This window comes from Vibrio kanaloae, assembly GCF_024347535.1.
GTDB classification, from domain to species: Bacteria; Pseudomonadota; Gammaproteobacteria; order Enterobacterales; family Vibrionaceae; genus Vibrio; species Vibrio kanaloae.
In genome coordinates this window covers 288,358-400,839 of sequence record NZ_AP025497.1, presented here as the reverse complement: position 1 = coordinate 400,839, position 112,482 = coordinate 288,358, and the positions used below count along the sequence as shown (strand labels likewise).

Sequence of the window (112,482 nt, the reverse complement as noted above, 5' to 3'; positions counted from 1 at the left end):
ATCCACTTTAGTGTTGCCTTTACCGTTGTCTACTTGTTGACTGGAGATGCTTTCATCGGTGGTGTGATGGCCTTGCTAGAGCCAACTTTAAATACAGTTGCTTACTACTTCCACGAGAAAGTCTGGTTACGAAAAGCTGAAAGCCAAACAGTAAAAGCTCAGTTTTGTTTACATCAACACGCTTAATCTAAGCCTCACTGAGGGATTAAAGTAACCTGCTTCGAATAACAAAATTCATCTTACCATTGACAAAGTTGCGTATCGCAATTAATTTAATTGCGATACGCAACTTTATTTTTTAATCCAAAGGTAGGTAGTTATGAATTCTCAACAGTTAAGAGACTATTCTCGTCAAACGGTTCGTTTACTTGGCATGCTTGATAAACAGTGTGGTGATGTCGACCTCACTCCAGTCCAGGCTCATACTCTTGGTGAAATCCAGTTGCAGCCAATCACCATCAACCAATTGGCGCAGCAACTCAACGTAGATAAATCTAATGCTAGCCGTACTGTCACAGGTCTGATCAAGCTTGGGTTAGTTGAAAGTCTAGAGAATCCAGCAGACAAGCGTAGCCAATTAGTCGCTCTGACCGCTCAAGGTGTTGATGCGTTATCTCAACTCGACCAGCAGCAAAGCATCTTCTTTGAAAAAGTACTCTCGACACTCAATGACAACGAACAACAACGACTTAAGCAAGGACTTGAGAGCTACTTAAAAGGGCTAACGAAAGTATGCCAAGCGGATGAGTTTGTATTACGCCCACTCACAGAGTCAGACAACCAACAATTAGCAGAAATCATTCGCCAAGTTTCGGCTGAGCATGGGCTCACAGAAGATAAAGGCTATGGTGTGGCCGATCCAACACTCGATGATATGTACTCTGTCTATAGCCAAGCGAATGCAATGTACTGGGTTATCGAACACAACGGAAAGATCGTCGGAGGCGGTGGCTTTGCCCCTCTAGCTGGTAAATCCAATGTGTGTGAGCTACAAAAGATGTACTTCTTACCTCAAACTCGAGGGCATGGACTAGCCAAGCGAATTGTTGCTTTGAGCTTAAAGCAAGCCAAACAACTTGGGTATCAACACATGTATTTAGAAACGACGGAGTGCTTAGGTGCTGCGGTCAAACTCTATGAGAAGCTTGGGTTTGAGCACCTTGACTCAGCTTGGGGAGAGACAGGCCACGACGCTTGTGAGGTTGTCATGGCCAAATCCTTATAAGCAGAATGCGCCGCTATAGCGAAAGAAGGTAGCGCTAAAATATACGGAGTTAACGTAGAAAGTTACTGACGCAAGAAGTTGGGTTCAAGGCGACAAAAGAGCTCTCTTTCTGTCCATCCAATTCAACTTCTAATTGATATAAATGCTTAGGGTTAGGGTTCTCAATATCAAAAAGGAGCGGCGCCTCAACCTGGAACACGACGCCAGTATGTTCAGCGCGTACATCAATCGGCATCACGAGTGTCATACCATTAAACTTGATGGATGCCGATACTAACCCCGCCTTTAGCGTTTGATAGATAACATCCACTTTAAACTCACAACCACCACCGTGGTGCCAGATTTGCTCGGTGACGACTTGTTCAAGCTTCACATTACGAACAAGCTGCAAATACGGTGCGTGCCAAATCCCAATACGTGAATCTGATTTAGCAACGGCTGCTGAAGATACAGAGTCATCTATATCCTCTTCAAGCAACAGGCTCTCCTCTTCTTCAAGGAAAAGGATCTCAAAACGATTGCGACCAAGCTGCATATAAGGGCGGATGTCTTTACGATATTCAGCTTCGCTGCCATCACAGTCAAACACGGCAACGCCATTGAGTCGTACTTCTGCAAAGTAGTCAACGCCTGCGACAACTAGCTCAACAAATGGGCACACCAACATCGCATCATCCACTTCGATGTCATGCATCAGGTGCCACTCTTGCTCTGCGATTTCTTCTTCACTCAAGTTATCAGGGAGTTTAGAGCTTAACGGAGCAGGAAAGGTAATGTCATCTTGTGGGATTGAGAGATCCGTCAGTGGCGAAATTTGCCAAAGACCATCGAGAGGTAGCCGCATGTCATTCCTTGAGCTAGATCAATTTTGACCGCATTATAATGAATGAATGCATATAAAGACATTTATTTTTCTGAGGACAAAAAAATGCCAGCTAGTCGCTGGCATTTTTTAAAATTGGGAAAGAATTACTCTTCGCCTTCATCATCTTCTTCTGGGTAGATAGCATCTGCACCTTCGTAGTAAGTGCCCCAACCGTCATAGATAATGTCAAACTTTTCAGCAAGATTCACAAGCTTTTCAACTTGCTCATCAATCGCTTCTGCATTCAGAGTACACTGCATCGTTGCATCACAACAAAGTAGCTTCTTACCATCTTCGTCTTCTGTCTCTTCAGCTTCAAGCACTTCAAAGCCCATTTTGAATGCTTCAACAACCGCTTTCTCAAGTACGTCGAAATCTTCAGCGAATAGGTGATGCTCAATATCGTATAGAGCTTCAGGATCGCTACCATCTTCAATTAATGCTGTAATGATGTCGCGAGTCTCTTCCTTTTGAAATTCAATTAATTCCGCTACTGATAGATATTCATCTTCGTGAGACATGTGTCTGCTCCAGAGTGTTGACTATGAAAAGATCAAATTTGATTGCCACGAAATATGGCACGGATCGTCTAGAAAAGCCACCTAGATCAGGCTTAGAAAGGTAAGTTTATTGCGAGATAGCAAAGGCGATATCGATTCAAAATTTAAATCAAAATCACATAAACAAATTTTCAACATTTTATTAACCATCGTGTATTTTAGCATTTCATTTTTATTATTACTTTTAGTCTTAGTCTTAAAAAATTGAGTGGTTAGTCATATCAAATGCATACTGACGATCTCTTGACTGATGCATAAAACCTCATTAAAAAGTAAATAACTGCATATTTTTTGAATGGAAAATCATGTTCACCAAGCATAGTGGATCATCGAATAACTAAAATTTGAGCATAGAACCGCAAAAAGTTTGTTCCAGAATTAAGCCTTTCGATTGGATTTTAATACCACCAAACTTAAATAACTCAGAATTTAAACCCAAAAACATCAGAACAACACAGCCTTTACACAATCTTCAAAACTTGCATATTACGATCAAGCTTGTCATAAATAGAAGTTGGATTAATAGTAAGGATGCAAAATGAGTAAGCTGTACGTTGGCTCCGAAGTCGGTCAATTAAGACGAGTTCTCCTAAATAGACCGGAAAGAGCACTCACCCACCTCACCCCTTCAAACTGTCACGAACTTCTATTTGATGATGTACTTGCCGTTGAAGCCGCTGGTGAAGAGCATGATGCCTTTGCAGAAACACTGCGTGACCAAGACGTTGAAGTGCTGTTGCTGCATGACCTATTAGTTGAGACACTCGCAGTGACTCAAGCTCGTGAATGGCTGCTTAATACTCAAATCTCTGATTTTCGTTACGGCCCTACATTCGCACGTGAGTTAAGAGAGTACCTTGCTCAAATGGACAATGAGCACTTAGCCACGCTCCTACTTGGTGGTTTAGCCTACTCAGAGCTTCCTATCAAATCATCATCGATGCTACCGAAGATGCATCGTCCACTCGATTTCGTTATCGAACCGCTCCCTAACCATCTATTTACCCGCGATACCTCATGCTGGGTTTACGGAGGCGTCTCCCTTAACCCTATGATGATGCCAGCTCGTCAACGAGAAACGAATCACTTGCGAGCAATATACCGCTGGCACCCTGTATTCGCTGGACAAGACTTTATTAAGTATTTCGGTGATGAAGATCTTCATTACGACAACGCCAATATTGAAGGCGGCGATGTACTGGTTATTGGTAAAGGCGCCGTTCTTATCGGTATTTCAGAGCGTACTAAGCCACAAGGTGTTGAAAACCTAGCGGCAAGTTTATTCAAATCCGGTCAAGCGAAAGAAGTCATTGCGATTGATTTACCAAAGCACCGTTCTTGTATGCACCTTGATACGGTAATGACACATATGGATATCGACACCTTCTCAGTTTATCCTGAGATTGTTCGCAAAGACCTGGACACCTGGCGCTTAACGCCAAAAGAAAATGGCGAGATGCGTGTAGAAAAGGCTGACAACTACCTTTCTGCTATTGAAGGTGCATTAGGACTCGATCAACTGAAAATCATAACCACGGGTGGTGACAACTACGAAGCTGAGCGTGAACAGTGGAATGACGCTAACAACGTACTAACGGTGAAACCGGGTACGGTTATCGGTTATGAGCGTAATGTTTACACCAATGAGAAATACGACAAAGCAGGAATCGAAGTACTGACGATTCCGGGCAACGAACTCGGTCGTGGCCGTGGTGGCGCTCGTTGTATGAGTTGTCCTATAGAAAGAGACGGTATCTAAGTCAAATAGCTCAGCTAATCTCAAACAATAGTGTATCTAGGCCAGTATTATTTTACTGGCCTTTTTTATCAAAAAAATAAAATAAGTATTCACAAATATAGCATTTTTATGTTTAACTGAGTTCTTCATTGATTCTATATACCCAAGGAGCGAGAGATGGCCTTTAATCTTCGCAATCGTAACTTTCTAAAACTTCTCGACTTTACTCCTAAAGAGATTCAGTTTTTACTCGATCTGTCTGCTGACCTAAAAAAAGCTAAGTATGCAGGTAAAGAGCAAAAAAAGCTTAACGGTAAAAACATCGCTTTGATCTTTGAAAAAGCATCAACTCGAACTCGATGTGCTTTTGAAGTCGCCGCCTTTGATCAAGGTGCTCAAGTCTCTTATTTGGGTCCTTCTGGTTCTCAGATTGGTCAGAAAGAATCAATGAAAGATACGGCTCGTGTATTAGGTCGTATGTACGATGGTATTGAATATCGTGGTTTTGGCCAAAGCATTGTCGAAGATCTTGGCGCATACGCTGGTGTGCCGGTTTGGAATGGTCTAACCGATGAATTTCATCCAACCCAGATCTTGGCTGACTTCCTCACAATGCTTGAGCATGGTCGTGGTAAACATCTGCACCAAATCAGCTTTGCTTATCTTGGTGATGCACGTAATAACATGGGGAACTCTCTATTAGTGGGTGCAGCTAAAATGGGCATGGATATCCGCCTTGTAGCGCCAAAAGCATTTTGGCCAGAAGAACAACTTGTCGAAAAGTGCCAAGCCATTGCACAAAGCTCTGGTGCAACAATCACACTAACTGAAGACGTAACTGAAGGTGTGAAAGGCTGTGATTTCCTATACACCGATGTTTGGGTTTCGATGGGTGAAGCACCAGAAGCCTGGGACGAACGCGTGGCTGTAATGACGCCTTACCAAGTAAATATGGATGTCATAAAGCTCACAGGTAACCCTCAAGTGAAGTTCATGCATTGCCTGCCAGCTTTCCACAACAATGAAACCGTGATCGGCCAACAAGTCGCAGATAAGTATGGAATGAACGGTTTGGAAGTAACAGACGAAGTGTTTGAATCTGATTACTCTATTGTGTTTGATGAAGCAGAGAATCGCATGCACACCATCAAGGCGGTAATGGTGGCAACCTTAGGTCAATAACGAAGAATGAAAGTAAACAAAAGCTTGATGTAATCGCTTGCGCTCACAATTTGAAAGCGTATAATTCTCGGCAATTTGTCTGAGAGTAGTGAAAATGACGCCAACTAATATTGTGAAAACACATAATAAAATTGTGAAAACACCTAATATTGATCGCAAGCTAAGATGTTTAACAGGTCGTCTATTCTGCTTTTCAGCACTTTTTTAAAGCCTCCCATTATGGGGGGCTTTTTTATGGCTAATACATTATTATGAGGAAGAAGATCATGGCGAATTCGCTCTATCAAAAGCACATCATCTCAATTCCAGAGCTTTCTCGTGAAGAGCTAGAATTAATTGTTCAAACGGCAGGTCGGCTAAAGGCTGAACCAAACCCAGAACTCATCAAGAACAAAGTTGTTGCAAGCTGCTTCTTCGAACCTTCAACGCGAACTCGTCTCTCTTTTGAAACGGCTATTCAACGCATCGGCGGTGATGTGATTGGTTTCGACAGTGGTGGTAACACTTCACTGGCGAAGAAAGGCGAAACGCTAGCAGACTCAGTACAGGTTATCTCTTCATACGTTGATGCTTACGTAATGCGCCACCCTCAAGAAGGCGCAGCGCGTCTAGCTTCTGAGTTCTCTAACGGTGTGCCTGTTATTAACGCAGGTGACGGTGCAAATCAACACCCGACACAAACGCTATTAGACCTGTTCTCTATCGCCGAAACTCAAGGCCGCCTCGACAACCTGAACGTTGCATTCGTTGGTGACCTTAAGTACGGCCGTACGGTTCACTCTTTAACTCAAGCCCTAGCTAAATTCGACAACATCTGTTTCTACTTCGTTGCTCCAGAAGCACTGGCGATGCCTGACTACATTTGTGAAGAGCTTGATGAAGCAGGCATCAAGTACCAACTGCTGACAGACATGGAAGATGTCATTCCTGAACTTGATGTTCTTTACATGACTCGAGTTCAAAAAGAACGTTTTGATGAATCGGAATATGCGCACATCAAATCAGCGTACATCCTGACCGCTTCGATGCTGGAAAATGCACGTGATAACCTAAAGGTTCTTCACCCTCTTCCTCGTGTTGATGAAATTACTGTCGATGTCGATAAAACACCTTACGCGTACTACTTCCAGCAAGCAGAGAACGGTGTTTACGCACGTGAAGCACTGCTAGCCCTTGTTCTTAACGAAACACTGTAGAGGAGAGATATCATGTCTAAAGAGACTCAATTAAAAGTTGAAGCAATCAAAAATGGAACGGTTATCGACCATATCCCAGCCAACATCGGGATCAAGGTGCTAAAACTGTTCGACATGCATAACTCAAACCAGCGAGTAACGATTGGCCTAAACCTGCCATCTTCTGCGCTCGGTGGAAAAGACCTGCTCAAAATTGAAAATGTGTTTATTACGGAAGAACAAGCGAGCAAGTTGGCACTTTACGCGCCTCACGCAACCGTTAACCAAATCGAAGATTACGCAGTCGTTAAAAAGCTGCCATTAGAACTTCCTGAGCAAATCAACGACGTGTTTGAGTGTCCAAACACCAACTGCATCACTCACAACGAGCCCGTTGAAAGCAGCTTTAAGATCTTTGAAAAAAATGAAGATATTCGATTAAGGTGTAAGTACTGTGAAAAAGTTTTCTCTCGCGAAATCGTGACAGAAAGGTAACACGATACGGCAACACCGATCGAACGCAAAAACTACTCAATACCTCGTCTGTGCGGGGTATTTTACTCTTTACCTATCCTAAGTTTGAAGGCACACTGAAAATCAATTTTTATCTAATAATTGATGGAATAACTAATGACTAAAGTACTTCACACAGAATCTGCTCCAGCTGCAATCGGCCCATACGTACAAGGTGTTGACCTTGGCAACATGGTACTGACTTCTGGTCAAATCCCAGTAAACCCAGCAACTGGTGAAGTATCTGCAGATATCGCAGAACAAGCTCGCCAATCTCTAGATAACGTTCAAGCCGTAGTTGAAGCTTCAGGCCTGACTGTAAAAGACATCGTAAAACTAACGGTATTCGTTAAAGATCTAAACGACTTCGGTACTGTAAACGAAGTTTACGGTAAATTCTTTGATGAACACGGCGTTGCAAACTACCCAGCACGTTCATGTGTTGAAGTAGCGCGTCTACCAAAAGATGTAGGTATCGAGATCGAGGCGATTGCAGTTCGCAAATAGATCTTAATATCTAGAATAAACGGTTTCTAGTAAACAAGTTGGCATAAAGCTGAACGTTTATCAGAGACAAAAAAGGTTGCCCTATTGGCAACCTTTTTTATTGTTCATCGTTTCGCTTAGCTTAAATTACTTCTTATTAAGCTCAACCACTTCTTTGTCTAACTCTTCAAGCTTAGCAGCCATCTGCTCACGAGCTAGGTTAGCCAGTTCACGAACATTCGACTTGCTGTAGCCTTCAGTGCTGATAGGTGGCAACATCTCAACAATCACGTGACCATTATTCCAGCGGTTCAGCTTCACGTCACCCGTTGAGCTACACACGATAGGAATAATAGGCAAGCCAGCACCAATCGCAGCATGGAAAGCACCCGTCTTAAACGGCAACAGGCCGCGGCCACGAGAACGAGTTCCTTCAGGAAACATCCATACAGACACATCGCTGCCTTTTAGGCTATTAACCACTTGATCAATCGTACCCACAGCTTTGCTGCGGTTCGCACGGTCGATCAAAATGTTACCCGTCAACCAGTAAAGCTGACCAAATAGAGGCATCCATGCTAGGCTTTTCTTACCCACTGTCACAACTTTAGGCGTTACCGCGGATGAAATCGTGAATAGGTCCCAGCTGTTTTGGTGGTTGGCCACATAAACATGCTGCCCGCGAGAGTATGCATCTTCCGGGATACGCAGCTCCAGCTTCATACCAAAGACTCTTGACATACGTCCAAAGTAACGGCCAAAAGTAAATACGTGTTTCGGGTTACGGGGGCTTAATAAACAGTAGCCACACCCAAATACAAACATAAGAATCGCAAATATCGCTAAAGCGAAAATACGTAAGATTGCTATCATTTTGTTCCTCACCAACCGTAACATTTATTTATCTGCTAACAGAGAATAGTAACAGAGTCATTTACGGTAAATACAACTATAAAAAAGCCGAAACCAAGGTTCCGACTTTTGTGTTTTTATCTTATTTACTCATGAAGACACTAACCTAAGTTAGTTAGGCTCATGAAATCGTGTGATGTTAGCACCTAAAGCTGACAGTTTATCTTCAATCTTATCGTAGCCACGATCGATGTGATAAATACGGTCAACGATGGTTTCACCTTGAGCAATACAACCAGCAATAACAAGGCTCGCTGATGCACGAAGGTCCGTAGCCATGACTTGAGCGCCGCTCAATTTCTCTGTTTCACCACAGATAGCCGTGTTGCCTTCGATTTCCGCTTTTGCGCCCATTCGCTGTAACTCAGGAATGTGCATAAAGCGGTTTTCAAAGATAGTCTCAGTGATAACACCACTGCCCTTCGCCATCATGTTAAGCAGAGTAAACTGTGCTTGCATGTCGGTTGGGAAGCCAGGGTGAGGTGCTGTTACGATTTTCACCGCTTTCAGCTCACGACCTGTCATATCAAGGCTGATCCAGTCTTCGCCCGTTTCGACCTTCGCACCCGCTTCTTCAAGCTTCGCTAAGGCAGCTTCAAGAAGATGAGCGTTGGTATTGCGACAAACCACTTTACCGCCAGACACTGCCGCAGCAACAAGGAAGGTACCCGTTTCAATACGGTCAGCAACCACAGAGTGTTGACCACCACCAAGACGTTCAACGCCTTCGATAGTAATCGTGTCTGTACCGGCGCCAGAAATCTTAGCACCCAGTTTGTTTAGGAAGTCAGCAGTATCAACGATCTCAGGCTCACGCGCAGAGTTGTCTAATACTGTTTTCCCTTCCGCTAGTGTTGCTGCACACATGATAGTAATCGTAGCGCCAACGCTTACTTTATCCATCACGATGTGCGCGCCTTTCAAACGGCCATCAACACTTGCTTTCACATAACCATCTTCCAATGTAATGGTCGCACCTAGTTGTTCTAGGCCATGGATATGCAGATCAACAGGCCGAGCACCAATCGCACAACCGCCAGGAAGTGACACTTGCCCTTCACCAAAACGGGCCACTAGCGGACCTAAAGCCCAGATAGAAGCACGCATTGTTTTTACCAAATCATAAGGCGCACAAAACTCATTGATTTCGCTACCATCAACATGAACACTACCGTTGCGTGATACTTTTGCGCCTAAACGCTTTAGCAGTTCCATCGTAGTATCGATGTCACGTAGGTGAGGAACGTTACTTACTTCTACTGGCTCTTCAGCAAGAATTGAAGCAAATAAGATAGGTAGCGCTGCATTTTTTGCGCCTGAGATCGTCACTTCACCGCTTAACGGCTTGTCCGATCCAATAACTCGAAACTTTTCCATCATAAACCTTAAAGTGACATCAGTTTCTTATCACGTTCCCACTCTTCCGGCGTGAAAGCCTTAATAGAAAGAGCATGGATGTCATTGCGTTGAATGTATTCCATTAATGGGCCGTAGATTAGCTGCTGCTTCTTAACTCGATTCATGCCATCAAAACATGAATCAACCGCAACAACTTCGTAATGACTGCCTTCACCCTTCACGAAAATCTCCTGAAGGTTCAGTGCTTCTGCTAATAATTCTTGTACTTTTGTGCTGTCCACAAATAGCTCCTGCCTAATTTTTTGTGTGTTCTGCCATCATTGGCTGGATATTGCTCAATTGGAACAACGTTCGTAATTGTTCTGGCACGAAACTGAGCATTATATGACAGTTTTGATTTTTTGCATGCTCTAATAAGTGAATTAGCATCACCATTCCTGCTGAATCGACTCGATTTATATGGCTAAGGTCAATTTCAACGCTCGATTCCGTCGTTTGCCACTTTTCCAATATACGCCAGATTGCAGGAACACTGTCACGGTCCAAATCGCCATGAAGCTGATACTCTCTAGAACTTAGCGTTTGCCATTGAGAGTGATTCATTATTTGCTACTCTCAAAACGAATCGGTTGTGCAGCCAATTTATCTAATTCAGCAGCCACCTGTAATATACCTTCTTGACGAATCTTAGTATTCCACTCTGACTGCTTACTGGATAGTAGGCTAATACCTTCAGCAACCATATCAAATGCCTTCCACTCGCCCGATTTCTTGTCTTTGCGTAGCTTAAATTCAAGCTTAATATTTGGTCGTGGTGTATCAATAATATCGACTTTGATACTTGTAATACGGCTATCCGCTTTGATTTTGGGTTCTGGACCAAATTCAATCGTTTGATCTGTGTATTGGGTTAGCACCTGAGCATAAGAAGAAACGAGATATTTACGGAATGAATCGATAAATACAAACACATCTTTTCTATCCGCACCTTTCAAATTAGGCCCGAGTAGTTTAAGCGCCGCATATTGAGCATTCACATAGGGCATTAACTCTTCTTCCACAATGACCTTCAATAATTCAGGATCTTGTTGGATATTTTTTTGTTCACTCTTTAAGCGAGCAAAGGCAACTTCAGCGACCTGTTTCATCATTTGGTAAGGCTGGGTGCGGTCGATAGGTTCGGCCGCCAAAACCTGAGTCGATATCAGCAAAGTAACCATTGTCATAAACCATCTTTTCAAGATGGTAGTCGCTTTAAGCATGTTATAGACCTTCAACAGAATACTGTTTTTTAACATGAGACTACTCCTCAGCTTCGTTTTCATCAGAGCCACCAACGCTATACAGCACTTGGCCAATCAAGTCTTCTAACACTAACGCAGACTTAGTGTCTTCGATGGAATCACCATCAACCAACATCTCTTCGTCGTCAAAAACAAATCCTGGAACCAGACTAATGTACTGCTCACCGATTAAGCCAGACGTTAAGATTTGAGCACTCGAGGTATCTGGAAATTGTGAGTACTTCGCATCAATAGATAATTCAACCATAGGGAGATAGCTTTCAGTATCAAGTTGAATACTTTGCACTCGGCCAACAACCACGCCACCCACTTTCACCGGAGAGCGAACCTTTAGGCTACCAATATTGTCAAATGTCGCTTTCAGGTTATAAGTATGATTCGAACCTATGCCTTTTACGTCAGCGACTTGAAAGATCATGATTAAGATTGCGCAAATTCCGGCAATAACAAAGGTGCCGACCCATAATTCTAATTTTCGAGTTTGTTGCATGATTAATTCCCAAACATCAATGCGGTAAGAACAAAATCTAGCCCTAATACCGCTAGAGAAGAGTGCACTACAGTGCGTGTGGTAGCCTGACTAATACCTTCAGAGGTCGGTACTGCATCATAACCATTGAAAAGTGCGATCCAAGTTACGGTGATCGCGAAGACCATACATTTGATCATGCTGTTACCTATATCTCGGCCAAATTCAACTGAAGACTGCATCGCAGACCAGAAACTGCCGTGATCAATGCCTTTCCAATCAACACCAACCAACTGAGCACCCCAAATCCCGATCGCCATGAAGATCATAGCGAGCAGGGGCATTGAGATAAGCCCCGCCCAAAGACGCGGCGCAATAATGCGTTTGATAGGATCGACAGCCATCATCTCAAGGCTTGAGATCTGCTCCGTAGCCTTCATTAGGCCAATCTCAGCCGTTAACGCCGAACCTGCGCGACCTGCAAACAGTAGTGCCGTCACCACAGGGCCAAGCTCACGCAACAATGAAAGCGCAACCATTTGACCAAGGTTGCCCTCAGCGCCGTAATCAATTAACACGACATAGCCCTGCAGGCTAAGTACCATGCCAATAAACAACCCCGAAACTAAAATGATAGCTAATGACTGAACACCAACGCTATAAAGTTGCTTAACTAATAAAGGGAAGTTTTTTAGTCTCGGAATGCCAAACAAAGCCCCAAACAGCATTAGACTTGCTCGACCAAATGACTCACAGATCGCAAGTGTTCGCTTACCGACACCCGCAATAGTTTTAACAATCATATTAAAACAAATCCTCTTCTAGGCTCTTTGCTGGGAATCTAAATGGCACAGGGCCATCCGACTCGCCTTGCAAAAATTGTTGCACTCGTGGATCGCTGTTGCTGTACAGATCTTCAGGTGAACCCGCTGCAATGATTTTCCCATCAGCCATCAGATAAACCCAATCGGCAATGCTCATCACTTCAGGAACATCATGCGATACAATGACAGAGGTTAAACCCAAGGCTTGGTTAAGATTATGGATGAGTTCGACCAACACGCCCATGGTGATAGGGTCTTGGCCAACAAAAGGCTCATCATACATAATAAGTTCCGGATCCAACGCAATTGCACGAGCCAACGCCGCTCGTCTCGCCATACCGCCAGACAACTCACTCGGCATTAATTGTGCAGCCCCTCGTAACCCTACTGCTTCAAGCTTAAGCAATACGATGGTACGAATAAACTTCTCATTGAGTTCGGTATGTTCCCTTAATGGAAAAGCCACATTATCAAAAACATTGAGATCCGTAAAAAGTGCACCAGACTGAAAAAGCATGCTCATTTTTTTACGGGCCTGATATAGCTTTCGGCGTGATAATGCAGGGATATTATCCCCATCAAACCAGACTTCACCTTCATCTGGCGGCAATTGGCCACCAATCAAACGCAGCAAGGTCGTTTTTCCAATCCCAGATGGTCCCATGATCGCAGTAATCTTTCCTCGAGGCACCTCCAAGCTAATATCATCAAAGATAAGTCGCTCTCCTCGAGAGAAGCTAAGGTTCTTAACTTTCACAAGCTCAGTGTTCAACATATTTTTGTTGTTTCCTTGCTTTAAAAAACGCCAATTATGGCTGCAATAATAATGAGTCTACTTTAGAATTAAAAGCACTGTTCAATTAATTCATATTAAACATGAATCTATGCAGGGATTTGAAAGCATTAGAAAATTATCTATTCAGCTCTTTTTCTTACCGACTAACTAGTAATTAATTTGCCGAGTGACTTCCCTTTTATCTAGCAACAGGTCAAAATTAGCGGTTAATTCTTCGTTTTTTATTAATTTTTTAGGAATCATCATGCTTGAAGCGATTGCGTTTCTTATTATCGGTCTAGGTTTTTTGGTGTGGAGCGCAGATAAGCTGGTCTACGGCGCCGCGGCTCTTGCTCGCAACTTCGGTATCTCACCACTAGTTATCGGTATGACGATCTTAGCAATGGGTTCTTCAGCTCCTGAAATGATGGTTTCTGCGACAGCAGCCCTTGACGGCAAAACAGATACAGCCGTAGGTAACGTTATCGGCTCAAATATCGCAAACATCGCCCTGATTTTAGGTATTACTGCGCTTATCAAGCCGTTATCGATTAGCTCTGGCGTCATTCGCCGTGAACTACCATTAATGATTGGTGTCACTTTATTAGCAGGCGCACTCCTCTGGGATAACCATTTAGGTTTCTATGAAGGCGTATTACTGTTTGTACTTTTTGCCGCGTTCTTGTTTGCCATGCTGCAAATCAGCCGCAGTGAGAAGAAAAACGGCGATGCCTTCCTGGATGAACAAGAATCCGAGATTCCTCAAGGTGTAAGTAATCCTAAAGCCGCGATGTGGGTCGTGATTGGTTTGATCATTCTGCCTTTGGCCGCCGACATGCTGGTTGATAACGCGGTGATCATCGCGAAATATTTCGGCATGAGTGATCTAGTGATTGGTTTAACCATCATTGCCGTTGGTACTAGTTTACCTGAACTTGCAGCGTCGCTTGCTGGTGTGATGAAAGGTGAAGATGATATGGCCGTTGGTAACCTCATCGGTTCAAACGTATTCAACATCCTTGCGGTAATGGGGATCCCGGGCATCCTAAACCCTTCAATCTTGAGCGAGTTCGCTATGGGGCGTGACTTCTGGGTAATGCTAGGCGTCTCGCTATTGCTTGTAGTCATGGCACTAGGGAAGTCTCGTAGCGTGAATCGTATTGAAGGCGGTGTGTTAATCGTGACGTTCGTGGCCTATCAAAGTTACCTACTAATGAATATGTCGGCTTAATTGTTAATTTAACTTCTCGTACTTGGAGTATTTGATGTCTCAGCAATTTGATTACCGCAGTGTTGCAAAACAAGTTTTGGACACCGAAGTTGCAGGTCTCACCCAATTAGACCAATATTTTAATGATGATTTTTGCAAGGCTTGCGACCTTATCCTGAACAACAAAGGCAAAGTCGTTGTGATGGGCATGGGGAAATCAGGTCACATTGGCAACAAAATCGCAGCCACATTAGCAAGTACCGGGACATCAGCTTTCTTTGTACACCCAGGTGAAGCAGCGCATGGCGACTTGGGTATGATCGAACCTGGCGATATTGTGATTGCAATATCCAACTCAGGTGAATCGGGAGAAATCCTCAGCCTATTCCCTGTATTGAAGCGTCTGAACATCAAGATCATCAGCATGACAGGTAAGCCAGCATCGAACATGGCGACCTTGTCCGATATTCATTTACAAATTTCAGTACCGGAAGAAGCGTGCCCACTGGGCTTAGCACCAACCACCAGTACCACGGCGACTTTGGTAATGGGTGATGCGTTAGCCGTTGCACTTTTGCAGGCTCGAGGATTCACCGCTCAAGATTTTGCACTGTCTCACCCTGGTGGCGCTTTAGGTCGTCAACTGCTGTTAAAACTGGACGACATCATGCACACAGGTGACGCACTTCCTGTTGTAGCACCTGATGCACTAGTTCGAGATGCTCTGTTAGAGATATCTCAGAAAGGCTTAGGCATGACAGCAATCGTTGGTGAAGATGGCCAAATGGCCGGTATTTTTACCGACGGTGATTTACGCCGTATCTTAGACAAACGCGTTGATATCCATAACACTCAAATCGGCGATGTGATGACACTTAACCCAACGGTAGCAGAACCAAACATGCTTGCGGTAGAGGGGTTAAACTTGATGCAAGCTAAAAGCATCAATGGCCTGATGTTGTGCCAAGAAGGTAAATTAGTTGGAGCCTTAAACATGCATGACTTACTGAAAGCAGGAGTAATGTAATGACACAGACAGTCGAAACTCTATACGGTACTGTTAACTCAGATGTATTTGCAATCGCAAAAGAGATCAAGCTGCTAATTTGCGATGTAGACGGCGTATTTTCTGATGGCCGCATCTACATGGGCAACAACGGTGAAGAGCTGAAAACCTTCCACACTCGTGACGGTTACGGCATAAAATCACTGATGAACGCTGGCATTGAAATCGCGATCATCACTGGTCGCAAATCTCAAATTGTTGAGAATCGTATGACCGCCCTAGGCATTAAGCTGATTTATCAAGGTCAAGACGATAAAGTTAAGGCATACCAAGATATTTGCGATAAGCTTTCTGTAATTCCTAAAAATACAGGTTACATCGGAGACGATCTGATTGACTGGCCTGTAATGGAAAAAGTCGGCTTGAAGGCCTGTGTGGCAGATGGTCACCCGCTACTTGCAAAGCGCGCAAACTACGTGACAACTATTAAAGGCGGGCATGGCGCAGTACGTGAAGTCTGCGACCTTATTTTACAAGCAAGAAATGAACTCGACGTGCATAAAGGTTTAAGCATATGAGTTTTACTCGTATTATCTATTTAATACTCATATTTATTGCTTCTTGGTCGACCTATTACCTGTACGACAAAGAGCAAACATCGACGATACAAGTAGCTCCAAATTTGGAGTTGCCCGCGTTTAGTGGCAAAAGTCTAAACAACATTAGCTATGACCAATCAGGTATTCGTAGCTATCAGGTTGAATCGACCTATTTAGAGCACTACTCAGTGGTGGGCGACACGCACTTTCAAAATCCAGTTCTTTCGGTATTCCGTGAAGGGCACACGATTGAATGGCAAGTTACCGCCGATCGCGCGATTATGGATGAGAATCAAGTTGTCACTTTTTATGACAACGTCGTGGCAAAGAACCTGTTGCCAGAAGCCAGCTTCGATACAATGACCACAGACAAAATGGTGGTTGAGCTGCCTAGCCGAGATTTTTATTCAGAGACTCCGGTCCATATGATCGGTACATTTTTTGAAACTGAGGGGCAAGCAATGAAGGGTAACTTCGGTACCAACAATGCAACCCTCTTTAATTCTGTTCAAGGTAGATATGAAACTCTTACACCTTAGTTTATTCGCTTTGACCCTTGCGGCGCCTAATGTCTATGCCCTGTCTTCGGATAGCGAGCAGCCTGTCTACATTGACTCAGACAGCCAGCAATTGGATATGAAAAGTAACCAAGTGACGTTCCTTGGTGATGTGAACCTTAAGCAAGGTAGCATCAATATCAATGCCGATAAGATCATCGTTACTCGTAACGCAGTAAATGGTGAGATTGAAGAGATTCAAGGCTTCGGTAAGCCAGCAACCTTCTCTCAGCTTACTGACGACGGGAAGACACTCTACGGTGAAGCTGACGATTTACATTACCAGCTTGTTGCTGACCGACTGATCATGACCAAGAATGCAATGCTATCTCAAGATGGCAGCATCATTCGTGGTTCTAAGATCACTTACCAGATCGGCTCTCAGAAATTAGTCGCTGACAGTGGTGAGAACAAACGTGTGTCAACGGTTTTACAACCAACGGAAGTGAATAAGTAACGATGGCTGTCTTAAAAGCAAAAAACCTAGCGAAAACCTACAGTAAACGTAAGGTGGTAACCGACGTAAGCTTGCAGGTAGAGTCAGGCCAGATCGTCGGCCTGCTTGGACCGAACGGTGCAGGTAAAACCACGTCTTTCTATATGATAGTTGGTCTGGTTGCGCGTGATGAAGGCACCATCAACATTGATGACCGAGACATCAGTATCTTACCAATGCACAGTCGATCTCGCCTTGGTATCGGATACCTACCTCAAGAAGCGTCGATTTTCCGCAAGTTGTCTGTAGAGAACAACATCATGGCGGTTTTACAAACCCGTGATGAGATGACCAACGAACAACGCCAAGATAAACTGGAAGACCTGCTAGAAGAGTTCCACATCCAACATATCCGCACCAGCAATGGTATGGCTCTGTCAGGTGGTGAGCGTCGTCGTGTTGAGATTGCTCGCGCACTAGCAGCAAACCCGCAGTTCATTCTATTGGATGAACCGTTCGCTGGCGTTGACCCGATCTCAGTAATCGATATCAAAAAAATCATTGTTCACCTGCGCGATCGCGGCTTGGGCGTTTTGATTACGGACCACAACGTTCGTGAAACATTAGACGTGTGTGAAAAAGCTTACATCGTAAGCCAAGGACACCTGATTGCTGAAGGTACTCCTGAAGATGTTCTCAATAACGAGCAAGTTAAACAAGTTTATCTAGGCGAACAATTCCGTCTATGATTAGATAGAGAGTATCGAGAATTCTAAGAATAATAACTAGGTAAGTCACACTGAATGAAACCCTCATTACAACTTAAGCTAGGCCAACAGTTAGCAATGACCCCTCAATTGCAGCAAGCGATTCGTTTGTTGCAATTGTCTACTTTAGATTTGCAACAAGAGATCCAAGAAGCACTTGAATCTAACCCACTACTCGATGTCGAAGAAGGCAATGAAGATACGCCGACACCGGAAGAAAAACCTAGCAGTGACGAGAAAGAAACAGTTGAAGCCACAGAGCAAGACTTACCTGATAGCTCAGATTTAATCGAAAAATCAGAGATTGGCAACGAACTCGAAATCGACACAACTTGGGAAGATGTCTACAGCGCAAACACGGGTAATACTGGTATTGCTATTGATGACGACATGCCCGTTTATCAAGGCGAAACCACACAAAGCTTGCACGACTATCTACTTTGGCAACTCGGCCTAACCCCCTTCACTGACACTGACCGAAGTATCGCCTTCGCGCTGATCGATGCCATTGATGATTATGGCTACCTCACTGTTTCTTGTGAAGATATCCTTGAAAACTTTGATAACGAAGAGATCGAGCTTGATGAGATCGAAGCCGTTCGCAAACGAATTCAGCAATTTGACCCATTAGGCGTTGGTTCCGTGAACCTGCAAGATTGCTTGTTACTGCAACTCGCGACCTTCCCTCAAGATACCCCTTGGCTTAATGAAGCTAAGTTAGTACTTACTAGCCATATCGATCAACTAGGTAATCGTGACTATAAACTTGTAATAAAAGAAACCAAGTTGAAGGAAGCAGAACTGCGTGAGGTTATGCAACTCATTCAACAGTTGGACCCTCGCCCTGGCAGCAAAATTACACCGGATGAAACTGAATATGTGGTTCCTGATGTTTCAGTTTTCAAAGAGCTCGGTAAATGGATAGTCACCATAAACCCTGATAGCGTGCCTAAGCTTAAGGTAAATCAGCAATATGCAGCTCTTGGTAGTAAAGGAAACAGCGCCGACAATCAGTACATTCGATCGAATTTGCAAGAAGCAAAGTGGCTAATTAAAAGCCTAGAAAGCCGAAATGAGACGTTACTCAAAGTTGCGAGATGCATTGTTGAACATCAGCGCGATTTCTTCGAACATGGCGAAGAGTCAATGAAGCCAATGGTCCTAAACGATGTTGCGTTAGCTGTTGAGATGCATGAATCCACAATATCCCGTGTGACGACTCAAAAGTTCATGCATACACCACGCGGCATCTTTGAGCTCAAATACTTTTTCTCGAGCCATGTTAGCACCGACAATGGTGGTGAGTGTTCATCTACAGCAATTCGTGCGCTCATTAAGAAGCTAGTCGCGGCGGAAAATACCGCGAAACCTCTCAGTGATAGTAAAATTGCTGCTTTGCTGGCTGATCAAGGAATTCAGGTAGCTCGACGTACCATAGCGAAATACCGTGAGTCTCTGGGTATTGCCCCATCAAGTCAGCGTAAACGCCTGCTGTAAAATAATTTAACTAACTATTTAATTTAGTTATAGCCAGGCAACCAACTGAAAAGGAAAGTCTATGCAAATCAATATTCAAGGCCATCACGTTGATCTTACCGATTCAATGCAAGACTATGTTCACACTAAATTAGACAAACTTGAGCGTTTTTTTGATCATATCAATAGCGTCCAGGTTGTATTACGAGTTGAGAAAGTTGATCAAATAGCAGAAGCGACTCTTCATGTTAATCAAGGAGAAATCCATGCAACAGCAACAGATGAAAATATGTATGCTGCGATTGATTCATTAGTTGATAAACTAGTCCGTCAACTCAACAAGCACAAAGAAAAGCTAAGTAGCCACTAACATGCAATTAAGCGAAGTACTTTCATTGGACTGCACTAAAAGTGCTGTCCAATGCACGAGCAAAAAAAGAGCCCTTGAACTCATCAGCCAGATTGCAGCAGAAAGCTGCGGTCAAGATTCAACAGAACTGTTTGAGTGCATGTTGAGCCGTGAAAAAATGGGCAGTACTGGTATTGGTAATGGTATCGCTATTCCTCATGCTCGTATGAGTGTCAGTGATAAAGCGATCGCAGTGCTGCTGCAATGCCAAGCTCCAATCGAATTTGACGCTATTGACAACCGCCCTGTCGACCTATTATTTGCTCTTCTTGTCCCTAGCGAACAGTGTAAGGAACACCTAAAAACCCTTTCTTGCATGGCAGAGCGCCTTAACGACAAGCAGACTCTTAAACAATTGCGTAATGCTCAAAGCGATCAAGAGCTTTATGACATCATGATTCAAGTACCACCTGGCGAGTAATAATATGCGACTCATCGTTGTAAGTGGCCAATCGGGGGCCGGTAAAAGTGTTGCGCTACGAGTCCTCGAAGACTTGGGGTATTACTGTGTCGATAACCTACCAGTAAATCTACTCAACGACTTCGTCAAATCCGTCAGTGAGATCAATCAAAACGTTGCCGTTAGTATTGATATTCGTAACCTACCGAAAGAGCCTCAATTAGTCACAGATACACTAGAACAACTAAAATCTGCCACTGATATTGACGTGAACGTTTTGTTCCTAGATGCGAGTAAGCAAACACTGCTTAAACGCTATAGCGAAACACGTAGAATTCACCCTCTATCTATTGGTCAAGAAAAGCTATCACTTGAGCAAGCTATCGATTTAGAGAAAACACTCTTGGCTCCCCTTGCAGAGCAAGCCAGCATTGTAATTGACAGCAGTGAATGCAACCTTTACGAATTGAGTGAAAAGGTTCGCTTTAAAGTGGAAGGCAAAGAGAAGCAAGAGCTGATTATTGTCTTTCAATCGTTCGGTTTTAAGTTTGGCTTACCAAGTGACGCTGACTATGTGTTTGATGTTCGCTTCTTGCCAAACCCTCACTGGGAGCCAGACCTACGACCATTAACCGGTCTTGATGCTCCGATTCATTCTTTTCTAGAAAAACACCCCGAAGTTATTGAACTCAAGCAACAGATCCAAGGCTTTGTTGAGCAGTGGTTACCAATGTTAGAGAAGAATAATCGTAGCTACCTAACAGTTGCGATTGGTTGTACTGGCGGTAAGCACCGCTCGGTTTATCTAACTCAGAAAATTGGTGAGTACTTCGAACAACTTGGCCATCAAGTACAAATCAGACACGCCTCCTTAGAGAAGCACCAACAGGGCTAACCATGGAATTAACTCGAACTGTACTGATCCAAAACCGTTTGGGTCTTCACGCTAGAGCAGCCGTAAAGTTGGTTGAACTTGCACAAAGCTTTGATGCCACCATTACTATCCATAGCGAAGACGATAAGATCGCGACGGCAGACAGCGTTATGGGGCTATTGATGCTGGAATCAGCACAAGGGCAACACATCACAATTCAAGCCATAGGCAGCGACTCACAGCAGGCGCTTGATGCCGTCTGTCATCTCATTGAAGATAAGTTTGATGAGGGCGAATAAGAGAAAAGGCGTTACTCACAACGCCTAAGACTTAAATAAATAGCCAACCAATATTAAATATTAGTTCTACCTAAGTTAATGATTTAAATAAGCCCTAGAATTAAGTTACTATTCTAAGTATTGTTAGAATAATGAGATAGGAGGAACATATGGCAGAGCAATTAGAATTTGACCAAGCTCACCAAACCCTCCAAGAAGTCAGCGAAGCCCTAGAAAATGGGCGATTTGTTCACGTACGCCGACAACTTCAGGACATGGAGCCTGAAGATATTGCACACCTTTTAGAAGCCTCCCCTCGCAAAAGTCGTGATGTACTCTGGCAACTCACCGATCCTGAAGACTTCGGTGAAATTCTTGATGAATTAAACGAAGACGTCAAAGATGCTCTTGTGTCAAAAATGGCACCAGAAACGTTGGCAGAAGCAACCGAAGGCATGGAGACCGATGACGTCGCGTACGTACTTCGAAGCCTACCCGACGATGTTTCTCGCGAAGTCCTTTCTCAAATGGACTCCGTTGACCGTGCTTTGGTTGAGACAGCACTATCATACCCAGAAAATTCTGCGGGTGCGTTAATGAATACCGACGTGATCACGATTCGTGGTGACGTCGATGTTGATGTTGTTTTGCGTTATCTACGTATGCGTGGTGAACTTCCGGACGCTACCGATACTTTATATGTCATCGATGAAGAAGAGCGTTTGATTGGTAACTTATCATTAACGACCCTGATCACAACACAACCGGATGTTGCAGTCTCTGAGGTGATGGAAGATGCAGACGAAGCTATCGCCGTTGAAACCAGCGCTTCCGATATTGCGAGCCTGTTTGAACGTCGTAACTGGGTTTCTGCCCCTGTAGTCGATAGTAACCAGCACCTTGTGGGTCGTATCACCATCGATGACGTGGTTGATGTCATCCGTGAAGATGCTGAACACTCAATGATGAGTATGGCGGGTATGGACGATGACGAAGATACCTTCGCACCGGTCGTAAAATCCGCTCGTCGTCGTAGCGTCTGGCTTGGGGCCAACGTACTTGCAGCACTGGCAGCGGCTTCAGTATCGAACATGTTTGAAGCAACGCTCGACCAAATGGCCGCAATTGCCGTACTGATGACTATCGTGCCTTCAATGGGCGGGGTTGCCGGTAACCAAACCGTTGCTCTGGTGATTCGTGGTTTAGCGCTCGGTCATATTGGTGATAGTAACAAGCGTGAATTGCTACTTAAAGAAGCGGCTATCGGCTTCCTAAACGGCATTCTATGGGCCGTTATCATTGGTGGTATCGTAGTAGCCTGGAAGGGTAACTGGATACTGGGTGGCATCATCTCCGCTGCGATGATGACCAACTTACTTGTCGCTGGTATTGCCGGTGTAACCATCCCGGTAATGTTGAAGAAAATGAACATCGATCCTGCATTGGCAGGTGGTATGGCACTCACCACAGTAACGGATGTTATTGGCCTATCGGTATTCTTAGGCTTAGCGACCATACTGATCTAGCTTGATTACCTACTCGGTAAATACAAAAAGGGAGCCATCGGCTCCCTTTTTTAATTCATCCAATAGCGTTAATTAAATTACTCGCCTGCGACTTTCATCGACTCAAGCAAGATAGAACCCGTTTGAATCTGTGAACGCGTTTCAACATCGTTACCGACTGCCACGATCTGATTAAACATGTCTTTTAGATTACCTGCAATCGTCACTTCCGATACTGGGTATTGGATCTCTCCGTTCTCAACCCAGAAACCTGCAGCACCACGAGAGTAATCACCTGTCACTGTGTTTACGCCTTGTCCCATTACTTCAGTAACAAGGAAACCTGTGCCCAATTCTTTCAGCATCTGCTCAAAGTTTTGACCGGTCGATTTAACGAACCAGTTATGAATACCACCAGCATGGCCGGTTGGTGTCATATCCATCTTACGCGCGGCATAGCTCGTTAGTAGGTAAGTTGCTAACACACCATCAGTGATGATTTCACGATCTTGAGTGTATACACCTTCACTGTCGAACGGGCTTGAAGCCAAACCTCGTAAGATATGTGGACGTTCAGAGATATTGAACCAATCTGGCAAAATTTTCTGACCTAGATGATCCAGTAAGAACGACGACTTACGGTAAAGGTTGCCGCCACTGATCGCCATCACAAGGTGACCAATTAGACCTGTGGCAACATCGTTAGCGAACATAATTGGGTATTGGCCTGTTGATAGCTTTTTCGCATCCAAACGGCTGATAGTCTTTTCAGCAGCCTCTTGACCTACACGCTCAGGCGTCCACAGCTCGTCACGGTGACGAGCAACGGTATAGCTGTAGTCGCGTTCCATTTCACCGTTAGTGCCTTGTCCAATCACACAGCAACTCGTGCTATGGCGGCTTGAAGCGTAGCTCGCTAGTAAGCCATGGCTGTTACCGTACACTTTAACGCCGTAATGGCTGTCGTAGCTCGCGCCATCACTTTGTTTGATCTTGTCACTATAAGCTAGCGCTTGCTTCTCAGCAGCAATCGCAATCTCAGCGGCATAGTCTGGGTTAGGTTCATCAGGGTGGAAAAGATCCAAGTCTGGAATGTCTTTTACCATGTACTCTTTTGCCGCAGGACCTGAAAATGGGTCTTCAGACGTGTACTGAGCGATATCAAGCGCAGCCGCTACCGTTTGAGCAATCGCCTTTTCACTTAGATCGGATGTAGATGCGCTGCCTTTTTTCTGGCCACGGTAAACAGTAATACCTAGCGCACCATCACTATTAAATTCAACGTTTTCCACTTCACACATACGTGTTGAAACACTTAAACCCGTTGACTTAGTAATAGCAACTTCAGCGGCGTCGGCACTCACAGAGGCCATGTCCAATGCTTTTGCTACTGCGGCTTCTAGCTCAACTCTTTGCTGAGCGACTTGCTGTTTTACATCCATATCTATTCTAATTTTGTAGGTCAATATTACGTAGGATAACAAGAATTTCGCTTTCTCCCCAAGATTCTTGCTAAAATAGGCAATATATTCGTTTGAGATAGTGACATAGGCAGAAAAGATGGCTCGCAAAAACCAAAAAGCCCCATGGGAACCAGAAGAAGAAATCATCTGGGTAAGTAAGACAGAAATGAAAACCGACATGGATGCCCTGCAAAAGCTGGGAGAAGAGCTTGTTGGTTTAAAGCCTTCTGTATTAGACAAGTTTCCTCTGTCTGAAGATTTGGCACAAGCGATAAAAGATGCACAACGCTTTAAAAATGAAGCGAAGCGTCGTCAACTTCAATACATTGGTAAAGTAATGCGTAGTGTCGATCCTGAGCCAATTCAAGCGGCTTTGGATAAAGTACGTAACAAGCACTCACAAGCAACCGCTGAGCTACATAAGCTTGAGCAACTGCGTGACCGTGTTGTAGCTGAAGGCGATACTGCCATTTCAGACGTTATGGAGATGTACCCTGAAGCAGACCGTCAACGTCTTCGTCAGCTAGCGCGCCAAGCTAACAAAGAAAAATCAGCGAACAAGCCAGCCAAAGCTTCTCGTGAAATTTTTCAAATCTTAAAAGAGCTAAAGCTAGGCGACTAATCCTCGTCTCGCTTTACTTATAAAGATAATAAAAGACCTAGCGCATGCTAGGTCTTTTTGCTTTCTACGTACTCAATATCAAGAGATATTAAACAAGATTGGTGAATCGTCACTCACCCGCTTTAACAAACGAGCTTAGCTCTTGCTGTGGATGATCAGCCGTCAGTGTCTCTATCGAGTCTGCAACCAACACTTTACCTAATGCCACAAATACAAACTTATTGGCAATACTGCGTGCATCCCCTAAATGGTGAGTCACCATTAACACCGTAATGCTTCGCTCTGCTGCTAATCGCCTAACAAGGTTAAGCATTTCCTCACGAAGCAAAGGGTCAAGCGCCGAAAAAGGTTCATCAAGCAGCCAAATGTCATGTGGTTGAACAAAACAACGCGCCAGTGCGACACGCTGACGCTGGCCGCCAGATAAATGTTCAGGCAGCCTATCTAAATACTCTGCAACACCGACCTGTGCAGCGGCTTGCTCAACATCGAGCTTTTGGGTTGCAGTAAGCTTTAACCCCGGATGCAAGCCTAAGCCAATATTTTCACGCACCGTGAGGTGAGCAAATAGATTGTGTTCTTGGAACAACATCGCCAATGGACGCTGATGCGCTTCTTTGCCAATCAGCGATTGTCCTGCTACCGAGATCTCACCCGATGTCGGCTCAATAAACCCAGCAACCAATGCGAGTAGCGTTGATTTACCCGCACCACTTGGCCCCATCAAAGCAACAATATCACCCTGTTCTGCTTGGAAATCAAAACTAAACAACTCTTGGTGATAGTGGTAATCCACTTCTTTCATCACTAACATCATCGGTTCCTTAACTCTTTAGCATTGGGCTTTGAACTTCGAGTAAATAAAAATTCTATTAAGCTAAAACTGCCCACACTCAGCAGCAGTAAACTCACAGAAACCACCGCGGCAGCTTCCATTTGATAGCTGCCTAACAATTGGAATAGATACAAAGGCAGCGTTCTAAAATCTTGGCTACCAAACAAGGCAATGGCACTCAAGTCCCCCATCGCCAGCATAAAGCTAATAGAAAAGGCTTGCGCCATTGGTTTACGTAGTGCGCGCCACTCCACCAGCCTAAAACGAGTGAAACCTGTCATTCCCAAGCTTGCACACACGTATTGATACTGTTGAGATAAATGCAACATAGGTTGGGCTAAGGTTTTAATCACATAAGGCAGTGCCATTAAGCTATTCACGGCAATCACAATAAAGAAAGCTAAGCTAAATACATCGGTAAATGAACGCAGTAATAAGAAGAGTCCCGTACTGATCACTAACCCTGGTGTCACTAAGATAATGGTACCAATCAGCTCGATTTTATCGGCTCTAAAGTTCTTATTCTGCAAACGCCATGCACGACTGGTCAGCAGTATCGCAATACCAATACCGACAGCAATAACACTTGCTAAGGACGCAACTTTAACTGAGGTCATTAACGCAGCCCAAAACGGTTCGCTGCTGAGCACAATCAGTGCTTGTGAGTTAATACCACTGACGATAACCATGGCTAATGGCGGCAATACCAGCATTGAGACTACTATGATCCAAAAGCTATCCCAAGCTTTTGACCACCAGCAGTCCTTAACCAAATATTTCTCTTCCGACAACTGACTGGCCGTCACTGAAATAGGTTTCGACAGGCGCTGAATACTCACCGCTAATACACCACACAGCAGCATTTGCCATATCGCGAGTAACGCACCAGCCTGTAGGTCAAAATCGAATTTAATCGCTTGATAGATGGCCAGTTCGATAGTGGTTGATTTTGGTCCACCGCCTAGCGCCATCACGGTAGCAAAGCTGGTAAAACACAGCATGAAGACTAAGCCACACACATGAGGTAATTGTTGCCTTAAACGTGGCCATTCAACCCATCTGAATTTGTTCCAATGACTCATACCCAAGTGAGCACACAGCTTGTGCTGCTCGGCAGGCACAGTATCTAAAGCTTGTAAAAGCAAACGACTAGCATAAGGTAAATTGAAGAAGACGTGCGCCAACAAAATACCATTCAAGCCATAAATCGAGAATGGTAGCTCAATGTCGAAGTTTGCCAAAAACTTAGCTAACCAACCACTGTTGCCGTAAATCGCCAATAAGCCAAAGACACCAACTAACACAGGTAGAACCAAGGTCGACGCGAACAGCCTTAACAACAAAGCGCGTCCAAAAAATTGTCTACGACACAGGGCGTGAGCGATAGGTATAGCAAAGCCAACACTCAGAAAAGTTGAGAGTGTCGCCTGATAAAAACTGAATTTCGTTACATGCCAATAGTAAGGATCGGACCATACTTGGCTGATATCAAGAGAAGGGGCATTGCTAAGCAATGCCCCAACTGCTGAAACCACGAAGGCGGTAATGAGTATCGCAACCCAAACCCCGACCTTAGGTGTTTTCTTTATCATAAATTGATTTTTTACCGTAAATGGTTCATTCCAAACATAACGAATGAACCTTTAAATACAGAAAGCTAGTTTTTAAAAGTACGTTAGAAAGCTCATTTTCTTAAATAGTCAGTTAAAAAGTAAGCGCACTCTGCCATTCACGAATCCAAGGCTTACGCTTCTCGGCGATCTCTTCAGAGCTAAAACTCAGTGCTTTCTGTGGAACTGTTAACTGCTCAAAGCCTTTTGGTAGCTCGACACCCGTTACTGGGTACATCCAGTTACCTGTCGGCATCGCCGATTGGAATTCATCACTTAGGATAAACGCCATAAACTCATCAGCAAGCTTTTCGTTGTTGCTGCCTTTAACCTTAGCGGCCACTTCGACTTGAGTGTAATGCCCTTCTTCAAAGCTCGCTGCTGCGTACTTAGAATCGTTCTCTGCAATGATATGATAAGCCGGAGACGTAGTGTAAGACAGAACCAAGTCAGACTCACCTTCTAGGAACATAGAGTAAGCTTCAGACCAACCTTTGGTTACCGTCACGGTTTTTTGAGCCAGCTTCTTCCAAGCTGTCGTTGCTTCGTCACCGTAAACCGATTTCATCCATAGCATCATGCCTTGACCAGGTGTTGAAGTACGTGGATCTTGGTAGATAACCTTGAGATCATCACGCTGCTCAACCAACTCTTTCAGGCTCTTAGGCGGGTTTGCTAGTTTCTCTGTGTTATAGACAAAGGCAAAGTAACCAAAGTCATAAGGTACAAAGGTCTTGTCATCCCAGCCATTAGGCAGTGTTACTGATGACGTATCAACCTTGTGTTCCGCCAATAATCCCGTCGCTTTCGCTTCAGCCATCAGGTTGTTGTCGAGACCTAGCAAGATATCGGCTTTGCTGTTGCCGCCTTCAAGACGCAAGCGGTTCAGAATCGACACACCATCTTCTAGCGCGACAAAATTCACATCACAGCCACACTTCTCTTCGAATGCTTTCTCTACGGCAGGACGAGGGCCCCAATCCGCTGCAAAAGAATCATAGGTGTATACGGTCAAAGTGTTATCTGCAGCAAAGGCAGAAAAAGAGATCGCTGTAGTAACAGCAAGGGTAGTTAATGTGAATTTCACTGGACGCTCTCCATGGTCTGAGCGGCACAGGTTTGAGGGAGGAGAACGGTAGAGGTTGTTCCTAACTCAATTCCTACGCCAGCATTATCTGGTTCAGGTTTACGGGTCCCAAGCGCCTGCTTGATCTCAGCTCGCATTCATTATTTGAATGGTCAGCTCCCCGATGAGTGTTCAGAATTGTAATTCGAACTTTAACAATAAGCTATCAAGTTTGGATTAATTACGTTGATCGTACCCCCAACGTGGCACTAAACCTTGATCAATACCAAGATGATCCAAAATGCGCGCCACCATAAAATCAACCAGATCTTCAATCGACTTAGGTTGGTGATAAAAACCTGGAGCGGCAGGCATGATTGTCACGCCCATGGTTGAGAGTTTGTGCATGTTCTCTAGGTGCAGAGTCGAAAATGGTGTTTCACGCACCACCAACAACAGTTGGCCTCGCTCTTTCATGACGACATCTGCAGCTCGTTCAATCAGGTTATCCGATAAACCATGAGCAATTGACGCCAAACTTCCCGCAGAACATGGACATACCACCATCTGCTTCGGCGCAGCAGAACCAGATGCAACCGGTGAGAACCAATCATCTTTGCCACACACCATCAACTTTTCTGGGTCGCAGCCTAGATGCTTAACCAAGGCTTGTTTCGCCGCTTCCGGTCCAGCAGGTAACTTAAGTTCATGCTCGGTCGCTAAGACTACTCGCGCTGCCGACGATATCATCAAATAGACCTGATAATCGGCCGCCAAAAGGCATTCAAGTAAACGCAGTCCATAAGGCGCACCAGATGCGCCAGTGAAAGCAAGAGTTATCGCTTTATCGTGTTTTGTCATGTTCTCAATTACTTCAAATTATAAAGCCGTGAATCAGTTAAGCTTTGAGTGCCAATCCATCCAACAGCTTTTGATGAATACCACCAAAGCCACCGTTACTCATTACCAAGATTTGGTCACCCACTTGTGCCTCTGAGACAATTCTAGCAACGAATGCATCCATGTCATCACTTACATGGGCGGGTTGATGGCACGCATCGGCAACATCTTGTACTGACCAATCAATGTTATCCGGTTGGAATAAGTAGGTAGAATCCGCCTGTTTGAGCGAATCAGCCAAGGTTTCTTTGTGCACACCACGCTTCATGGTGGCAGAGCGAGGCTCTAGAACGGCAATGATTTTTTTCGTGTCGACCTTATTACGTAAACCACCGAGCGTAAGTTCAATTGCCGTTGGATGATGAGCAAAATCATCATAAATAGAGACACCTGCGACCTCGCCTTTAAACTCCAAACGACGCTTAGTATTAATAAAGGTAGCTAGCGATTCACAAGCAAGGTCAGGTGTCACACCCACATGTCTTGCCGCCGCAATCGCCATCAAGGCATTACTTACGTTATGATCACCAACCAAATCCCAGTCGACGGTTCCAATACATTCGCCTTGGAAGTACACCTCAAATTTAGAGCCGTCTTTAACCCGCTTCTTGGTATCCCAATCACCGAGTTCACCACTCGATTCCGTCTCACTCCAGCAACCGCGAGCTAGAACATCTTGGATCGCGATGTCTTGCTTCGGTGAAAAAATGCGGCCGTTGCTTGGCACTGTACGCACTAAATGATGAAACTGACGCTTGATCGCTTCAAGATCATCGAAGATATCGGCATGATCGAACTCTAAGTTATTCATGACTAAAGTTCTTGGGTGATAATGAACGAACTTAGATCGTTTATCGAAAAAAGCACTGTCATATTCGTCGGCTTCCACCACGAAGAACATACTTTCACCAAGACGAGCAGAGATACCAAAGTTACCCAACACACCGCCAACTAAAAAGCCCGGCGCATAGCCACAGTCTTCCAAGATCCAAGCCAGCATGCTGGATGTTGTGGTCTTGCCATGCGTGCCTGATACCGCCAGAACCCAACGGTCATGCAGTAAGAACTCTTGCAACCACTGTGGGCCTGATGTGTATCTAAGGTTGTTATTCAAGACATACTCAACGCACGGATTACCACGGCTCATTGCATTGCCGATCACCACGAGATCCGGCCTTGGCTCTAACTGGCTAGGATCGAACCCTTCAATAATTTCAATCCCTTGAGATTCCAACAAAGTACTCATTGGAGGGTAAACATTCGCGTCACTACCTGTAACCTTGTGCCCTAATTGACGAGCTAGTACTGCAGCACCACCCATGAAGGTGCCACAAACTCCTAAGATATGAATATGCATAAATTGCTTCCAAACGCTTGGCTAAATGAACCATGTCTAAATCAAACTACTGCACTCATTATCATGAAGTGGCAATTAAAAGCGAGTAGCAATGCAAAACAAATGAAGTCGACATAGTAAGTGAGATCTGTGTCGCTTAGTTCATTACCATTAAAAAGATCTAAGCCGTAGAATTTAGGTAAGTGTCTAGATGAATAAAGCCCACACAAGAGGCAAGTTCTACAGTGCTCAAATCCCCCCTAATATTCAGAGAAGTTTAAGGAAATAACATGTCTGAGATGCGCACCCTTGGTGAGTTCATTGTTGAAAAACAAAGTGACTTCCCCCATGCAAGTGGTGATCTATCATCCCTTTTGTCATCAATTCGCCTTGCTGCAAAAATTGTTAACCGAGAAATCAACAAAGCAGGTCTTGTCGACATTACTGGCGCTGTTGGTACAGACAACGTTCAAGGTGAAGAGCAACAGAAGCTAGACCTTTACGCGAACGATAAATTTAAAGCGGCTCTTGAAGCTCGTGACCAAGTTTGTGGTGTAGCAAGTGAAGAAGAAGACGAAGCGGTAGCCTTCAATAAAGAGCTCAATAAAAACGCAAAATACGTTGTTTTGATGGATCCACTCGATGGCTCTTCAAACATCGATGTGAATGTCTCGGTTGGTACAATTTTCTCTATCTACCGTCGAGTATCACCGATTGGTACCCCACCAACACAGGAAGATTTTCTACAACCTGGCCACAAACAAGTAGCCGCTGGTTACGTGATTTACGGCTCTTCAACCATGTTGGTGTATACAACAGGGGCAGGTGTAAATGGTTTTACCTATGACCCATCACTGGGTACATTCTGTCTATCTCATGAAAATATGATGATTCCAGACGAAGGTAAGATCTACTCTATCAACGAAGGAAACTACATCCGCTTCCCTACAGGTGTGAAAAAATACATCAAATACTGTCAAGAAAGTGAGCCTAGTGATAACCGTCCATACACGTCACGTTACATCGGCTCTTTGGTTTCTGATTTCCACCGTAACCTACTTAAAGGCGGTATATACTTATACCCAAGCACAGAAAGCCACCCTCAAGGTAAGCTACGCCTACTTTATGAGTGTAACCCTATTGCCTTCATTATGGAGCAAGCTGGCGGTATCGCTTCTGATGGTGCACAGCGCATCATGGACATCAAGCCAACAGAATTACACCAACGTGTACCATTCTTTGTAGGTTCAAAGAACATGGTGAGAAAAGTAGAAGAGTTTCTTGAGCTTAACCGAGACTAAACCTCTCGTTTACTTCTCAAAATAACGTCATTAAAAAAGCCAGCATGTGAATGCTGGCTTTTTGTTGGATATTTAGAATATAGAGCGACTACGGGTTGTTCCACTTATACCAATCACAGTAAGTAAGTGATCAAAAATAGCGCAAGAAAAAAGATTGAGAACAAGGCTGCTCTTTTCAATAAATAGTTTCGATAAGTAGTTATTCTACAATCAAAAAGTCTAACGACGTTATCGAGATTTTTAACAAGCTAGGGTGAACAGTTATTTACTACGATTGGTATTACACCAGTCACCCGAAAGTATTTCTTTATTAGCTGTTAGCTCAAGTTGATACAAATATACCCACGCTAATCCAAATATAGTCTCTATTTGCTCGCGACGATACTCAACAGGAACATCTTCTAGCTGGTCAAGCGAGGCTAGAACTTCATCGTTAATGACATAGACTTCGCCAGCAACACTTTTACTTCCACAAGTTAGAGCTGGATACGCACCTAAATCGAACAGAGCAAATTCCTTAGGAGTATCAAAGCGCCCCAACAACTCGCAACCCTGCACATAGTGGTGATTGGACTGGCCTTGTCTCAAAGTGCCATATACAAAAACAAGATGTCGCATATACACTCCATAGCCTATTCACATTTGCACATCGACGAACTCACAAAGCCGCTACTCGAATTCAAACTGATATAACAGGTCAACGGCACTGTCTAGGCCAGATACCGCTTCAACATAAAGGTCCTGCATTAATCGGTAACGAACGGTAAACTCACCTAAAGAGTTAAAAATACCGACACCATACTTCACCTGCAAGCCAGGCAGAATGTAGCCACTGACTGTTACTTGAGAGTCATCACCTGAACCGGCAGTGTCCAGTTGTAAATCTTGTACACCAAATGCCTCACCGATTTCGCCAACAACCTTACCGCTTTTCGCCAAACTCAAGCCAATTAAGGTAGTCGTCATCGAACCATTCGACTCTCCATCTATATCTTGACCACGCAAAATATAAGACAGCGCGTTGGCTTGCGGCATGGCAGGATCAGAATAAATCTCGATGGCTGGCTCTGCCGCTGGGCCCGTCACTCGAATCCCTGCGATCACGTCATCCTGAGTATTATCCGGATTACGTATTGCATTTATCGCTACATATGGTTGATCTGGCGGTCCATTCATCAAAATTTTACCCTCTTTGATCAACAGGTCTTGTCCGAATGATCGGTAAGTACCACCCACAATGTTTACTTCACCTGTGATAAACGGCCCTTGGTCTTTTTGAGCGACATTAAGCTTACCGACTAAACCGCCTTCTAGGCCGAACGCAGAAAGTTTAAAGTCATCACCGATAGAGATATTAATATTGGTCATCACATCAAATGGGATCGTGTCTTCGCTTTCCGGCTCAAGGTCTTTATTCAAGATAACTTGATCAGAAGAGACGCCAACGGCAGACGGTGGTAAGTCTTCGACAACAATGCGTCCCCATGGTAATGCAATATCACCAGTGATTTTTGCCAATTCTGGGGTGACATCAATGGTCATATCAGGCACAACCTTAACCTTAACCATCGGTGGAATATCGACCATCAACTCATCAGCGAAGACTCTAACGTTAGAGTGCCATGCTTTAAGATCTTGCCAATCCCCATTCCCCTCTATATCAAGATGACCATCAGGCGTTTCAACATTTGCATCCAGTTTTGCACTATAACCATCAAAGTCGAGGTCGATACGGCCATCTTGAACATCAATAGGCGTTACATCACCTTTAACTTGAATACCATCAACAGAGAACTGACCAAAGACTTGAGGATGCATCAAAGAGCCTTTTACTTTTAAATCACTCTCAAGGTCGGCCTTCAATAAGCTGTATTCACCGAGAATTGGTTGTAAGAAATCAAGATGGAACGTGGTCAGCTTAATTGCAGCATCGACCATTTTGTCTTCGGCAAGAATATTCGGCAACGACACCGTGCCAGACAGGTCACCATTGTCGGAAACATCCAACTTAAAGTAGGCATCCAGTTTGTTGTCTTTCAGTTGAGCATTCAATGCAACGCTTTCCCAACCTAGTGTGATGGGCTCTCCGACTTGTTGCACAACCTGACCTTTCGGCATATCGACACTGACCATCACCTCAGGCTCACCTTGCTCCGACCATTTAGCATGAGCGGTCGCATTCACTAAGCCCTGTAGTTGCGTCTCTTTAGGCACAAAAGCTTTAATCTGTTCGAAGTTGAATTGGTTGATCGCCAATTTCGCCTCACCCGATTTTCCAACACGAACGTCTTCATCCAGACACACACTCGAACCCGATTGATTCCAACAGTGTGCTTGAACATCGGTAAACTGCTTATCAACATTCGCCTTAATTGCGACAGGTTGATCTAACACCCAGGGCCCTTGCTGAGTGCTGATTTTGACTCTGTCTAGCGATCCATCCCAAATAATAGAAGGCTTTTGAATCAATTCACCAGAAATCGCTAAGCTTGTCGACACGATGTCAGATATCACATCAAGTGTTACCGTATGCTTCTTCTCACCGCCACTCACCGTTAAGTCGATGCTTTCAACGCTTTGCTCTTGATAGGTTAAGTTCTTGGCTGTTAATACAAGATCAGCTTGAGCTTCAGGTAATGGTAGGGGAACCACAGAGCCATTGAGCGACAATGACTCAAGTGTTGCCTCGCTATTCCAATCAACCTTATCGACATTTACAGCAAGATCGACCTTCGGTTCTTTCGTTGGGCCGCTCAGTTGGATGTTACCGATCGCTCGACCTTTCAACTCGGGGATACTTTTTAGAAGATCAGGGACGTAAATTTCAACGCCCATGTCCCATTGCTGATCAAGCTGACCCAAAGCCTTAATTGAGTTAACACCGTGAGCCAAACTCAAACCACTGGTCTTCAGTTTAGGTTCACCGCTCGCACTGCGATCCGACGCCGACAACTGGCCTTCGATATCCAGAGGATACTCTCGCAAGATCCCTTCAATATCCAATTTAGGCAGTTCAATCGCCCAGCCGCCCGCTTCCGTCAACTCACCCGAGGTGACGATGCTTCCGCTAATGTTGCCCTCGGCTTCAGGCCACTGCAGACCCGGTTGAACATCTTTGAGTGTTACATCAGCTTGCCAGTTAACGAGATTTTTCCAGTTCGCTTTAACGACACCTTTAAGTTCACCGCCTAACGTGTTCAGCTTAAGACGCTCGAGCTCAATCTGTTCCGTCGTGCCTTTGCCCTGTAGATCGATGGCTAACTCAGGAATCTCCTTACCATCGGCTTCACCTTTAAGTAGAACATTGAAACCATCTAGTGAACCATCGGCTTTGAATTGCTCAATTGTCGCTTGGTAATCGCTTTTTCCGGTAAGGGGCCACTGCGCTTGCCCGCCCTCTAAAAGAAGATCAAATGGCAGAGTCGGCTCTAAGGGTTGAATATCCCCAGACAACTTTGCCTCAATCAATTCAGAAAACTGGGAATCTAGGTTTAGCTTGGCCACACTCCCTTGTGCTTTCAGTGATAATTTCTGGCCTGCTAGATCGGTTTCTTTAACCAACGCCTCCAAAGAAAGATCTAACGGGTAACCTTCTTTCAGCTCAACCTTTGCTGCAAGATTAGCGCTTGCTTGTGGCATATCGAGTTCTAAAGTTGAAACATCGACCGTATGTTTGCCTGCCTTAGCTTCGAGGCCAAGGTGGTTGACGATAATTGGAGTTTCTTGCTCTAAAGTAAAACGGTTTAGGTCAAAACGCTCCAGCACAACCTGTAAAGGAATCCAGACTTCAGGCAGCTCGATCGCTGTTTTAGCGGTTGATCCTGGCTCGACCGCTTCTGCTTGCGTTTCTTCCTCCGATTCAGCAAGTTGAACTTTCAGATCATTGAATAAGGTTGGCGATACCGTCAGCTTTTCACCCTGCATGCTTAGAGCTGTTGAGAACAAGCTCCATTCGATTTCATGACCCAAGATATTCAGTTTAATATCAGACAAAGCGACGCGATTGATCACTATAGGTAAAGGTGTTTTCACCGATGTCACTGGCGGAGCCGGTTCTGTTTCTTCTGTAGAGGCAGGAGGTAATTCAGTAAATGCGAAGTCTAAACCTTGAATCGTTAAACGGTCGACACACAACTTAGGGTCGAGTACACAGCGAGGATTAATAGCCAATACCAGTTTTCTAACTTTGGTATCAATATGAAGGCTATCATCTTTAAACTTCACATTATTAAGCGTAAAACTTGGGAACAGTGCTCCTTTGGTGCTTTCCACTTCAAGTTGTGGCAATGCTTTTTCAGCGCCCCACAACACTGTGTTCAGCCCTGGATTGGTGAACAAAACAAAACCGAGTAGGGCTATCAACAACAGCAAAATAGACGTCAAAGAAATCGACGTCCACTTAATGCATTTGCCCATAACTTTGATCATAATTCTGGCCCTAAACTAAAGTGCAGTTGGAACTCATCGCCTTTCTTCGCATCTAGTCCCCAAGCAAAATCTAAACTCACAGGACCAACAGGCGACGCCCAGCGAACACCCACACCAGTACCATGTTTCCATTCAGGTTTATCATTGAATGCATCACCAATATCGTAGAAGGCTGCTCCCCACCAATTACCAACCAATCTGTATTGGTATTCAAATGAGCTGGTGGCAATGTATTTTGCCCCCGTTAGTGCGCCACTTTCATCACGAGGAGAGATAGATTCATAACCATAACCACGAATACTATTGTCACCACCGGCAAAGAACCTTAGTGAGGGAGACAACTTATCAAATTCATCGGCAAAGTTACCGCCGAATTGAAGCTGAGTTAAGCCTCGGTGATTGTCACCAATGCTGCGAATCCATGCCGTTTGTCCCTGAAAACGCACCACTCGAGTTTCAGACAACAAGGTGTCATCTGCAGCTTCAACCATGATGGTTTGTTTATCGCCCCACATTGGCATCGAGCCACCACGAGTTCGAGTTCTTGAGAAAGAGATGCCCGGCAACACGAATTGCGCTAAGTCATCTTGCAGACCTTGCTCATAGTTTTCGAGCAAATATCGAATAAACACAGTGCGCTGCCAGCCATTATCAAGACGCCAATATCTTTCTAACGCTAAGTTTGACTCCAAACTCTTAGTGTCACGGTTATCTAAATTCTTCATTCCGTACTTAACTTGATAATAATCATTAAGAACATCATCTAGCGGGATTTTATAAGTCGCGGTTATAGTCTGCTCAGGCTTAGAAATTGACAGACTACTATTGAAACTGTGACCACTGGCGTTAACCCACGGTTTCTTCCATTTGAGAGTGCCTTTTACACCAAGGTCGGTTGATACACCGATACCCGTTTCGATTTGGTTACGCGATTGTGGAGCAAGGCTCACCTTCATCGGAATTTCACGGCCTTCGCCCAATTGACTTAAATCAGGTTCAACAAACACAGAAGAGAACCAATCCGTATTGGACAGGTTTTGGTTATACTCGCCGACTTTAGTAATCGAGTAAGCATCTCCATCTTTAAAAGGCTTAAGAGATTGAACTTTATCTTCCTCGATCTGGCTACCAGTCACCTTCGTTTCACCAAAGTGGTAGCGAATACCACTGTTGTAATGCAATCGAACATATGCACGATTAAGTTCCGGGGCGACTTCGAGTTTACTCACTTCATAAGTTCCATCAAAGTAACCTTTCGCCAAGCCAAGGTTACGCACTGAAGACTTTAACGAATCGTAATTACCATGATTGAGAACCGAGCCTTTAGACAAGTTACTTTTTGCCACTAAAGCCAAAAAGTCGGGATCATCTTTTGCTTCTCCGCTGAGCACGATATCAGATGTATAAATTAGAACAGGCTCGCCCGGTTCAACAGACACAATAAGCTCAGAATCATCTTCAGCTCGAGAGAATGTAATACTAGGTTGGTAATAGCCCAAAGCATTAAGCGCTTCTTGAATCATGGATTCCAAGCGTGATTGGAACCTAAGCGAAACTGAATACTCATCTTCGGGAATGGCACTTAAATAAGCATCCACATTGTCTTCAAGCGCACCTTTAACCCCTTCAATTCTAAGGGATACATCAGCGTAAGCGAGTGTCGAGGACAGTAGAGTGCCAATCAGAACTGGTAAAGTTATTCTTATCATGTTTAATTGGTTGAAGAAGTTATCAGTACGTAAATGAGTGAAAATAAATCATACCGTTAAAAGGGCACTGAGTCTGTAATAAATCCAGTCATAACACGGTCTAATTTGAAGACTTAGTCAATATTAACCAACCGTTAATATCAGCCTACCGTTCATAAAAACCAACGCGGTAAACGTATGCAAGAAGGAATATAACATGCTAAACACACAACCTCTGGTTTCCGCAGCAACCGCATTACCGGGAAATGCTGACCCAATCCGAATCACTGAGCGCCATTTCGTCAATCAGACCGACTTGCTAGATTCCCCTACTGGTTCTCAACAAGAAGTCCTGCTTGGTATGGGATGCTTCTGGGGAGCTGAGCGTTTGTTTTGGCAATTGCAAGGGGTTGTCTCTACCTCAGTTGGTTACTCAGGTGGATACACAGTCAATCCAACCTATGAACAAGTATGCTCAGGGCAAACTGGCCATACCGAAGTGGTTCGTGTGATTTTTGACAGCAAACAAACCTCTTTAGCTCAAATACTAAAGACCTTTTGGGAGCGTCATGACCCAACTCAAGGCATGCGCCAAGGCAACGACTTGGGGACTCAATACCGCTCCGCAATCTACACCTTCAGCGAAGAACAACAAACTATTGCTGAGCACTCTAAGCAAGAATATCAAAGAGCAATGACTGAATCTTTAGGCAACGAGATCACAACGGAAGTTCTACCGGCAGGAAAATATTTTTTTGCAGAAACCTACCACCAGCAATACCTAGCCAAAAACCCTAATGGCTATTGTGGGTTGGGCGGAACAGGGGTTTGCTTTCCTCCACAATAACTTTCAGTTCGGGTAATAAACGAAAACGATACTCATTAAAAAAGGGCTTCCATTCGGAAACCCTTTTTTGTTGTTGGTCTATTTGAAGCTCAATAAATAAAGGTCGGTTATACCGGCAGAGCAGCAATCGTGCCGTTAACTTCTTTAAAAATGGTGAGCTTTTGCTTGTCTGACACTTCAGGAAGAAGCACCTTGCCTTGGTCGAAGCGAAACTCTCCGATACCTTCGATGGCAAACTGGCCTTTGAACAGGACTTTAACGAAACGCGCCACCTGATGTGGGCGATAAGTCGAAAATTCTCTTAACATAATACAACCTCAATTCCATTTGAGTACTACAGTCAGGCACCTGAACATATCCTAGTTCAAAGCACATTTAATCGCTAAATCCGTTAGCAAACAGCAAGATAATCTATTATTTAACTTGCTATCAATGCATTATACCTTTTGGCAACAAGTGTGCAACTTATTTCAATGCCGTAGGATAAAAAGTTAAAGAGGCATTTTTCAAATTTCATATTATACTTCCAATGCAAACCAATAAGCGGAACAAAAATATAATGAAAAACAAAATTCTACTGGCTTTTTTAGCCGCAGCCTCTCCACTCTTCGCCAATGCTCACAATCTATCTGTAGGTGAAACTCTACCAGCTGTCGATGTTAGCAACTATGGTGAAATTGTTATAAACGACGGCAATACCGCCTATCAAGCTTGGGCAACCAGCAATCTCCTAGGTAAAGTTCGCGTCGTTCAAGCTATTGCTGGCCGCAGCAGCTCTAAAGAGCTCAACGCCCCATTAATGGCAGCTATTACCGCATCGAAGTTCTCAGAAGACAGCTACCAAACCACGACCATTATCAATCAAGATGATGCGATTTGGGGGACTGGGTCTTTTGTTAAATCGTCTGCCGAAAGCAGCAAAGAAGAGTTTCCATGGTCTTCTATGGTGTTAGATGAAGACGGCGCAGTCGCGTCTTCATGGGCTCTGAAAGAAGAAAGCTCAGCGATTATCGTTCAAGACAAGCAAGGTAAAATCTTGTTTGTAAAAGAAGGGGCATTAAACGAATCAGAAGTCACTCAAGTCATTGAGTTGATTAAAGCGAGTCTTTAATCAGATATTCGCGTCTTTTTCGAGACCTGACCAAAGGATATTGTTATATTATAACAGTATCCTTTTTTAATTTCTGTGGTTAATCATCCTGATGTGGAAAAACACACCTAACAATGTGAAACGTAAAACAGGCTTCTTGCTTGGGCTGATGCTTATGTTAAGCGTGTTAGCCGCGACACACATCGTGGATATCTCACCAGAACACCACACTTCACACCATTGTGAGCTGTTTTCGATAAATCAATTCATCACAGGGCACTCACTTCCACAGATCCCAGAGTTCCATTCGGAATTTACTGTCGCTATCACAGAGTCTGTCATTTCGTTACAGCGCCTGTATTTTGCCTATTTAGCACGTTCACCTCCTGTAAAGGTTGCTTAATTACCACTACTTTTTAATTAACCTTTATTCAGGAAAAAAACATGAAACCTACTATTTTAGCCGTTGTTATCGGCATGACTGTCTCTACTAATGTTCTAGCTAACGAAGAATTCCGCTCTCACGAAACACACGTGCACGGTAAAGTTGAAGTGAACATCGCTCAAGATGGACAAGAGCTACTTGTTGAAGTGACAGCACCCGGCGCTGATGTGGTTGGCTTTGAACATGCTCCAGAAACGGCTGAGCAGAAGAAAGTATTTGAACAAGCGATTGCGCAATTAAACAAGCCAGAAGAGCTATTTGGTTTCACAAATGCAAGCTGTACTCTGAAGTTCAAGTCAGTGACGAACACCTTGGAAGACGAGCATGATGACCACAAAGGCCATGACCACGCAGAACACGATCATGACGACCACGAAGGCCATGACCACGCAGAACACGATCATGACAACCACAAAGGCCATGACCACGCAGAACACGAGCATGATGACCACGAAGGCCATGACCACTCAGAAGGCGGCCACGGTGAGTTCACTGTCGAGTACCACTACCAATGTTCTGACATTGAAAAACTGGATACCGTGAATACTCAGTGGTTCTCTAAGTTCAGCAACACAAAATCAATGACTGTGAACCTGCTAACTGACAGTGCTCAAATTCAAGAAGTACTTAACGCAGATCGTATTAGTTTTCGATTCTAATTAGCATTAGATTGAATTAAACGTAGATAAGCAGCCAAGTAAGTATTCACTTACTTGGCTGTACAAATCGGTGTGCTCTGGGAATTTATTATTCTAATAACTGTCCAGTAGAGACACCGCTTTAATTATTGGAGCTAATATGTCTTTTGACAGTTCATCACTTGTGGTCAAACTCGAAAATATCAGCTTTCGTTGGAAGCCTGAATTACCGGCAACGCTAGAAATCCCCTCTCTACAAATTCAATCAAAAGAGCACCTTTTCATTAAAGGGCCTAGTGGTTGCGGAAAATCAACATTGTTAGGGCTACTGACCGGAATCAACCAAGCAGAGCAAGGTGTAGTCTCTATCTTAGGCCAAGATCTTACTCAATTGACACCTCGCCAAAGAGACAAATTCAGAGCCGACCATATTGGTTATATATTCCAACAATTTAACCTGCTCCCTTACCTGTCAGTGATCGACAACGTGACACTTCCTTGCCAGTTCTCAACGATTCGCAAGCAGCAAGTCACGGAAAGTAAGAACAGCCAGCAAGCCACCGCTCAAGCTTTATTGTTAAGACTAAAACTACCTCAAACCTTAATGGACAAGCCCGTTACTGAGTTGAGTATTGGTCAACAGCAACGTGTCGCGGCAGCTCGTGCCTTAATCGGACAACCAAAGATCATCATTGCCGATGAACCGACATCCGCTTTGGATCACGACAACCGAGCTGCTTTTATCGAACTGTTGCTAGAGCAAGCCGATCAGGCAGGTTCAACTCTGATCTTTGTGAGTCATGATCCAACACTAGAAAAACTGTTCACTCGAACCATAGATTTAAAAACCATTAACCAAGCTATGGTTGTCGTATGAAAGTCATTACTCACTTAGCCTTAAAAAGCGTACTCAACCGTAAAGCCACCGCTATTCTAACCATTCTCACCGTGGCCGTGTCCGTCATTCTCTTGCTCGGTGTAGAGCGTGTGAGAACCGAAGCCAAGAGCAGCTTTGCTAATACAATTTCAGGTACTGACCTTATCGTCGGTGGCCGCTCTGGTCAGGTAAACCTTCTGCTTTATTCTGTATTTAGAATCGGCAATGCGACCAACAATATCGATTGGAAAAGCTACCAAGAATTTAGCCAACACAACGCTGTAAAGTGGGCGATACCCATCTCATTGGGAGATTCGCATAAAGGCTTCCGCGTGATGGGTACTAACCATAGCTACTTTGAAAACTATCGCTATGGAAGTAAGCAACCACTCACTTTCCAGCAAGGACAAGAGTTCAATCAGCTATTTGATGTGGTGATTGGTGCCGATGTCGCGAAGAAGTTAGATTACAAGATTGGTGATCACATCATTCTGGCGCACGGTATCAGTGATGTCGCCTTCAGTCGCCACGACAACCTGCCCTTCACCATTGTCGGAATACTCGCGCCAACCGGCACACCAGTAGATAAAACGGTGCATGTTTCGTTAGAGGCCATTGAAGCGATTCACGTTGGTTGGGAATCGGGGGCTAACCTCGGGCACACACCGAATGCTGAAGCGCTAAAGCAACGTGACTTCCAACCAAAGCAGATTACCGCGATGATGGTTGGCCTTAAATCGAAGATCCAAACCTTTGCACTGCAACGAGAAATCAATAACTACCGCCAAGAACCTTTGAGCGCCATTATGCCAGGCATTGCGCTTCACGAATTATGGGGAATGATGGCAGTAGCAGAACAAGCACTACTGATTGTTTCAGGGTTTGTTGTAATCGCGGGACTGTTAGGGATGCTGAGTAGTCTACTCACTAGCTTGCAAGAAAGACGTCGAGAGATGGCCATTCTGCGCGCGATGGGAGCAAGGCCTCGTCATGTGTTTGGTTTACTGATCAGTGAAGCCAGTGCCCTGACCTTCCTCGGTATCACATTGGGTGTTGCCGTGTTGTTTGCCTTGATCGCAGTAGTTGCTCCTATTGTGCAACAAAGTTATGGTATCAACATATCGATATCCGCAATCACACCTCATGAGTGGAAACTGCTTATGTTGGTACAAACCGCAGGAGTCATCATCGGCTTTATTCCCGCTTTCCGTGCATACCGTCAATCATTGGCAGATGGCATGACCATTCGAATCTAATTAGGAACCTATGATGCAACGCAAACTTCTACTGATACTTGGACTACTTTTGTTCCCATTGATCAGCACAGCTCACGCTGAAACCGCGCCGACTGACGAATCGGTATTAACTCTGGATTGGATTGATTTGATTCCGGAATCAGAACGTGCTCAGTTGGATTCGTTCGGCATGCCGACAGTTAACCACGACAGTATGGACAAACCTCAACAATCGACACTGGGCGCAGTTCGTCCGGAACTGAATGGCAGCAAAGTGAAAATTCCTGGTTTTGTGATTCCACTAGAAGGTGATGAGAACATGATCACAGAGTTTCTGCTGGTGCCTTACTTTGGCGCATGTATCCACGTGCCACCACCGCCGCCAAACCAAATTATCTACGTAAAGTTTCCACAAGGAGCACCAATACAACAATTATGGGATGTGATCTATTTAGTAGGTACGCTGAAAACAGAGTCAATAAGCCACGACTTAGCTCAAACAGGTTATCTTATTGAAGGCACAGCGATTGAAGAGTATGACGATATGTAGCCATTAGAGGGGTGGCTCAAGGATGAGCTACCGTCACCGAACAAGTGATATTATTCAATAACAGTTTAATAACTAGAGCTTTCATCTAAATTATACGATGTAATTAGACATGTAAGCTAGAAAACCAACATAAGTAACGAGTAATACCCCTATGCCAAGCTTTTTCTTCAGCTTATTATCATTAACTTGATTCATAAATCCCCCTTGATAATTACAACAAATTTAACATTTTATTATCATTATCAAAAGTAAAATTTTGTTGAAGTCTTCAACTCTGCACGCAAAATCTAGCCACTAATAAGATAAAGAGTTACATTTTAGGCAGTTAAATCGTCTCCTACGGTACTTTTATGTCTGAAACCAAACAACCAGTAATTATTGAGCATGCAAGTGATACACAGCATAAGCATGATAAAAAGCCTCATATTGCCGACAGTGCAAGCAGAATGCTGCATATAGCACAAACCTTCGGCTTAGATTCCTTAATCAGTCATAGTGTAAAACCAAACGGTAAAGCTGAGAGCACGCTTATCGAACGAGCCCTATTGCGTGAGAAAAAACGTAAGGAGCTGCGTCAAAAGAATCTAGAGCAGATTCTCAAATTGGCGCACTCTTCCTGTAAGGATGAAGCCGCGGGAGACCCGGATCAGGACTGGCTATACCGTTTTTTCGATATGGCGCAAGAGATCCATAATACATCGATGCAAAGACTCTGGGCTCAGGTGTTAAAAAGAGAAGTTACCAATCCAGGCTCAACCTCGATGAAGGCGCTGAAAATATTGCAAGACATGACCCCAAAAGAAGCATTAACTCTGCAAAGAGCAGCTTCACTGGGCTGCAGTTTTGGCAGTGATAACAGCAGGAAACTATTACTTGGTTTTAAATCCCATGCAGGAATATTCAGCTTTGGTAAAAGAGACTCCACCAACACTATCAACCTAGGTGGACACAATCTGCCCTACTCTAGCCTGCTTCACTTAATTGAGATCGGTATCATTCTAGGTACTGAATTAGAGTCTGGTGAAATTGATTTCGATCCAGCGTTACACTTGGCTTACCAAGGTAAGAGCATGTCACTGGCACCTATATCAAAAGGGGTTAAGCTGGTTTACTACCGATTTAGTCCAACAGGCAATGAGCTGTGTACCTTACTTGGCAACAAACCCAACATGCAGTACTACGACCAACTGATTACTCTGTTGAGCCAAAAATTCACGGTACAGACAGAAACGAAAAGCACCGTAAACTACACTGTTTAGCAATATGATTGAAGAGATAGGCTTGCAGTCTCGACACAACCAAGACTACGTTACTGAAAGGGACATTCAATACATGGCTAAGTAAGCGTAGTCTCAGTCATACCACTCAACTCAATTGGCTAAAATGTTGCGCTTCTCTAAAGCGTCAATACACAATTCTACTAACTCATCGAGTGTTTTCTCTCCCGCGGGTAGATCTATCTCAGGACTCTGCGGCGCCTCGTAAGCTGAGCTAATGCCAGTGAAATTAGGGATTTCTCCAGCGCGCGCTTTCTTATACAGCCCTTTGGGGTCACGCTGCTCACACACCTCAAGTGGCGTATTTACAAACACCTCAAGAAACTCACCTTCCGGCAATAAATCACGCACTAACTGTCTTTCCGCTTGATGTGGCGAAATAAACGCTGACAACACGATCAAACCTGCATCTGCCATCAATTTAGCGAGCTCACCAATACGACGGATATTCTCTCGGCGATCTTGCTCAGAGAAACCAAGGTCACTACATAGCCCATGACGAACATTATCGCCATCCAACAAATAAGTATGGTAACCAAGCTGTGCCAAACGATTCTCTAGTGCCCCTGCGACTGTCGACTTTCCAGAACCAGACAACCCCGTGAACCAGAGCACGGCGGGCTTTTGTGATTTCAAATCAGAACGGAATGTTTTATTAATCGAGTGTTGGTGCCACACAACATTCTCATCTTTTGGCTTGAGTACTGCGGTCATAATGAGTCCTTTAAATAAAGAGCATTAAAATGGGAAAAAGTAAGGAATTAAGGTCAAGACCAAACCCGAATAGACAATCGAGATTGGAATGCCGATGCGCAGATAATCCGTGAGGTGGTAATTACCTACGCTATAAACTAGCAAATTGGTTTGGTAGCCGTATGGCGAAATAAAACTGGCACTCGCTCCAAACAAAACCGCCATAATGAACGGCATTGGGTCGACACCATAGCCAACAGCCATGCTGTAACCAATAGGAAACGAGAGTGCTGCGGCCGCATTATTGGTCACCAGTTCAGTCAACACCAACGTCATAAAGTAAGTCGCGACTAACGCACCAAACACGCCCCAACCATTAAAGGCTTCCATAAACATCAGCCCCATACGTTCAGACAGACCCGATGAAATCATCAGTTGAGCAATCGACAGCGCTGAACCAACAATCACCACAATATCAACGGGAAAACGTCGGCGAAGTTCACCAAGCTGTACCACTCCAAAGGCCACCAGCAATAAAAGAAAGACAGCTAAGCCTTTAATAATAGGTAGTACGTCAGCAAGTGCTAGGCCAATTACACTGGCGAAGCCAAATAGAACTAACGTCGACTTATCAGCATCAAGCTTGGCACTCGAATCTAGGTCATTCATCAACACAAACTCTTTGTTGTGTTGCTGACGCTGCTCTTCAAAACGTTTTCCGGGAACCAAAATCAAGGTATCACCAGCCGTTAAAGTGATGTTGCCAAGGCCACCTTCAAGGCGCTCATGGCCACGACGAATAGCCACGACAACCGCATCGAAACGGTCTCTAAACTGACTGGTTTTCAGGGTTTTGTTACAGAAGCTGGCCGAAGAGCTCACCACAACTTCAACAAAGCTCTGGCCATTAAGGTGATGTTGACCAAACAGAGTCAGCCCTTGGATTTCTTGCAGTGTCGCTACGCTCTCGACGTCGCCACAAAACAGTAATCGATCACGAGCTTGAAGAATAAAATTAGGGTCAATAGACGCGGTGGTTTTACCGTCTCGAATCACTTCCGCTAAGAAGAGTTTTCTCAGTGCTCTTAGGTTGTTCTCACTAACACTGCGGCCAACTAACGGTGAGCCCGGTTCAACTCTGGCTTCTAAGAAGTAAGGCAGATCATCTTGAGATCCGTCATCGTAACTGGGTAGAAAGTAGCTTAGAGGAATAAGGATCAACACACCACCGACCAAGACTGCCAAGCCAATTAGGGTGGGTGTGAAAAAATTCAGGCTCGGTAATCCCGCATCTTCAACAAAGCTATTAATGATCAAGTTGGTTGAAGTGCCGATCAATGTCAGCGTGCCACCTAATATGGCAGCGTATGACAACGGGATAAGCAATTGGGAAGGCGCATGTTGCTGATTACGTTTAATCGCACCGATCAGAGAAACAACGACTGCCGTGTTATTGGTAAAAGATGAAAGTAACGCGGTGGAAATACCCAACTTCGCGACTACTGTACCTAGCCGACCTTCAGATATATTTCGGCTAACCCAGCTGATTAAGCGAGTTTTCTCCAACGCACTTGATGCGAGGATCAGAAGAATTAAAGTCAGTAACGAGGAGTTAGTGAAGTTATTAGCCAGGCTCGACAAGTCAATCAGTCCTGCCATAAAAGCAATAAACGCCGCACCAGCAAAGATAAAGCTCGGCTTAATACGGGTTACGAGTAGGCAAGTAATGATGCCAAGCAAAATCGCTAATACAAATCCTTGTTGCCACATATACCCGTCCTTTATGGCGGAAACGATGGGTTTCCGCCTGATTCAATAAGCGATGACTTGGTCGTTATGACTTCAGTAGTTGGCTTAAATCTTTGGCATCCCAATGAGGGAAATGTTTGCGAACCAATGCGTTAAACTCAAGTTCAAATGCAGAGAAGTGACCAGCTTGCTGTTCAACTGAGCCCAAACGGTCTCGAATCAAACCAGCACCAACCGTCACGTTAGTCAGACGATCAATAACGATGAAGCCTCCGGTATCAGCACTTTCACGATATTTATCCAACGCAATAGTCTCGTTCAGTGACCACTCACACAAGCCAATACCATTCAGCGGTAACTCGTCAACTTCGTGAGTCGACAGGTTGTTGATGTCGTATTGGTGACGAACCGTTTCAACCTGACCGACGGTTTTCTTGCCTGCGATTTTAATGTCGTAAGCTTTACCCGGTTGCAGTGGTTGTTCTGTCATCCACACGATATCGGCTAATACGTGGTTAGTTGATTCAATTTGAGCGTTTTCCAACACAATCAAATCACCACGACTGATGTCGATCTCATCTTCAAGTGTCAGCGTGACTGCTAAGCCCGCTTGCGCAGATTCCAAGTCACCATCAAAGGTAACAATACGTGCAACCTTAGAGCTTTTACCTGACGGCAGAGCCTTGATTTCATCACCGACACTCACACGACCAGAGGCGACAGTGCCAGCAAAGCCACGGAAGTCTAAGTTAGGACGGTTCACATATTGCACAGGGAAACGGAACTCACCTGCAGAACGCTTTTTATCAATATCGACGTTCTCTAACACTTCTAATAGAGACGGACCTTCGAACCATGCGAGCTCTTTATTTGACGTTGCTACGTTAATGCCTTCAAGCGCCGAAACCGGCAAGATCTGGATATTGGTTTCGCCTTCTAGGTTTTCAGCAAACTCTAGATATTGATCGCGAATATCTTCAAAACGATCTTGCGAATAATCCACCAGATCCATCTTGTTCACTGCAACGATGAAATGCTTCAAACCAAGCAGGTTAGAAATAAACGAGTGACGACGTGTTTGATCCAGCACGCCCTTACGAGCATCAATCAAGATCACTGCCAGATCACACGTTGAAGCGCCTGTTGCCATGTTGCGCGTATACTGCTCATGCCCTGGGGTATCAGCAATAATGAATTTACGTTTTTGCGTCGAAAAGTAGCGGTAAGCGACATCGATCGTGATGCCTTGCTCACGTTCAGCCTGCAAGCCATCAACAAGCAGTGCCAAGTCAGGCTTCTCACCAGTGGTGCCCACTCGTTGGCTATCTGAGTGAACCGCGGCTAGCTGATCTTCATAAATCTGTTTTGTATCATGGAGTAAGCGACCGATTAAGGTACTTTTACCGTCATCTACTGAGCCACAAGTTAAAAATCTAAGCATAGATTTATGCTGATGCTGACTTAGATAACCTTCAATTCCTAGTTCAGCCAATTCGGCTTCTACTGCACTATTCATTTTTCTTTCCTTAGATTCTTAGAAATAACCTTGGCGCTTTTTCAGCTCCATAGAGCCCGACTGATCATGGTCAATCGCTCGACCTTGACGCTCACTGGAGGTTGCCACCAGCATTTCTTCAATAATGCCAGTGAGCGTATTCGCCTCAGATTCAACCGCTCCAGTTAGTGGGTAGCAGCCTAAAGTACGAAAACGAACGCTTTTCTCTTCGATCACTTCACCTTCTTGCAACTCCATACGCTCGTCATCGACCATGATCAGCATGCCATCACGTTCAACAACAGGGCGCTTATCCGATAGGTAAAGTGGAACAATATCGATGATCTCTAGATAGATGTATTGCCAAATATCCAGTTCAGTCCAGTTTGATAACGGGAATACACGGATGCTTTCGCCCTTATTAACCTGACCGTTATAAGTGTGCCAAAGCTCTGGACGTTGGTTTTTTGGGTCCCACGTGTGGTTCTTATCGCGGAAAGAGTAAACACGCTCTTTTGCTCTAGATTTTTCTTCATCACGACGCGCACCACCAAAAGCAGCATCGAACCCATACTTGTTTAACGCCTGCTTGAGGCCCTGAGTTTTCATGATGTCCGTATGTTTCGAAGAACCATGTACAAATGGGTTACAACCCATCTCGATACCTTCAGGGTTTTTATGTACCAATAAATCAAAGCCATACTTTTCTGCTGTACGGTCACGGAATTCGATCATCTCGCGGAATTTCCAATCCGTATCAACGTGTAATAATGGGAATGGAATCTTTCCTGGGTAAAACGCTTTGCGAGCTAAATGAAGCATCACAGAAGAATCTTTACCGATGGAGTACATCATCACTGGGTTATCAAACTCAGCCGCCACTTCACGGATAATATGGATACTTTCCGCTTCTAGCTGTTTTAGGTGGGTTAAACGTTCTTGGTCCATTACAGTGCTTCCTTTAAGGCTCGCATAACGAGCAATTCATTACTTGTTCTTGCCAAGTAAGGGATTTAACTCATCCACTTCAGTGAATAGGAGTATTGGCACTAGAAGAAAAAGAAGCTTCGTTTTGAGCTGTCCTTGCTATTCATCTGCCTGATACGTCCTTGACTTAGGCATTATGACGAGCCTCTCATATTACTGGAAATTCTAAAATTTCATTCTTTATTCGAAAAGCTGATAAGGAACTGAATTCATCGATAGATAGACCTATTAAATTGGTATCAATTATTTGTCGATTTAACAGATTTGGGAGGCTCATTGCAGAGCAGCACAAAGTAATCGATCTAAGTCACGGATTAAAATTAGCTGTAATCATTGTTTCATTGCATTTTGTTACATTACGCAATGAATTTTCTACCATCCACTTTGGAGCCCACAATGAAAGTTGCAATAAAACCTTTGTCATTGGCTGTACTTGCAGGCCTTGGTCTGACTCTAGCAGGCTGCACAACCACACCAGATACCGATGAAGTGATTAAACTACGTGTCGTAGAAACAACGGACATCCATACCAACCTAATGGATTACGACTACTACAAAGACAAGCCATCAAAAAAAATCGGCTTAGCACGTACTGCAACCCTAGTAAAAGAAGCGCAAAGCGAAGTAATCAACAGCGTATTGGTTGATAACGGTGACTTACTGCAAGGTAGCCCAATGGGTGACTACATGGCAGACAAAGGTATCGAAGCAGGTGAAGTTCACCCCGCATACAAAGCCATGAATCAACTAAGCTATGAGGCTGCAAACCTAGGTAACCACGAATTCAACTACGGTCTTGAGTTCCTAGAAGAATCGATCAACGACGCTGATTTCCCGTACATCAGTGCTAACGTTTACGATGCAAAAACCAAAAAACACTACTTCACGCCATACATCATCAAGACGCACACGTTTGAAGATACTGCAGGCGTAGAGCATGAAGTAAAAGTGGGTTACATCGGTTTTGTTCCACCACAAATCATGACGTGGGATAAGAAGAATCTAGAAGGCAAAGTGATCGCTCGCGATATCATTGAGACCGCTAACGAGTTAGTGCCTCAAATGAAAGCGGAAGGCGCAGAGGTTATCGTTGCTATCCCTCACTCTGGCGTATCTCAAGACCCATACAAAGCTGGCGAAGAGAACTCTACGCTTTACCTTTCTGAAGTAGAAGGCATTGATGCTATCGCATTCGGCCACTCTCACGCCGTGTTCCCAGGTAAAGGGTTCGACAACATCCAAGGCGTTGACAACGAAAACGGCACCATGAACGGTGTTGCGGCAGTAATGCCAGGTCGTTGGGGTAGCCACGTTGGTGTTATGGATCTAACACTTGCACAAAAAGACGGTAAGTGGGAAGTGGTTAAGGGCCAATCGGAAGCGCGTCCTATCTACGACAAAGTAGAGAAGAAGTCGCTTGCTGCTGCTGATGAAGGCATCGTAACGGCACTAGAGAAAGACCACGCGGGTACTCGTGAGTTTGTTAACCAACCAATAGGTAAAGCAGACGATGTGATGTACAGCTTCCTGTCTCTAGTACAAGACGATCCAACCGTACAGATTGTTAACCTTGCACAGAAAGATTACGTTGAGCAATTCATCCAAGGTGACCCAGACCTAGATGGCACACCAGTACTTTCAGCGGCTGCACCATTCAAAGCAGGCGGTCGTAAAAATGACCCAGCTAACTTCACTGAAGTAGAATCTGGTCAACTGACATTCCGTAACGCAGCTGACTTGTACCTTTACCCGAACACGCTAGTTGCGATGAAGGTAACAGGTCACGAAGTAAAAGAGTGGCTTGAGTGTTCTGCTGGTCAGTTCAACCAAGTGGATGTTAACTCAACAGCACCACAACAGTTGATCGAGTGGGATAATTTCCGCACTTACAACTTCGATGTTATCGACGGTGTTGATTACCAAATCGACGTCACTCAACCTGCGAAATACGATGCAAACTGTAAAGTCGTTAACCCTGACTCACAACGTATTGTTAGCCTAACTTACCAAGGTAAGCCAATCGACATGAAGCAAGACTTCTTGATCGCAACCAACAACTACCGTGCATACAGTGCTAAGTTCCCAGGTACCGGTGAAGACTTCATCGCATTTGATGCACCAGATGAGAACCGTACTGTACTTGCAAACTACATCTCTCGCGTAAGCAAAGAACAAGGCCAAGTGAGCCCAACAGCTGACAACAACTGGTCATTCGCACCAATCAAAACGGATAAAAAGCTAGATATCCGCTTTGAAACATCGCCAAGTGAGAAAGCGGCACAATTCATCAAAGATAAGGGTCAATACCCAATGAAACGTGTTGCGACTGACGATGTTGGCTTCGGCGTTTACCAAATTGACCTAACTAAATAGATTACTCAAGTAATCAATAGTTAACCGTCTAAAAGGCTGAGTTTAACGACTCAGCCTTTTTGTTTTCTCGTCTAAATTCACAGTTTAAAGCCTTAACTTTCGAACCTCAAACTCCTGCTCATTCTTCATCTAAACAACACAGCTCAAGCCGCTAATTGAATCCAATCAACGTAAAAAAGCAGCAATACGCTGTAAGTTTTTCTCAGCTCCTCCTGTCTATTTAATTTACTACACTCAATGAATGGCCAATAAGCCATTCATCTATAGGATAGATAAGGACATTTGATGGGCACCGTCGAGAGCATTCAAGCATGGTTAAATTCAGGAGAGGAGTCGCTGCTATGGCTGATGCTTGGCATTATTGCGCTTTCTTACCTGCTTGAAGATCTGGCCATCGTTACGGCGGCAGGTTTAGCGACCCAAGGGCTCATCCCACCTCAATATGCGTTACTTGCGATTTTCATTGGCATTGCTACTGGTGATCTTGGCCTTTATTACCTTGGTAAATCAGGACGTTATTTCAGAGGCGTTCGTTACAAAGCCCTCACCAACCGATACTTTCGAATGCTTCGCACCAAATTACGTCAAAACGCATTCAGCAGTCTTTTTGTCATTCGCTTTATACCGGGGCTTCGTACCGTTGGTTTTACCTTAAGTGGTTTTTTCGCCATACCACTGCCTACTTTCTTGTTTGCCGTTATTAGCGCGACAGCGATCTGGACTGGCATTGTCTTCTCTGCCATCTACTATTTAGGGACATCAGCGTGGCTGCAAGCCTCTGAATATCAATGGATCATCATCCCGTGTGCCATCGCTTTGCTGCTAGTCGGCAATCGATTAATGAATAAAACCTACTCTAGAGGATTATCATGAGTTCACCGCAAGATATTCACATCATTCCAGCACATCAAATTAATGCCGGCATGCCCCTGCTTGAAAAAGATACCGTGCGCAGTATCTCTCCTTACGAGTTTCTTCCGACGTGGTTCTTTTACACTCCAGTAGTGATTCAAAGCCTGATACAAGGGTTACGGCACTTTGACTGGGCGCTGCCGCTCATCGCCAACCCGAGCATCAAACTCAGTGGCATGGTCGGCGAATCAAAGCATGAGATATTGAGCCTTGCCGGATCTTCAAGTCAGCGTTGGATCTCACCGTTTATCACCCTAACCAAAACGGATCTCAGCAGTAAAAAACAAGCCGAAAATGCACACTGCGCATTGATACAATCGGATCTCGATTTCCCTATTGTGGCGAAACCGGATCTGGGTTGCCGAGGTGTTGGAGTAAAACTGATCAACAACCAAGATCAGCTTGAGCAATATATTGAATCCTTCCCAATTAGTGCTCGCTTTCTATTGCAAAAAAAGGCGCCTTATCAGGCTGAAGCGGGTGTTTTCTATGTTCGTTATCCAAACAAAAAACAAGGTGAGATCATCTCGATCACTCTTAAATATTCGCCAATGGTGACGGGGGATGGTACCTCGACACTCAAACAGTTAATCGAGAACAGCCCACGTGCTGGGCAGCTCAGTCACCTGTATCTACCAAGACATCAAGATAAATTGGATCGAGTACTCGCAGAGGGCGAAGAATTCCAACTTGCGTTCGCAGGTAGCCATAGCCGTGGCAGTATCTTCCGAGACGGAAATCAATACATAACTCAAGCTTTAACCGAATGTTTAGATGAGATATTCGACGACTTCGATGGCTTCCATTTTGGTCGACTCGACGTCAAGTTTAAGGACATGTACAGCCTAATGAAAGGTGAGGATTTCACCATCCTTGAGGTCAATGGTGCAAGCAGTGAAGCCGGGCACATCTGGGATCGCAACACACCACTACGAGAGATATTTTCCACACTACTTCTGCAATACCGCATTCTTTTTGATATTGGCGCTCAACAAAAACAAAGAGGCCATCAACCTCCTTCTTTTAAGAGCTTGCTTCACGCGTGGCAAGAAGAGCGACGCCTTGTTCAACAATATCCGACCACCGACTAACTTTGTACGAGGATCATGAATGAACCCGATAGCCCAACCAATCGCCCTCACTTCTGCCTCTCCCAGTATCAAGGGAGCGACAGAGATATTGAATCAGGGTTTAGAGTTTTTGTTAGCGATATCTGACAGTGACTATCTGACACGAGCAAAGCCGCACGTCACAAGCTCTATTGGTGAGCATACTCGTCATACGCTCGATCTTTTTCATGCTCTGATTTTAAAAGAGAACGCGACCGTTGATTACAATACCCGTCGTCGTGGCCATCCAGTCGAATACAACCGCTCAATTGCAGTCAAAGAGATCCGCTATGTGATCAACTGGCTTGAGCGACTAGACCACAACGATCTCGAAGCGCCCATCATGATCCAAACCGAGGTTTCGATGGATACTCAGGTGTTTGCAAGCCTGCCTTCTACGCTAGAAAGAGAGATCACCTTTGCCGCGCTGCATGCCAATCATCATTACGCGATGATCAAGGTGATCACCAGCTTCCTAGACATGGAAACCTGCAACACTTTTGGTTATGCCCCAGCCACCAGTAGTTATCTGAGGGAGCAATAACCATGTGTTCAGTATCTTGGCTACTTGAAGAAAATGGCTATCAGGTCTTTTTTAATCGTGATGAACAAAAGACGCGAGCACTGGCGATGCCGCCCAAACAATATCGAGTTAACGGTGTCGATATCATCATGCCACTCGACCCAAGTGGCGGTGGTAGTTGGATAAGTATTAATGAGTTCGGGCTTTCGCTTTGTCTACTCAATAACTATCAAGGCATTGTACCTGATGGCCCTTTGGTCAGCCGTGGTTTGTTACTTAAGAACCTATCATCGAGTCGTCATATCAGTCAGCTCTCTGATGCATTTCATAAGCTCGATCTGCATTCCTTTGCCCCGTTTACCCTACTGGCTTTCGCGCCGAACTTAACTCAACACCATGGTTTGGTTATCGCCTACATGTGGGATGGCATTCAACAAAAAATAGTCGAGACCGACTCACCACTCTTCTCCTCCGGTGTTGATTTAGAGCGAGTGCAAGCCTACCGACAAGCCAAATACGATCAGCTAATAGCAACAGGCAAGAATCAACAGAGCTTACTGAAGTTTCATTCTCACCATCATAATGAACAGCCCCATTTAGCAACTTGTATGCATCGTGAAGACGCACACACAGTCAGCTTTACCCATTTACGTAATCTGCACGGTCAAGCCTCTATGTTTTATGCGCCCGGCTCACCTTGCGAACCAATAAACCCATACCAGATAAATCAGCAGCGCTTTACCTTCGATTTGTCACCCGCAATCAATCTATAGATGGAGTCCATCATGAGAAAACTAATCACCATGGTCATGCTACTTGTTAGCCCATACGTATTTGCTGCCGATGAAATCTATACCGGCTTCTTTAGCAGTAAGGCACTCGATGGCTACGATACCGTCGCGTATTTCACTTCTGGAAAGCCCGTTGAAGGGAGCAAGAAATTCAGCACTGAGTACAAAGGCGCGGACTGGTATTTCTCTTCTGAAAAGAATCTGACTTTATTTGTTAATAATCCTGAAAAATATGCCCCTCAATATGGTGGTTATTGTGCTTGGGCCGTATCGGCAAAAAGTGACTTTGCGCCGGGTGACCCACATCAATGGTCGATCGTTGATAACAAGCTTTACCTCAACTACGACCAAGAGATTAAGCAGCGTTGGGAACAAGACCAAGCACGGCACATTCAACAAGCCGATAAAGTTTGGCCGAAACTCATTAAATAGAGCTGAACCAAATTTAGCTATGCGGTGCGGTTTTTAAGTGTGACAGATTTCAAGAATCAAGACGGTTTCCTAAACAACTTTAGTCAATAAGGTAGCTTCATTATGATTGATAGTCCTTTTCGTTTACCACGTTACACGCCTTTGGGGTTGGGTGAGTCTGTTGTCGAGTGGGCAACTGGGCTATCTAAGCTAGACCGACTCTATCAAGATCGACAAAACGAGTTATCTAGCTTCGAGTTCATGAATTACACTCTGTCGGCGCTCAATATCGACTACTCGGTTGCATCGGGAAGCACAGAAAGCATCCCGGAAAAAGGGCCTGTCGTGATTGTGGCTAACCACCCTCTTGGCGCGATTGAAGGCGTGATCCTTGCTGATCTCGTAGGATCGGTAAGAAAGGATGTGAAGGTGTTGGCAAATGAGTTACTTAAACGCCTGCCTGAATTGGATGAGCTTTTCATTGGGGTCGATGTCTTTAATAGTAAAGAATCGAAACGAACCAACGCTAAAGCCATTCGAGATGCCAATCGTCACTTAGCAGACGGTGGACTGTTGATCGTGTTCCCTGCGGGCGAAGTATCGAGTTACCGTAAAGGGACAAAAACACTAACAGACATCGAATGGAGCAAATCGGTTGCCAAATTCGTCAAACGTCATCAAGCCACTACGGTTCCGACCTTCATCAATGGTAAAAACAGTGAACTTTTCTATCAAGCAGGTCGAGTCCATCCGCTATTAAGAACCGCTCTACTCGGCCGTGAACTTCTTAATAAGCAAGCGACGACTATCTCTATCTCGATTGGCTCATCGATTCCGTATTCAGAGATAAAATCGTTTGAAAAAGAGATGGATATCGTCAACTACCTACGACTCAATACCTACCTCATGAGTCAACAAGATAGCCTGAGTACGCCAATCCACGCGCCCTCTTTCGATACCCAAGTGATAGCGCCAATATCACCAGAAGTATTATCAATCGAAATAGACTCACTCCCTGAAGATATAAAACTACTTGAGCAGGGCGACTTTGAGGTCTACTGCACACCAAGCCAATCCATTCCAAACTTAATGCGTGAGATCGGTCGAGTCAGAGAAGAGAGTTTCCGAGAAGTTGGAGAAGGCAGCGGGCTTGCTTGTGATTTAGATGAGTACGATCTTTACTACCACCAACTGTTTGTGTGGAACAAAGCCAAGGCAGAATTGGTCGGCGCTTATCGACTTGGTATGGTCGACAAATTAATCGCAGAACACGGACTTGATCAGCTCTACTCTCGTAGTCTGTTTAACTACAATCAAGAGTTCATCGATACGTTAGACAACAGTATCGAGCTTGGGCGTTCTGTAGTGAGTAAACCTTATCAAAAAAGCCTTAACTCACTGTTACTGCTATGGAAAGGTATCGCGACCTTTGTGTCTCGTCACCCTCAATACACCCACCTATTTGGCCCGGTCAGTATCAGTAATGATTACAGCCACAATGCGCGCCTGTTGATCGCGACCACCTTATCAATTCACCACTACGATGAAGAAAAAGCGCATCTGGTTTCACCTTCTTCACCACTCAATACCAGTAGTCATGTGTTCTGGCAAAATCACCTATTATCGTCATTGGCGAGTGTGCCCTTACTTTCTAAAGTGCTAGCTCGTATGGAACAAGGAAAAGGACTACCGGTGTTATTGCGCCAATACCTAGGGATGAACGGGAAACTAGTGTGCTTTAACGTCGACCCATCATTTAATGATGCGTTAGATGGCTTGATTGTGGTGAACCTTAAAAAGGTACCACTGAAGACTCTGGGTAAATACATGGGCAGAGAACTTGCTCAAGATTACCTAGAGCAACACGCACGTCGCTGATTTATCCTGCTCTGTACGTCTCTCCAAATAAGTGCGATGATTTCGGCACTTATTTGGGATAGGTTATTTTCATGCACACCTCTTTTATCGAACAATTACAAAGCTTCGACTTCTCTGAAAATCAAATTGAGTCTCTATTAGGCGTCGCGAAACCGCTTGAACTGCCGACGAGACACATACTGATCAACCAAGGAGAGATGGCGAGCTCAATCTACTTTGTACTTGAGGGCTTGTGCCATGCTTGCTACCTCACTGACGACGGTAAACAATACAGCAAAGAGTTCTACTGGGAACAAGATTGGATCATCGGTTTTGAGAGCCTAATAAAAAAACAAGCCTCCCCTTATCTACTGGAAACTTTAACGCCAATCACGCTATTAGAACTTCCAATGATAGCCCTAACTGAGTGGCGTTCATCGAATAACCCCTTGTATTTAAAGTTGTTAGAAACTCAACTGATGCATAAAGAAAACAAAGAACGCTTTATGCTACTCTACACCCCAGAGCAACGTTACCAACTTTTCTGCGAACATTATCCCGATCTGGAACAGCGCTTGAACAACAACCAGATTGCAGCCTACTTAGGAATAACCTCGATCAGCCTTAGTAGAATTAAAGGTCGAATTAACAATAGTTAATGCCAATAATCATCACGCATAGTACATTCAGATCATCGATAATCTCTGGATATAAACATGATCAATTGGTACTCACTTCCCTTTACAGAACTTTCAACGCAACAGCTTTATCAATTACTTAAATTACGAGTAGATGTATTTGTGGTTGAGCAGACTTGTCCTTATCCGGAGCTTGACGGTAAAGACACACTCACAGGTGTTCAACACCTATTAGGCTACGCTGATGAAGAATTGGTAGCGTGCGCGCGTTTACTGCCACCGGGCACGACTTATGACAACGCCAGTATTGGTCGAGTCGCAACCAAACAATCCGCAAGAGGTGATGGCCTAGGACATCAACTACTGAAAGAAGCATTAACAAGCTGTGAGGGTTTTTGGCCGGGTACAGCCATCGATATTGGCGCACAACAACACCTAGAAAGCTTCTACAAAAGTCATGGATTCAAGACGATCTCTGAGATGTACCTGGAAGATGATATTCCACATGTAGACATGAGATTAGAGAAGTAATGTCGAATATCACTGTCGGTATCCTAATGCTGATTGCGGGTAACCTGTTTGCCTCACTTTCGGACGTAGCAGTTAAACTATTGAATGGTGAAGTACCGCCTCTTCAATATATTTTTTTCCGACAGTTGATATCCCTACTTATCATCACCCCTTTGTGGCTGCAACAGAAAAAAGAGCAACGACGCTTACAGCAAGCCAAAGTCACCTTTATACGAGGGCAGCTAATATTAATTGGCAGTGGGTGTATGGTTGTGGCGATCACCCATTTATCTTTGGCAACTGCTAACGCTGTGTTTTACGTCGCCCCCTTATTGATGTTGCCTCTTGCTATGTTTCTACTGAAAGAGCAACCAGCACTTGGCAAGGTTATCGCCACTACCATCGGCTTCATTGGTGCGCTGATAGTCTTAAGGCCATCGCAATTCCACTGGGCAGCACTGTTTGCTTTGGGCACAGCGCTCACACTCGCACTCTTCAATGTCCTAGTAAGAAAACTCCCTAGCGAGCAATCGGTGGTCACGACGCTGTGGTGGACAACATTATTCTCAGTTCCAGCTTCATTGATATTATGCTTCCTGTACTGGCAACCGGTTTCCATAGAACATTTGGGATACATTGGATTAAGCGCAACATTGATACTGAGCTATAACGGTCTTGCCGTTGCCGCCTATCAGAAAGCTCACTCTAGCCAAATTGCATTGGCAGAGTATTCGGGGTTAGTCTTTGTTGCATTCATCGGAGCAGCATGGTTCGATGAAATCCCAGACACATTGACCTTTATCGGAATCATGCTGATTATCTTGCCGCTGGCACCTTTCAAACGCCCAAAAAAAAGAGCTAGTCATTAGCTCTTTTCTATCAAAGAATAGGTAGCTATCAACTTCGTCTGATTTACTTGCTTCGACCAAAGCCACCATCAGACAGTCGGAAAAACATCACCGAAGTGTCGCCTTTCTCTAGTTGAAGAATATCCAGTTGACCCGTTTCTGCAACTTTAAATCGTACTAGCTGGCCTTTTCGGATCTGGCTAAGAGGCTTATCAGAGCCTTCAATACGGACTAAAGCGTTAAGATCAGACAGCGGTAAATCATTGTTTCGAAAAACCTGCGCCAAAGTGTCACCTTGCTTAACAAGATACTCCTGCCAGGTGCTAGATTCTGATGGGGTACTTTTTGTATTTTGCTGTTTACTTAACCCAACGGTGTCTATCTCAAGTGCGACACGCGATGTTGATAGAACTACCTCTACTTTAGGCTCTGGGAGCGGCACGAAAAGTAAGACCAATACGATTGGCACTATGACCATCAATAACCTTTGGTGCAACTTCGGCAATGCTTGCCAAGTTTGCGTAACTGTGGCCTTCATTTTTTTTATATCGAGTGAGCTCATTTTGACTTTGAGCTGTAGCAGTCGATCCTTAAGCTCTGCAAAGTGATCAACTTGCTGTTTTTTCTTTTGACGACGATTCATACCACTGCGTCCTATACGTTGAATCACTACAGTATAAAAACCAAAGTACCAACAGTATAGATCTTTCCGTCACAACGAGGAGCAAAGCAGGAAAATTAACATAGCTGTGATTTTGGGCTCAGTAAAGCACAAGTGATCAGGGGCTAACCATTTCTTCACGATGCTAATACTGGTATTCTTACTGTTTTCGTACTGACAAAAAGAGTGACTTTTCATGTCTGAAGTAAAATTTGAAACTGTAGAGCAAAAAGCAAGCTACGGTATCGGTCTACAAATGGGCCAACAACTTGCTGGTTCTGGTCTTGAAGGCCTAAATGTTGACGCAATCGCTGCCGGTATCGCAACTGCTCTAGTTGGTGACATGCCCGCTATCGAAATTGACGAAATCAACAATGCACTACAAGAGCTACACACTCGTGGTGAAGCTGCACGTCAAGAACTAGCTAAAGCTGCTGCTGCTGACGGCGAAGCTTTCTTAGCTGACAACGCTCTTCGTTCAGAAGTGACGGTTCTTGAGTCTGGTCTTCAGTACGAAGTACTAACTGAAGGTACTGGCGAAATTCCAACAGCAGACAAGCAAGTACGTGTTCACTACCACGGTGAACTAACTGACGGTACTGTTTTCGACAGCTCTGTATCTCGTGGCCAACCAGCTGAATTCCCAGTAACTGGCGTAATTCAAGGTTGGGTACAAGCTCTACAAATGATGCCTGTTGGCTCTAAGTGGAAGCTATACGTCCCTCAAGATCTAGCATACGGTGAGCGTGGCGCAGGCGCAGCAATCCCACCATTTGCTGCTCTAGTATTTGAAGTAGAACTTCTAGCTGTTCTTTAATTTTTGAAAAAACCTATAGTAAAACAAACTACTATAGGGAAATAAAATTAAAATAATCCAACGGCGATGTCACTACATCGCCGTTTTTCGTTTATAGTGAAAGAGTAAATTACTTTATTACTTAAGGACGAATAATGAAGAAAGTACTCATCACAGTTTTAAGCAGCCTTGCTGTTGTCTCTTGCGCTAGCACTAGCGACTCTGAACAAACCAGTTCATCATCAGATACCAACTATTCCCAACTATCCCAAACTGCACTAATGGCGGCAGTGAATATGTGGTCTCAACAGAACGAAACAACACCTCTTGTGGATACAGTAGCTGACCAAGCTTCTGTTACTAGCGACCAAGCAGTTGGTGGTATTGGTTCAATGTTAGCCCTTGCACAAAACTCACTAGGCACAGTCGACAACAAAGAACTCGCCTCACTTATTCCTGGCATGTCGAGCCTAGAGTCTACAGGTCTATCATCGCTATTAAGCTCACAAGGTGCCGTTGAAAGTGCATTTTCTGGATTAGGTATGGATCCATCAATGGTTACGACATTTGCGCCAATCATTCTTCAAGCATTACAGTCACAAGGTGCCACGAGCGGCCTGATGGATTCACTTGCAGCTGTATGGCAATAATCGTTAGTTATTAATAGCTAGCTTGAAATTTGATAAGGGCACTTCGGTGCTCTTTTTTGTGTATGGAAGAAAAGATATGTGAGGTACGAGATACGAGATACGAGATACGAGATACGAGATACGAGATACGAGATACGAGATACGAGATACGAGATACGAGATACGAGATACGAGATACGAGATATTTTTGAAAAATAAAGCAGATAAGACAAGCAAAAAATGCCAAACATCATAGTGCAATTTTTGTTATCTATTCCTTATTCTATAGATACAAAAAAGCCGAGCTAATGCTCGGCTTTTTGTATTAATAATCTAGTCTAGATTACTCAGCGGCGTCTTCAGCAGCTGGGCGGTCTACTAGCTCAATGTAAGCCATTGGAGCTTTATCACCAGTACGGAAACCACATTTAAGAATGCGAGTGTAACCACCTTGGCGAGCCGCAAAGCGCGGGCCTAGTTCATTAAATAGTTTTGCTACAACTTCGTTATCACGAGTGCGAGCAAATGCAAGACGACGGTTAGCAACACTGTCTGTCTTAGCTAGGGTAATCAACGGCTCAATTACGCGACGTAGTTCTTTTGCTTTAGGCACGGTAGTCTTAATAACTTCGTGACGAACAAGAGAGCTAGCCATGTTGCTGAACATCGCTTTACGATGACTGCTGTTGCGGTTGAGTTGACGACCACTTTTACGATGGCGCATGACCTAATCCTTCTAACTTTTCGATTAATCTTCAGCGATTGACGCTGGTGGCCAGTTTTCTAGGCGCATGCCCAGAGAAAGACCACGTGAAGCAAGCACATCTTTAATCTCTGTAAGAGATTTCTTACCAAGGTTTGGCGTTTTAAGTAGCTCAACCTCAGTGCGCTGTACAAGATCACCGATGTAGTGAATCGCTTCTGCTTTCAAACAGTTAGCAGAGCGAACTGTTAGTTCAAGATCGTCTACAGGACGTAGTAGGATAGGATCGAATTCTGGCTTCTCTTCCTTCTCCTCAGGTACACGTACATCACGAAGATCTACGAACGCATCCAATTGTTCAGCTAAAATAGTAGCTGCACGACGGATTGCTTCCTCAGGTTCTAGAGTACCGTTCGTTTCCATATCGATAACAAGCTTGTCTAAGTCAGTACGTTGTTCTACACGTGCCGCTTCTACAGCATAGGCGATTTTATCGACCGGGCTGTAAGTAGCGTCAACAAGTAGACGACCAATTGGACGCTCATCTTCTTCAGTATGGATACGAGCTGAAGCTGGAACGTAACCACGACCACGTTCTACTTTGATTCGCATAGCGATCTCAGCATTGTCATCCGTTAGGTGACAAATTACGTGCTCAGGGTTAGCGATCTCTACATCACCATCGTGGGTGATGTCACCTGCAACAACAGGGCCTGAGCCTGATTTGTTCAGTGTAATAAACACTTCATCTTTGCCTTCAGCAACGCGTACAGCTAAACCTTTAAGGTTCAGAAGGATTTCAAGGATATCTTCCTGAACGCCTTCTTTAGTGCTGTATTCGTGTAGCACACCTTCAATTTCAACTTCTGTTACGGCACAACCCGGCATAGAAGATAGAAGAATGCGGCGAAGAGCATTACCTAGAGTGTGGCCGAAACCGCGCTCTAATGGCTCAAGAGTTACTTTCGCGTGTGTCGTATTGATCTGTTCAATGTCAACAAGACGCGGCTTAAGAAATTCTGTTACAGAACCCTGCATTGTGTCCTCTCTTTTTTTAACCTTACTTAGAGTAAAGTTCGACGATCAAGTGTTCATTGATGTCAGCTGATAGATCAGAACGCTCAGGCATACGCTTGAATGTACCTTCCATTTTGCCAGCATCTACTTCAATCCAAGTTGGCTTTTCACGTTGTTCAGCAACTTCTAGAGCAGCTTTAATACGAGATTGCTGTTTAGCTTTCTCGCGAATAGAAACAACGTCATTTGCCGCTACTTTGAAAGAAGGAACGTTTACAACTTTACCGTTAACTAGGATAGACTTGTGGCTAACTAGTTGACGAGATTCAGCGCGAGTTGCACCAAAACCCATACGGTAAACTACGTTATCAAGACGACCTTCAAGAAGCTGAAGCAGGTTTGCACCCGTGTTGCCTTTAAGACGTGCAGCTTCTTTGTAGTAGTTGCGGAATTGTTTTTCTAGAACGCCGTAGATACGACGAACTTTTTGCTTCTCACGAAGCTGAACGCCATACTCAGATAGACGACCGCGACGAGCGCCGTGTACACCTGGTGCGTTATCAATTTTACACTTGGTATCGATCGCACGGACACCAGACTTAAGAAATAAGTCAGTACCTTCGCGACGGCTAAGCTTCAGCTTAGGACCCAAATATCTTGCCATGATCTTTCTCCAATATTCCTAGAAACGAAACTTAAACGCGGCGTTTCTTAGGTGGACGACAACCGTTATGAGGGATTGGTGTCGCATCAACAATGTTAGTGATACGGAAACCAGCAGCGTTCAGTGCACGAACAGTAGATTCGCGACCTGGACCTGGACCCTTAACCATAACTTCCAAGTTCTTTAGGCCATATTCTTTAGCCATTTCACCACAACGCTCAGCTGCAACTTGTGCTGCGAACGGAGTAGATTTACGAGAACCACGGAAGCCTGAACCACCTGCTGTAGCCCATGCAAGAGCATTGCCTTGACGGTCAGTGATAGTTACGATTGTGTTGTTGAAAGAAGCATGAATGTGCGCTACGCCATCAGCTACTTGCTTGCGTACGCGCTTACGCGCGCGAGTTGGTTGTTTTGCCATTGTACTCTACCTTATCCGACTATTTCTTGATCGGCTTGCGCGGACCCTTACGGGTGCGAGCGTTGGTTTTAGTACGCTGTCCACGTAGTGGTAGACTGCGACGATGACGAAGACCGCGGTAACAGCCAAGGTCCATAAGACGCTTGATGTTCATCGATACTTCACGACGTAGATCACCTTCTACAGTGTACTTAGCTACACCATCACGCAGTTGATCGATCTGCTCTTCAGTTAGTTCACTGATCTTAGCATCTTCAGCAATACCCACTTCAGCTAGAATAGCTTGAGAGCGAGTTTTACCGATACCGTAGATTGCAGTAAGTGCAATTACAGAATGCTTATGATCAGGAATGTTAATGCCGGCTATACGGGCCATTATTCACTCCTAAGGGGGTTCATAAAAGAATTATCCGCAGCAAAGCCCGTTATGGATACGCTGCGGCATACTACTTCTTTTGCACGCAAAAGGTAGGCCGAGGAATATACTCGACTCTACCTTGTATTTCAAGTAAAAATTTCTGCTTATTAGCCTTGGCGTTGCTTATGCTTTGGCTCACTGCAAATCACGCGAACGACACCGTTACGCTTGATAACTTTACAGTTACGGCAGATTTTTTTAACGGAAGCACGAACTTTCATTGCTAAACTCCGTAAATGGAATCGAAATTGTTATAACCGAATTAACGGCCGTAACCTTTCAGATTCGCTTTCTTTAACACAGAATCATACTGTTGAGACATCAGATGAGTCTGTACCTGTGCCATGAAATCCATGATAACTACCACTACGATTAATAGTGATGTGCCGCCAAAGTAGAAACGAACGTTCCACGCGACCATCATGAACTCAGGAATCAGACATATAAAAGTAATGTATAGAGCGCCCGCAAGGGTCAGTCTAGTCATTACTTTATCGATATATTTCGCTGTCTGCTCACCTGGGCGGATACCGGGTACGAATGCACCAGACTTCTTCAAGTTATCAGCTGTTTCGCGAGGGTTAAACACCAACGCTGTATAGAAGAAACAGAAGAAGATTATAGCTGCTGCATAAAGCATTACATACAAAGGTTGACCAGGGCTAAGAGCTAATGACACGTCAGTTAACCAACCGAACGCGCTGCTTTCGCCATTTTGACCAAACCACTGTGCTAATGTTCCTGGGAACAAAATAATACTCGATGCAAAAATCGCTGGAATAACACCTGCCATATTAATTTTAAGAGGCAGATGAGAGCTTTGTGCTGCAAAAACTTTACGACCTTGTTGACGTTTCGCATAGTTAACGACAATACGACGTTGACCACGTTCCATGAAAACTACGAAGTAAATAACAGCAAAAGACAATACAGCAATCAACAGCAGAAGAAGCACATGCAATTCACCTTGACGCGCTTGCTCGATTGTTTGACCGATTGCAGAAGGCAACCCTGCAACAATACCTGCAAAAATCAGAATGGAAATACCATTACCGATTCCTCGCTCAGTGATTTGTTCACCTAACCACATTAAAAACATGGTGCCAGTTACTAAACTCACGGTTGCAATAAGCGTAAACATGGTTTGGTTGATAACAACCAGATTATCGACCATGTTTGGTAAGCCTGTTGCGATACCAATAGCTTGGAATGTTGCAAGTACAAGCGTGCCGTAGCGTGTATATTGGCTTATCTTACGACGGCCTGCTTCACCCTCTTTCTTGAGTTCCGCTAACGCTGGATGAACTACAGTTAGCAATTGGACTACGATCGATGCCGAAATGTACGGCATGATACCCAATGCTAATATAGATGCACGCTCAAGAGCACCACCGGAGAACATGTTAAACATTTCAACGATGGTACCTTTTTGCTGATCGAACAAATCGGCAAGTACAGCTGCGTCAATACCAGGGATCGGCACAAAAGAGCCGGCTCGGAATACTAAAAGTGCACCAATTACGAATAATAAGCGCGACTTTAGTTCACTTAAGCCGCTCTGAGCACTACGAAAATCTTTTCCTGGTTTCTTAGCCATCTGTACCTCGTTCCTCGAGATTATTCCTCGATTTTACCGCCTGCAGCTTCGATTGCAGCTTTAGCGCCTTTAGTCACGCGTAGACCTTTAACAGTCACAGCTTTACTTAGGTCACCAGAAAGAACGATCTTAACAAATTCGATGTTCTTAGTGATAACGTTAGCAGCTTTAAGGCTGTTAAGATCAACTACGTCACCTGTTACTTTCGCTAGCTCAGCTAGACGAACTTCAGCAGACACTAGACTCTTACGAGAAGTGAAACCGAATTTAGGTAGACGTTGTTTTAGAGGCATTTGACCGCCTTCAAAACCTGGACGAACAGAGCCGCCAGAACGTGACTTTTGACCTTTGTGACCGCGGCCACCTGTTTTACCAAGGCCAGAACCGATACCACGACCTACACGCTTCTTAGAAGGTTTAGAGCCAGCAGCCGGTGATAGAGTATTCAAACGCATTCTGATTACTCCTCAATCTTAACCATGTAGTAAACCTTGTTGATCATACCGCGTACGCACGGTGTATCTTCAAGTTCTACTGTATGGTTGATGCGACGAAGACCTAGACCTTTAAGACACGCTTTGTGCTTAGGTAGGCGACCAATTGAGCTTTTAGTTTGAGTTACTTTAATAGTTGCCATCGTGTGCTTACTCCGAAATAGATTCAACAGTTAGACCACGTTTAGCAGCAACCATTTCTGGTGACTTAACGTCAACTAAAGCACCAATCGTTGCACGAACGATATTGATAGGGTTCGTAGAACCGTATGCTTTAGAAAGTACGTTATGTACGCCCGCAACTTCAAGTACAGCACGCATTGCACCACCGGCAATAACACCTGTACCTTCAGCAGCTGGCTGCATGTAAACTTTAGAGCCCGAATGACGACCTTTCACCGGGTGGTGAAGAGTGCCTTCGTTAAGCGCAACAGTAACCATGTTACGACGCGCCTTTTCCATTGCTTTTTGAATCGCAGCAGGTACTTCACGAGCTTTGCCGTAACCGAAACCTACACGACCATTACCGTCACCAACTACTGTTAGTGCAGTGAAGCTCATGATTCGACCACCTTTAACCGTCTTAGATACACGGTTAACAGCAATCAATTTTTCTTGCAAATCATTAGCTTGTTGTTGTTCTTTAGCCATCTTCCAACCCTACCTTAGAATTTCAGACCAGCTTCGCGAGCAGATTCTGCTAGCGCCGCTACTCGACCGTGGTATTGGAAACCAGAACGATCGAATGCAACTGAAGCTACGCCTTTTTCAAGAGCGCGCTCAGCAACAGTTTTACCAACTGTTTTAGCTGCATCAATGTTACCAGTGTTCTTAACTTGCTCACGGATCGCTTTTTCTACAGTAGAAGCAGCTGCGATAACCTCAGAGCCGTTTGCCGAGATAACTTGTGCGTAAACATGGCGAGGAGTACGGTGTACTACCAGGCGAGTTGCACCAAGTTCTGCAATCTTACGACGTGCACGTGTAGCACGACGGATGCGAGATGCTTTCTTATCCATAGTGATACCTTACTTCTTCTTAGCTTCTTTAGTACGCACATTTTCATCTGCGTAACGTACACCTTTACCTTTATAAGGCTCAGGCTCACGATAAGAACGAATGTCAGCCGCAACTTGACCAACTAGCTGTTTATCACAACCAGTTACAATGATCTCAGTTTGGCTAGGGCACTCAGCTTTAATACCTTCAGGTAGAGCGTGCTCTACTGGGTGAGAAAAACCAAGAGTTAGAGCTACAGAGTTGCCTTTCATAGCAGCACGGTAACCAACACCCTTAAGAGTAAGCTTCTTAGTGAAGCCCTCAGTAACACCCACAACCATGTTGTTAACTAGAGCGCGAGCTGTACCAGCTTGTGCCCATGCGTTAGCAACACCTTCTTTCGGACCGAAAGTTAGGTTGTTTTCTTCCTGTGCAATAACTACGGCGTTGTTAAGAACGCGAGTAAGCTCACCTTTGCTACCTTTTACAGTAACTTCTTGGCCGTTTAGTTTCACCTCTACGCCAGCTGGAATAGCGACAGGTGCTTTAGCAACACGAGACATAATCTACTCCTTAAGCTACGTAACAGATGATTTCACCGCCAAGACCTGCTTTACGAGCAGCACGGTCAGACATCAGACCCTTGGAAGTAGAAACAACTGCAATACCAAGACCACCCATCACTGTAGGTAAAGAGTCTTTATTTTTATAAACTCTTAGACCAGGACGTGATACACGCTTGATTTGCTCGATTACAGGTTTAGCTTGGAAGTACTTAAGAGTAACTTCTAGCTCAGGTTTTGCTTCGCCTTCAACAGCGAAGTCTACGATGTAACCTTCAGCTTTAAGTAATGCAGCAATTGCAACTTTAAGCTTTGAAGAAGGCATTTTTACAGCAACTTTGTTTGCTGCCTGACCGTTACGAACGCGGGTCAGCATATCCGAAATCGGATCTTGCATGCTCATAAGATTTACTCCAAATGATTAAGTGGCAATTACCAGCTAGCCTTACGAAGACCCGGAATCTCGCCTTTCATGCAAGCTTCACGAACCTTAATGCGGCTTAGACCGAATTTACGTAGGTAACCGTGTGGACGACCAGTTTGGTTGCAACGGTTGCGCTGACGTGATGCACTTGAATCACGTGGAAGAGATTGCAGTTTAAGAACCGCATTCCAACGATCTTCTTCAGATGCGTTTACATCGCTAATGATAACTTTTAGCGCAGAACGCTTTTCAGCGAACTTAGCTACTAGTTTTGCACGTTTAGCTTCACGTGCTTTCATTGATTGTTTAGCCATAACAGTAACCCTACCCTTACTTACGGAATGGGAAGTTAAAGGCAGCCAGCAGAGCTCGGCCTTCCTCATCGGAACCCGCAGAAGTCGTGATAGTGATATCAAGACCGCGGACGCGATCGACTTTATCGTAGTCGATTTCCGGAAAGATGATTTGCTCGCGAACGCCCATGCTGTAGTTACCGCGACCGTCAAAAGACTTAGCGCTAACACCACGGAAATCACGTACACGTGGAAGTGCGATAGAGATTAAACGCTCTAAAAACTCCCACATGCGCTCACCACGCAAGGTTACTTTACAACCAATTGGGTAGCCTTCACGAATTTTGAAACCAGCTACAGATTTACGCGCTTTAGTGATAAGTGGCTTTTGACCAGAGATCGTTGCCATATCAGATGCTGCGTTTTCTAGTAGTTTCTTATCGTTGATTGCTTCACCAACGCCCATATTTAGGGTGATTTTCTCAATCCTAGGGACTTGCATGACGCTTGTGTAGCTGAACTCTTTGGTAAGCTCAGCGACTACAGACGACTTGTAGTAATCATGCAGTTTCGCCATAGTAGAACTCCAAATTACTTCTAATTAGTTAGAAACAGTTTCGCCGTTAGATTTGAAGAAACGAACTTTCTTGCCATCTTCGATACGGAAACCGATACGGTCTGCTTTACCAGTAGCCGCGTTAAAAACTGCAACGTTAGAAGCATCAATAGCTGCTTCTTGTTCAACGATGCCACCTTGTTGACCTAGAGCCGGAACCGGCTTTTGGTGTTTTTTAACAAGGTTGATGCCTTCAACGATAACTTTACCAGTTGTCAGAACCTTAGTTACTTTACCTTTCTTGCCTTTATCTTTACCAGCAAGAATGATTACTTCGTCATTACGACGGATTTTAGCTGCCATGTTGCCGCTCCTTACAGAACTTCAGGTGCTAGTGATACAATCTTCATGAATTTCGCATTACGAAGTTCACGAGTCACAGGACCAAAGATACGTGTGCCGACTGGTTGCTCAGTAGTGTCATTTAACAATACACAAGCATTACTGTCGAAGCGAATGACAGAACCGTCTGGGCGACGAACGCCTTTACGGGTGCGCACTACTACCGCCTTCAGAACATCACCTTTCTTTACTTTACCGCGAGGAATTGCTTCCTTCACTGTAACTTTGATGACGTCACCGATATGTGCATAACGGCGGTGAGAGCCACCCAGAACCTTAATACACATTACCTTGCGCGCGCCAGAGTTATCTGCTGCGTCAAGTGTACTTTGCATCTGGATCATTGTTAGTGCTCCGCTAAATATTAAAACTAGACCCTCTCGGGTCGGGCTGCCTCTTTAAAAGGGACGCGAATTGTACCACCCTTTTTTTAAATTGGGTAGACAAAAAACAAGCGGCTCCAAAAAATAATTTGGAGCCGCTTATAAGTTATAGAATTACAAAGATTAAATCTTCGCTTTTTCTAGAACTTTAACCAATGTCCAAGACTTAGTCTTAGACAGAGGACGACACTCAACGATTTCAACTTTGTCGCCTAGGCCACAAGTGTTGTCTTCATCGTGTGCGTGTACTTTAGTCGTGCGCTTAACGTATTTACCGTAAATTGGATGTTTTACAGTACGCTCGATAGCAACAACGATAGACTTGTCCATCTTGTCACTTACAACACGACCTTGCTGGATGCGGTTAGTTTCGCTCATTATGCGCCTGCCTTTTCAGTCAAAACAGTTTTCACACGTGCGATGTCACGGCGTACAGCTTTTAGAGTATGAGTTTGCTGTAGCTGACCAGTTGCAGCTTGCATGCGCAAGTTGAACTGTTCACGTAGCAAATTCAATAGCTCAGCGTTAAGCTCTTCAACGTTCTTTTCGCGTAGATCTTGTGCTTTCATCACATCACCTGCTTAGTTACAAAAGTAGTTTTAACAGGCAGTTTACGTGCCGCTAGGCGGAACGCTTCACGTGCCAACTCTTCAGGTACGCCATTCATCTCGTACATAACTTTGCCAGGTTGGATTTGAGCAACCCAGTACGCAACTGAACCTTTACCTTTACCTTGACGAACTTCAAGAGGCTTTTCAGTAATCGGCTTGTCTGGGAATACACGGATCCAGATTTGACCTTGACGCTTAATGTGACGTGTCATAGCACGACGTGCCGCTTCGATTTGACGTGCAGTTAGACGACCACGGCCAACAGCTTTAAGACCGAATTCGCCGAAGCTTACTTCAGTACCTTTCGCTAGACCACGGTTACGACCAGTCATAACCTTGCGGAACTTAGTACGTTTTGGTTGTAGCATCGTTCGACTCCTTACTTACGGCCTTTACGCTGCTTCTTAGGCTTATCGCCTTTTGGCTCTACTGCGTTAGCAGCTGGCATACCGCCTAGAATCTCACCTTTGAAGATCCAAACTTTAATGCCGATCACACCGTATTGAGTGTGAGCCGAAGAAGTTGCGTAATCAATGTCTGCACGTAGAGTGTGTAGAGGCACACGGCCTTCACGGTACCACTCAGAACGTGCGATTTCAGCACCGCCAAGACGGCCACCTACTTGTACTTTGATGCCTTTAGCGCCTAGACGCATAGCATTTTGTACCGCACGTTTCATTGCACGACGGAACATAACACGACGCTCTAGTTGAGACGCGATGCTATCAGCTACAAGCTGACCATCTAGCTCAGGCTTACGTACTTCAGCGATGTTAATTTGCGCTGGTACACCTGCGATTTTAGCTACAGCTGTGCGTAGCTTCTCTACGTCTTCACCTTTCTTACCGATAACAACGCCAGGACGAGCTGTGTGAATAGTCACACGGATGCTCTTAGCTGGACGCTCGATAACGATACGAGATAATGATGCTTTTTGTAGTTCCTTTGTAAGGAACTGACGTACCTTGAAGTCGCCGTCTAGGTTGTCAGCGAATTCGTTGGTATTAGCAAACCATGTAGCATTCCAAGGCTTAACGATGCCAAGACGAATACCATTAGGATGTACTTTCTGACCCATTGCTTACTCTCCTAGTCTTTAGCGATCTGCTACAACAATAGTGATGTGGCTTGAACGCTTCAAGATACGATCCGCACGACCTTTAGCACGAGGCATAATGCGCTTCATGATAGGGCCCTCATCTACGAAGATTTTAGCGACATTTAGATCGTCGATATCTGCACCTTCGTTATGTTCCGCGTTAGCGATAGCTGACTCAAGAACTTTCTTAACCAATACAGCAGCTTTTTTGTTGCTGAAAGTTAGAATTTCTAGAGCTTGGTCTACCGACTTACCGCGAATTTGGTCTGCAACTAAGCGAGCTTTCTGTGGAGAAATACGAGCAAAGTTATGTTTAGCTAAAGCTTCCATCATCTACTCCTTATTTCTTCTTAGCTTTCTTATCTGCAGCATGACCGCGATAAGTACGAGTTGGTGCAAATTCGCCCAGTTTGTGACCGATCATTTCTTCGGTAACGAAAACTGGAACGTGCTGACGACCATTATGGACAGCGATGGTCAAACCAATCATTGTTGGGATGATCATTGAGCGACGGGACCAAGTCTTAATAGGCTTTTTGTCTCCGCTTTCCACCGCTTTCTCTACCTTCTTCAGCAAGTGTAGGTCAATAAAAGGACCTTTCTTGAGAGAACGTGGCATGGCGATTCCTCTTTATAGATTATTTAGTGCGACGACGTACGATGTACTTGTCAGTGCGCTTGTTCTTACGAGTCTTGAAGCCCTTAGTAGGAACGCCCCAAGGAGATACTGGGTGACGACCACCAGATGTGCGGCCTTCACCACCACCATGTGGGTGATCCACCGGGTTCATTACTACACCACGTACGGTTGGACGTACGCCGCGCCAGCGTGAAGCACCAGCTTTACCAAGTTCACGTAGCATATGCTCAGAGTTACCAACTTCACCGATCGTTGCACGACCTTCAGAAAGAACTTTGCGCATTTCACCAGAACGTAGACGAATAGTTACGTATGCACCATCGCGAGCGATGATTTGAGCATAAGCACCAGCCGAACGAGCTAGCTGAGCACCTTTACCAGGCTTAAGTTCAACACAGTGTACAGTAGAACCTACTGGGATGTTGCGCATCGGCAGAGTGTTACCTGCTTTGATTGCTGCATCTACACCAGATTGAATCTGGTCACCTGCGTTAACACCTTTAGGTGCAATGATGTAACGACGCTCACCGTCTGCGTACAGAACTAGAGCGATGTTAGCACTACGGTTTGGATCGTATTCTAGACGCTCAACTTTCGCTGGGATGCCATCTTTAGTACGTTTGAAGTCAACTACACGGTAGTGGTGCTTATGACCACCGCCGATGTGACGTACTGTGATACGACCGTTGTTGTTACGACCACCGTTCTTAGAGTTTTTCTCTAGAAGTGGTGCGTATGGCTTACCCTTGTGTAGGTCAGCGTTAACAACTTTAACGACGTGACGACGACCAGGGGAAGTCGGCTTACATTTAACAATAGCCATTTTTACTACTCCTGTTATTCCGCGCCGCCAACGAAGTCAAGATCTTGACCTTCTTTCAAAGTAACGTAGGCTTTCTTAACGTCTGAACGACGGCCTTCACGCATACCTTGACGTTTGGTCTTACCCTTTAATACAAGAGTATTTACAGACTTAACTTCAACTTCAAATAGCTTTTCTACAGCTGCTTTGATCTCTTTCTTAGTTGCATCTTTAGCTACTTTGAAAACGATAGTGTTCGCTTTCTCAGCTGCCATAGTTGCTTTTTCAGAGATGTGCGGAGCACGTAGAACTTTTAAGATACGCTCTTCAGTGATCATGCTAGCATCTCCTCAACTTGCTTAACTGCGTCAGCAGTCATTAGAACCTTGTCGAAAGCGATAAGTGATACTGGGTCTACACCAGCAACATCACGTGCATCAACTTTGTATAGGTTACGAGCAGCTAAGAATAGATTTTCATCTACTTCGCCAGTCACAATCAGAACGTCGCTTAGCTCAAGCTCTTTAAGCTTAGCTACAAGTTCTTTTGTTTTTGGTGCTTCTACAGAGAAGTTATCAACAACGATTAAACGCTCTTGACGAACTAACTCAGAAAGAATGCTCTTCATAGCACCACGGTACATTTTTTTGTTTACTTTTTGGCTGTGATCTTGTTGTTTCGCAGCAAAAGTAACACCACCTGTACGCCAGATTGGGCTACGAATTGTACCAGCACGTGCGCGGCCAGTACCTTTTTGACGCCATGGCTTAGCGCCACCGCCAGATACTTCAGAACGAGTCTTTTGAGCACGAGTACCTTGACGAGCACCTGCTGCATATGCAACAACTACTTGGTGTACAAGAGCTTCGTTGAAGTCACGTCCGAAAGTAGTCTCGGAAACAGTTAGTGCATCAGCACCTTTAACCATCAATTCCATTACTTACTCCTAGACGTTATGCTTTAACAGCAGGTTTTACGATCACGTTTCCGCCTGTTGAGCCCGGTACTGCACCTTTAATAAGGAGTAGATTGCGCTCAGCGTCAACACGTACGATCTCTAGGTTTTGAGTCGTTACACGCTCAGCACCCATGTGACCTGCCATTTTCTTGCCTTTAAACACGCGACCTGGAGTTTGACATTGGCCAATTGAACCCGGTGCGCGGTGAGACAAAGAGTTACCGTGAGTCATATCTTGAGTAGAGAAGTTCCAACGCTTAACAGCGCCTTGGAAGCCTTTACCTTTAGATGTACCAGTAACGTCTACTTTTTTAATTTCGTTGAAAAGTTCTACGTTTAGCTCAGCGCCAACTTCAAACTCTTCGCCGTTTTCTAAACGGAATTCCCAAAGACCGCGACCTGCTTCTACACCCGCTTTCGCGAAGTGACCAGCTTCAGGTTTAGTTACACGGTTAGCTTTCTTAGCACCAGCAGTTACTTGGATTGCTGCGTAGCCGTCTGTCTCAAGAGTTTTAACTTGAGAAATACGGTTCGCTTCAACCTCAACAACTGTTACTGGGATAGAAACGCCTTCTTCGGTAAATACGCGGGTCATACCCACTTTACGTCCGACTAGACCAATCATTATTCTTATCTCCCTTAACCTAGGCTGATTTGAACATCAACGCCAGCTGCAAGATCAAGACGCATTAGAGCATCAACAGTTTTATCTGTTGGCTCAACGATGTCGATCAAACGCTTGTGAGTACGGATTTCGTACTGGTCACGTGCATCTTTGTTGACGTGTGGAGAGGTAAGAACAGTGAAACGCTCTTTACGAGTAGGAAGTGGGATAGGACCACGAACCTGTGCGCCAGTACGTTTTGCTGTTTCAACGATTTCCGCAGTTGAAGCATCGATTAGCTTGTAATCAAACGCTTTAAGGCGGATACGAATACGTTGGTTCTGCATGAGACAGAGCTCCAATTATTAAAAATTACACAAACAATATCGCCACTCAAACTCGAAAAGACGAGAGAATGCCGATTGATTTATGTGAAACCGTAGCATCCAAAATTAGGACGCATTGTCAGTTAACTTTTGAAGCAAACAAAAAGTTTACTATTTTTATTAACCGCGAACATAAGCTGAGTATACATTACTAGGTAAGACCTACTCCTCAGTGCTCATTGGTTCACAACCGACGTTAGCCAGTGCGTTGCATTATACAGATCACATTTTGGTATGCAAGTGTCGTTGGAAAAATAATCGGAATATATTTGATGAAGGTAATCGACGGTAGCTGAATGACGAAAGTCGAATAACAAAGAACGGGGGAACTCTTGGGGAATTGTAGAAACGTAAGAGGTTAGAAAAATAAAAGGGAAGCCGAAGCTTCCCTTTTTAATGCAGTTCTTCTAATGAAGAGTGTGCAAAATCAATTCGCGATTAAGCGAAGATTTTAGCTACAACACCAGCACCAACAGTACGGCCACCTTCGCGGATTGCGAAACGTAGACCTTCGTCCATTGCGATTGGAGCAATTAGCTCAACAGTCATTTGAACGTTGTCACCTGGCATTACCATTTCTACGCCTTCTGGTAGAGTGATGTCGCCTGTTACGTCAGTTGTACGGAAGTAGAACTGTGGACGGTAACCCTTGAAGAAAGGAGTGTGACGGCCGCCTTCGTCTTTAGAAAGTACGTATACTTCAGACTCAAACTTAGTGTGTGGGTTGATTGAACCTTTCGCAGAAAGTACTTGGCCACGTTCAACGTCATCACGCTTAGTACCACGTAGAAGTGCACCAACGTTCTCACCTGCACGACCTTCGTCAAGCAGTTTACGGAACATTTCAACACCAGTACAAGTAGTAAGAGTTGTCTCTTTGATACCAACGATTTCTACTTCGTCACCTACACGTAGGATACCGCGCTCGATACGACCAGTTACAACAGTACCACGACCTTGAATTGAGAATACGTCTTCAATTGGTAGTAGGAACGGTTGGTCTACTGCACGCTCTGGCTCTGGGATGTAAGAATCTAGTGCTTCTGCAAGCTCAACAATCTTGTCTTCCCATTGCTTCTCGCCGTTTAGTGCGCCAAGTGCAGAACCTTGGATAACTGGTAGGTCATCACCTGGGAAATCGTATTCAGAAAGAAGTTCACGAACTTCCATCTCAACTAGCTCAAGTAGCTCTTCGTCATCAACCATGTCACATTTGTTCATGAATACGATGATGTAAGGGATACCAACTTGACGACCAAGTAGGATGTGCTCACGAGTTTGAGGCATAGGGCCGTCAGTCGCAGCAACAACTAGGATGCCGCCGTCCATTTGTGCAGCACCAGTGATCATGTTTTTAACATAATCCGCGTGTCCTGGACAGTCTACGTGTGCGTAGTGACGTGATGGAGTGTCGTACTCAACGTGAGAAGTAGCGATTGTGATACCGCGCTCACGCTCTTCTGGAGCGTTATCGATAGATGCGAAATCTTTAGCAACACCACCGTACACTTTTGCAAGTGTAGTACAGATAGCAGCAGTTAGAGTTGTTTTACCGTGGTCAACGTGGCCGATAGTACCAACGTTTACGTGCGGTTTCGTACGTTCAAATTTTTCTTTAGACACAATCGTGTTCCTTCCTAGTTATGATTCGCCACGTTCATTATTGACCGAGACGCGCCAGAAATTGCTATTTTATGCGCCAACTCTCGTTAGCGCAATATTTGGACGCATTGTTCTTTTAAAAAATAAAGAAAAATGCCTTCCTTTTGTTTAACCACGTTCTGCAATGATTGCTTTTGCAACATTGTTAGGCACTTCAGCGTACTCACTAAACTTCATAGAGTAAGAAGCACGCCCTTGTGTCGCAGAACGTAAATCAGTTGCGTAACCGAACATGACAGACAACGGAACTTGTGCACGAATTATCTTCAGGCCAGCTGTCCCCTCGTCCATACCTTCGATGATGCCGCGACGACGGTTAATATCGCCAACAACGTCACCCATCCAGTCTTCTGGAGTAGTTACTTCAACTTTCATCATAGGCTCAAGCAGAACTGGTTGCGCTTCAAGTGCACCCGTCCTGAAAGCCATAGAGGCAGCGATTGTAAACGCCATCTCACTTGAATCAACTTCATGGTAAGAACCATCATACAGTGTAGCTTTTATATCCAAAACTGGATAGCCAGCAAGCACACCATTGTTCATCTGCTCTTCAACGCCTCTAGCTACTGAAGCGATAAACTCTTTAGGTACAATACCGTTGGCAATTTCATCTACGAAGACAAAGCCTTCGCCAGTTTCTGATGGCTCCAGTTTCAGCCATACGTGACCGTACTGACCCTTACCACCATGCTCACGGATAAATTTACCTTCAGCTTTCGCTGTACCGCGAATTGTTTCACGATAAGCTACTTGTGGATTACCAACGTTGCAGTTCACGTTAAATTCACGCTTCATACGGTCAACGATGATATCTAAGTGTAGTTCACCCATACCAGAAATCAGTGTCTGGCCTGTTTCCGCATCCATATCAACACGGAACGATGGGTCTTCTGCTGCTAGTTTACCTAGAGCAATGGTCATTTTATCTTGATCAGCTTGCGAGCTTGGCTCTACAACGATCTGAATAACTGGGTCTGGAAACTCCATGCGTTCAAGAATAATCTTATGATTCTGGTCACACAGAGTTTCACCGGTGGTTACATCTTTTAAACCAATAATGGCTGCAATGTCACCTGCTCGTACTTCTTTTACTTCTTCACGTTTATTTGAATGCATTTGAACAATGCGACCTAAACGTTCACGTTGCTTCTTCACAGAGTTGTAAGCAGTTTTGCCGCTTTCTACAATACCAGAGTAAACACGGATGAAAGTTAGAGTACCAACGAATGGGTCGGTTGCGATTTTAAAGGCTAGCGCAGAGAACGGTTCTTTATCGTCCGCGTGACGCTCTACTTCATTCTCGTCTTCATCAATACCTTGAATCGCAGGTACATCAATTGGTGAAGGGAGAAAATCAACAACGGCATCTAGAACAGCTTGTACGCCTTTGTTTTTGAATGCACTACCACAAGTTGCTAGTACTATTTCATTATTAAGGGTACGAGTGCGAAGACCTTGTTTGATTTCAGCTTCTGTTAGTTCGCCTTCTTCAAGGTACTTATCCATCAACTCTTCACTTGCTTCTGCAGCGGCTTCAACAAGTTCTGTACGATATTCTTCAGCCATTTCTTGCATGTCTGCTGGAATATCTTCGTAAGTGAAGGTCATGCCTTGATCAGCATCGTTCCAATTGATTGCCTTCATCTTGATAAGGTCAACAACACCTTGGAAGTTTTCTTCAGTGCCAATGTTCAATTGGATAGGAACAGGAGTTGCGCCTAAGCGGTCCTTGATCTGTTCAACGACACGCAAGAAATCTGCGCCTGTACGGTCCATTTTGTTAACGAAAACCAGACGTGGAACTTGGTACTTATCGGCTTGACGCCATACTGTCTCTGACTGAGGTTCAACGCCAGATGAGCCACAGAACACAACGACAGCACCATCAAGTACACGCAAAGAACGTTCTACTTCAATAGTAAAGTCAACGTGTCCAGGGGTGTCGATGATGTTGATACGGTGATCTGAGAACTGAGCTTCCATACCACGCCAAAACGTAGTGGTCGCTGCTGAAGTGATCGTAATACCGCGCTCTTGCTCTTGCTCCATCCAGTCCATGGTTGCTGCACCATCGTGAACTTCGCCGATTTTGTGAGAAAGACCGGTATAGAACAGAATACGTTCACTTGTGGTTGTTTTACCTGCATCTACGTGAGCAACAATACCAATATTACGGTATCGCTCAATAGGAGTTTTACGAGCCACGGTTGAATCCTCTTAACTTAGAGACTTAGGGACTATTGCTATACCCAGGAAGCTAAAAAGTACCAGCCCTAGAAATAGCAATAGTTCCTAGCATATGCATAGGAACTAAAGAAGTGCTGCAAGGAACCTTGCAGCACAAAAAAGGTATTACCAGCGGTAATGTGCGAACGCTTTGTTTGCGTCAGCCATGCGGTGAACGTCTTCACGTTTCTTAACCGCAGTACCTTTGTTCTCAGACGCGTCTAGCATTTCAGCAGCTAGGCGTTGAGCCATAGATTTTTCACCACGCTTACGCGCAGCTTCAACTACCCAACGCATAGCAAGAGCGTTACGGCGAACCGGACGAACTTCTACAGGTACTTGGTAAGTTGAACCACCTACACGGCGAGATTTAACCTCTACCGCTGGGCGAACATTTTCAAGAGCTTCTTCAAATACAGCTAAGTGGTCTTTACCAGACTTCTCAGCCATTGAATCTAGTGCAGTGTAAACGATTTTCTCTGCAGTAGATTTCTTTCCGTCAACCATAAGGATGTTAACGAATTTTGCCAGCAATTCAGATTTGAACTTAGGATCTGGAAGGATCTTACGCTGACCTATTACGCGACGACGTGGCATGGATATTCTCCGTTGTCTTCTTCAGGTTTTTTCCAAAACTTTTCAGAATAATAAATAAAATAGTGTTTGGCCTTACTTAACGCTTTCTTTTAAAAAAGAAAATGCATTAAGACTTAGGACGTTTCACACCGTACTTAGAACGACCTTGTTTACGGTCGTTAACGCCAGCACAGTCAAGCGCGCCGCGAACAGTGTGGTAACGAACACCCGGAAGGTCTTTTACACGACCGCCACGGATTAGTACAACACTGTGCTCTTGAAGGTTGTGACCTTCACCACCGATGTACGAAGTTACTTCGAAACCGTTGGTTAGACGTACACGACATACTTTACGTAGTGCCGAGTTAGGTTTTTTAGGTGTAGTAGTGTAAACACGAGTACATACACCACGTTTTTGTGGGCACGCTTCTAGTGCAGGCACGTTGCTTTTAACAACTTGCTTTACACGAGGTTTGCGAACCAACTGGTTAATAGTTGCCATTAACTAGCTCCTGAAATTTACTTGAAAGTAAGCTTTGTGAAAAATCTATCCCTAATCACAAGTCGTAATTAGGGACGCAAAATTCTATTCAGCAGTGGGAGGTGTGTCAAGAAATATACAGATCTTTTTTAGCCGTCCAGAGCTCAGGATGGTTTAATTTTAACCAAACTGATAAAACACGGCTACCAAGTGACTGATTTTTCGTTCAAAACCGTCAGTTTAACGAACCCGTCAAAGTCCACTTGACTAAGTGCACCAGAGACAAGGGGCTGTAAACCTCGGCTATCGAGATCCGGTTTTAACACCGACACCTGATCAACTGCGCAGATTTGAGTGAATAACTCATGATTGGGAAGGCAAACATACACCGCATCTTCCACTAAAAGGAAGTTATCCTGTGGTTGAGAGTAGGTCAATGCGAGTTTAAGTTTGTCGACTGATTTTACGATATGAAGCATAGCGTTCCCTAGAAAGTCAGTATCTGCTGGCATTGAGCTAGCTTCTGCGTTAACTCATCCGCTTCAACAGCGGTTACATCAATCAACAGGTTGTCTGTCGAAAGACCAAACTGACACAGGCTACGCTGACACACATACACCTGTTCGATGTCGTACAGGTCCATAAGCTTAAATGCTGAGATGTAGTCGCGTGATAGGACTTCGTCGGGTTGCTGCGCTTTAAGGAGCTGTGTCACGCCATCGCCAACAAAGAACACGAAAATGTCTTCACTGTAAGCGGAAGCGGCAAGTAATGCGTCTAATCCTTCTCTACCGGCAGCAGTACTATGAGGAAAACTATTAAATATAAAGGCTAACTTTCTCAAAACTGTACGACCCTATCTTGCGTGAGCAGCGCTTCCGATAAACTCCCTAATCCGGCCTGAGTGAATCCAGACGCCAGATTAGAAGCACTCAGTTTATGTTGCTCCGATTCTTCTGGGCTAATCACTCCGCGTCTTAACGCAGCAGCCACACAGGTCTCTAGGCTAACATCGTGCTCATCAGCCAGTTTTTGCCAAGCTGATGCTAAGTCAAATTCATCGTTAGCCGGTACGGTAAGAGCTGAGCCGTTACTGACGCCATCTTGATAGAAGAACACACTGTGAAGTTTGTGGCCCTGCTTAATCAGAGCCACTGCAAACTGATAAGCACTTCTTGCGGATTGTGAGCCGTAAACGGGCCCATTAACTAGGAGTGTGTAGCTTAACAACCCTCTTCATCCTCTGTTTTACGTTGGCGGATATACAAATATACGGTGTGCTTCGAGATATTCAAGCGTTCAGCAACACGGTTAATCGCATCTTTGATATCGAAAATACCTTTGTCGTAAAGCTCCATCACAATCTGACGGTTCTTAGTATTGTTCGATACTGACTTGTCTGCATTAATTTCTTCAATCGTTCGCTCAACCGTTTGGTCGACGAGTTCTTCAACATCACTTGCGAAGTTAACTGATGACGCAGCTTCGTCAGCGTCTTGCGTTGGCATGAAAGATTGCAGCACTTGTGAGAATGGCGCATCTAAATTGACGTTGATACACAATAAACCTATCACTCGGTCTTCACCATTACGAATAGCAACCGTGATCGACTTCATTAATACTCCACCTTTAGCGCGAGTGAAGTATGAGCGTGAAAAGTTACGCTTAGAACCTTCAATATCTTTCAGCATCTTTAATGCAAGATCGGTGATCGGAGATCCAACCTGACGACCAGTATTCTCACCGTTGGCAATTTTAATTGCAGAAGTATTGAGGTCTTCTAGTGAGTGCAAAACGATTTCACAAAACGGACCAATAAGACTCGCAATACCATCAACAACGGCCTCATAAGATCTTAAAATAATTTTATCGTGTTCACTGAATGGCATAACGTGGACTGATTCCATTTCAAGTAACACATCTGCATTGATTGTTTCTGTAGTAGTCACTTATTCCTTACCTTCGTGTGAAAAATCAACAAATTTATGTAAGTTTATCAGAAAATTTTAATTGCACACCTAGCTAACATTGCAACTAGTGATTTAGAACAAGTTTAAAAATAAAATACTCAATTTAAAATCAAAAAAAGCCTAAATTAAAGTTAGGCTTTTTATTCTACCAACGTATTTTAGAACGAAGTTTCGATTTGATATTACTGAGCAGGAGCCGCTTCAGTGTCATCAATTTTTAGTAATTCGACTTCGAACACTAGCGTTGAGTTAGCAGGGATAGTCGGTGTATCTTGCTCACCGTATGCTAGCTCTGGCGGGATAACGAACTTGTACTTAGAGCCAACTTTCATCAGTTGCACGCCTTCAGTCCAACCAGGAATTACACGGTTAAGTGGGAATGTTGCTGGTTCACCACGCTCGTAAGAGCTATCGAACTGAGTACCATCTGTTAACGTACCTTTGTAGTGAACTTGAACTGTGTCCGTGTCTTTTGGAGAAGCACCTTCACCGGCCGTCATTACTTGGTAAAGTAAGCCTGATTCAGTTTGCTCCACGCCTTCTGTCTTTGCGAACTCAGCGCGGAAGTCATCACCCACTTTCTTAGTTTCTGCCGATTTTTCTGCCGCTTGTGCTTGCATAGTTTCAGCAACACGCTTGTCTAGAGCTTCAAGAGCCGCACGAGTCTCTTCTTCGTTCAGTGCCGTTTTCTCTGCGAATACGTCTTCGATACCTTGAAGAACCATGTCTTTGTCTAGGTTAATGCCTAGCTCGCTTGGCTTATCAATGCTTGTGCTTAGGTAGTTAGCGAAAGATACACCGATTGCGTATGCCGCTTTGTCGTCTTCTGTTTTAAAGTTTACTGCTTCTACTTTAACTTCTTCTACTTGAGGAGCTTCTGCCTTTGGTTCTTCTTTCTGACAACCAACTGCTAGCATAACCGTTGCGGCAAGCAGTGATACTTTTAAAACTGATTTCATTGAATTCTCCAATTAATGGCCAAGCCATTGGTTATTGTGCACAAATCTAATGATTAGATTGGTGTGAATACGTTAGTTATAACAATATACTAGTCATATGTCTTTCGACAAAAACCGGATTATTAGACATGATGCGAATATTTTTTCATTCATTGCTATGTACAATTGTCATCACCTTGTTAAATGGCTGTTTTTTCTTCCAAGATGATGATCAACGTTGGGAAATTGAACCCAATGGTGCCACCAGCTTTGCACTCAGCAGAGATGGACGCTTCGCCCTGCTCTACTCTCAGAAAAAACACTTACTGCTCTGGGACTTAGAGCAAAACAAAGAGCTTGCTCAACTCGGTCCGCAAGACCAATCAGAAAACCAAGTATCCCGTATCCGAATCTCGGACAATGGTCGCTTTGCCATTACCGCAAGCCAAATGAATTTCGCCGTGTGGGACTTATCTTGGACTCAAGCTGAAGGGCTTTGGTCTATTTCCGATGGCTTGATTCGCGATGTCGATATATCTAGCAACGGTGAAAAAGTATTGCTTGGCCTGTCTAATGGTAAAGCGATCTATGTGGATTTAGTCACCGGACGCCGTCTGGAGTTCCTCGCTCACCGAGAAAAAGTGAATTCGGTGTCCCTTTCGGCCAATGGTCGCTACGCACTTACTGGCGGGAATGATTACAAAGCTTACCTTTGGGATACCGAGTCTGGCTTGGTATTGCGTACCTTTGAGCATGAACAAAGAGTAGTACGAGTTGCGCTACAGCGCGATGGTGAACTGGCTTTTACCTCTGACGGAGGTAATCAGGCTATGATTTGGGATCTTGAAACTGGTGAGTATCAAGCGCAACTACAGAGTTGGTCTCGACAATTGATATTTTCAAGTGCACGTTTCTCTGATGACGGCCGCATGTTGGTGACAGGAACACCATCAAGCCAAGTGAGCGTGTGGAACACTCAGGATGGCAAAAGAATTTCTCGTCACGATGCTGAACCATTAAAAGATGCTCGCCCTCCCCGTGCGGTAGTGTATGATGCGACCTTTGATGATAAAAACCGTGTGATATCGGGCACCTCAGCGGGCATCGCCCAAGCTTGGAATGTGGATTAAGAACGATGACAGAAAAGCGAGTTGAAAAACTGGAAAGCCGCGTGAATGACCTAGAGTGTCAGCTAGCTTTTCAAGAACAGACCATTGAAGAACTCAATGAAGCGCTTAGCCAACAACAGATGTTGATCACAAGAATGCAAGACCAAATGAAGTTCGTGGTTGGCAAAGTGAAAAACATGGATGGCTCAAACTTAGCAGACGCATCAGAAGAGACGCCACCTCCACACTATTAAGTGCGGTTCAAAATAACCAATTGATTCTAGCGACGCATATCGTTAGTTTCTCGGCCTCAATGTGTAAACACATTTCAGGACGGGACATAGAAAACTAAAAGGGCGACAGATGCTTATCTGTCGCCCTTTTGTATATTTCATCTGACTGAATAAACTTAAGCCAATTAAGCCGATAGAAACTTAATCATCGGCATAAATCTTCACTTCAACACGACCTTGAGTATCAACGCTTGCGCGATACATTCCTGAGCTGTTCATACCAAAATGAATATCACCTTGGCCATCGATAGCGATCAAGCCGCCTTCTCCGCCCATGGTTTTCAATTCACCTTGAATGATCGTTTCACAAGCGGTGTGCACATCTTCTTTCAGATAACGCATTCGTGCTGCCACATCACTGGCGACCATTTTACGTAGAAAGAACTCGCCCATACCTGTTGTTGAAACGGCCACGTTGCCATTTTCAGCAATAGTGCCTGCGCCTATAATTGGAGAGTCTCCCACACGACCGTATTTCTTATTAGTCACGCCGCCAGTACTTGTCGCTGCCGCTAAGTTACCCGCTTGGTCTAACGCTACAGCCCCTACAGTTCCATGCTTGTTATCGTCTGGATACTGGTCTTGTTGTTCTTCATACTGAGCTTCAGAGAGAGCAAAAATACCTTTCTCTTTCATCGATTGCAGCTGATCGTAGCGACGTTCAGTAAAAAAGTAGTCTTGCTCGGTAAACATATACTCGTGTTCAAAGGCAAACTTCTCAGCACCTTCGCCAATCAGTAGTACGTGGTCGCTTTTAAGCATCACATCACGCGCGAGCTCAACTGGGTTTTTGATATGACGCACCCCAGCTATCGCACCGGCACCCATTTCACGCCCATGCATCACTGAGGCATCCATCTCAACAAATTCATCATGAGTCAGAACCGAACCTTGACCAGCATTAAAGTGTGGGCTGTCTTCCATCACTTTAACCGATACAACCACTGCATCGAGAGCATCACCTCCCGATTGCAGAACTTGATAACCAGCCAAAACAGACTTTTCCAAGGCTTCGATAATACCTGTTTTTAATTCATTGCTCATTTGCTCTCGCAAGATGGTTCCTGCACCACCATGAATGGCAATTGAAAAAGGCTGTGACATGCAAATTCTCCACTGACGTATACTTATGTTGTGCTATCAATACCACATCCATGATTCTATGTCTGATAGAGAAAACCAAACTTTTTGCGGATGCTTGGCTCGGTAGATAAAAATCCAGGTCAAAAAGCTCGGCGCCAATACGAAAAAAGCCTCCACAAGGGAGGCTTTCAAGATTCTTAATCTACACCGTTAATTCGGTATTAGTGAGAACCACAGCTACCGCCGCCGCAGCAGCCGTCTTTTTTCTCTTCACCGTGGTCGTGGTCTTCGCCACCGCAGCAACCGCCTTCGTGGTCATGATCGTGGTCGTGACCACAGCCACCTTCTTGGTGCACATGACCGTGTTGAACTTCTTCTTCAGTCGCTTCACGAACCGCTACAACTTCAACATCAAACGTTAGTGTTTGACCTGCTAGCATATGGTTACCGTCAACAACAACTTCGTCGCCATCTACTTCAGTAATTTCTACTGGGATCGGACCTTGGTCTGTATCTGCTAGGAAACGCATACCTACTTCGATTTCTTCAACACCTTGAAACACATCAGAAGGCACTCGTTGAACGAGTGCGTCGTTGTGCTCACCGTAAGCCTCTTCTGGAGTAACAGTTGCAGAGAATTTGTCGCCAGCAACTTTGCCTTCAAGCTCTTTTTCAAGACCTGTAATTAGGTTGTTGTGACCGTGAAGGTAATCTAGTGGAGCCTCTGCAGTTGATTGATCAACTACTACGCCATCTTCAAGTTTCACTTGATATGCAACACTAACTACTACGTTCTTTTCAATTTTCATGAGAGCTCCAAGGAGGTTTGGACTAGGCTCGAACAGTTGAACCTAGGAATAAATTTTGTACACCGGGTATTATGGGGATGAATTAATGAAACTCAATCATTCTGGTTTAAAAATGCCGATCATTTCTTGATTCGCGTGTTCAGATTTCTCTACAGTTTTCGGTTTACGCTGTTCAGTGAAGTCGCAGTCGACACATTCCACCAGCTCGATATTATTCTCGACCCACCAACGCAGTGTGTCTTGAGTGTTGCAGCTTGGGCAGCTCGCCCCTGCGATAAAGCGTTTTTTCTGTTTCACGTTCATGTCCTTTACTACTCTGGATTCGCTGTTCTTCTATGCTCCACGATGTAAAGCCAATAGAGACCGCGTTTATTATTAGGCTGTATTATTCTTATTACAAAATCATTGGCTCTAAGCTCTGGATTATTGCCAATAGTTTCGAGACTGGTGATCGTTTTCCATCTCGTGTCCAAAAATCTCTTCGAGCTCTTTACGAGCCTCTTTGGCTCTTTGAGCTAGCTCTGCATCTTCACTATGCTGAGAAAGTAACTCCTTCAGCATACCATTATCCAATTTCCTAAAGTGTGCTTCTGCTCGCTTCGCTTTATAAGGATGCATGCCGAGTTCGGTCAACGTTTGACGACCTAAATCGAGGGCTCCAAGGAAGGTTTCTCGCGAGTAGTTACTCACACCGTGGTTAAGCAATTGATAGGCCTCAACACGGCTTCGAGCACGCGCTAAGATCTTTAAGCGTGGGAAGTGCTGCTTACATAAATCAACGGTTTTCATGATTTCGTCTGGAGAGTCAGTACACAACACAATAGCTTCGGCTTTGTCTGCCCCCGCAGCTCTTAACAACTCTAAGTGTGTTGAATCGCCGTAAAATACTTTGTAGCCGAACTTTCTAAGGATATGTATTTGGCTGGCATCACTCTCAAGAACTGTGATACGAATCTTGTTGGCATACATTAAGCGGCCAATGATTTGACCAAAACGACCAAAGCCAGCAATGATCACGCGAGGGCTGCGATCCACCACATCTGAAGGCATCGTACTTTCACTGATTTGATTAAGTTGACGAGCGAAAAATTTATCTTGCAGCTTTAACATCAATGGCGTTGTCACCATAGACAAGCTGACAACAACCAATAAGAACGACACTTGTTCGTTACTTAAGAGACCTTGTGCGCTCGCCGCAGTAAAAATGACAAAGGCAAACTCACCACCTTGGCTAAGAATCATTGCCATTCGGCTACGCGCTTTAGCTTGAGTACCAAAGATACGAGCCAGCACATACAACACCACGCCCTTTAAGACGACCAAAGCAGACACAGCACTAAGTATGACGAATGGGCTTTCCGCTAACAAACCTAAGTTTACCGCCATCCCAACAGAGATAAAGAACAGACCAAGCAGCAGCCCTTTGAAGGGGTCAATCGCAATCTCAAGCTCGTGTCGATATTCACTTTCAGCCAAAAGTACGCCCGCGAGGAAAGTACCTAATGCCATCGACAAGCCAATTTGCTGCATTATGACCGCGATACCAATCACGAGTAATAACGCCGCAATCGTAAACACCTCACGCACACCACTCATGACGATGTACCGAAACAGTGGTCTCAGTAAGAAGTGACCACCAACAAACAAACCGATCACACCACCCAGCATCCACAACATATCAGCCCAACTGCCACCGACATTACCAGCAAGCAGGGGTAACATCGCCAACATTGGAATGACCGCGATATCTTGAAAAAGTAACACCGCAAAGCCTGACTGCCCGGCCTCTTTGCCACCGAGCTCTCGCTCCTCAATAACACGCAAAGCTATCGCAGTTGAAGATAGTGCCAACCCCATACCTATCACGAGACTCGTTTGCCAACTTAAACCAAACAAACGCACGATAGCGGTAATGATCAAAGTGGTGATCAACACTTGCGCGCCACCCAACCCAAGAATAGGCGCTCTCATTTGCCACAATTTTTTGGGGTTTAGCTCTAAACCAATCAGAAAGAGCAATAATACGACCCCAAGTTCGGAGAAATGCAGAATTGCCTCGACGTCACTGATCAGCCCGAGCCCCCATGGCCCAATCGCCACACCGGCTAACAAATACCCCAACACCGAACCCAAACCAGCTCGCTGTGCAATAGGAACCGCAACGACAGCCGCCGCTAAAAAGATAACGCTACTTTGCAGAAAATCATTAGTCAGGGCCATCATTCGCTCCTGTATCTTGTAGCGGATCTTGCAACCAATTTAGATAGGCTTCAGCGTGTTGATAACGCGCCATATCCGAAACATTTCGTGCCCAATGTAAAACGAAAGGTGACATCCAGTTCATCTGACACAAAGCAGCGGTTAACTCAAACGGTTGTAAAATCTCTTGCAATGGATATTTATTATAGCCTGCAGCGCCAAATGCCTCTTCTTTACCGCCAGTAGTGATAACACTTCTCCAGTACCTACCTTTAAGCGCACACTGCTCACCAAACGCAAAACCTTTCCCTAACACGCGATCAAACCACTCCTTCAAGAGCGAAGGGCATGAATACATAAATAAAGGGTGTTGAAACACAATCACGTCGTACTCAAGGAGCAATTTACGCTCATAAGGGACATCGATAAAAAAGTCTGGATAGATAGCATAGAGATCATGAACTTTAACATGCCCTAGCGACTCTACCTTTTTAATCATCATTTGATTAGCAATAGAGGTGTGCGGCTCCGGGTGTGCGTAAATTATTAACACCTTTGGCACGGGGTGGTCTGTCGAGGGAGTATTACTCATTCCTTTGAAACATTCCTTTGAGGGCTAAACAGTGGCGAGTCCACAAGAATTTAAAAAAAAAGTTATTAATATGTTATTGGCATAATAACGCAAATTGCATTGTGATCGACTTTTATCTGGTTTCAGCCTACTATGCAGGCGTCTGTTCACCTCTAATTTCTATGCTACTTCTATGATTACTTTCTCTGATATTCAATTGCTACGCGGCGGTAAGCCATTACTCGACCAAGCATCTGCGACTCTTCACCTTGGCGACAAGATCGGTTTGGTTGGTAAAAACGGCTGTGGTAAATCCACGCTTTTCGCCTTAATTAAGGATGAATTATCTATTGATGCAGGTTCATTCAGTAAACCCGCTCACTGGGAAATGGCTTGGGTTGCACAAGAAACCCCAGCATTAGAAAGAAAAGCTATTGAGTATGTGATTGATGGTGACAGAGAATATCGTGGCCTTGAAGAGCAATTAGCCAAAGCAGAACAGGCCGACAACGGTACACTAGTAGCAGAAATACACGGAAAAATTGAAACCATTGGTGGTTACACCATCAATTCACGAGCCGCTGAATTACTTGATGGCCTTGGTTTTCGCCAAGAACAAATGACATGGAATCTGACCCAATTTTCGGGTGGTTGGCGTATGCGCTTGAACTTAGCGCAAGCTCTTCTATGTCGTAGTGACTTACTGCTACTCGATGAGCCTACCAACCACTTAGACTTAGACGCTGTGATGTGGTTAGAACGCTGGCTACAAAGCTACCCTGGTACACTGGTTCTTATCTCGCACGATAGAGACTTCTTAGATCCTATCGTCAACCGCATCGTGCATGTTGAAAACCAGCAGCTTAACGAATACACAGGAAACTACTCGTCGTTTGAGACTCAACGTGCTCAGAAACTGATCCTGCAACAAGCAATGTTCCAGAAGCAGCAGAAGCAAATGTCTCACATGCAGAGCTACATTGATCGTTTCCGTTACAAAGCCTCAAAAGCTCGCCAAGCACAAAGCCGCATTAAAGCACTTGAGAAAATGGAACAAGTGCTACCCGCTCAATTTGATAACCCATTCAGCTTTGAATTTAGAGAGCCGGACGCGCTGCCTAACCCAATCATGATGATGGATGAGGTATCGGCGGGCTACGACGACAACCTAATTCTAGAAAAGATTCGCCTTAACCTCGTTCCAGGTAGCCGTATCGGCCTGCTGGGTCGAAATGGTGCGGGTAAATCGACACTGATCAAACTGCTTTCAGGCGAACTAAAACAGCAAGGTGGTGAACTGAACTATTCGCAAGGCGTTAAGTTGGGTTACTTCGCTCAACATCAATTGGAAACGCTGCATCCAGAAGAGACACCACTGCAACACATGATGCAGATTGCGCCTAAGCACACCGAGCAACAATTGCGAGATTACCTAGGCAGCTTTGGCTTCCAAGGTGAAAAAGCGCTCGATAAAGTGGCTCCATTTTCTGGTGGTGAAAAAGCACGATTGGTATTGGCTCTACTGGTATGGCAAAAGCCAAATCTCTTGTTACTCGATGAGCCAACCAACCACCTTGACCTCGATATGCGTCAAGCGCTGACCTTCGCGCTACAAACGTTTGAAGGCGCGATGGTTATCGTATCGCACGACCGTTACTTACTGCGTGCAACCACCGATGACTTGTACCTAGTACATGACCGTCAGGTTGCGCCGTTTGACGGTGATCTTGACGATTACTATAAATGGCTGACTGAACAGCAAAAAATTGAACGCAAAGAAGCGCAAGCGTTAGCTCCGGCTAAAGACAGCGCGAACAGCGCAGCATCAAAGAAAGAACAAAAACGTAAAGAAGCAGAGTTCAGAAAACTGACCGCGCCTATTCGCAAACAATTGACTCAATTTGAAAAGAAAATGGATAAGTTGACGCTTGATCTTGAAGAAGCTGAACAGCAATTATCTGACACTTCACTTTATGAAGCTGAAAATAAGGCTAAACTGAATAAAGTACTCGCACTGCAAGCGAGCAGTAAATCACAGTTAGAAGAAGTTGAAATGGATTGGATGTCCACTCAAGAAGAACTTGAGCAAATGGAACAGGAAATGGATAGCTTATGAGCCCAGAGCACGCCCCGATATCACTAACACTGGAACGACTATGGCAATTTAGCCTTCAGTATTACAGTGTGCGCGGTGTAAAGGATGCGTGCTTAGCTTTGCAAAACCAGTTCCACGGCAACGTCAATCTTCTGCTGCTTCTCAAATGGCTTGATGAGCAGCAATTATCTTTTGCCGAAGAAGAGTGGCATAAAGTACAACAGTGTTTAAGCCGCTCTGAAACTCTTCTTCACAACTATCGTGAGCTACGTAAGCACCTCAAACCTCAGGTTGTCGACTCTCTCTACCGCGAAGCTCTCCAATTTGAGCTACAGCTAGAAAAACAGCAGCAATCCGACCTCGTTGACTGCATTAACTCCCTTAAACTTTTTGCCAGCCAACAATCGTCACTTACCTTTCAATACTGTCGTTTATTAGGGGCAGAAAACCTCTACGACGCTTTTTCTGAACCAGCACCTCAACCCTAACGCGTTTCCTTTCTCTTATCTTCAATCAAGATCCAAGCTTACCTTGGTAGTATCGCTCTTCGTTTTCACACGGGAGTGGCCCGCATGACTGGCAATATGTTTGAAGCTCAATCTCGAAAATATTCAACTAGTTACCTACACCCAGTTTTTGTAGCCCGTATCAGTGAAACTCTTGCGCTTATACCGAGAATCAACCAAGCTCAAATAAAAACGTGGGCGTTTCGCTAAAGGCTCAACACTTTATCAAAGCCTATAAAAGAAGCATGGACTGTTTTTATGACAATATTTACCGCAGCCGCTGGTTTATCTAATCCGCACTTACAAACCTTAGTGCCACGATTTATTAGAAAGCAGGCATTGTTTGCCCCTCAATGGCAAACCTTAGAAACACCCGACGGTGACTTTCTCGATCTTGCTTGGAGCGAATCGCCAGAGGGTGACACCCCAAGTAATGAGGCTCGAAGTAACAAGCCGATATTCGTTCTATTCCATGGCTTAGAGGGAAGCTTTGAAAGCCCTTATGCCAACGGACTGATGAATGCCTTTGCTAAAGATGGTTGGCTATCAGTGATGATGCACTTTAGAGGTTGTAGCGGAAAACCAAATCGCTTGGCTCGCGCATATCACTCAGGTGAAGTCGAAGACGCTCGCTTCTTCCTTAAACACCTTGATAGACAGTTTCCAAATAACCCAAAGGTTGCGGTTGGGATTTCCTTAGGCGGAAACATGCTAGCGAACTATTTGGTTGAATACGCAGATGACCCATTGCTGTCGGCGGCAACGATAGTTTCTGCACCTTTTGATCTTGCCTGTTGTTCAAGCCGCATTGAACGAGGTTTCTCCAAGATCTATAAGAAGTACCTGCTCAATTCACTCAAATCCAATGCGTTGAAAAAGGGTAATCTGCTAAAAGATCAACTCGGGATCACCGCTAAAGCGATCAAGAAAATTAATAAGCTATACGAGTTTGATGAACGGATTACTGCGCCCTTACACGGATTCAAAAACGCTCAAGACTATTATGCACAGTGCTCCGCTCTTCCTAAGCTCAATCAGATAAAACTACCGACTCAGATCATCCATGCTAAAGACGATCCGTTTATGACAGACGACGTGATTCCAAAGTTCGTGTTGCCTGACAACATCGACTATCGCCTATTTCAAAAAGGCGGCCATGTGGGCTTTATTACCGGCAGTACGCTCAAACCTAGATTTTGGTTGGAAGAAGCATTACCCGCCTACTATGAAAGTCTCCAAGATTCGGCATAATGCCCGGACGTTATAAAAATAAGCTTAGCCTTGGTAAAAAGGGGGAGTGATAATGTCACTAGACACACTCATCAACGTACCAATGAACATACTCATGAACATAAAAGAGAGAAGTATTTATGATCATCCCATGGCAAGACATCGCGCCAGAGACACTGGAAAACCTCATCAAAGAGTTCGTACTGCGTGAAGGTACAGACTACGGCGACGTAGAGGTTTCATTACAGAACAAGATTGACCAAGTGAAACATCAATTAGCCTCGGGAGAGGTCAGCATCGTGTTTTCTGAGCTACATGAAACCGTTGATATCCAAGTCATAAAACGCTTCTAGGCTGCGCTTAGAAAGGAGCCGTGTTATAGTAAAAGTCGATTGCTAACAAGTATGTTACTCAAACGACAAGGGTTGTCATGTCCGCTAAACATCCAATTATTGCGGTGACGGGTTCATCTGGAGCCGGCACCACCACTACCTCAGAAGCCTTCCGCAAAATGTTCAATATGATGGACGTGAAGGCCGCTTGGGTTGAAGGGGATAGTTTCCATCGCTTTACTCGACCAGAAATGGATGTCGAAATCCGCAAGGCACGCGCGCAAGGTAAGCACATCAGCTACTTTGGTCCACAGGCTAACGATTTTGGCGCATTAGAAGAATTCTTCCATCAGTATGGTAATGAAGGCACCGGTAAAGTACGGAGTTATCTGCACACCTTCGATGAAGCCGTGCCTTACAATCAAATGCCAGGTACCTTTACGCCATGGCAAGAGATCCCTGAAAATTCAAATGTGATGTTCTACGAAGGCCTACACGGCGGTGTAGTAGACGGAGACATCAACGTCTCTAAACATGTCGACCTGCTAATCGGTATGGTGCCAATCGTGAACCTTGAATGGATACAAAAATTCGTTCGTGACACACGCGATCGCGGGCACTCGCGTGAAGCAGTAATGGACTCAATTGTTCGTTCAATGGATGATTATCTTAACTACATTACTCCTCAATTTTCACGTACTCATATCAATTTTCAACGAGTTCCAACCGTAGATACATCCAACCCACTCAACGCCAAAGGGATCCCTAGTTTAGACGAGAGCTTCGTAGTTATACGTTTGCGTGGCATCAAAAACGTCGATTTCCCATACCTTTTGGCAATGATTGATGGCTCATTTATGTCTCGCCACAACACGCTTGTCGTGCCAGGAGGAAAAATGAGTTTTGCTATGGAGCTCATTGTAAGACCAATCCTGCAACAGCTCATCGAAACCGGAAAAATAGGTTAACGGTACGTCGTTCTTATTGATTACTTTTCATACCGTGATCATGTGCACAATTTTGCGTAAAAAATCGTAGCTTGGTCACGATTAAAATCAAGAAATAGTACCTGAAAAAGGATACTATTCTTAAACGAAACACAAGATAGCTTGCAGCACTCAACTAGTGCTCTTATCCTAACGAGTCAATCCAGGCTTAGCTAAAATACGGAAAGCAGCAAGCATACCCTGCAGAGGAAGTAAGATATTATGGTTCTAGGTAAACCCCAAACCGATCCAACATTAGAGTGGTTCCTTTCACACTGTCATATTCATAAGTACCCTTCAAAAAGTACTTTGATTCATGCTGGTGAAAAGGCAGAAACCTTGTACTACATTGTGAAAGGTTCTGTGGCAGTTCTTATCAAAGACGAAGAAGGTAAGGAAATGATTCTTTCTTACCTAAACCAAGGCGACTTCATCGGTGAGCTTGGCTTATTCGAAGAAGACCAAGAGCGTACTGCGTGGGTTCGAGCAAAATCTCCTTGTGAAGTTGCTGAGATTTCTTTCAAGAAATTCCGCCAACTTATCCAAGTGAACCCAGACATCCTGATGCGTCTTTCAGCGCAAATGGCAAGCCGCCTACAAGTAACTAGCCAAAAAGTTGGTGACTTAGCGTTCCTTGACGTAACCGGTCGTATCGCTCAAACGCTACTAAACCTAGCGAAACAACCCGATGCAATGACTCACCCTGACGGCATGCAAATCAAGATCACTCGTCAAGAAATTGGCCAGATCGTTGGTTGTTCTCGTGAGACAGTAGGTCGTATCTTGAAGATGCTAGAAGAGCAGAACCTAATTTCTGCACACGGTAAAACTATCGTGGTATACGGCACTCGTTAATCTCGATTAGCTGAGCCAAAAATTTGAAAGCCACCAAATGCAAATTTGGTGGCTTTTTTTGTTTTTTGAAGATGCGAGAGCGTTACGAAATAGAGCTTCGTCCGTTAACCGTTGGTGCTTTCAAAAATCTTGTCAGCCGATGCTGCGACAAACCCGGTATAAAGCTCACCATTCGCCATCGCATAGCGCTTAGCAAACTCATAGAAGCCACCAGGAATCGTCTCATTGCCTTCAACAAATGAAACTGGGACTTTATCTGCCATTGTTGATGATTGTTCTAATAAGACCTCTGGAGAGCCTTTAACCTCACCTCCAGACGCATTGATAGTGAATCCCGACTCATTCAGATAGTCATTCACGGCCTGCACTTCATCGAATTTATTAAGTTGGTTCACACTCACCGTAAAGTGGTTAGCTCCATATCCATGAGCCGCTAACCAAGACGCGTATTCACTCTCTTTTGCTAGCACTTGGAAATCTGCGAAGCTCAAATCCCAGAGACGACCACCAAACAAGAATTCATGACCTTGAAGCTGACTTGCATCAACTTGCTCAACCAACTTAGCAACGATCTGTTGCAACTCACTTGAGCACTCTTCTACCTTCAATTCACTAATGAACACTTTCGGCTGTTTTGGATCTGGATGCTCGTAATGCTTAGCAACTAGCTTCTTGCTCTCAAACAGGTAATCGCCACACGCTTTATAACCTAACTCAAGGAAAGGCTTAGCCAGCGTTTCAATTCCCAGCGGAGCTACATTGAAAGTACGCAGTGCAATATGATCATTAATCAGCGCTTCGTCTTCTTTTAGCAACTGGTGTACTTTCTCAGCCGATGGGCACAGCCTGTGAATGTAATCATCCCATAGTGATTTAAATAGTAGATCGGGCGTCATGGTGACTCCTTGTCAGAGATTCTAGCAAGCTAGTAATTTGGATTAGAAAGGGAGAGGCTGAGACACAAAGTCAGCAGCCATCAGCCTGTGACATACTTGTTCTATTATTATCTACCGCCCAATCTAGGTGTCAGGCGTGATGGAAAAGGAAGCGATAACACCACTTCCCTATTTCCAGTTTAACGAATGAGCTTAGTACTCATAGCCTAAATTACAGCTCAAGACCCGGGCTAAATGTCGCGGGCAATTGAGTTTCGTCACCTTCCATTGAAGCCATAGGATAAGCACAGTAGTCAGCCGCATAGTAAGCACTAGGGCGTAAGTTACCTGAAGCACCCGGACCACCAAATGGTGCATCACCACTGGCGCCTGTTAGCTGACGGTTACGGTTCACAATACCCGCTCGAATATGGTCAACGAAGTATTCCCATTCAGAATCATCTGTTGATACTAAACCAGCAGATAAACCAAAGCGTGTGTCGTTAGCTAACTCAACCGCTTGCTCTAGTGACTGGTAGCGAATTACTTGTAACAATGGACCGAAGTATTCTTCATCTGGCAGTTCTGCAATGTGGGTTGCATCGATAATACCCGGAGTCACAAACGCCGCTTGACCCGCTTTTGCTTCTACTAGGCTGACACCACCTAGCGATTGCAAGTTAGCTTGCGCGTCTAAAATAAACTTAGCTGCTGCTTCAGAGATCTGTGGGCCCATGAATGGTGCTGGCTCAGCGAAAGGCTGATCAACACGAATCTTTTGAGTTGCTGCAACAAGCTTATCGATCAGTAGGTCACCCTTCTCGCCAATAGGAATATATAGACGACGAGCACACGTACAACGTTGACCTGCACTGATGAACGCCGATTGGATAATGGTATAAACCGTCGCATCAACATCACCAAATTGGTCACTGATCACCATAGGGTTATTGCCGCCCATTTCTAGCGCCAGCATCTTGCCCGGTTGACCTGCAAATTGACGATGCAGGATATGACCAGTATTCGCGCTACCTGTGAATAGCACGCCATCAAGACCTTTAGCATCCGCCAGTGCGATGCCAGTCTCTTTAGCGCCTTGCACTAGGTTAATTACGCCAGCAGGGAGACCCGCTTCTTGCCATAGCTTCATTGCAAACTCACCTGTCCATGGTGTCTGCTCTGAAGGCTTAAATACGACGGTATTTCCCGATAGCAGTGCAGGAACAATATGACCGTTAGGTAGGTGTCCTGGGAAGTTATAAGGACCAAATACCGCCATCACGCCCAGTGGACGATGACGCAGAACGATTTGGTTACCTGCTGCTTCACGTGAAGCTTCACCAGTACGTTCATGATAAGCACGGATAGAGATAGCAATTTTGCCCGCCATTGCGCCCGCTTCCGTGCGAGTTTCCCAAATCGGTTTACCCGTCTCTTTTGCGATAATTTGTGCGATTTCTTCGCTGTTCTCTTTCACTTTTTCCGCGAACTTCAACACGATCGCTTCGCGCTCAGAAAAGCTCAGCTTTTTCCAAACCAAGAAGGCTTCACGAGCCGCCGCTACTGCGGATTCAACCTGTGCCGGTGTTGCACTATCACCCTGCCACACTACTTCATTGTTGTATGGGCTTACTGATGTCATGGCTTCACCTTGACCAGCCACCCATTGTCCTGCTATCCACTGAGTCATACTTCTATCCTTAAAAATCTTCGACAGATAATCACCGCTCTTATTGAGCCAACATGCGAACGAATTCGCCTTCTTTTACTTCAAGAGCGCTTGCTACTTCAGATGATAAAATCACTGTGTCTCTTTCTTGGTCATACGCGCCTTTCGCGGCGACCGCGCGGAAGTTTTCAAACGAAGTATTACCAATTAGGAAGTCTTTCGAGCTAGAGTGATCGGCAATTTTTACTTGAGCACGAATCGCATGACGCACTGATTCGATATTTTTTAAATCACATTCAACCGTTGGACCTGCATCAAAGATGTCAACATAGCCACGGTTAGTAAAACCTTCACGTTCAAGTAGCTTAAGTGCCGGACGAGTATTATCGTGCACTTGGCCAATCACAGACTGGGCCTCTTTACTCAATAAGTTTACGTAGATTGGTAACTTTGGCATTAGGTCAGCAATGAAGCCTTTCTTACCAATACCGGTTAGGTAATCTGCAAGTGTAAAATCAATAGAGAAGAAGTGCTCTTGCAGCCACTGCCAGAAAGGTGAATTGCCTTCAGCATCCGATACACCACGCATTTCAGCAAAAATCGTTTTCGAGAAACGCTCCGGGTGTTCAGCCATGATCAAGAAACGACACTTAGACATCAAACGGCCATTCAATCCACCACGGAAATCAGGTCGCAAGAATAGTGTGCAGATCTCACTGCATCCGGTGTAGTTATTACCGAAAGTCAGCAGCTTCACGACATTGTTAACGCCAAGCTTTTGTGATGAGTGAACCACTTTACTGATGTGGTAAGAATAAAACGGTACATCCCAGCCAATCGAAGCTTCGATCCCTGTAGTACCTGCGACTTCTCCAGTTTCGGTATCAAAGCCAACCATTAGGTAGCCTTCGTCACCGGGCTCAGTCACATCTTGTTTGGCAAAGCTGTATTCAGAGTGAGTAATTCGGTTGGTTAACAGTTCTTCATTAACCGGAAGAGACGTAAATCCATGTCCTGACTCAACGGCGCAGGTATGCAGCGAATCGTAGTCAGATAATTTAATTGGGCGAACAACTAGCATCAATATTCCCTCCAGATGCAAAACAGGCCCAAAACCAGAAGCTTGGGCCTTCAGCGAAACGTCATAGGATCGCTCTAATGACGATGATTCCTATGACGCCGCTCAGGCTATACTAGCGTAGCGATTGCTTTGTCTAGTTTTGATAAGCCTTCTTCAATTTCTTGTGTAGTAATAACCAGTGATGGCGTGAAACGAACCACGTTTGCACCCGCAACCAGTACCATCAAGCCTTGTTCACCTGCTGCTACTAATACGTCGCGTGCACGGCCTTGCCACTCTTCATTAAGCGCAGCACCTAGCAATAGACCTTTACCACGAACTTCACTGAAGATTTGGTACTTGTCGTTAATCTTAGCAAGACCATCACGGAACAATGCTTCACGCTCTTTCACGCCTGCTAATACTTCAGGTTGGCTAACCACATCAACAACCGCTTCTGCAACAGCACACGCCAGTGGGTTACCACCGTAAGTAGAACCGTGAGTACCTACTTTCAGGTGCTCTGCTAGCTCTGTGGTCGTTAACATTGCACCGATAGGGAAACCACCACCGAGTGATTTCGCAGTGCTTAGAATATCAGGTGTCACACCTAGGCCTTGGTAAGCGTAAAAATTACCAGTACGACCATTACCCGTTTGCACTTCATCAAAGATAAGCAGTGCATTGTGTTTGTCACACAGTTCACGAACTGTGTTCACGAATTCAGACGTTGGAGAAATGATACCGCCCTCACCTTGCAGAGGTTCCATCATGATTGCACATGTGCGATCTGAGATGTGCGCTTCTAGCGCGGCAATATCATTGTAAGGCAGGTGAGTCACATCGCCCGGTTTAGGACCGAAGCCGTCAGAATAAGCTTCTTGACCACCAACCGTTACAGTAAAGAAAGTACGACCATGGAAACCTTGTTTGAATGCAATGATTTCAGATTTCTCAGGGCCATGAACATCCGCCGCCCAACGACGAGCTAGCTTAAGAGCTGCTTCGTTTGCTTCTGCGCCAGAGTTCGCAAAGAATACTTTTTCTGCAAAACACACATCGGTTAGCTTTTTCGCTAGACGCAGTGCAGGTTCGTTGGTCATCACGTTACTTAGGTGCCAAATCTTGTTTGCTTGCTCAGTAACGGCGTTAACCATTGCTGGGTGACAGTGACCCAAACAGCTCACAGCGATACCACCAGCAAAGTCGATATACTCTCGGCCTTGTTGGTCCCAAACGCGTGCGCCTTCCCCTTTCACTGGGATCATTTCCATTGGGTTATAACAAGGCACCATCACCTCATTAAACAGACTACGTTCTACTTTATTTTCCACTGTCATCGTACATTCCTTCTCGATACCGCAAGCTTCGCAAATAAGCGTATTGGTTTATAAGTGAGACAAAATATTTTGTCCCGTCATAATCCCGCCGCAGCATTATATTTACATTTAATTAACGTTTTCAATAGTAGATTATTCTTTAGCCATCCATGACAGCAAGCTAAATGTCACTACCTATGACTATTTATGCATCAATTAATCTATTTTATGAAGCTTTTTCTACTCAAGCGTATCTCTAACAACAGCAAAGCCTTACTGGCATTGCGGTATATTGGGTTCGAGACGAAATAAGGCGAATAATATTGCATAGACTAAAAACTTAGCCTAACGAGGGAGAAATGTTATAAAAGGTGATCAGTGTCAGGGAGGGAGGAGCGCTTAAAACACGGATTCAAACACCTAGCGTCTTAGGAAATTAGCCAGAAGTTGGTGTCCCTGATCTGTTTTAATCGATTCAGGGTGGAACTGTACTGCATCAATCGGCAAGGTTTTGTGTTGATAACCCATGATCTCATCCATGCTGCCATCTTCAAATTCCGTCCAAGAAGTAAGTTCAAAGCAGTCGGGTAGCGTGCCATTTTTCACCACTAGGGAATGGTAACGTGTCACAGTCAGAGGGTTATTAAGCCCTTGAAAAACACTCTTACCGTTGTGACGGATTGGAGAGGTTTTACCGTGCATCACTTGTCTGGCTCTCACCACTTCACCACCAAAGGCTTGAGCAATGGCTTGATGACCAAGACACACACCTAAGATCGGCAGCTTACCAACAAAGTGTTCAATGACTTGCAGGGAGATCCCCGCATCATCCGGTGTACAAGGACCTGGTGAGATAACAAGGTGGCTAGGATTCAGTGATTCGATGCCTGCGATATCAATCTCATCGTTGCGTACAACTTTTACAGTTACCCCTAACTCACAGAAATACTGATACAAGTTATAGGTAAAGGAGTCGTAGTTATCGATGATAAGTAACATGGGTCGAAATCGTTTGCTAAATACTAAAGGGTTGGGAGATATAGGGGCGGTATTGTGCAATACCCATAGCGAAAGGCAAGTGGAAACTGCATTTCGCCAATAATTAAGGCCAACCTAAGTTGACCTTAATTGTTTACAGATAGATCTGAGCTATCTGGATTGGTTTGCTAGCATAGTTTATGGCTCGTTTACTTGTTATCGAGCTACTTGTGACTAAGCTACTTGCGACGACGCCACATTGCTAGTCCGAACAATGACATCAGTGCACCAAAGCCGAATGAACCGCCGACTCTTAGCTCAAGAACAGCAGGATCATGATCTGATGAACGGAAGTGATCTTGGTACTTAGGTAGATCGCCTTTGTACTCTTCGTTGTAGTCAAACAACGTCGATTCACCACCATTGATGTGCCAGTCGGTCGCATCAACCACCATGCCCTTCAAGCTCTCGCTGATCAACAGGTGATCCAGCGCGCCCACTTCGTCATTGTATGAATAGCTCCAGCTGTCTGGGTGCTTTTGAGCCACAGCATTAATGTAGCCGTAGTTCTTAGTAATCACCGCACCGCTATCACCAAACTGCTCAACACCATCAATGTAAGTGTTACGCGCCGCTTTGATTTGCTTACCGTATTTCTCTTCAGAGTAATCCGTCAGCACCAGCATTGGGTCTTCCATGCCGTACGAGTTCATATCACCCAGAATCACTTTATGGCCTTTGATGCCATCAAGCGCTTCACCTAATGCGACCGCAGCTGCCACACGGAAGTTCTCACATGAACCTTGCTTATCGGCATCAACACCACCTTGACCACCCTCTTCAACTGGCGCAGCATCTTCCCAACACTTAGAACCTTTCGATTTAAAGTGGTTAATCGCTACGGTGAGTTTCTCTTTGGTGCCTTTAACTTTAAAGGTTGGCGCCAATGAGTCGCGTTGGTAGTTCTTACCGTCTTCAATCACCTTGCCTGAATCGTCTAACACCTCTGGTGCTTGCTGGCTTGGCATCGAGATAACACGGCTGTCTTTAAGCTTCACTACCTTATTACGGTAGATAACACCCGTTGTGATTACGTCGGTACCAATCGAGTCCATCTCGTCGGTTACGCCATCTTCATTAGAATCGACAGCGACAAACGTATAACGGTCTTTCTTACGTTCAATACGGTTATTCAGTTGATTAACAAGCTGCCCAATGGCAGAGCCTTCACCAAAGCCGTTGTTCTCAATTTCCATCAAGCCAATGATGTCTGCATCTAAGCGAAGAATCGCGTTGACAATCTTCTCTTGCTGCATCTCAAACTCAGTGATGGTGTTCGCACCACGGTTATTACCGTGCTGATTCGCATCACCGCCAAATGGAGAATTAAAGTAGTTCAGTACATTGAAGGTCGCGATACGTAGGTCACCTTCATCCATATCTGGCTTGTCGGTACGCGGATCGTTACGAACGAAGTTTTCAGCAGAAATCTGGTTAGTCGCAATTAAACGGTACTCACCGTAGCTGTAGGTCAGAACACCTTCTAGACCAACAATGGTGTCATCAATGCGGATGTAATCTTCTGTTGAACCATCTTGGTCGATGTCGGTACGGCCAAAGTATGGATAGAAAGGAACTTGTCCGTCACCCGCTTTTTGATCGGTTTCAACGAACAGGCGACGGTCTGCGTTGTCTTCTGTTTGTTGTTTCGCGTCATCAGAACCTGCGGCGAAAAGCTGGTTAGGCTGCATGTTGATACGCTCATGCGCCAACACCATGTTGTTACGACGACCTGCGTAGTCATAACCGAAGGTACGCGTTACACGCATATCAAGTGCTTCGGTTGTTTTCACCAACATGCCTTCGTAGCGTTCAAGCGTTGCCGCGAAGTTCTCGTCACTGTCTAGCGCTTCAATCGCCGTTGCTTCAGGTGCTTGTTGTGTCCACTGCTTTAGCCATTGATTGTTTTCAACTTTAAGTTGAGTGTGGCTGTAGTATTCTTGAACCTTGCCTTTGACACACACCACATCGCCCGCGGCTAGCTTTGAGCTTGACTGGTTAGTATGAATGAATAAGCCTTCAGAGGTGCTTGAGTTGAAGTCATCCTCAAGAGCTTTCAGATAGAAGCCTTTGGTTAGGCCTGTAGTCACTGCACTTACCACACCTTTGACGAAGTATTCATCATCAGTGATATACGGATAGCCATCGATGAATGGCGAGGTTGCACCTTCACCTTGGATCTCTTGAATAGTGGTGAATACCGGATCTGAGCCATCTTGTGTACAAGTGAACGCTTCTGGCAGTTCAACACTGTCTAGTGAACCTAGCCCTTCAATGCTATCTTTTGGTAGCGATACCCACTGTGAAGCGTCAAACGTCGCCGATGGTGTTTGTGTCGCACGAACCAAAGTGACATCTTTGCCCCAGTCCACATCGCCCATCACACCAATCATATCCAGCACACTTGAGTCTGAATTCAAGATAGCCAGTGGATCGTCTCCATTATGGTTAGCCAGCGAAGCATTTAGAATATCAGCGACGGCCTTAATCTCATCACTGGCATTGGTATGAGCGACAACAAGCACCTCACCGGGCGCTAAAACGTGGCCATCTAAAGATAAAGTGCCCCCCCATGATCCGTTACCATTCGCTGATTTAGCCAGTGAATAACCATCTAAGTTAATACGGCTATCGCCGTTATTAGCAATCTCAACCGCTTTGTTGTAACTGCCGCCTTCCACATATTGTGAAATAAACAAATCAGCGTGTGCGCTTGTGGTTAACAAGCTACCAATTGCCACTGCTAGCAATGAAGGTTTGTGTAAAAGAGCCATCCGTTTCACCTGAGTTCATTGAGTTATCGTCACTGCCGTCTATGGGCAGTCATGTATTTTGTGGTAACTATCAGGTTTATTTATGAAAGGAATAAGTCAGTTGGCAAGAAAATGAGGAACTTATCACTTTGGAATCATCAATTGTTTGGCACGTTATATATTTCCAACACAAATAGAAACAAGCCTAATTTTATAAAAATTGAGAGTGCTGAATAAGATCATCTGCACAGCATTAAAGCCACGGGTATGCTAGCAAAACACTGCGTAAATTATCAGTTCAAACAAGAGGTTTTCGGGGAAGGTAAATAGAATGGGCATTAAAAAGCCCAAAGTAAACAAAAGCTACTTTGGGCTCAAATTCTCAAGCAAGTTGTTTTAGTTCACCCTATGGGCGAGTAACAAAGCCAACTGCTGCGTACGCTTTTTTCAGTGTCACAGAAGCACGCTCAGACGCTTTTTCAGCCCCCGCTTTCATTACTGCGTCCATGTACGCACGATCAGCACGGATACGGTGGTATTCAGATTGAATCGGCTCAAGCATCTCAACCAATGCAGCACCTACATCTTTCTTAAATGGACCGTACATTTCAACGCCTTGGTATTGCGCTTCGATCTCTGCGAACGTTTTACCCGTCGCTGCAGAGTACAAGCCCATTAGGTTAGAAATACCCGCTTTGTTTTCCCAATCGTGAGCAATACGTGGTGGTGTTTCTGCATCGGTTTGCGCTTTGTTGATCTTCTTGATGATCGACTTAGGCTCTTCTAGCAGAGTAATGACGTTCTTACGGTTGTCGTCTGACTTAGACATCTTCTTCGTCGCATCTTGCAAGCTCATTACACGTGCATTCACTGTTGGAATGTAAGGTTCTGGTACTTGGAAGATTGGCGTTTCAGGACCGTAGATGTTGTTAAAACGAGTTGCGATATCACGCGCTAGCTCTAAGTGTTGTTTCTGGTCGCTACCTACAGGTACTTGGTGAGCACCGTAAAGCAGGATGTCTGCAGCCATCAACACTGGGTAGTCGTATAGGCCTACGTTTACGTCGTTCGAGTGACGCGCAGACTTATCTTTAAACTGAGTCATACGGCTCAGTTCACCCATTTGTGTGTAACAGTTAAGAAGCCAACCAAGTTGAGCATGCTCTGGTACGTGTGACTGAACAAATAGCGTGCTCTTCTTTGGATCAACACCGACAGCAAGACAGATTGCTAGTGCGTCTAGAGTCGCTTCATGCAGTGCTTTCGGGTCTTGGCGAACCGTAATTGCGTGAAGGTCTACAACACAGTATTGGCAATCGTAATCATCTTGCATCTGTTGCCATTGACGTAGAGCACCCAAGTAGTTACCGATACTTAGTTCACCAGATGGTTGAACACCACTCAATACGATGGGCTTGCTCATGGTTTTAATTCCTTTGCTTGTTCGCTTGGTTTTTCACTTCGCTTGTTAACTTAGTTTGTTAACTTCGCTTGTTCGCCTAGCTTCTTAACTTAAATATAGAAAAGCCGCGTAGCTCTTTCTACGCGGCTCATCCAGTGTACTCATTGACAAGTATTTTGCTAGTAGGTTCGTTAACTTTTGTCCGCTTTATGCTGAAACTAGAACGACATCTAGTAATTGCGCAATGTTGCCTGCGACATAGTCAGGGTTTGATGCTGAAATTGGCTCACCGTGGTTGTAGCCGTAAGTCAGACCAAACGAGTGACAGCCTGCATTCTTAGCGGCTTTGATGTCGTTACTTGAATCGCCAACCATCAGCACCTCTTCTGCCTTCACATTGTGCTTTTCTAGCAACCAGTTCAGCGCCACAGGGTTCGGCTTTTTCTCTGGGAAAGAGTCGCCGCCCAACACATCAACAAAGTACTTATCAATACCGTGTTGCGCCAGAACGTCGGGTACAAATTTCGACGGCTTGTTGGTCACAAGTGCCATGGTGAAGCCCGCTTTATGCAGTTCAACCAGCGTCTCTTTTACTGACGGGTAAAGGTGGCTGAGCTTATGGCCGCCCTGCTCGTAGAAATCATCAAACAGGATGCGCGCTTTCTTTAACAGATCAGGCGCTAGACTTGGGTCAACAGTTAGGTTGCGGCTGAGTGAGCGTCCGATAAGCACGTCAGCACCATTGCCTACATAATCGCGAACTTGTTCTTCGCTCACTGAAGAGAAACCCAGTTCCTGACAAGCTTGGTCAGCCGCAACCGCCAAATCAGGCACGCTGTCTAACAAGGTTCCATCCAAATCAAAGGCGATCAGTTTTATTGAACTTAATGACATCTTACTTTCCTATTAATTATATTCGTCTTATGTGTTGAGCGATAAGACGTAAAAAAGGGGCCAATGAGCCCCTTAATCTAAATTTTTCTAGTTTAGGTCAACTGACTCTAGTTCTACTTTTATGCGTTAACTTTTGCAAGCTCTGCACGTATCTCATCAATCACTTCTTTGTAATCCGGTTGATTGAAGATAGCCGAACCAGCAACGAACATATCTGCGCCCGCTTCTGCAATTTCACGGATGTTATCAACCTTCACGCCGCCATCAATCTCAAGGCGAATATCACGGCCTGAGTCATCAATCAGCTTACGTACAGCACGCAGCTTATCAAGAGTATGAGGAATGAAAGATTGACCGCCGAAGCCAGGGTTCACAGACATTAGTAGAATCATGTCTACTTTGTCCATGATGTAATCTAGGCAAGACAGTGGTGTTGCTGGGTTAAGAACCACACCTGCTTTACAGCCGTGTTCTTTGATTAGCTGTAGAGTACGATCGACGTGCTCTGATGCTTCAACGTGAAAAGTAATCATTGATGCGCCAGCTTTCGCAAACTCAGGCACGATACTGTCCACTGGCTTAACCATTAGGTGAACATCGATCGGAGCGGTAATACCGTAGTCGCGCAGCGCTTTACAGATAGGCGCGCCAAAAGTCAGGTTAGGTACGTAATGGTTGTCCATCACATCAAAGTGCACAACATCAGCACCCGCTGCGAGTACTTTTTCTACATCTTCACCAAGACGAGCAAAATCTGCAGACAAAATCGATGGAGCGATTAGAAAATCTTTCATACCAAACCTCTTAAGAGTGAGTAAATTGCGAATGTCACCGCCTTGGTGATATCTCATACACAAATACAAGACTCAGCCCAAGACTATTTGGTGTGCAATTCTACCTAAGCCCCTAAGCAGATCCTAGCAGTTCGAAAGATTAGTTTAAGAAAGTATCCGTTGGTCACTCAATTTAATGAGTTTGGAGGTTATTCTGACGAGTACTATTCCGCTGATGCGTGTTGCTTGTTTTTCTCTTTATGGAAAAGCGCCAGTAACTCATCCACTTTATTACGTCCAGCGCCGTTACGGCTGATAGTGCGCTTCACCTTCACCACATTCAATTCCGCACCATGATATAAGCGACGCGTTAATGTCGTATCGTGATTTGAAATCAAAACAGGAATACCGCGTTCCATCGCTGCTTTTTCAGCAACATCCGCCAGCGCAGCTTGATCATCTAAGCTAAAGCCATTACCTGCGTAAGAGGTAAAGTTAGCCGTATTCGACAGCGGTGCGTATGGAGGATCACAGTAAACCACACAGCCTTTACGGGCGCGGCTAAAGGTTTCATGGTATCCCTCACAGACGAAGGTGGCTTTTTTCGCTTTCTCGGCAAAAAACTCCAACTCAGCTTCTGGGAAGTAAGGTTTTTTGTAAGAACCAAACGGAACGTTAAAACCGCCCTTCTTGTTGTAACGACATAGGCCATTAAAGCCAAATCGGTTCATATACAAGAAAGCCAACGAGCGATACATGACGTTATCTGTACCATTGAACTCAGCTCGAATATCTAGGAAGGCTTCTTTACGGTTGTTCTCAGGGCAGAACCAACGCTTCGCTTCAGTGATGTAGGTTTCAGGATCCGTTTTAAGAAGGTTATATAGGTTGATAAGATCGGGATTGATATCTGCCAATAGGTACTGTTCAAAGTCAGTATTCAAAAACACTGAGCCAGCACCGACAAACGGTTCTACCAATTTACGAGCAGGTGGCAGGTGACGTTGGATGTCTTCAACTAGGCCATATTTACCACCAGCCCATTTTAGAAAGGCACGCTGCTTTTTCATTTACTGCTCTATCTATCAACTCAAAAATAAGGCTGCGGAATGTAACATATTTTGAGGCCAAGCTCAGGGTTATTTCGCACGTTCTATTTCTCGATGCACTTGATTCATCGATTTTGCCCAAGGTTCTAACTGCTGAAGTGGTTTTGATAACAGGCTTACCGCGTCTCGTGCCAGTTGAATTGTTGGGTAATCTTGATAAGTGATGATAAACCACTTGGTGTCGTTGCGAAGTGTTGGGTAGATACGAACCTTGTTCTCAAGGTCATACTCCTCAATGAAAGATTGTACATCTTCCAGTGAGGTCATCGCGCTCAACTGCAGAGTATATGCTCGTGGCGAGATAGCTTGTAACTCTTCACGAGCAAAAGAGAAGGTGATCTTTTTAGCCGGCGGTGTTGAGTCAGTTCGTTCTGATTCTTCATCGGCTGTCGACTGTGACTCGGCTTCTACTGAATCAGACTGCGAACTCACAGCAGCATCGGTATTTTCATCAAGCGCACTGGTATCGGCACTCTCAGCTTTGTCATCCAGCAAAGCATCAACCACGTCAGAGGTGATCACAACGCGCTGCTGATCTTGCTCGGCCTCTCCAACACTGGCGGTGTCTTCAACGACACTCGGTGGCAGAGAAGAGCTGTCATCATCTGCGCCTTGGTAACTCATGTCGGTTGTTGTTTCAGAGTCAACAGCTTCATTGACGCCGGTTTGTTCAGTGCCGCTTTCCACTTCAAAGGTTGGAATAGCCGTCTGTTCAATCGGTGCAATTAGAGATTGCGCTTTATCGTCTGGTGTTGGCTGACTGAACATCCACCAATAACCGCCACCAATTAACAACAGCAACAAGGCCACCACAATCGCGATATTGATCGGTGAACCAATGATTGAGCGAATAATAATCCTTTTTTCCACTTTCAATTCTCCTAAAGCCATTAACTCTCCGGGCAGAGGTCGCGCTTTACTAAACGCACGTCGCACGCGAGTTTCAGACTCATCATCAACATATCGAATCACCAGTGATTCAAAAAAATGTTCAGCTTCTGGTTGTGAAAGATCATCGATCTCGAGATCGATAGGCTTGTGTTGTTGGCCGTAACTCAGACGTGTTAATAGAGTGTCTAGATGACCCGTTTCCGAGAAGAGAACGATATTGATCGTCCACTGAGGGTTTGATTGAGCTTCCAGTACCAACATCCATAATTCGGATACCAATAGCTCAGAGAGACGGTGCGCATCATCAACAACGATAACCACATGACACGGCTCTCCATCCAGTAGCCTTGTTAGGCTATCAGATAAAGAATCATGTTGATTAAACAGGGGGTCAGAAACAATTTGGCTAAGAATAAGTGCGCGGCGTTGTTGATCGTCTTGGCTTGGATGACAAAGTAGTAAACACTGATTTCTTTCTGTTGACCATGCTTCAAGATAACGCTGAGCCAACCAAGAGCGGCCAGAACCAGCTTTGCCAGCGACCGTTACAAGATTTGAGCCAAAGTTAGTCAAAAGCTGTAAGCGCTCTAGCAGCTCAACTTGAGACTCTAACTCTAATACTCTTAATTCATGAGCCAAACTCATTGGGGATCCCTACTGATAAGATCGATCAGTAAAACGCTTCAGTTGCCTAGAGTTTCGCTAGGCAACCTCACAACAAAATTTAAAGGGTACGGCAGAAGTCGATCGCTTGTTTGATGATATCTTGAGGCACATCAGCGACCACTTCAGCAGCACCAATACTTGTTGGCAATACCAAACGTAACTGACCAGACAGTACTTTTTTATCGCGCATCATGTGTTTCATAAAGTCTTCAAAAGACATGCTTTCTGGCGTATGGATTGGCAGTTTCGCATTCTTGAGTATAGAAATAATTCGCTCAAGTTGCTGCTGAGAGATCAGTCCCTGTAATTGAGCAGTTTTCGCTGCCATTACAGTCCCTGACGACACAGCTTCACCATGTAGCCAATTACCATAGCCTAGTTCTGCTTCGATCGCATGACCAAATGTATGACCTAGGTTCAATAACGCTCTGATTCCTGACTCTTTTTCATCTATAGCCACCACTTCAGCCTTAATTGCACAACAACGAGCAATTGCGGTAATCAGTGCCTCTTCATCAAGTTGATAAAGTTTCTCTAAATTCTGTTCCAACCAATCAAAGAAGGCTTCATCGTAAATGATGCCGTATTTGATCACCTCAGCAATACCCGCAGCAAATTCACGCTCTGGAAGCGTAGATAAACAGTTAGTATCGATGATGACAGATTTTGGTTGATAGAAAGCGCCGATCATATTCTTACCAAGGGGATGGTTTACTGCGGTTTTACCACCTACAGAAGAGTCCACTTGAGAAAGAAGTGTCGTTGGAATTTGAATGAAATCAATACCGCGCTGGTAACAAGAAGCAGCAAAACCGACCAAATCACCGATAACTCCACCACCTAAAGCAATCACCACCACATCACGGCTGTAATTTCCTTCAAGCATGTAGCTCATCACTGAATTGAACGTTTCAAGAGTTTTGTGCTGTTCACCATCTGGCAACTCTAAAAGAGAAGTTTGACAGCCTACTTGATCCAATAGCGATAAAATTTTATCGGCATAAAGAGGCGCTACTGTCACATTACTGATAACAACAACTTTCTGTTTGCCTGATAAAAAAGAAAGGTACGCCGGGTCTTCAAATAACCCGGCGCCAATAGAGATAGGGTAGCTACGCTCAGCTAGATTGACCGTAATCCGTTCCATGGGTTTGCTCTCCAAAAAAATGAACTTAACGTTCTTCTAGCATTTTTACGATCTGGTTGGCTACCACTTTTGCACTTTGGTCGTCAGTACGAACTGTGTAGTCCGCCACTTCTTCGTATAGTGCGTTGCGAGATACGGCTAGATCTTCTAGTACATCTCGCGGGTTGTCTGTTTGAAGTAGAGGGCGTTTCTTGTCGCGGTTAGTGCGAGCAAGTTGCTTTTCAATTGTTGTCTCTAGGTATACAACAATGCCTCGTGCAGATAGACGGTTACGGTTTTCTTTGCTCAGCACTGAACCACCGCCTGTCGCAAGAACAATTCCTTGCTCTTCTGTCAGGTCGTTGATTACAGATTCTTCGCGTTTACGGAAACCTTCTTCGCCCTCAACATCAAAAACCCATGCGATGTCTGCGCCAGTGCGCTCTTCGATCACAGTGTCGGAGTCTAAAAACTCCATATGAAGTTGGGAAGCTAGGTGTCTACCAATTGTACTTTTGCCGGCGCCCATTGGGCCAACAAGAAAAATATTGCGTTTCTCAGCCATGTTTTTAGCAGTAATTTACAACGTTAATTCAATGACATCGCCACAAGGTAGGTCAGTACAAGTACTGAAATTAAAAGGCCCGTGGCACCGATTCCTCACAGATAATTCGTGATAAGACCCGAAATTATCAAGGTTAGGTGCCACTAATGCAACTTTATTTTTAATCTAATTGTTCATTACTGAATCACAACTTTCGGTGTAACAAAGATCAACAACTCACTTTTCCCTACATTTTCGTAGCTTCTGCGGAACAAAGCCCCTAATACAGGCAGGTCTCCCAATAGAGGAACTTT

At 44.7% G+C, this 112,482-nt stretch carries 130 protein-coding genes and 1 riboswitch (2 of these 131 cut by a window edge); of the genes, 49 read left to right on the top strand and 81 right to left on the bottom strand.

Annotation, left to right across the window (positions count from 1 at the left end; translation table 11 throughout):
* Both OCV24_RS01930 and OCV24_RS01925 read left to right on the top strand, forming a co-directional pair.
* A protein-coding gene (locus tag OCV24_RS01930; protein ID WP_017055304.1) for a DUF2061 domain-containing protein crosses the window boundary here: on the top strand, positions 1 to 186 show its 3' portion. 219 nt of this gene lie to the left of the window's left edge; 186 of the gene's 405 nt are visible here — the last part of the coding sequence; its start codon lies beyond the left edge, outside the window; it ends in the stop codon at positions 184 to 186.
* 133 nt (positions 187 to 319) lie between these two features.
* Positions 320 to 1,225: a bifunctional helix-turn-helix transcriptional regulator/GNAT family N-acetyltransferase gene (locus OCV24_RS01925; protein WP_017055305.1), complete on the top strand. Its 906-nt coding sequence runs from the start codon at positions 320 to 322 to the stop codon at positions 1,223 to 1,225.
* Between the two features lie 49 nt (positions 1,226 to 1,274).
* Here OCV24_RS01925 and OCV24_RS01920 read toward each other — a convergent pair whose 3' ends face one another.
* Together OCV24_RS01920 and rraB are read right to left on the bottom strand one after the other, a co-directional pair.
* On the bottom strand, positions 1,275 to 2,069 hold the full coding sequence (locus tag OCV24_RS01920; protein ID WP_017055306.1) for a glycosyl hydrolase 2 galactose-binding domain-containing protein: 795 nt from the start codon (positions 2,067 to 2,069) through the stop codon (positions 1,275 to 1,277).
* A gap of 125 nt (positions 2,070 to 2,194) precedes the next feature.
* On the bottom strand, positions 2,195 to 2,611 hold the full coding sequence (rraB, locus tag OCV24_RS01915; protein WP_017055307.1) for a ribonuclease E inhibitor RraB: 417 nt from the start codon (positions 2,609 to 2,611) through the stop codon (positions 2,195 to 2,197).
* A gap of 577 nt (positions 2,612 to 3,188) precedes the next feature.
* On the opposite strand from rraB, the gene arcA reads away from it, so the two are divergent.
* From arcA to OCV24_RS01890, 5 genes are all read left to right on the top strand, one after another.
* Complete coding sequence (gene arcA / locus OCV24_RS01910; RefSeq protein ID WP_017055309.1) at positions 3,189 to 4,409, top strand: arginine deiminase; 1,221 nt, start codon at positions 3,189 to 3,191, stop codon at positions 4,407 to 4,409.
* Between the two features lie 156 nt (positions 4,410 to 4,565).
* A complete protein-coding gene (locus tag OCV24_RS01905) occupies positions 4,566 to 5,570 on the top strand; it encodes an ornithine carbamoyltransferase (RefSeq protein WP_150878814.1) in 1,005 nt (334 codons plus the stop codon).
* A gap of 266 nt (positions 5,571 to 5,836) precedes the next feature.
* A complete protein-coding gene (gene pyrB, locus OCV24_RS01900; protein ID WP_017055311.1) occupies positions 5,837 to 6,766 on the top strand; it encodes an aspartate carbamoyltransferase in 930 nt (309 codons plus the stop codon).
* Positions 6,767 to 6,778: 12 nt separating this feature from the next.
* A complete protein-coding gene (gene pyrI, locus OCV24_RS01895) occupies positions 6,779 to 7,240 on the top strand; it encodes an aspartate carbamoyltransferase regulatory subunit (protein WP_017055312.1) in 462 nt (153 codons plus the stop codon).
* 135 nt (positions 7,241 to 7,375) lie between these two features.
* Positions 7,376 to 7,765, top strand: coding sequence for a RidA family protein (locus OCV24_RS01890; RefSeq protein ID WP_004735319.1), 390 nt, complete (start codon positions 7,376 to 7,378; stop codon positions 7,763 to 7,765).
* Positions 7,766 to 7,891: 126 nt separating this feature from the next.
* On the opposite strand, the gene OCV24_RS01885 is transcribed toward OCV24_RS01890, so the two are convergent.
* The 8 genes from OCV24_RS01885 to mlaF form a co-directional block, all read right to left on the bottom strand.
* On the bottom strand, positions 7,892 to 8,617 hold the full coding sequence (locus OCV24_RS01885) for a 1-acylglycerol-3-phosphate O-acyltransferase (protein WP_017055313.1): 726 nt from the start codon (positions 8,615 to 8,617) through the stop codon (positions 7,892 to 7,894).
* A gap of 150 nt (positions 8,618 to 8,767) precedes the next feature.
* Positions 8,768 to 10,033, bottom strand: a complete 1,266-nt coding sequence (murA, locus tag OCV24_RS01880) for a UDP-N-acetylglucosamine 1-carboxyvinyltransferase (RefSeq protein WP_017055314.1) — start codon at positions 10,031 to 10,033, stop codon at positions 8,768 to 8,770.
* Between the two features lie 8 nt (positions 10,034 to 10,041).
* Positions 10,042 to 10,296: a BolA family iron metabolism protein IbaG gene (gene ibaG, locus OCV24_RS01875; RefSeq protein WP_017055315.1), complete on the bottom strand. Its 255-nt coding sequence runs from the start codon at positions 10,294 to 10,296 to the stop codon at positions 10,042 to 10,044.
* Positions 10,297 to 10,309: 13 nt separating this feature from the next.
* Entirely contained in the window at positions 10,310 to 10,618 is a 309-nt protein-coding gene (locus tag OCV24_RS01870; protein WP_017055316.1) for an STAS domain-containing protein, read from the bottom strand.
* Positions 10,618 to 11,241, bottom strand: a complete 624-nt coding sequence (locus OCV24_RS01865) for an MlaC/ttg2D family ABC transporter substrate-binding protein (RefSeq protein ID WP_133154058.1) — start codon at positions 11,239 to 11,241, stop codon at positions 10,618 to 10,620. The genes OCV24_RS01870 and OCV24_RS01865 overlap by 1 nt, the downstream gene beginning before the upstream one ends.
* A gap of 76 nt (positions 11,242 to 11,317) precedes the next feature.
* On the bottom strand, positions 11,318 to 11,809 hold the full coding sequence (mlaD, locus tag OCV24_RS01860; RefSeq protein WP_017055318.1) for an outer membrane lipid asymmetry maintenance protein MlaD: 492 nt from the start codon (positions 11,807 to 11,809) through the stop codon (positions 11,318 to 11,320).
* Positions 11,810 to 11,811: 2 nt separating this feature from the next.
* Positions 11,812 to 12,591 (bottom strand): lipid asymmetry maintenance ABC transporter permease subunit MlaE, encoded by a 780-nt coding sequence (gene mlaE, locus OCV24_RS01855; RefSeq protein WP_017055319.1) that lies wholly within the window; start codon positions 12,589 to 12,591, stop codon positions 11,812 to 11,814.
* Position 12,592: 1 nt separating this feature from the next.
* Positions 12,593 to 13,387, bottom strand: a complete 795-nt coding sequence (gene mlaF, locus OCV24_RS01850) for a phospholipid ABC transporter ATP-binding protein MlaF (RefSeq protein WP_017055320.1) — start codon at positions 13,385 to 13,387, stop codon at positions 12,593 to 12,595.
* Between the two features lie 265 nt (positions 13,388 to 13,652).
* Here mlaF and OCV24_RS01845 point away from each other — a divergent pair, with 265 nt between their 5' ends.
* From OCV24_RS01845 to mgtE, 12 genes are all read left to right on the top strand, one after another.
* Complete coding sequence (locus OCV24_RS01845; RefSeq protein ID WP_017055322.1) at positions 13,653 to 14,618, top strand: calcium/sodium antiporter; 966 nt, start codon at positions 13,653 to 13,655, stop codon at positions 14,616 to 14,618.
* A 34-nt stretch (positions 14,619 to 14,652) separates the two neighbouring features.
* Positions 14,653 to 15,624: an arabinose-5-phosphate isomerase KdsD gene (gene kdsD / locus OCV24_RS01840; protein ID WP_102506527.1), complete on the top strand. Its 972-nt coding sequence runs from the start codon at positions 14,653 to 14,655 to the stop codon at positions 15,622 to 15,624.
* Positions 15,624 to 16,181, top strand: coding sequence for a 3-deoxy-manno-octulosonate-8-phosphatase KdsC (gene kdsC / locus OCV24_RS01835; RefSeq protein WP_102506528.1), 558 nt, complete (start codon positions 15,624 to 15,626; stop codon positions 16,179 to 16,181). The genes kdsD and kdsC overlap by 1 nt, the downstream gene beginning before the upstream one ends.
* Positions 16,178 to 16,741 (top strand): LPS export ABC transporter periplasmic protein LptC, encoded by a 564-nt coding sequence (gene lptC, locus OCV24_RS01830; RefSeq protein WP_077680907.1) that lies wholly within the window; start codon positions 16,178 to 16,180, stop codon positions 16,739 to 16,741. The genes kdsC and lptC overlap by 4 nt, the downstream gene beginning before the upstream one ends.
* Complete coding sequence (gene lptA / locus OCV24_RS01825) at positions 16,722 to 17,216, top strand: lipopolysaccharide transport periplasmic protein LptA (RefSeq protein WP_017055326.1); 495 nt, start codon at positions 16,722 to 16,724, stop codon at positions 17,214 to 17,216. The genes lptC and lptA overlap by 20 nt, the downstream gene beginning before the upstream one ends.
* Positions 17,217 to 17,218: 2 nt before the next feature.
* Positions 17,219 to 17,944 carry an LPS export ABC transporter ATP-binding protein gene (gene lptB / locus OCV24_RS01820; RefSeq protein WP_102506529.1) on the top strand — a complete coding sequence of 242 codons (726 nt, stop codon included), beginning with the start codon at positions 17,219 to 17,221 and terminating at the stop codon, positions 17,942 to 17,944.
* A 54-nt stretch (positions 17,945 to 17,998) separates the two neighbouring features.
* Positions 17,999 to 19,459 (top strand): RNA polymerase factor sigma-54, encoded by a 1,461-nt coding sequence (locus OCV24_RS01815; protein WP_102506530.1) that lies wholly within the window; start codon positions 17,999 to 18,001, stop codon positions 19,457 to 19,459.
* A 61-nt stretch (positions 19,460 to 19,520) separates the two neighbouring features.
* Positions 19,521 to 19,808: a ribosome hibernation promoting factor gene (hpf, locus tag OCV24_RS01810; protein WP_017055328.1), complete on the top strand. Its 288-nt coding sequence runs from the start codon at positions 19,521 to 19,523 to the stop codon at positions 19,806 to 19,808.
* A 1-nt stretch (position 19,809) separates the two neighbouring features.
* The gene (ptsN, locus tag OCV24_RS01805) at positions 19,810 to 20,268 is read left to right on the top strand and encodes a PTS IIA-like nitrogen regulatory protein PtsN (protein ID WP_046224445.1); all 459 of its coding nucleotides are present in this window, start codon (positions 19,810 to 19,812) and stop codon (positions 20,266 to 20,268) included.
* Between the two features lie 4 nt (positions 20,269 to 20,272).
* Positions 20,273 to 21,142 (top strand): RNase adapter RapZ, encoded by an 870-nt coding sequence (rapZ, locus tag OCV24_RS01800; protein WP_046224446.1) that lies wholly within the window; start codon positions 20,273 to 20,275, stop codon positions 21,140 to 21,142.
* A gap of 2 nt (positions 21,143 to 21,144) precedes the next feature.
* Entirely contained in the window at positions 21,145 to 21,420 is a 276-nt protein-coding gene (locus OCV24_RS01795; protein WP_017055331.1) for an HPr family phosphocarrier protein, read from the top strand.
* A 149-nt stretch (positions 21,421 to 21,569) separates the two neighbouring features.
* Complete coding sequence (gene mgtE, locus OCV24_RS01790) at positions 21,570 to 22,925, top strand: magnesium transporter (protein WP_017055332.1); 1,356 nt, start codon at positions 21,570 to 21,572, stop codon at positions 22,923 to 22,925.
* Between the two features lie 77 nt (positions 22,926 to 23,002).
* Here the strand turns inward: mgtE and pmbA are convergent, their stop codons facing one another.
* Positions 23,003 to 24,346: a metalloprotease PmbA gene (gene pmbA, locus OCV24_RS01785; RefSeq protein ID WP_017055333.1), complete on the bottom strand. Its 1,344-nt coding sequence runs from the start codon at positions 24,344 to 24,346 to the stop codon at positions 23,003 to 23,005.
* Between the two features lie 118 nt (positions 24,347 to 24,464).
* On the opposite strand from pmbA, the gene yjgA reads away from it, so the two are divergent.
* Positions 24,465 to 24,989: a ribosome biogenesis factor YjgA gene (gene yjgA, locus OCV24_RS01780; RefSeq protein WP_010435062.1), complete on the top strand. Its 525-nt coding sequence runs from the start codon at positions 24,465 to 24,467 to the stop codon at positions 24,987 to 24,989.
* Positions 24,990 to 25,098: 109 nt separating this feature from the next.
* Here the strand turns inward: yjgA and thiQ are convergent, their stop codons facing one another.
* The 5 genes from thiQ to mpl form a co-directional block, all read right to left on the bottom strand.
* On the bottom strand, positions 25,099 to 25,803 hold the full coding sequence (gene thiQ / locus OCV24_RS01775) for a thiamine ABC transporter ATP-binding protein (protein ID WP_060468682.1): 705 nt from the start codon (positions 25,801 to 25,803) through the stop codon (positions 25,099 to 25,101).
* On the bottom strand, positions 25,803 to 27,416 hold the full coding sequence (thiP, locus tag OCV24_RS01770) for a thiamine/thiamine pyrophosphate ABC transporter permease ThiP (RefSeq protein WP_167514274.1): 1,614 nt from the start codon (positions 27,414 to 27,416) through the stop codon (positions 25,803 to 25,805). The genes thiQ and thiP overlap by 1 nt, the downstream gene beginning before the upstream one ends.
* 112 nt (positions 27,417 to 27,528) lie before the next feature.
* Positions 27,529 to 28,521, bottom strand: a complete 993-nt coding sequence (gene thiB, locus OCV24_RS01765) for a thiamine ABC transporter substrate binding subunit (protein WP_046224451.1) — start codon at positions 28,519 to 28,521, stop codon at positions 27,529 to 27,531.
* Positions 28,522 to 28,574: 53 nt separating this feature from the next.
* Positions 28,575 to 28,694: riboswitch (TPP riboswitch) on the bottom strand.
* Between the two features lie 43 nt (positions 28,695 to 28,737).
* Complete coding sequence (locus tag OCV24_RS01760; protein ID WP_017055338.1) at positions 28,738 to 29,361, bottom strand: flavin prenyltransferase UbiX; 624 nt, start codon at positions 29,359 to 29,361, stop codon at positions 28,738 to 28,740.
* Positions 29,362 to 29,398: 37 nt separating this feature from the next.
* On the bottom strand, positions 29,399 to 30,757 hold the full coding sequence (mpl, locus tag OCV24_RS01755) for a UDP-N-acetylmuramate:L-alanyl-gamma-D-glutamyl-meso-diaminopimelate ligase (RefSeq protein WP_017055339.1): 1,359 nt from the start codon (positions 30,755 to 30,757) through the stop codon (positions 29,399 to 29,401).
* Positions 30,758 to 31,026: 269 nt separating this feature from the next.
* Between mpl and fbp the strand changes: the two genes are divergently transcribed.
* On the top strand, positions 31,027 to 32,037 hold the full coding sequence (gene fbp, locus OCV24_RS01750) for a class 1 fructose-bisphosphatase (protein ID WP_017055341.1): 1,011 nt from the start codon (positions 31,027 to 31,029) through the stop codon (positions 32,035 to 32,037).
* A 261-nt stretch (positions 32,038 to 32,298) separates the two neighbouring features.
* Here fbp and OCV24_RS01745 read toward each other — a convergent pair whose 3' ends face one another.
* The 3 genes from OCV24_RS01745 to tamA are packed head-to-tail and all read right to left on the bottom strand — an operon-like array spanning position 32,299 to position 38,174.
* Positions 32,299 to 32,655 carry a gamma-glutamylcyclotransferase family protein gene (locus OCV24_RS01745; RefSeq protein ID WP_136979334.1) on the bottom strand — a complete coding sequence of 119 codons (357 nt, stop codon included), beginning with the start codon at positions 32,653 to 32,655 and terminating at the stop codon, positions 32,299 to 32,301.
* A gap of 51 nt (positions 32,656 to 32,706) precedes the next feature.
* Entirely contained in the window at positions 32,707 to 36,465 is a 3,759-nt protein-coding gene (gene tamB, locus OCV24_RS01740; protein ID WP_150878812.1) for an autotransporter assembly complex protein TamB, read from the bottom strand.
* On the bottom strand, positions 36,462 to 38,174 hold the full coding sequence (tamA, locus tag OCV24_RS01735; protein ID WP_136998063.1) for an autotransporter assembly complex protein TamA: 1,713 nt from the start codon (positions 38,172 to 38,174) through the stop codon (positions 36,462 to 36,464). Before tamA ends, tamB begins: the two co-directional genes overlap by 4 nt.
* A 196-nt stretch (positions 38,175 to 38,370) precedes the next feature.
* On the opposite strand from tamA, the gene msrA reads away from it, so the two are divergent.
* Positions 38,371 to 39,000 (top strand): peptide-methionine (S)-S-oxide reductase MsrA, encoded by a 630-nt coding sequence (gene msrA, locus OCV24_RS01730; protein WP_102506539.1) that lies wholly within the window; start codon positions 38,371 to 38,373, stop codon positions 38,998 to 39,000.
* A 107-nt stretch (positions 39,001 to 39,107) separates the two neighbouring features.
* Here the strand turns inward: msrA and OCV24_RS01725 are convergent, their stop codons facing one another.
* Entirely contained in the window at positions 39,108 to 39,308 is a 201-nt protein-coding gene (locus OCV24_RS01725) for a DUF1107 family protein (RefSeq protein WP_017055346.1), read from the bottom strand.
* Positions 39,309 to 39,559: 251 nt separating this feature from the next.
* Here OCV24_RS01725 and OCV24_RS01720 point away from each other — a divergent pair, with 251 nt between their 5' ends.
* The 7 genes from OCV24_RS01720 (at position 39,560) to OCV24_RS01690 (ending at position 45,094) form a co-directional block, all read left to right on the top strand.
* Entirely contained in the window at positions 39,560 to 40,111 is a 552-nt protein-coding gene (locus tag OCV24_RS01720) for a YtfJ family protein (RefSeq protein ID WP_102506540.1), read from the top strand.
* 91 nt (positions 40,112 to 40,202) lie between these two features.
* Positions 40,203 to 40,493, top strand: coding sequence for a DUF2607 domain-containing protein (locus OCV24_RS01715; protein ID WP_150878810.1), 291 nt, complete (start codon positions 40,203 to 40,205; stop codon positions 40,491 to 40,493).
* 41 nt (positions 40,494 to 40,534) lie between these two features.
* Complete coding sequence (gene zrgA, locus OCV24_RS01710) at positions 40,535 to 41,194, top strand: zinc uptake protein ZrgA (protein ID WP_150878808.1); 660 nt, start codon at positions 40,535 to 40,537, stop codon at positions 41,192 to 41,194.
* Positions 41,195 to 41,333: 139 nt separating this feature from the next.
* Positions 41,334 to 42,050 carry an ABC transporter ATP-binding protein gene (locus OCV24_RS01705; RefSeq protein ID WP_150878806.1) on the top strand — a complete coding sequence of 239 codons (717 nt, stop codon included), beginning with the start codon at positions 41,334 to 41,336 and terminating at the stop codon, positions 42,048 to 42,050.
* On the top strand, positions 42,047 to 43,306 hold the full coding sequence (locus OCV24_RS01700; protein ID WP_150878804.1) for an ABC transporter permease: 1,260 nt from the start codon (positions 42,047 to 42,049) through the stop codon (positions 43,304 to 43,306). The genes OCV24_RS01705 and OCV24_RS01700 overlap by 4 nt, the downstream gene beginning before the upstream one ends.
* Positions 43,307 to 43,319: 13 nt before the next feature.
* Entirely contained in the window at positions 43,320 to 43,835 is a 516-nt protein-coding gene (locus OCV24_RS01695; protein WP_137032467.1) for a DUF3299 domain-containing protein, read from the top strand.
* Positions 43,836 to 44,185: 350 nt separating this feature from the next.
* A complete protein-coding gene (locus OCV24_RS01690; RefSeq protein ID WP_046224461.1) occupies positions 44,186 to 45,094 on the top strand; it encodes a TIGR03899 family protein in 909 nt (302 codons plus the stop codon).
* A gap of 111 nt (positions 45,095 to 45,205) precedes the next feature.
* Here the strand turns inward: OCV24_RS01690 and cysC are convergent, their stop codons facing one another.
* The 4 genes from cysC to cysD all read right to left on the bottom strand — a co-directional run bounded on the left by cysC (position 45,206) and on the right by cysD (position 49,997).
* A complete protein-coding gene (cysC, locus tag OCV24_RS01685; protein ID WP_017055354.1) occupies positions 45,206 to 45,826 on the bottom strand; it encodes an adenylyl-sulfate kinase in 621 nt (206 codons plus the stop codon).
* A gap of 24 nt (positions 45,827 to 45,850) precedes the next feature.
* Positions 45,851 to 47,575: an SLC13 family permease gene (locus OCV24_RS01680; protein ID WP_046224463.1), complete on the bottom strand. Its 1,725-nt coding sequence runs from the start codon at positions 47,573 to 47,575 to the stop codon at positions 45,851 to 45,853.
* Between the two features lie 64 nt (positions 47,576 to 47,639).
* The gene (cysN, locus tag OCV24_RS01675; RefSeq protein ID WP_150878802.1) at positions 47,640 to 49,070 is read right to left on the bottom strand and encodes a sulfate adenylyltransferase subunit CysN; all 1,431 of its coding nucleotides are present in this window, start codon (positions 49,068 to 49,070) and stop codon (positions 47,640 to 47,642) included.
* 18 nt (positions 49,071 to 49,088) lie between these two features.
* Positions 49,089 to 49,997 carry a sulfate adenylyltransferase subunit CysD gene (cysD, locus tag OCV24_RS01670; protein WP_150878800.1) on the bottom strand — a complete coding sequence of 303 codons (909 nt, stop codon included), beginning with the start codon at positions 49,995 to 49,997 and terminating at the stop codon, positions 49,089 to 49,091.
* A gap of 435 nt (positions 49,998 to 50,432) precedes the next feature.
* Between cysD and OCV24_RS01665 the strand changes: the two genes are divergently transcribed.
* From OCV24_RS01665 to OCV24_RS01620, 10 genes are all read left to right on the top strand, one after another.
* Entirely contained in the window at positions 50,433 to 52,409 is a 1,977-nt protein-coding gene (locus OCV24_RS01665) for a bifunctional 2',3'-cyclic-nucleotide 2'-phosphodiesterase/3'-nucleotidase (RefSeq protein WP_136998058.1), read from the top strand.
* A 285-nt stretch (positions 52,410 to 52,694) separates the two neighbouring features.
* The gene (locus OCV24_RS01660) at positions 52,695 to 53,282 is read left to right on the top strand and encodes a DedA family protein (protein WP_017055359.1); all 588 of its coding nucleotides are present in this window, start codon (positions 52,695 to 52,697) and stop codon (positions 53,280 to 53,282) included.
* Positions 53,279 to 54,412 (top strand): ATP-grasp domain-containing protein, encoded by a 1,134-nt coding sequence (locus OCV24_RS01655; RefSeq protein ID WP_102506548.1) that lies wholly within the window; start codon positions 53,279 to 53,281, stop codon positions 54,410 to 54,412. The genes OCV24_RS01660 and OCV24_RS01655 overlap by 4 nt, the downstream gene beginning before the upstream one ends.
* 19 nt (positions 54,413 to 54,431) lie before the next feature.
* Positions 54,432 to 54,974: a hypothetical protein gene (locus OCV24_RS01650; RefSeq protein ID WP_017055361.1), complete on the top strand. Its 543-nt coding sequence runs from the start codon at positions 54,432 to 54,434 to the stop codon at positions 54,972 to 54,974.
* Positions 54,975 to 54,976: 2 nt separating this feature from the next.
* Positions 54,977 to 55,726, top strand: a complete 750-nt coding sequence (locus OCV24_RS01645) for an NRDE family protein (protein ID WP_102506549.1) — start codon at positions 54,977 to 54,979, stop codon at positions 55,724 to 55,726.
* Between the two features lie 12 nt (positions 55,727 to 55,738).
* Positions 55,739 to 56,176 carry a YHS domain-containing (seleno)protein gene (locus OCV24_RS01640; protein ID WP_102506550.1) on the top strand — a complete coding sequence of 146 codons (438 nt, stop codon included), beginning with the start codon at positions 55,739 to 55,741 and terminating at the stop codon, positions 56,174 to 56,176.
* A 102-nt stretch (positions 56,177 to 56,278) separates the two neighbouring features.
* Entirely contained in the window at positions 56,279 to 58,033 is a 1,755-nt protein-coding gene (locus tag OCV24_RS01635; RefSeq protein WP_136998057.1) for a lysophospholipid acyltransferase family protein, read from the top strand.
* A gap of 71 nt (positions 58,034 to 58,104) precedes the next feature.
* The gene (locus OCV24_RS01630; protein ID WP_017055365.1) at positions 58,105 to 58,671 is read left to right on the top strand and encodes a Crp/Fnr family transcriptional regulator; all 567 of its coding nucleotides are present in this window, start codon (positions 58,105 to 58,107) and stop codon (positions 58,669 to 58,671) included.
* Positions 58,672 to 58,728: 57 nt separating this feature from the next.
* The gene (locus OCV24_RS01625; protein WP_046224472.1) at positions 58,729 to 59,181 is read left to right on the top strand and encodes a GNAT family N-acetyltransferase; all 453 of its coding nucleotides are present in this window, start codon (positions 58,729 to 58,731) and stop codon (positions 59,179 to 59,181) included.
* Positions 59,181 to 60,029, top strand: a complete 849-nt coding sequence (locus OCV24_RS01620; RefSeq protein ID WP_017055367.1) for a DMT family transporter — start codon at positions 59,181 to 59,183, stop codon at positions 60,027 to 60,029. The genes OCV24_RS01625 and OCV24_RS01620 overlap by 1 nt, the downstream gene beginning before the upstream one ends.
* A gap of 43 nt (positions 60,030 to 60,072) precedes the next feature.
* On the opposite strand, the gene OCV24_RS01615 is transcribed toward OCV24_RS01620, so the two are convergent.
* Positions 60,073 to 60,651, bottom strand: coding sequence for a LysM-like peptidoglycan-binding domain-containing protein (locus OCV24_RS01615; RefSeq protein WP_150878798.1), 579 nt, complete (start codon positions 60,649 to 60,651; stop codon positions 60,073 to 60,075).
* A 214-nt stretch (positions 60,652 to 60,865) separates the two neighbouring features.
* Here OCV24_RS01615 and OCV24_RS01610 point away from each other — a divergent pair, with 214 nt between their 5' ends.
* A complete protein-coding gene (locus OCV24_RS01610) occupies positions 60,866 to 61,486 on the top strand; it encodes an FKBP-type peptidyl-prolyl cis-trans isomerase (protein WP_102506554.1) in 621 nt (206 codons plus the stop codon).
* A gap of 134 nt (positions 61,487 to 61,620) precedes the next feature.
* The gene (locus OCV24_RS01605; protein WP_017055370.1) at positions 61,621 to 62,115 is read left to right on the top strand and encodes a DUF2780 domain-containing protein; all 495 of its coding nucleotides are present in this window, start codon (positions 61,621 to 61,623) and stop codon (positions 62,113 to 62,115) included.
* A 322-nt stretch (positions 62,116 to 62,437) separates the two neighbouring features.
* Here the strand turns inward: OCV24_RS01605 and rplQ are convergent, their stop codons facing one another.
* The 37 genes from rplQ to fkpA form a co-directional block, all read right to left on the bottom strand.
* Positions 62,438 to 62,818 (bottom strand): 50S ribosomal protein L17, encoded by a 381-nt coding sequence (rplQ, locus tag OCV24_RS01600; RefSeq protein WP_017054809.1) that lies wholly within the window; start codon positions 62,816 to 62,818, stop codon positions 62,438 to 62,440.
* Positions 62,819 to 62,842: 24 nt separating this feature from the next.
* Positions 62,843 to 63,835 carry a DNA-directed RNA polymerase subunit alpha gene (locus OCV24_RS01595; RefSeq protein WP_004729813.1) on the bottom strand — a complete coding sequence of 331 codons (993 nt, stop codon included), beginning with the start codon at positions 63,833 to 63,835 and terminating at the stop codon, positions 62,843 to 62,845.
* Between the two features lie 22 nt (positions 63,836 to 63,857).
* Positions 63,858 to 64,478, bottom strand: coding sequence for a 30S ribosomal protein S4 (gene rpsD, locus OCV24_RS01590; RefSeq protein ID WP_004738777.1), 621 nt, complete (start codon positions 64,476 to 64,478; stop codon positions 63,858 to 63,860).
* Between the two features lie 31 nt (positions 64,479 to 64,509).
* Positions 64,510 to 64,899 carry a 30S ribosomal protein S11 gene (gene rpsK / locus OCV24_RS01585; RefSeq protein WP_004738778.1) on the bottom strand — a complete coding sequence of 130 codons (390 nt, stop codon included), beginning with the start codon at positions 64,897 to 64,899 and terminating at the stop codon, positions 64,510 to 64,512.
* 19 nt (positions 64,900 to 64,918) lie between these two features.
* Positions 64,919 to 65,275 (bottom strand): 30S ribosomal protein S13, encoded by a 357-nt coding sequence (gene rpsM / locus OCV24_RS01580; protein ID WP_004738779.1) that lies wholly within the window; start codon positions 65,273 to 65,275, stop codon positions 64,919 to 64,921.
* Positions 65,276 to 65,424: 149 nt separating this feature from the next.
* The gene (gene rpmJ / locus OCV24_RS01575; RefSeq protein WP_000868186.1) at positions 65,425 to 65,538 is read right to left on the bottom strand and encodes a 50S ribosomal protein L36; all 114 of its coding nucleotides are present in this window, start codon (positions 65,536 to 65,538) and stop codon (positions 65,425 to 65,427) included.
* 41 nt (positions 65,539 to 65,579) lie between these two features.
* Positions 65,580 to 66,914: a preprotein translocase subunit SecY gene (gene secY, locus OCV24_RS01570; protein ID WP_017054810.1), complete on the bottom strand. Its 1,335-nt coding sequence runs from the start codon at positions 66,912 to 66,914 to the stop codon at positions 65,580 to 65,582.
* A 20-nt stretch (positions 66,915 to 66,934) separates the two neighbouring features.
* Complete coding sequence (rplO, locus tag OCV24_RS01565; protein WP_004736758.1) at positions 66,935 to 67,369, bottom strand: 50S ribosomal protein L15; 435 nt, start codon at positions 67,367 to 67,369, stop codon at positions 66,935 to 66,937.
* 5 nt (positions 67,370 to 67,374) lie between these two features.
* On the bottom strand, positions 67,375 to 67,551 hold the full coding sequence (rpmD, locus tag OCV24_RS01560) for a 50S ribosomal protein L30 (protein ID WP_004736756.1): 177 nt from the start codon (positions 67,549 to 67,551) through the stop codon (positions 67,375 to 67,377).
* A gap of 7 nt (positions 67,552 to 67,558) precedes the next feature.
* Positions 67,559 to 68,059 (bottom strand): 30S ribosomal protein S5, encoded by a 501-nt coding sequence (gene rpsE / locus OCV24_RS01555; protein ID WP_004738783.1) that lies wholly within the window; start codon positions 68,057 to 68,059, stop codon positions 67,559 to 67,561.
* 14 nt (positions 68,060 to 68,073) lie between these two features.
* Positions 68,074 to 68,427 (bottom strand): 50S ribosomal protein L18, encoded by a 354-nt coding sequence (gene rplR, locus OCV24_RS01550; protein WP_017054811.1) that lies wholly within the window; start codon positions 68,425 to 68,427, stop codon positions 68,074 to 68,076.
* 9 nt (positions 68,428 to 68,436) lie between these two features.
* Entirely contained in the window at positions 68,437 to 68,970 is a 534-nt protein-coding gene (gene rplF / locus OCV24_RS01545) for a 50S ribosomal protein L6 (protein ID WP_017054812.1), read from the bottom strand.
* Positions 68,971 to 68,980: 10 nt separating this feature from the next.
* On the bottom strand, positions 68,981 to 69,373 hold the full coding sequence (gene rpsH, locus OCV24_RS01540) for a 30S ribosomal protein S8 (RefSeq protein ID WP_004738788.1): 393 nt from the start codon (positions 69,371 to 69,373) through the stop codon (positions 68,981 to 68,983).
* A 29-nt stretch (positions 69,374 to 69,402) separates the two neighbouring features.
* Positions 69,403 to 69,708 carry a 30S ribosomal protein S14 gene (gene rpsN / locus OCV24_RS01535; RefSeq protein WP_004738789.1) on the bottom strand — a complete coding sequence of 102 codons (306 nt, stop codon included), beginning with the start codon at positions 69,706 to 69,708 and terminating at the stop codon, positions 69,403 to 69,405.
* A gap of 16 nt (positions 69,709 to 69,724) precedes the next feature.
* Entirely contained in the window at positions 69,725 to 70,264 is a 540-nt protein-coding gene (gene rplE / locus OCV24_RS01530; protein WP_004736744.1) for a 50S ribosomal protein L5, read from the bottom strand.
* A 24-nt stretch (positions 70,265 to 70,288) separates the two neighbouring features.
* Positions 70,289 to 70,606, bottom strand: a complete 318-nt coding sequence (gene rplX / locus OCV24_RS01525) for a 50S ribosomal protein L24 (protein ID WP_004738792.1) — start codon at positions 70,604 to 70,606, stop codon at positions 70,289 to 70,291.
* An 11-nt stretch (positions 70,607 to 70,617) separates the two neighbouring features.
* Complete coding sequence (gene rplN, locus OCV24_RS01520; RefSeq protein ID WP_004736740.1) at positions 70,618 to 70,989, bottom strand: 50S ribosomal protein L14; 372 nt, start codon at positions 70,987 to 70,989, stop codon at positions 70,618 to 70,620.
* 162 nt (positions 70,990 to 71,151) lie between these two features.
* Complete coding sequence (rpsQ, locus tag OCV24_RS01515) at positions 71,152 to 71,406, bottom strand: 30S ribosomal protein S17 (protein WP_008224753.1); 255 nt, start codon at positions 71,404 to 71,406, stop codon at positions 71,152 to 71,154.
* A complete protein-coding gene (gene rpmC, locus OCV24_RS01510; RefSeq protein WP_004736737.1) occupies positions 71,406 to 71,597 on the bottom strand; it encodes a 50S ribosomal protein L29 in 192 nt (63 codons plus the stop codon). Before rpmC ends, rpsQ begins: the two co-directional genes overlap by 1 nt.
* The gene (gene rplP, locus OCV24_RS01505; protein WP_004736736.1) at positions 71,597 to 72,007 is read right to left on the bottom strand and encodes a 50S ribosomal protein L16; all 411 of its coding nucleotides are present in this window, start codon (positions 72,005 to 72,007) and stop codon (positions 71,597 to 71,599) included. The genes rpmC and rplP overlap by 1 nt, the downstream gene beginning before the upstream one ends.
* A gap of 11 nt (positions 72,008 to 72,018) precedes the next feature.
* Entirely contained in the window at positions 72,019 to 72,717 is a 699-nt protein-coding gene (gene rpsC / locus OCV24_RS01500) for a 30S ribosomal protein S3 (protein ID WP_017054813.1), read from the bottom strand.
* 18 nt (positions 72,718 to 72,735) lie between these two features.
* Entirely contained in the window at positions 72,736 to 73,068 is a 333-nt protein-coding gene (rplV, locus tag OCV24_RS01495; RefSeq protein ID WP_004736732.1) for a 50S ribosomal protein L22, read from the bottom strand.
* Between the two features lie 10 nt (positions 73,069 to 73,078).
* Positions 73,079 to 73,357: a 30S ribosomal protein S19 gene (gene rpsS, locus OCV24_RS01490; protein ID WP_004736729.1), complete on the bottom strand. Its 279-nt coding sequence runs from the start codon at positions 73,355 to 73,357 to the stop codon at positions 73,079 to 73,081.
* A gap of 19 nt (positions 73,358 to 73,376) precedes the next feature.
* A complete protein-coding gene (gene rplB, locus OCV24_RS01485) occupies positions 73,377 to 74,201 on the bottom strand; it encodes a 50S ribosomal protein L2 (RefSeq protein ID WP_017054814.1) in 825 nt (274 codons plus the stop codon).
* A gap of 14 nt (positions 74,202 to 74,215) precedes the next feature.
* Positions 74,216 to 74,518, bottom strand: coding sequence for a 50S ribosomal protein L23 (rplW, locus tag OCV24_RS01480; protein ID WP_004736765.1), 303 nt, complete (start codon positions 74,516 to 74,518; stop codon positions 74,216 to 74,218).
* Positions 74,515 to 75,117: a 50S ribosomal protein L4 gene (gene rplD / locus OCV24_RS01475; RefSeq protein ID WP_017054815.1), complete on the bottom strand. Its 603-nt coding sequence runs from the start codon at positions 75,115 to 75,117 to the stop codon at positions 74,515 to 74,517. Before rplD ends, rplW begins: the two co-directional genes overlap by 4 nt.
* A 16-nt stretch (positions 75,118 to 75,133) precedes the next feature.
* Positions 75,134 to 75,763, bottom strand: coding sequence for a 50S ribosomal protein L3 (gene rplC / locus OCV24_RS01470; protein WP_017054816.1), 630 nt, complete (start codon positions 75,761 to 75,763; stop codon positions 75,134 to 75,136).
* 14 nt (positions 75,764 to 75,777) lie between these two features.
* Complete coding sequence (rpsJ, locus tag OCV24_RS01465; RefSeq protein WP_004736761.1) at positions 75,778 to 76,089, bottom strand: 30S ribosomal protein S10; 312 nt, start codon at positions 76,087 to 76,089, stop codon at positions 75,778 to 75,780.
* 477 nt (positions 76,090 to 76,566) lie between these two features.
* Positions 76,567 to 77,751 carry an elongation factor Tu gene (gene tuf, locus OCV24_RS01460; protein ID WP_077680933.1) on the bottom strand — a complete coding sequence of 395 codons (1,185 nt, stop codon included), beginning with the start codon at positions 77,749 to 77,751 and terminating at the stop codon, positions 76,567 to 76,569.
* Positions 77,752 to 77,898: 147 nt separating this feature from the next.
* Positions 77,899 to 79,995 (bottom strand): elongation factor G, encoded by a 2,097-nt coding sequence (fusA, locus tag OCV24_RS01455; RefSeq protein WP_017055800.1) that lies wholly within the window; start codon positions 79,993 to 79,995, stop codon positions 77,899 to 77,901.
* Positions 79,996 to 80,142: 147 nt separating this feature from the next.
* Positions 80,143 to 80,613, bottom strand: a complete 471-nt coding sequence (gene rpsG / locus OCV24_RS01450) for a 30S ribosomal protein S7 (protein ID WP_010435163.1) — start codon at positions 80,611 to 80,613, stop codon at positions 80,143 to 80,145.
* 106 nt (positions 80,614 to 80,719) lie between these two features.
* Entirely contained in the window at positions 80,720 to 81,094 is a 375-nt protein-coding gene (gene rpsL, locus OCV24_RS01445; RefSeq protein WP_004737194.1) for a 30S ribosomal protein S12, read from the bottom strand.
* A gap of 182 nt (positions 81,095 to 81,276) precedes the next feature.
* Positions 81,277 to 81,552: a sulfurtransferase complex subunit TusB gene (gene tusB / locus OCV24_RS01440; protein ID WP_102506789.1), complete on the bottom strand. Its 276-nt coding sequence runs from the start codon at positions 81,550 to 81,552 to the stop codon at positions 81,277 to 81,279.
* Positions 81,553 to 81,560: 8 nt separating this feature from the next.
* The gene (gene tusC, locus OCV24_RS01435; protein WP_102506790.1) at positions 81,561 to 81,917 is read right to left on the bottom strand and encodes a sulfurtransferase complex subunit TusC; all 357 of its coding nucleotides are present in this window, start codon (positions 81,915 to 81,917) and stop codon (positions 81,561 to 81,563) included.
* Positions 81,914 to 82,303 (bottom strand): sulfurtransferase complex subunit TusD, encoded by a 390-nt coding sequence (gene tusD, locus OCV24_RS01430; RefSeq protein WP_017055803.1) that lies wholly within the window; start codon positions 82,301 to 82,303, stop codon positions 81,914 to 81,916. The genes tusC and tusD overlap by 4 nt, the downstream gene beginning before the upstream one ends.
* Positions 82,297 to 83,022, bottom strand: coding sequence for a helix-turn-helix transcriptional regulator (locus tag OCV24_RS01425; RefSeq protein WP_017055804.1), 726 nt, complete (start codon positions 83,020 to 83,022; stop codon positions 82,297 to 82,299). Before OCV24_RS01425 ends, tusD begins: the two co-directional genes overlap by 7 nt.
* 203 nt (positions 83,023 to 83,225) lie before the next feature.
* On the bottom strand, positions 83,226 to 84,002 hold the full coding sequence (fkpA, locus tag OCV24_RS01420; RefSeq protein ID WP_017055805.1) for an FKBP-type peptidyl-prolyl cis-trans isomerase: 777 nt from the start codon (positions 84,000 to 84,002) through the stop codon (positions 83,226 to 83,228).
* A 131-nt stretch (positions 84,003 to 84,133) separates the two neighbouring features.
* Between fkpA and OCV24_RS01415 the strand changes: the two genes are divergently transcribed.
* Positions 84,134 to 85,111, top strand: coding sequence for a WD40 repeat domain-containing protein (locus OCV24_RS01415; RefSeq protein WP_060468722.1), 978 nt, complete (start codon positions 84,134 to 84,136; stop codon positions 85,109 to 85,111).
* 5 nt (positions 85,112 to 85,116) lie between these two features.
* Positions 85,117 to 85,344 carry a SlyX family protein gene (locus tag OCV24_RS01410; RefSeq protein ID WP_017055807.1) on the top strand — a complete coding sequence of 76 codons (228 nt, stop codon included), beginning with the start codon at positions 85,117 to 85,119 and terminating at the stop codon, positions 85,342 to 85,344.
* Positions 85,345 to 85,524: 180 nt separating this feature from the next.
* On the opposite strand, the gene OCV24_RS01405 is transcribed toward OCV24_RS01410, so the two are convergent.
* The 5 genes from OCV24_RS01405 to kefG form a co-directional block, all read right to left on the bottom strand.
* Entirely contained in the window at positions 85,525 to 86,487 is a 963-nt protein-coding gene (locus tag OCV24_RS01405; protein WP_150878796.1) for an isoaspartyl peptidase/L-asparaginase family protein, read from the bottom strand.
* Between the two features lie 200 nt (positions 86,488 to 86,687).
* Positions 86,688 to 87,275 (bottom strand): peptidylprolyl isomerase, encoded by a 588-nt coding sequence (slyD, locus tag OCV24_RS01400; protein ID WP_017055809.1) that lies wholly within the window; start codon positions 87,273 to 87,275, stop codon positions 86,688 to 86,690.
* 96 nt (positions 87,276 to 87,371) lie between these two features.
* Positions 87,372 to 87,572: a YheV family putative zinc ribbon protein gene (locus OCV24_RS01395; RefSeq protein WP_017632113.1), complete on the bottom strand. Its 201-nt coding sequence runs from the start codon at positions 87,570 to 87,572 to the stop codon at positions 87,372 to 87,374.
* A gap of 126 nt (positions 87,573 to 87,698) precedes the next feature.
* Entirely contained in the window at positions 87,699 to 89,495 is a 1,797-nt protein-coding gene (gene kefB, locus OCV24_RS01390) for a glutathione-regulated potassium-efflux system protein KefB (RefSeq protein ID WP_017055811.1), read from the bottom strand.
* Positions 89,482 to 90,066 carry a glutathione-regulated potassium-efflux system ancillary protein KefG gene (kefG, locus tag OCV24_RS01385; protein WP_150878794.1) on the bottom strand — a complete coding sequence of 195 codons (585 nt, stop codon included), beginning with the start codon at positions 90,064 to 90,066 and terminating at the stop codon, positions 89,482 to 89,484. Before kefG ends, kefB begins: the two co-directional genes overlap by 14 nt.
* Positions 90,067 to 90,238: 172 nt before the next feature.
* On the opposite strand from kefG, the gene OCV24_RS01380 reads away from it, so the two are divergent.
* The 6 genes from OCV24_RS01380 (at position 90,239) to crp (ending at position 96,049) form a co-directional block, all read left to right on the top strand.
* The gene (locus OCV24_RS01380; protein ID WP_150878792.1) at positions 90,239 to 92,161 is read left to right on the top strand and encodes an ABC transporter ATP-binding protein; all 1,923 of its coding nucleotides are present in this window, start codon (positions 90,239 to 90,241) and stop codon (positions 92,159 to 92,161) included.
* A complete protein-coding gene (locus OCV24_RS01375) occupies positions 92,158 to 92,628 on the top strand; it encodes a TIGR02444 family protein (protein ID WP_102506793.1) in 471 nt (156 codons plus the stop codon). Before OCV24_RS01380 ends, OCV24_RS01375 begins: the two co-directional genes overlap by 4 nt.
* A gap of 276 nt (positions 92,629 to 92,904) precedes the next feature.
* Positions 92,905 to 93,897: a hydrolase gene (locus OCV24_RS01370; RefSeq protein WP_150878790.1), complete on the top strand. Its 993-nt coding sequence runs from the start codon at positions 92,905 to 92,907 to the stop codon at positions 93,895 to 93,897.
* A 119-nt stretch (positions 93,898 to 94,016) separates the two neighbouring features.
* Positions 94,017 to 94,229 (top strand): YheU family protein, encoded by a 213-nt coding sequence (locus tag OCV24_RS01365; protein WP_017055816.1) that lies wholly within the window; start codon positions 94,017 to 94,019, stop codon positions 94,227 to 94,229.
* Between the two features lie 77 nt (positions 94,230 to 94,306).
* The gene (locus OCV24_RS01360; RefSeq protein ID WP_017055817.1) at positions 94,307 to 95,176 is read left to right on the top strand and encodes a phosphoribulokinase; all 870 of its coding nucleotides are present in this window, start codon (positions 94,307 to 94,309) and stop codon (positions 95,174 to 95,176) included.
* 240 nt (positions 95,177 to 95,416) lie between these two features.
* Positions 95,417 to 96,049: a cAMP-activated global transcriptional regulator CRP gene (crp, locus tag OCV24_RS01355; RefSeq protein WP_004410522.1), complete on the top strand. Its 633-nt coding sequence runs from the start codon at positions 95,417 to 95,419 to the stop codon at positions 96,047 to 96,049.
* 104 nt (positions 96,050 to 96,153) lie between these two features.
* Here the strand turns inward: crp and OCV24_RS01350 are convergent, their stop codons facing one another.
* The 14 genes from OCV24_RS01350 to OCV24_RS01285 all read right to left on the bottom strand — a co-directional run.
* The gene (locus OCV24_RS01350) at positions 96,154 to 96,945 is read right to left on the bottom strand and encodes a DUF1338 domain-containing protein (protein ID WP_150878788.1); all 792 of its coding nucleotides are present in this window, start codon (positions 96,943 to 96,945) and stop codon (positions 96,154 to 96,156) included.
* 211 nt (positions 96,946 to 97,156) lie between these two features.
* Entirely contained in the window at positions 97,157 to 98,614 is a 1,458-nt protein-coding gene (gene astD / locus OCV24_RS01345; RefSeq protein ID WP_102506796.1) for a succinylglutamate-semialdehyde dehydrogenase, read from the bottom strand.
* Between the two features lie 40 nt (positions 98,615 to 98,654).
* A complete protein-coding gene (astA, locus tag OCV24_RS01340) occupies positions 98,655 to 99,674 on the bottom strand; it encodes an arginine N-succinyltransferase (RefSeq protein ID WP_017055821.1) in 1,020 nt (339 codons plus the stop codon).
* Positions 99,675 to 99,781: 107 nt separating this feature from the next.
* On the bottom strand, positions 99,782 to 100,993 hold the full coding sequence (locus OCV24_RS01335; RefSeq protein WP_017055822.1) for an aspartate aminotransferase family protein: 1,212 nt from the start codon (positions 100,991 to 100,993) through the stop codon (positions 99,782 to 99,784).
* Between the two features lie 399 nt (positions 100,994 to 101,392).
* Entirely contained in the window at positions 101,393 to 101,971 is a 579-nt protein-coding gene (locus tag OCV24_RS01330) for an aminodeoxychorismate/anthranilate synthase component II (protein ID WP_017055823.1), read from the bottom strand.
* Between the two features lie 218 nt (positions 101,972 to 102,189).
* Positions 102,190 to 104,784: an ExeM/NucH family extracellular endonuclease gene (locus OCV24_RS01325; protein ID WP_150878786.1), complete on the bottom strand. Its 2,595-nt coding sequence runs from the start codon at positions 104,782 to 104,784 to the stop codon at positions 102,190 to 102,192.
* 385 nt (positions 104,785 to 105,169) lie between these two features.
* Positions 105,170 to 106,186, bottom strand: coding sequence for a tryptophan--tRNA ligase (gene trpS / locus OCV24_RS01320; protein ID WP_046224646.1), 1,017 nt, complete (start codon positions 106,184 to 106,186; stop codon positions 105,170 to 105,172).
* Between the two features lie 186 nt (positions 106,187 to 106,372).
* Complete coding sequence (locus tag OCV24_RS01315; RefSeq protein ID WP_150878784.1) at positions 106,373 to 107,059, bottom strand: phosphoglycolate phosphatase; 687 nt, start codon at positions 107,057 to 107,059, stop codon at positions 106,373 to 106,375.
* Between the two features lie 119 nt (positions 107,060 to 107,178).
* Positions 107,179 to 107,853 (bottom strand): ribulose-phosphate 3-epimerase, encoded by a 675-nt coding sequence (rpe, locus tag OCV24_RS01310; protein WP_150878782.1) that lies wholly within the window; start codon positions 107,851 to 107,853, stop codon positions 107,179 to 107,181.
* A gap of 203 nt (positions 107,854 to 108,056) precedes the next feature.
* The gene (locus tag OCV24_RS01305; protein WP_017055828.1) at positions 108,057 to 108,902 is read right to left on the bottom strand and encodes a Dam family site-specific DNA-(adenine-N6)-methyltransferase; all 846 of its coding nucleotides are present in this window, start codon (positions 108,900 to 108,902) and stop codon (positions 108,057 to 108,059) included.
* A gap of 69 nt (positions 108,903 to 108,971) precedes the next feature.
* Positions 108,972 to 110,477: an SPOR domain-containing protein gene (locus OCV24_RS01300; protein ID WP_136997907.1), complete on the bottom strand. Its 1,506-nt coding sequence runs from the start codon at positions 110,475 to 110,477 to the stop codon at positions 108,972 to 108,974.
* A 79-nt stretch (positions 110,478 to 110,556) separates the two neighbouring features.
* Positions 110,557 to 111,645, bottom strand: coding sequence for a 3-dehydroquinate synthase (aroB, locus tag OCV24_RS01295; RefSeq protein ID WP_077680945.1), 1,089 nt, complete (start codon positions 111,643 to 111,645; stop codon positions 110,557 to 110,559).
* A gap of 25 nt (positions 111,646 to 111,670) precedes the next feature.
* Positions 111,671 to 112,189 (bottom strand): shikimate kinase AroK, encoded by a 519-nt coding sequence (gene aroK, locus OCV24_RS01290; protein ID WP_017061125.1) that lies wholly within the window; start codon positions 112,187 to 112,189, stop codon positions 111,671 to 111,673.
* A gap of 176 nt (positions 112,190 to 112,365) precedes the next feature.
* A protein-coding gene (locus tag OCV24_RS01285; protein ID WP_208806551.1) for a type IV pilus secretin PilQ crosses the window boundary here: on the bottom strand, positions 112,366 to 112,482 show its 3' portion. Its footprint extends 1,575 nt past the window's final position; only the last 117 of its 1,692 coding nucleotides appear in the window; its start codon lies off the right edge, out of view — the gene reads right to left on this strand; it ends in the stop codon at positions 112,366 to 112,368.

Excerpts from the sequence above, each read along its gene's own strand:
- OCV24_RS01925 (WP_017055305.1), top strand. The coding sequence starts at position 320 with ATGAATTCTCAACAGTTAAGAGACTATTCTCGTCAAACGGTTCGTTTA.
- OCV24_RS01920 (WP_017055306.1), bottom strand. The coding sequence starts at position 2,069 with ATGCGGCTACCTCTCGATGGTCTTTGGCAAATTTCGCCACTGACGGAT.
- rraB (WP_017055307.1), bottom strand. The coding sequence starts at position 2,611 with ATGTCTCACGAAGATGAATATCTATCAGTAGCGGAATTAATTGAATTT.
- arcA (WP_017055309.1), top strand. The coding sequence starts at position 3,189 with ATGAGTAAGCTGTACGTTGGCTCCGAAGTCGGTCAATTAAGACGAGTT.
- OCV24_RS01905 (WP_150878814.1), top strand. The coding sequence starts at position 4,566 with ATGGCCTTTAATCTTCGCAATCGTAACTTTCTAAAACTTCTCGACTTT.
- pyrB (WP_017055311.1), top strand. The coding sequence starts at position 5,837 with ATGGCGAATTCGCTCTATCAAAAGCACATCATCTCAATTCCAGAGCTT.
- pyrI (WP_017055312.1), top strand. The coding sequence starts at position 6,779 with ATGTCTAAAGAGACTCAATTAAAAGTTGAAGCAATCAAAAATGGAACG.
- OCV24_RS01890 (WP_004735319.1), top strand. The coding sequence starts at position 7,376 with ATGACTAAAGTACTTCACACAGAATCTGCTCCAGCTGCAATCGGCCCA.
- OCV24_RS01885 (WP_017055313.1), bottom strand. The coding sequence starts at position 8,617 with ATGATAGCAATCTTACGTATTTTCGCTTTAGCGATATTTGCGATTCTT.
- murA (WP_017055314.1), bottom strand. The coding sequence starts at position 10,033 with ATGGAAAAGTTTCGAGTTATTGGATCGGACAAGCCGTTAAGCGGTGAA.
- OCV24_RS01870 (WP_017055316.1), bottom strand. The coding sequence starts at position 10,618 with ATGAATCACTCTCAATGGCAAACGCTAAGTTCTAGAGAGTATCAGCTT.
- OCV24_RS01865 (WP_133154058.1), bottom strand. The coding sequence starts at position 11,241 with ATGACAATGGTTACTTTGCTGATATCGACTCAGGTTTTGGCGGCCGAA.
- mlaD (WP_017055318.1), bottom strand. The coding sequence starts at position 11,809 with ATGCAACAAACTCGAAAATTAGAATTATGGGTCGGCACCTTTGTTATT.
- mlaE (WP_017055319.1), bottom strand. The coding sequence starts at position 12,591 with ATGATTGTTAAAACTATTGCGGGTGTCGGTAAGCGAACACTTGCGATC.
- mlaF (WP_017055320.1), bottom strand. The coding sequence starts at position 13,387 with ATGTTGAACACTGAGCTTGTGAAAGTTAAGAACCTTAGCTTCTCTCGA.
- OCV24_RS01845 (WP_017055322.1), top strand. The coding sequence starts at position 13,653 with ATGCTTGAAGCGATTGCGTTTCTTATTATCGGTCTAGGTTTTTTGGTG.
- kdsD (WP_102506527.1), top strand. The coding sequence starts at position 14,653 with ATGTCTCAGCAATTTGATTACCGCAGTGTTGCAAAACAAGTTTTGGAC.
- kdsC (WP_102506528.1), top strand. The coding sequence starts at position 15,624 with ATGACACAGACAGTCGAAACTCTATACGGTACTGTTAACTCAGATGTA.
- lptC (WP_077680907.1), top strand. The coding sequence starts at position 16,178 with ATGAGTTTTACTCGTATTATCTATTTAATACTCATATTTATTGCTTCT.
- lptA (WP_017055326.1), top strand. The coding sequence starts at position 16,722 with ATGAAACTCTTACACCTTAGTTTATTCGCTTTGACCCTTGCGGCGCCT.
- lptB (WP_102506529.1), top strand. The coding sequence starts at position 17,219 with ATGGCTGTCTTAAAAGCAAAAAACCTAGCGAAAACCTACAGTAAACGT.
- OCV24_RS01815 (WP_102506530.1), top strand. The coding sequence starts at position 17,999 with ATGAAACCCTCATTACAACTTAAGCTAGGCCAACAGTTAGCAATGACC.
- hpf (WP_017055328.1), top strand. The coding sequence starts at position 19,521 with ATGCAAATCAATATTCAAGGCCATCACGTTGATCTTACCGATTCAATG.
- ptsN (WP_046224445.1), top strand. The coding sequence starts at position 19,810 with ATGCAATTAAGCGAAGTACTTTCATTGGACTGCACTAAAAGTGCTGTC.
- rapZ (WP_046224446.1), top strand. The coding sequence starts at position 20,273 with ATGCGACTCATCGTTGTAAGTGGCCAATCGGGGGCCGGTAAAAGTGTT.
- OCV24_RS01795 (WP_017055331.1), top strand. The coding sequence starts at position 21,145 with ATGGAATTAACTCGAACTGTACTGATCCAAAACCGTTTGGGTCTTCAC.
- mgtE (WP_017055332.1), top strand. The coding sequence starts at position 21,570 with ATGGCAGAGCAATTAGAATTTGACCAAGCTCACCAAACCCTCCAAGAA.
- pmbA (WP_017055333.1), bottom strand. The coding sequence starts at position 24,346 with ATGGATGTAAAACAGCAAGTCGCTCAGCAAAGAGTTGAGCTAGAAGCC.
- yjgA (WP_010435062.1), top strand. The coding sequence starts at position 24,465 with ATGGCTCGCAAAAACCAAAAAGCCCCATGGGAACCAGAAGAAGAAATC.
- thiQ (WP_060468682.1), bottom strand. The coding sequence starts at position 25,803 with ATGTTAGTGATGAAAGAAGTGGATTACCACTATCACCAAGAGTTGTTT.
- thiP (WP_167514274.1), bottom strand. The coding sequence starts at position 27,416 with ATGATAAAGAAAACACCTAAGGTCGGGGTTTGGGTTGCGATACTCATT.
- OCV24_RS01760 (WP_017055338.1), bottom strand. The coding sequence starts at position 29,361 with ATGACAAAACACGATAAAGCGATAACTCTTGCTTTCACTGGCGCATCT.
- mpl (WP_017055339.1), bottom strand. The coding sequence starts at position 30,757 with ATGCATATTCATATCTTAGGAGTTTGTGGCACCTTCATGGGTGGTGCT.
- fbp (WP_017055341.1), top strand. The coding sequence starts at position 31,027 with ATGTCTGAGATGCGCACCCTTGGTGAGTTCATTGTTGAAAAACAAAGT.
- OCV24_RS01745 (WP_136979334.1), bottom strand. The coding sequence starts at position 32,655 with ATGCGACATCTTGTTTTTGTATATGGCACTTTGAGACAAGGCCAGTCC.
- tamB (WP_150878812.1), bottom strand. The coding sequence starts at position 36,465 with ATGATCAAAGTTATGGGCAAATGCATTAAGTGGACGTCGATTTCTTTG.
- tamA (WP_136998063.1), bottom strand. The coding sequence starts at position 38,174 with ATGATAAGAATAACTTTACCAGTTCTGATTGGCACTCTACTGTCCTCG.
- msrA (WP_102506539.1), top strand. The coding sequence starts at position 38,371 with ATGCTAAACACACAACCTCTGGTTTCCGCAGCAACCGCATTACCGGGA.
- OCV24_RS01725 (WP_017055346.1), bottom strand. The coding sequence starts at position 39,308 with ATGTTAAGAGAATTTTCGACTTATCGCCCACATCAGGTGGCGCGTTTC.
- OCV24_RS01720 (WP_102506540.1), top strand. The coding sequence starts at position 39,560 with ATGAAAAACAAAATTCTACTGGCTTTTTTAGCCGCAGCCTCTCCACTC.
- OCV24_RS01715 (WP_150878810.1), top strand. The coding sequence starts at position 40,203 with ATGTGGAAAAACACACCTAACAATGTGAAACGTAAAACAGGCTTCTTG.
- zrgA (WP_150878808.1), top strand. The coding sequence starts at position 40,535 with ATGAAACCTACTATTTTAGCCGTTGTTATCGGCATGACTGTCTCTACT.
- OCV24_RS01705 (WP_150878806.1), top strand. The coding sequence starts at position 41,334 with ATGTCTTTTGACAGTTCATCACTTGTGGTCAAACTCGAAAATATCAGC.
- OCV24_RS01700 (WP_150878804.1), top strand. The coding sequence starts at position 42,047 with ATGAAAGTCATTACTCACTTAGCCTTAAAAAGCGTACTCAACCGTAAA.
- OCV24_RS01695 (WP_137032467.1), top strand. The coding sequence starts at position 43,320 with ATGCAACGCAAACTTCTACTGATACTTGGACTACTTTTGTTCCCATTG.
- OCV24_RS01690 (WP_046224461.1), top strand. The coding sequence starts at position 44,186 with ATGTCTGAAACCAAACAACCAGTAATTATTGAGCATGCAAGTGATACA.
- cysC (WP_017055354.1), bottom strand. The coding sequence starts at position 45,826 with ATGACCGCAGTACTCAAGCCAAAAGATGAGAATGTTGTGTGGCACCAA.
- OCV24_RS01680 (WP_046224463.1), bottom strand. The coding sequence starts at position 47,575 with ATGTGGCAACAAGGATTTGTATTAGCGATTTTGCTTGGCATCATTACT.
- cysN (WP_150878802.1), bottom strand. The coding sequence starts at position 49,070 with ATGAATAGTGCAGTAGAAGCCGAATTGGCTGAACTAGGAATTGAAGGT.
- cysD (WP_150878800.1), bottom strand. The coding sequence starts at position 49,997 with ATGGACCAAGAACGTTTAACCCACCTAAAACAGCTAGAAGCGGAAAGT.
- OCV24_RS01665 (WP_136998058.1), top strand. The coding sequence starts at position 50,433 with ATGAAAGTTGCAATAAAACCTTTGTCATTGGCTGTACTTGCAGGCCTT.
- OCV24_RS01660 (WP_017055359.1), top strand. The coding sequence starts at position 52,695 with ATGGGCACCGTCGAGAGCATTCAAGCATGGTTAAATTCAGGAGAGGAG.
- OCV24_RS01655 (WP_102506548.1), top strand. The coding sequence starts at position 53,279 with ATGAGTTCACCGCAAGATATTCACATCATTCCAGCACATCAAATTAAT.
- OCV24_RS01650 (WP_017055361.1), top strand. The coding sequence starts at position 54,432 with ATGAACCCGATAGCCCAACCAATCGCCCTCACTTCTGCCTCTCCCAGT.
- OCV24_RS01645 (WP_102506549.1), top strand. The coding sequence starts at position 54,977 with ATGTGTTCAGTATCTTGGCTACTTGAAGAAAATGGCTATCAGGTCTTT.
- OCV24_RS01640 (WP_102506550.1), top strand. The coding sequence starts at position 55,739 with ATGAGAAAACTAATCACCATGGTCATGCTACTTGTTAGCCCATACGTA.
- OCV24_RS01635 (WP_136998057.1), top strand. The coding sequence starts at position 56,279 with ATGATTGATAGTCCTTTTCGTTTACCACGTTACACGCCTTTGGGGTTG.
- OCV24_RS01630 (WP_017055365.1), top strand. The coding sequence starts at position 58,105 with ATGCACACCTCTTTTATCGAACAATTACAAAGCTTCGACTTCTCTGAA.
- OCV24_RS01625 (WP_046224472.1), top strand. The coding sequence starts at position 58,729 with ATGATCAATTGGTACTCACTTCCCTTTACAGAACTTTCAACGCAACAG.
- OCV24_RS01620 (WP_017055367.1), top strand. The coding sequence starts at position 59,181 with ATGTCGAATATCACTGTCGGTATCCTAATGCTGATTGCGGGTAACCTG.
- OCV24_RS01615 (WP_150878798.1), bottom strand. The coding sequence starts at position 60,651 with ATGAATCGTCGTCAAAAGAAAAAACAGCAAGTTGATCACTTTGCAGAG.
- OCV24_RS01610 (WP_102506554.1), top strand. The coding sequence starts at position 60,866 with ATGTCTGAAGTAAAATTTGAAACTGTAGAGCAAAAAGCAAGCTACGGT.
- OCV24_RS01605 (WP_017055370.1), top strand. The coding sequence starts at position 61,621 with ATGAAGAAAGTACTCATCACAGTTTTAAGCAGCCTTGCTGTTGTCTCT.
- rplQ (WP_017054809.1), bottom strand. The coding sequence starts at position 62,818 with ATGCGCCATCGTAAAAGTGGTCGTCAACTCAACCGCAACAGCAGTCAT.
- OCV24_RS01595 (WP_004729813.1), bottom strand. The coding sequence starts at position 63,835 with ATGCAGGGTTCTGTAACAGAATTTCTTAAGCCGCGTCTTGTTGACATT.
- rpsD (WP_004738777.1), bottom strand. The coding sequence starts at position 64,478 with ATGGCAAGATATTTGGGTCCTAAGCTGAAGCTTAGCCGTCGCGAAGGT.
- rpsK (WP_004738778.1), bottom strand. The coding sequence starts at position 64,899 with ATGGCAAAACAACCAACTCGCGCGCGTAAGCGCGTACGCAAGCAAGTA.
- rpsM (WP_004738779.1), bottom strand. The coding sequence starts at position 65,275 with ATGGCCCGTATAGCCGGCATTAACATTCCTGATCATAAGCATTCTGTA.
- rpmJ (WP_000868186.1), bottom strand. The coding sequence starts at position 65,538 with ATGAAAGTTCGTGCTTCCGTTAAAAAAATCTGCCGTAACTGTAAAGTT.
- secY (WP_017054810.1), bottom strand. The coding sequence starts at position 66,914 with ATGGCTAAGAAACCAGGAAAAGATTTTCGTAGTGCTCAGAGCGGCTTA.
- rplO (WP_004736758.1), bottom strand. The coding sequence starts at position 67,369 with ATGCGTTTGAATACTCTATCACCGGCTGCTGGCTCTAAACCTTCTAAG.
- rpmD (WP_004736756.1), bottom strand. The coding sequence starts at position 67,551 with ATGGCAACTATTAAAGTAACTCAAACTAAAAGCTCAATTGGTCGCCTA.
- rpsE (WP_004738783.1), bottom strand. The coding sequence starts at position 68,059 with ATGGCTAAAGAACAACAACAAGCTAATGATTTGCAAGAAAAATTGATT.
- rplR (WP_017054811.1), bottom strand. The coding sequence starts at position 68,427 with ATGGATAAGAAAGCATCTCGCATCCGTCGTGCTACACGTGCACGTCGT.
- rplF (WP_017054812.1), bottom strand. The coding sequence starts at position 68,970 with ATGTCTCGTGTTGCTAAAGCACCTGTCGCTATTCCAGCTGGCGTAGAG.
- rpsH (WP_004738788.1), bottom strand. The coding sequence starts at position 69,373 with ATGAGCATGCAAGATCCGATTTCGGATATGCTGACCCGCGTTCGTAAC.
- rpsN (WP_004738789.1), bottom strand. The coding sequence starts at position 69,708 with ATGGCTAAACAATCAATGAAAGCACGTGAAGCTAAACGTGCAAAACTA.
- rplE (WP_004736744.1), bottom strand. The coding sequence starts at position 70,264 with ATGGCGAAACTGCATGATTACTACAAGTCGTCTGTAGTCGCTGAGCTT.
- rplX (WP_004738792.1), bottom strand. The coding sequence starts at position 70,606 with ATGGCAGCTAAAATCCGTCGTAATGACGAAGTAATCATTCTTGCTGGT.
- rplN (WP_004736740.1), bottom strand. The coding sequence starts at position 70,989 with ATGATCCAGATGCAAAGTACACTTGACGCAGCAGATAACTCTGGCGCG.
- rpsQ (WP_008224753.1), bottom strand. The coding sequence starts at position 71,406 with ATGAGCGAAACTAACCGCATCCAGCAAGGTCGTGTTGTAAGTGACAAG.
- rpmC (WP_004736737.1), bottom strand. The coding sequence starts at position 71,597 with ATGAAAGCACAAGATCTACGCGAAAAGAACGTTGAAGAGCTTAACGCT.
- rplP (WP_004736736.1), bottom strand. The coding sequence starts at position 72,007 with ATGCTACAACCAAAACGTACTAAGTTCCGCAAGGTTATGACTGGTCGT.
- rpsC (WP_017054813.1), bottom strand. The coding sequence starts at position 72,717 with ATGGGTCAGAAAGTACATCCTAATGGTATTCGTCTTGGCATCGTTAAG.
- rplV (WP_004736732.1), bottom strand. The coding sequence starts at position 73,068 with ATGGAAGCTTTAGCTAAACATAACTTTGCTCGTATTTCTCCACAGAAA.
- rpsS (WP_004736729.1), bottom strand. The coding sequence starts at position 73,357 with ATGCCACGTTCTCTCAAGAAAGGTCCTTTTATTGACCTACACTTGCTG.
- rplB (WP_017054814.1), bottom strand. The coding sequence starts at position 74,201 with ATGGCTATTGTTAAATGTAAGCCGACTTCCCCTGGTCGTCGTCACGTC.
- rplW (WP_004736765.1), bottom strand. The coding sequence starts at position 74,518 with ATGATCACTGAAGAGCGTATCTTAAAAGTTCTACGTGCTCCGCACATC.
- rplD (WP_017054815.1), bottom strand. The coding sequence starts at position 75,117 with ATGGAATTGATGGTTAAAGGTGCTGATGCACTAACTGTTTCCGAGACT.
- rplC (WP_017054816.1), bottom strand. The coding sequence starts at position 75,763 with ATGATTGGTCTAGTCGGACGTAAAGTGGGTATGACCCGCGTATTTACC.
- rpsJ (WP_004736761.1), bottom strand. The coding sequence starts at position 76,089 with ATGCAGAACCAACGTATTCGTATCCGCCTTAAAGCGTTTGATTACAAG.
- rpsG (WP_010435163.1), bottom strand. The coding sequence starts at position 80,613 with ATGCCACGTCGTCGCGTAATAGGTCAGCGTAAGATCCTTCCAGATCCT.
- rpsL (WP_004737194.1), bottom strand. The coding sequence starts at position 81,094 with ATGGCAACTATTAACCAGTTGGTTCGCAAACCTCGTGTAAAGCAAGTT.
- tusB (WP_102506789.1), bottom strand. The coding sequence starts at position 81,552 with ATGCTTCATATCGTAAAATCAGTCGACAAACTTAAACTCGCATTGACC.
- fkpA (WP_017055805.1), bottom strand. The coding sequence starts at position 84,002 with ATGAAATCAGTTTTAAAAGTATCACTGCTTGCCGCAACGGTTATGCTA.
- OCV24_RS01415 (WP_060468722.1), top strand. The coding sequence starts at position 84,134 with ATGCGAATATTTTTTCATTCATTGCTATGTACAATTGTCATCACCTTG.
- OCV24_RS01410 (WP_017055807.1), top strand. The coding sequence starts at position 85,117 with ATGACAGAAAAGCGAGTTGAAAAACTGGAAAGCCGCGTGAATGACCTA.
- OCV24_RS01405 (WP_150878796.1), bottom strand. The coding sequence starts at position 86,487 with ATGTCACAGCCTTTTTCAATTGCCATTCATGGTGGTGCAGGAACCATC.
- slyD (WP_017055809.1), bottom strand. The coding sequence starts at position 87,275 with ATGAAAATTGAAAAGAACGTAGTAGTTAGTGTTGCATATCAAGTGAAA.
- kefB (WP_017055811.1), bottom strand. The coding sequence starts at position 89,495 with ATGGCCCTGACTAATGATTTTCTGCAAAGTAGCGTTATCTTTTTAGCG.
- kefG (WP_150878794.1), bottom strand. The coding sequence starts at position 90,066 with ATGAGTAATACTCCCTCGACAGACCACCCCGTGCCAAAGGTGTTAATA.
- OCV24_RS01380 (WP_150878792.1), top strand. The coding sequence starts at position 90,239 with ATGATTACTTTCTCTGATATTCAATTGCTACGCGGCGGTAAGCCATTA.
- OCV24_RS01375 (WP_102506793.1), top strand. The coding sequence starts at position 92,158 with ATGAGCCCAGAGCACGCCCCGATATCACTAACACTGGAACGACTATGG.
- OCV24_RS01370 (WP_150878790.1), top strand. The coding sequence starts at position 92,905 with ATGACAATATTTACCGCAGCCGCTGGTTTATCTAATCCGCACTTACAA.
- OCV24_RS01365 (WP_017055816.1), top strand. The coding sequence starts at position 94,017 with ATGATCATCCCATGGCAAGACATCGCGCCAGAGACACTGGAAAACCTC.
- OCV24_RS01360 (WP_017055817.1), top strand. The coding sequence starts at position 94,307 with ATGTCCGCTAAACATCCAATTATTGCGGTGACGGGTTCATCTGGAGCC.
- crp (WP_004410522.1), top strand. The coding sequence starts at position 95,417 with ATGGTTCTAGGTAAACCCCAAACCGATCCAACATTAGAGTGGTTCCTT.
- OCV24_RS01350 (WP_150878788.1), bottom strand. The coding sequence starts at position 96,945 with ATGACGCCCGATCTACTATTTAAATCACTATGGGATGATTACATTCAC.
- astD (WP_102506796.1), bottom strand. The coding sequence starts at position 98,614 with ATGACTCAGTGGATAGCAGGACAATGGGTGGCTGGTCAAGGTGAAGCC.
- astA (WP_017055821.1), bottom strand. The coding sequence starts at position 99,674 with ATGCTAGTTGTTCGCCCAATTAAATTATCTGACTACGATTCGCTGCAT.
- OCV24_RS01335 (WP_017055822.1), bottom strand. The coding sequence starts at position 100,993 with ATGACAGTGGAAAATAAAGTAGAACGTAGTCTGTTTAATGAGGTGATG.
- OCV24_RS01330 (WP_017055823.1), bottom strand. The coding sequence starts at position 101,971 with ATGTTACTTATCATCGATAACTACGACTCCTTTACCTATAACTTGTAT.
- OCV24_RS01325 (WP_150878786.1), bottom strand. The coding sequence starts at position 104,784 with ATGGCTCTTTTACACAAACCTTCATTGCTAGCAGTGGCAATTGGTAGC.
- trpS (WP_046224646.1), bottom strand. The coding sequence starts at position 106,186 with ATGAGCAAGCCCATCGTATTGAGTGGTGTTCAACCATCTGGTGAACTA.
- OCV24_RS01315 (WP_150878784.1), bottom strand. The coding sequence starts at position 107,059 with ATGTCATTAAGTTCAATAAAACTGATCGCCTTTGATTTGGATGGAACC.
- rpe (WP_150878782.1), bottom strand. The coding sequence starts at position 107,853 with ATGAAAGATTTTCTAATCGCTCCATCGATTTTGTCTGCAGATTTTGCT.
- OCV24_RS01305 (WP_017055828.1), bottom strand. The coding sequence starts at position 108,902 with ATGAAAAAGCAGCGTGCCTTTCTAAAATGGGCTGGTGGTAAATATGGC.
- OCV24_RS01300 (WP_136997907.1), bottom strand. The coding sequence starts at position 110,477 with ATGAGTTTGGCTCATGAATTAAGAGTATTAGAGTTAGAGTCTCAAGTT.
- aroB (WP_077680945.1), bottom strand. The coding sequence starts at position 111,645 with ATGGAACGGATTACGGTCAATCTAGCTGAGCGTAGCTACCCTATCTCT.
- aroK (WP_017061125.1), bottom strand. The coding sequence starts at position 112,189 with ATGGCTGAGAAACGCAATATTTTTCTTGTTGGCCCAATGGGCGCCGGC.